This window comes from Cobetia sp. 1AS1 (assembly GCF_029846435.1).
GTDB classification, from domain to species: Bacteria; Pseudomonadota; Gammaproteobacteria; order Pseudomonadales; family Halomonadaceae; genus Cobetia; species Cobetia amphilecti.
In genome coordinates this window covers 229,985-313,175 of the sequence record NZ_JARWKU010000004.1, presented here as the reverse complement: position 1 = coordinate 313,175, position 83,191 = coordinate 229,985, and the positions used below count along the sequence as shown (strand labels likewise).

Here is an 83,191-nt window from a genome sequence, read left to right as displayed (position 1 = left end):
ACAAAAAACCCCGCCTCGAGGCGGGTTTTTTTGTGCGCGAAGCGCGAGCGATGAATCAGTGCACGATGCCTTCCGACTGCTCGTCCTCGTCTTCTTCGCCATCCCAGAGGCGAGTCCGGGTGATGGCGTGGTCGATCATCTCACGCGCGACCTCGAAACGATTGTCACGCAGCAGATCAGCGGCCTCGTCCGAAATGCGAATACTGAGCAGCGGCTCACCTTCGCTTTCCGCGGCGCGCAGAATCACTTCACCATCTTCCATTTGCACAATTTCAAGTACGGCGGGATCGGACACGTCATTCCTCCTGCACGGCATCTCGCGAGATACCGGCGTCGTTGTAATCGTCAGCGCGACGGCTGGCAAGCCCGGCACCGCGCTGCCATCAGCGACGCAGAAAAAAGTACGACCACAGCCAGAGCCATGGTCGTACCGGAGAATGCAGGGCTTGCCACAATGCGATCAGTCTAGCACCCGTGAAGGCGAAACGTCACCCGATTGCCATGCGCCAGTCATCACCAGCGTGCAGCACCAGATCAACGCCTTGACCTACCACTCGACACTCGACTCGCGCAGCTGCGGCAGCAGCGCCTTGAATGCCGTGATGGCGGCGCTGAGACGCTCGGCCAGCGAGGCGCTCGAGGCTGCCGCGATGATCAGACCATCACCACGCGAACGCGATTCCTCGCGGCGAGCGACGCCGCCCTCTTCATGCAGGCGGGTCACATCCGCGACCAGCTCAGACAACCAGCTGTCGGGACGCTCCAGCAGGCTGCGCAGCTGCTCGACCTCTGCGATGGGCGTCGGCGGCGACGCCAGGCGCTCGCGCCAGCTTCCCTCTGGCCAGCGCGCCGTCACGGCACACTCTTCCAGCAATGACGCCAGCGCCAGCTCCAGCAGGGCGAGCGCGCCCTCTTCACCGGCCATGCGACGCGCCACGGCATGCTCATCGTCGCCAGAGGCTGCTGACTGGGCCAGCAGCAACTCGGCCTGATACAGCAGCTGATTGGTACGGGCACGCTGGCTCATCAGCTCTTGGCTCCCTTGCGCTTGTCCTCGACGACCCAGCGGCCGTTGTCGTAGGTCGCCTTCCAACCGGTCGCCTTGCCTTCCTCATCGGTCATGACGTACTGAGCCTTGACCTTGCGCGAGAAGCGAATCTGCGCCGGACGTCCGTCCGGGTCCTGATCCGGGGCCTCGAGAATGAAGTGATACTTCTCCGGCAGCTCGTCGGCGTGCGCCTTGAGCTCCTTGACCAGCGGCGGACGCGTCTCGCGATTCTTGGGGAACTGACTGGCCGCCAGGAACAGGCCACTGGCGCCATCGCGCAGCACGTAGTGGTCCTCGACCTTGACGCAGGCAAGTTCCGGCATCGGAATCGGGTCCATCTTCGGCGGCGCCACTTCACCGGACTTGAGCAGCTTGCGGGTGTTCTTGCAATTCTCGTTGGTGCAGCCGAAGTACTTGCCGAAACGCCCGGTCTTGAGCTGCATGTCGGAACCGCACTTGTCGCACTCGATCACCGGGCCATCGTAGCCCTTGATGCGGAACTGACCTTCCTCGACCTCGTGACCGACACAGTCCGGGCTATTGCCGCAGACGTGCAGCTTGCGCTGCTCATCGATCAGGTAGCTGTCCATCGCGGTGGCGCAGATCGGGCAGCGACGCTTGGCGCGCAGCGCATCCGTCTCGGCATCTTCACCGGCATCGGCCGCCACGGCTTCATCGCCCGGCAGCAGATCGATGGTGGTCTTGCAGCGCTCCTTGGGCGGCAGGTTGTAGCCGGAACAGCCCAGGAAGACCCCGGTCGAGGCGGTACGAATCTGCATCTCACGCCCGCAGGTCGGGCAGGCGATGTCCGTCGGCACTGGCTGGTTGGGACGCATGCCCTCTTCGGACTGGGCGTGGTCCAGCTCGGCCTTGAACTCGGCGTAGAAGGTGTCCAGCAGCTCGCGCCAGTTGCGCCCGCCGTTGGCCACCTCATCGAGATAGTCTTCCATGCGCGCCGTGAAGCCGAAGTCCATCAGGTCCTTGAAGGACTCGCTGAGGCGATCGGTGACGATGTCGCCCAGCTTCTCGGCATAGAAGCGACGGTTTTCCAGCGCCACGTAGCCACGGTCCTGGATGGTGGAGATGATGGCGGCATAGGTGGACGGACGCCCGATACCGCGCTTCTCCAGCTCCTTGACCAGGCTGGCCTCGGTGTAACGCGCCGTGGGCTTGGTGAAGTGCTGCAGCGGCTGCAGCTCGACCAGGTCCAGCTTCTCGCCGATGGCGAGGTCCGGCAGCGACTGATCCTCTTCCTTCTTGCCCATCGGCTTCATGACACGCGTGTAACCGTCGAACTTGAGCACACGGCCCTTGGCACGCAGCTCGTAGCCATCCACTTCGATGGTCAGCGTGGACGACAGGTATTCGGCCGGCAGCATCTGACAGGCCACGAACTGACGCCAGATCAGCTCATACAGACGCTCGGCGTCACGCTCCATGCCGGCGAGATCGGTGGCGCGGCGCGACACTTCGGAAGGACGAATCGCTTCGTGCGCTTCCTGGGCGCCTTCCTTGCTGGAGTAGACGTTGGCCGCTTCCGGCAGGTAGTTGCTGCCGTATTCTTCGTTGATGAAGTCGCGCGCCGTGGCCACCGCGTCCGCCGACAGATTGGTCGAGTCGGTACGCATGTAGGTGATGTAACCCGCCTCATAGAGACGCTGGGCCATCATCATGGTCTTCTTGACCGAGAAGCCGAGACGACCACTGGCCGCCTGCTGCAGGGTCGAGGTGATGAACGGCGCGTTCGGCTTGGAGCGCGTCGGCTTGTCTTCACGATTGGTGATCGCGAGCTTGGCCGTGCGCAGCGCCGCGATGCGATCCATCGTCTCCTTCTCGCTGGTCGGACGGAAGGCATTGCCATCCTGACGCGCCAGCTCGAAACGGATCGCTTCACCACTGGCGGCGGCCAGCTCAGCGTGGACATCCCAGAACTCTTCGGGGATGAAGGCGCGGATCTCGCGCTCACGCTCGACGATCAGACGCACGGCAACCGACTGCACACGCCCGGCGGACAGGCCACGAGCGACCTTGGCCCACAGCAGTGGCGAGACCATGAAGCCGACGACGCGATCCAGATAGCGGCGTGCCTGCTGGGCATGCACGCGATCCATCTTCAGTTCGCCCGGCTCATCGAAGGCCGCCGTGATCGCCTTCTTGGTGATCTCGTTGAACACCACGCGCTTGTAACGCGAATCGTCGCCACCGATGGTCTCGCGCAGGTGCCAGGCAATCGCCTCACCTTCGCGGTCCAGATCCGTCGCGAGATAGATGGTGTCGGCTTTCTCGGCCAGACGCGTCAGCTCGGAAACGACCTTTTCCTTGCCGGGCAGGATCTCGTAATGCGCCTCCCAGCCATTCTCCGGGTCGACCCCCATGCGGCGGATCAACTGGGTCTTGGCCTTCTGCGCCTTGTGAGCCGCCTTGACCTCGGGCGACATCTTGCGAGTCTCCGCCGCCTGACGGGCACGTTCCTTGGGGTCGGTGGCCTGCTTGCCGCTTCCGCTGGTCGGCAGGTCGCGGATGTGCCCGACACTCGACTTCACCACGAAGTCGTTGCCGAGATACTTGTTGATGGTCTTGGCCTTGGCGGGCGACTCGACGATCACCAGTGACTTGCCCATGGTTGCTCGCATCTCCTGGCCGGCACTGATTGCGCCGGCGAATGACTCGTCGCGCTGGGTTTTGTCCCAGCCGAAAAATGCGCCTACCCTACCCCAGCATTTCAGCGCTGACCAGCAATGTTGAGACTGACGCCTCGTCAGGGCGGCTCGACAGGGCGCCTCTGCGACAACCTCGAGACATGCCATGCCACCCGCCATGTCAGCGTGCGGCATGCGCCGAACGACATCGACAGCCATCAGGCATGAGGGCGTGGCAATCCGGCATCCGAGCCGGACTTGAGCACAGGCCATCAGCGCATGGCAGCGGTCAACGGGCCCGATACACGGGGCCGGTACGGGGACTGCGCTGGACCGATGCGCGGAAATTTCGCTCAGCAGGGTATTGCCACTATATAGGTAGCACTGGAATGGCTGTCAGTGAAAGCCAGCCAGCGGACATTGGCGTGACGGGGCGGTCACCACGACACTGCCGCAGAGAACATGCGACGCCTGGCCGTCAGGCCTCGAAATGACGGGCCGCGCCCGCATTGCGCAGCGCGGCATACCCTAGCGCCCCAGCCCATGTCCGCGTACCCGCGACAACGTATTCGCAACAATCGCTCGGCATACTTCACGTCAACCCTTGCAGTCCCGATCGTGATCACGAGAATGGACAACGACAGCCGACGATACTCGACAGGCTCCCTTTCAGCCTTCAATGTAGTAAAATGACAACAACCTGGTTTGCGTTTTCAGCCAGTCCATCACGCCAGTGTTCAAGGAGTATGCTTTCATGCCGCACGCGTTCAACGGCCCGATCCGCCGCACCAAGATTGTCGCCACTCTCGGCCCTGCCAGTGACAAGCCGGGTGTGCTCGACGCGATGATTCGTGCCGGAGTCGATGTGGTACGCCTCAACTTCTCCCACGGTAGCCCCGAAGATCACCGCATGCGCGCCGAGGCCGTACGTCAGGCTGCCGCCGCCCAGGGCCGCAGCGTCGCCGTACTGGGCGACCTGCAGGGTCCGAAGATCCGCATCGCGCGCTTCAAGGATACCGCCGTCAAGCTGAGCGAAGGCCAGCCGTTCATTCTCGATATCGGCCTGGGCCGTGATGAAGGTACCGTCGAGCGTGTCGGCTGTGACTACCAGGAACTGGCCGATGACGTGGTCGCGGGCGACGTGCTGCTGCTCGACGATGGCCGTGTGGTGCTTGAGGTCAATGAGCTCAAGGGCAACGAGATCCACACCACCGTCAAGGTCGGCGGCAAGCTGTCCAACAACAAGGGCATCAACAAGCAAGGCGGCGGCCTGTCTGCCGAAGCCCTGACCGACAAGGACAAGGCTGACCTGAAGACCGCCATCGATATCGGCGTCGACTATCTGGCCGTGTCCTTCCCGCGCAGCGGCGCCGACATGCAGCTGGCACGTGAACTGCTGGGCGAGGAAGGTCGTGACATCGGCCTGATCGCCAAGGTCGAGCGCGCCGAAGCCGTGGCCGACGACGCCGTGCTGGATGGCATCATCCTCGCCAGTGAAGGCGTGATGGTGGCGCGTGGCGATCTGGGCGTCGAGATTGGCGATGCTCAGCTGATCGGCGTGCAGAAGCGCATGATCCGCCGCGCGCGCAGCCTCAACCGCGTGGTCATCACGGCCACCCAGATGATGGAATCCATGATCAGCGCGCCGCTGCCGACCCGCGCCGAAGTCTTCGACGTCGCCAATGCCGTACTCGACGGCACCGACGCAGTGATGCTGTCGGCCGAGACCGCCGCCGGCGACTTCCCGGTCGAGACCATCGAGACCATGGATCGCGTCTGCCTGGGCGCCGAACGTGAGCGTGCCGCGCAGGAATCCCAGCACCGCATCCACGAAGGCTTCAGCAAGACCGACGAGACCATCGCGCTGTCCGCGATGTATGCCGCCAACCACCTGACTGGTGTCGTGGCCATCGTGTGCATGACGGAATCCGGCTATACCCCGCTGATCGCCTCGCGCATCCGCTCTGGCCTGCCCATCGTCGGCCTGGCGCAGGACCAGAAGACCCAGCGTCGCATGGCCCTCTACCGTGGTGTGGTGTCACTGCCCTTCGATTCCAGCGAATTGCCGGCGGCAGAAATCAATCGTCGCGCCATCGCGGAGCTGGAAGCCCGTGGCATCGCGACTCGCGGTGACCTGGTGATCCTGACCCGTGGTGACCAGATGAACGCACATGGCGGCACCAACACCATGAAGATCGTCACTGTCGGCAGCACCATCGACTGATCGGCCTCGCTGGCCTTCCGCCCCGGGCCTTTCGGGGCGGAAGGCCAGCGACATTGCCCCATCCTCAGGAGGTCAGGGAATGAGCGAACAACGACCCAAGCGCCAGGCACGGCGCACCCTGCCAGCACGCAAGCGCATTGCGCTGGTGGCGCACGATGGCAAGAAGGATGAAATGCTGGCGTGGGCCAATCGCTGGCGCGATGAGCTGTCCCGCCACCAGCTGCTGGGCACGGGCACGACTGCCCGCCGCATCAGCAAGGAGCTGGGCCTCGAGGTCGAGAGCCTGCTGAGCGGCCCACTGGGCGGTGATCAGCAGATCGGCGCGCGCATCGCCGAAGGCAATCTGGACCTGCTGGTCTTCCTGTGGGATCCCTTCGCGCCGATGCCGCACGACCCTGACGTCAAGGCGCTGCTGCGCCTGGCGGCATTGTGGAACGTGCCGGTCGCCAGCAATGCGGCCAGCGCGGACTTCCTCTTCCACTCGAAGTTGATCTCCGAGGAAGTCGAAGTGGCCGTGCCGGACGCCAACGACTGGGTCAGCACCCGCGCCTGAATGACGCTGGCTGTCGCCCCATGAAAACGCCGCCTGCTCGCAAGAGAGGCGGCGTTTTCATGGCCAGATGTTGTAATCAAACTACCTTTTGCGCAGACGGGCAGCGGCATCTGACGAAATCTCTGCCTTCCTGCCACCCCCTGCTCTTCCTCTCTCCACTTTCCCGCTATCCCGCTATCCCGCTATCCCGCTATCCCGCTATCCGGCGACGCTATTCGAGAGTCGCAGCTCAATCCATGACAGCAGCTAACGACATCAGCTCAAGAAGTCAGCTCAAGCTGACTGGCGATCACCGCACCACGCGCCGCCATGCAATAAAGCCCGATATGATGACTGTCTGCCTGGGGATGCGTCGCCGTATCGGGGAGCCCCAGCTGCGCGACCACCTCGGCCGGCAGGTCGTAGGTGGCACAGCCGGGCTCCAGCACCACGATGTCACGCACCTTGCCCAGCAGGCCGTGATTGCGCGCCGACAGCAACGTCAATACCAGGTCCATCACGCAGATATCGGTGCAGATGCCTACCACGACCAGGGTTTCCAGCCCTTCGACGCTCACCCACTTCTGCAGCGCATTGACCTGGGTATGGGGATCAATCGCGCCGACATAGCCATTGATGCAGTCCTTGCGCACCAGCGTGGCCTGCGGCTCCTCTTCCAGCCAGGCAAGTTCCGCCACCAGCTCATCCTCGCCGCTGCCCTGCTCACAATGGGCGGGATAAGGCGGCTCCGGCTTGCCCGGCGCATGGGAATCAATGAAGGCCAGCAAGGGGCGTCTTCGCTCACTGAAGGCCCGCGCCAGCGTATCGCTGAGGGCAATCATCCTGCTGACCTGGGCATTGGGCGTCTGAGGCGCCAGCGCACCGCCTGCGACCTGACAGAAGCCGTTGATCTCATCGACGATGATCAGCCCGGCCGTCGGCAGCGAGACCGGCACCACGGCCGGCCGCACCGGCAGGCGGGCATCAAGCTCGCCGGGGGTCATCCACTCGGCGGGAGTGGCAGGGATGCGTTGCACCACACAGGACGCCGCGACATCGGATGAAGTCGCGGCGTCCTGCGTCTCTGGTGTAGAGGATACGGAGGGAGCGGACGAGCGCTGGTCGGAAGACACCATGCAAAAGGCCTCTGATGACGAATGGCCTTCAGCATAACGGAACTCAGGGCCGAGCGGCGAGCCTCACCCGGTGGGCTCGCTGGCACCGGACAGCACGGCGTTGCCCTGCCCTTCATCCACCGTGGCATCACAGGAAAAGCACTGGCCGCGCACCCGCGCGTGGTCACGCCTCAGCACCGCGAATTGCGCCACACGGCCGGGGTCATCCTCGATGCGCTGGGCGAGGCACACGAGCCCCGGGCGGCGCGCCAGTGATGGCGGCGCGATGGCCAGCGTATCGCTGCGACTCTCTGCCATGTCCAGCGCATCCGCCATGTGCAGACACTCCACCCGCTCGACCTCCGGCAGGTTCTGCTGCAGCCAGGCATCGCACTCTTCGAACAGGGCCTCGCGTGCCACGATACGCCTCACCGCCGACGGCGAAGCCCCGGGCGGCCCGAGCAGACTGAGACTGATGGCACGGAAGACGCGCCGCTCGACGCAGATGCCCGTCCAGAAGGCCAGCGCCTGATGCGTGGTGCGCACCGGACGCTGATGCCCACGCGACCAGGGCACCACGGCGGTATCGATCTCGCCTTCCGCCAGCGCCCTGATGACCTCATCGATGCCTGCGTAAGCCTTGAGTTGGGCGTCGTTGGCATAGAGCTTGAGCGCGCACTCGCGCGAGTAACCTCCAAGGTGCCCGGGATAGCCCACGCGCAAACCATCGGGAGCCGGGATCACGCCCTGCGGCGAGATATCGCCGTGGACTTCGCTAGCTGTCACCTTCATACCAGCCCCTCATGCCAATGTCTGAACAAACCTCATCCTGACAACAGCATAGCCGCAAACATGGGCGTTGTTAGGCAAAACCCACCTCGGTGACCTCAGGCAAAGCCGCCATTGGCACCGATGACCTGGCCACTCACCCAGCCGGCATCTTCGCTGGCAAGCCAGGCCACCACGGCTGCGACATCCTGCGGGTCCGCAATGCGCCCCAGCGCCGCCATGCCCTTGAGGCGCTCGATGGTCTCTTCACTCTTGCCGTGACGAAACAGGCCGGTGTCCGTCGGGCCCGGCGCCACGGCGTTGACCGTGATGCCTCGCTCGCCGACTTCCTTGGCCAGCACCCGCGTCAGCTGGTCCACCGCGGCCTTGGAAGCCGCATAGGGCCCATAGGTCGCGAACATCTGCCGCGTCACCGAGGTGGACATGTTGATCACGCGTCCGTCATCGCGCAGATGCCGCGCCGCCTCACGCATCAGATTGAAGGAGCCGGTCAGATTGGCCTGCATCAGGTTGGCGAAGTCGTCATCCGTGAAATCGGCGATGGGCTTGTAGATGCTCATGCCGGCATTGTTGACCAGGATATCCACCCCGCCGTACACGCGCCGGGCTTCCGTGAACAATTGTGCCGCGTCGCTGCTGACACCGACATCGCCCTGTACGGCGATCGCCTTGCCGCCCCGCGACTCGATATCCGTCACGACCTGCAAGGCGCCATCACTGTCGCTGCGATAGTTGACGATGACGTGAGCGCCGTCCGCCGCCAGGCGCTGCGCGATCCCGGCGCCGATCCCGCGTGAAGCCCCACTGACTACCGCCACCTTGCCGCTCAACCGCTGTGCATTCTCCGACATAACTGCCCCCTCTTTCGTCATGGGCGATCGACCTCAAGGGCCATCAATAATGAGCGCCTTGCGAGTGTCAGTCAGACATCATCATTGCAGCAAGCGAATGCCGCTGACACCCCTGCAACGCGGGGTTTCGTATGAACGAAAAACCGCCACCCCGGGCATGCCGGCGGTGACGGTTGTTTACAGCGGCGGCCTGCCTCAGGCTTCGCCGTTGGCCTGACGCTCGAAGGTATCGGCGCGCAGGATCTCGATCCAGTAGCCATCGGGGTCCTTCACGAAGGCCAGACCCTTCATCTTGCCATCGTCGGGACGCTTGACGAACTCGACGCCCAGCGACTCGAAACGCTCGGCAGCCGCGTAGACATCCGGCACGCTGACCCCGATATGGCCGAAGCCCTGCGGCTGGGCGTTGCCGTCATGGTAGGCGAAGTCCGGGTCATTCTCGGTGCCCCAGTTATGGGTCAGCTCCAGCATCGCCTCACGCCCGAAGGTGTAGGTGGTGCGCTTGAGGTCATCACCGGGCACTTCACTGGCCTGGTCGTCATCCAGATAGGCGAGGAAATAGAGGCTGAACTGCATTTCCGGGAAGTCGAGCTTGCGCACCAGACGCATGCCCAGCACGCGAGTGTAGAAATCCAGGCTGCGCTCGGGGTCCTTGATGCGCAGCATGGTCTGGTTGAAGACGTAGCCACGGGTGGCCGGGTCGATCTGCTCACTCAGGCCGGGAGCCTGCTCGAAATGTGTTGCCATGTTGGTCCTTCCACAGGAAAGGACGGCAGAGCCTCGAAGATGCCCGGCCGCCCCTGGTGATCGTATAGCTGTCAGATGGTGACGGCGGCCAGATTTTGCAACCTCGCCGCCGCTGGCATCACGCGATCTCGATCAGTACTTCCCCCGGCGTGACACGATCGCCACGCGCGACATGAATGGCCTTGACGGTACCGTCGACACGCGCGGCGATCTCGGTCTCCATCTTCATCGCCTCACTGATCAGCACCGACTGGCCCGCGGTGACGCTGTCACCGACCGCGACCAGTACCTCGACGATGTTGCCCGGCATCGCGGTGGTGACATGGCCCGGCGCCGAGGCGCTGGCACGTCCGCCGCTCTGGCCGCCCGCCACGTAATCGTCCTTGGCCTCGAACACTACCTCTTCCGGCATGCCGTCCAGGGTCAGGTAGACGTGACGCTTGCTGCCCTTGGCACCGCCGACGCCGGTGATCTGCACCGCGTAGGACTCGCCGTGCACGTCGATGACGAACTCGGTCGGCACGCCAGAGGTCACCGGGCGCTCCGCCTCGCCCTGGGGGATGATTTCCGGTGTGAGCGTGCCGGCACGACGCTCGTTGAGGAAGTCACGTCCCAGCTCCGGGAACATGGCGAAGGTCAGCACGTCCTCGGGGGATTCGGCCAGCTCGCCCAGCTCCTCGGTGAGGCGCGTCATCTCCGGCGCGAGCAGGTCGGCCGGGCGCCCGACTTCCACCGGCGCGTTGCCGATGGCACGCGAGCGGACCTCTTCGTTGACCGGTGCCGGCGCCTGACCATAGCCGCCCTGCAGATAGCGCTTCACCTCGTTGGTGATGCTCTTGTAGCGCTCGCCGGTCAGCACGTTGAGAACCGCCTGGGTGCCGACGATCTGCGAGGTCGGGGTGACCAGCGGCGGGTAGCCGAGATCGGCACGCACACGCGGAATCTCATCGAACACCTCGCGGATGCGCTCCAGGGCGTTCTGCTCCTTCAGCTGGCTGGCCAGGTTGGACATCATGCCGCCGGGGATCTGACTGATCTGGACCGAGACATCCTCGCGGGTGAATTCGCTCTCGAAGGCTGAGTACTTGCTGCGCACCTCGTGGAAGTAATCGCCGATCTCGCGCAGCGACTCCAGCTCAAGGCCGGTATCCCACTGGGTGCCGCGCAGCGAGGCCACGAAGGATTCGGTGGCCGGATGGCTGGTGCCGCCGGCGAAGGCCGAGATACAGGTATCGATGTGGCGACAGCCCGCCTCGACGGCCTTGATCTGGCACTGCGGCGCCAGGCCCGCCGTGGCGTGGCTGTGCAGGTGGACCGGCACCTCGACCGCCTCGACCAGCGCGCTGACCAGATCATAGGTGGCGTACGGCGTCAGCAGGCCGGCCATGTCCTTGATGGCGATGGAATCGGCCCCCATCTCGACCAGCTTGCGCGCCTGCTCGACGTACATCTCCAGCGTATGCACCGGGCTCACGGTGTAGCAGATGGTGCCCTGGGCGTGCTTGCCGGCCTTCTTGACCGCGCGCATGGCGGTTTCCATGTTGCGCAGATCATTCAAGGCATCGAAGACACGGAAGATATCGATGCCACCTGCCGCGGCGCGCTCGACGAAGGCCTCCACCACATCATCGGCGTAGTGACGATAGCCGAGCAGGTTCTGGCCGCGCAGCAGCATCTGCAGCGGGGTGTTGGGCATGGCTTCCTTGAGCGCCTTCAGACGCGTCCAGGGGTCTTCCTTCAAAAAACGCACGCAGGCATCGAAGGTCGCGCCGCCCCACACTTCGAGACTGTAGAAACCGGCCTGATCGAGGCGCGCGGCGATCGGCAGCATGTCCTCGGTGCGCATGCGGGTCGCGATCAATGACTGGTGGCCATCGCGCAGCACGACTTCGGTGACCTTGACGCGCTCGGCGTGATCGACGGCGGGGGTGTTGGGGGTTGCAGCTGTCATGTCTGGGGTCCTTCTAATTGTTGGCTACGTGAACCGGGGGAAGCTCAGGGAAGATTCACGACATCAGGGGCATCAGGTGCGCATCAGAGACCGGCGTGGGCCGCGATGGCCGCCGCGATCGCCAGTGCTGTCTGTTCCGGCAGGCGCTTGACCGAGTACTGGGTCAATTCCGGGTGGGCAGCCACGAAGCCGGTATCGAAGTGTGCGTTGCGGAAATCAGGGTGCTTGAGGATTTCCTGATAGTAAGGCGCCGTGGTCTTGACGCCCTGCAGACGCATGTCATTGAGGGCACGTGAACCACGATTGATGACCTCTTCCCAGGTCAGCCCCCACACGATGAGCTTCAGACACATGGAATCGAAATACGGCGGGATGGTGTAGCCGGTATAGATCGCGGTATCGGTGCGCACGCCAGGTCCGCCCGGCGCGTAGTAGCGCGTGATGCGCCCGAAGCTTGGCAGGAAGTCGTTCTTGGGGTCCTCGGCGTTGATGCGGAACTGGATCGCATAACCGTGATGGCGAATGTCTTCCTGACGGAAGGCCAGCTTGTGGCCCCAGGCGATGCGGATCTGCTCGCGCACGATGTCCACCCCGGTGATGGCCTCGCTGATGGTGTGTTCCACCTGCACGCGAGTGTTCATCTCCATGAAGTAGATCTCGTTGCCCTTGACCAGAAACTCCACGGTACCGGCGTTGCGATAGCCGACGGCGCGGGCGGCACGTACCGCCATCTCCCCGACGTAGGAGCGCTGCTCCGGTGTCAGCTGCGGACTGGGGGCAATCTCGATCAGCTTCTGGTTGCGACGCTGGATGGAGCAGTCACGCTCGAACAGATGAATCACGTTGTCGTGATTGTCGGCCAGGATCTGCACCTCGATATGCAGCGGGTCGACCACGCAACGCTCGAGGAACACATCGGCACTGCCGAAGGCCTTGGTGGCTTCCGAGATCACGCGTCCCCAGGCCTGCTCGAGCTGATGAGCATCATCACAACGCCGGATACCGCGCCCCCCACCGCCTGAGGTAGCCTTGAGCATGACGGGGTAGCCGACCTGCTCGGCGACACTCAGCGCCTCCTCGACATCGGCCAGATTGCCGGCCGAGCCCGGCGTCACCGGCACGCCGGCCGCCTTCATGGCATCGCGGGCCTGGGTCTTGTCACCCATGCGGGCGATGACACTGCTGGCCGGCCCCACGAAGGCGATACCCGCCGCTTCACAGATGGCCGCGAATTCGGCGTTCTCCGACAGGAATCCGTAACCCGGATGGATGGCGTCACAGCCGGTCTCGCGCGCGAGATCGACCAGGCGGCGGGCATCCAGATAGCCGGCCAGCGGGTCTTCGCCGATGAAATGCGCTTCATCGGCGCGTTTGACGTGCAAGGAGAAACGATCAGGTTCGGTGTAGACAGCGACTGAGCGGATGTCCATCTCGGCACAGGCGCGTACAATGCGCACTGCGATTTCCCCTCGGTTGGCAATCAGCAACTTGCGAAACATGGTGACTCTCCCGGACGTGACGCGTGATCTTGTTGTGGTGCTCTGGTCGTGCGCTTGTCATTGACCGCCAGACGCGACAACGGCGCTGACAGACACGAGGTAGCATGCGTTCCACGCTACCCAGCGAGAGACCAATAGAAAAGTTGATATTTTTTTGCCAATCTATAAGTAAAACCTTATGACTGGGTGTGTCATGTCGCGTCCAAACTTGTTGAATCGCTTAACTTTCAGACAGTTACAGGTGTTCCAAGCGGTTCATCGCCAACAGTCCTACTCCCGTGCGGCCGAGCAACTTGGCCTGACGCAACCCGCCGTCAGTGCCCAGATTCGTCAATTGGAGCAGGCACTCGAGCAATCGCTGTTCAAATATGCCGGCAAGACGCTACATATCCTGCCGGCGGCTGATGCCCTGGCGAACTCGGTGCAGTCGATCTTCGGCGAGGTCTCGAGCCTGCAGATGGAGCTGTCGGAGATCGCCGGCACCATCCGCGGCGAGCTCAATCTGGCTGCCGTTTCCACCGCTCAGTACGTGGTGCCGCATATTCTGGCGCGCTTTCGGGCGCGGTATCCGGAAGTCTCGGTGCGCCTGCGCGTCTGCAATCGCGGTCAGGCGCTCGAGCGCCTCGCCGAGCGGCGCGATGACCTGGTGATCATGGGCATGGTGCCGGATGACGCCAATCTGGCCTTCATGCCGATTCTCGACAACGAGCTGATCCCCGTCGTCTGGCCCGGTCATCCGCTGCTGGAGGTCAAGGGCATCACCCTGGAAGACCTCGCGCAGTACTACATGCTGATGCGTGAACCCGGCTCCGGCACGCGTACCGCCTTCGAGGAGTTCGCCGCACGCGAGCGCGTTTCACTGCGCCATACGCTGGAGCTGGGCTCCAATGAGGCCATCAAGCAAGGCGTGATGGCGCACCTGGGCGTGGCGATCCTGCCGCGACTGTCGGTTCAGCTCGAGCTGGCCTCAGGCTTGCTGGCCTCGCCCTCGCTGCCGGGCTTCCCGCTCAGACGCAGCTGGTGCACCGTCTACCCCAAGGACCGCTACCCCACGCCGGTCACCGAGCTGTTCCTGCGCTTCGTGCGCGAGCTGCTGCCGGAACTCAATGCTCACTTCAGCGCGCCGATGGAGCCCATCCCCGGGCACAGCGTGGCCTGCCTGCCGCTGGCAACCGAGCAATGAACATAGCGTTCTGATGACGCAAGCCACATGAAAAAACCGCCATGGAGACGAGCTCCATGGCGGTTTTTTCGTTCAGGCGACTGACGGCATGTCAGCAGTGCGGCTTACTTCACTTCCACACCGTGCGCCTGTTTGTCGGCGTGGTAGGAAGAGCGCACCAGCGGGCCGGAGGCGACATGCGAGAAGCCCATCTCGCGCGCCTTCTGGCCGAGCCAATCGAAGGTGTCCGGGTGCACCCAGCGGTCGATGGGCAGGTGGTTGCGCGACGGCTGCATGTACTGACCCAGGGTCAGCATGTCGACACCGTGGTTGCGCAGGTCCTGCATGACTTCGAGCACCTGCTCGTCAGTCTCGCCGACACCCAGCATCAGACCGGACTTGGTCTTCACTTCCGGACGACGCTCCTTGTAGCCCTTGAGCAGATCAAGTGACCACTGGTAGTCGGCACCCGGACGCACGCGACGATAAAGGCTCGGCACGGTTTCCAGGTTGTGGTTGAAGACGTCCGGCGGCGTCTGCTCGAGCACGTCCAGCGCGACCTGCATGCGGCCACGGAAGTCCGGAACCAGCACTTCGATCTCGGTGCCATCGCACTTCTCGCGAATCTCGCGGATGCACTCGGCGATGTGGTTGGAGCCACCGTCGCGCAGGTCATCACGGTCGACGGAGGTCACGACGACGTAATTCAGGCGCATCTCGGCGATGGCCTCGGCCAGCTCGCGCGGCTCGTCGGCATTCAGCGCGTTGGGGCGACCGTGCGCCACGTCGCAGAACGGGCAACGACGGGTGCAGATGTCACCCATGATCATGAAGGTCGCGGTGCCGCCACTGAAGCACTCGCCCAGGTTCGGGCAGGAGGCTTCTTCACAGACCGTGTGCAGGCCGTGCTTGCGCAGCGTCTGCTTGATGCGCGTGACTTCCGGCGAGGCCGGCATGCGCACACGCAGCCAGTCCGGCTTCTTGGGCAAGGTCTCGGTGGGAATCACCTTGACCGGAATGCGGGCAACCTTCTCGGCGCCGCGCAGCTTCACGCCACGCTCCTTGCGGGCAGGAGCAGCGGAGGGAGCGGGCTTCGTGGTAGCGATGGTCTCGGTCATCAGTTCTGTCCTGCTGTTCGAGAAATGTCAGCCAGTGCCGCGGGCAGGCCGCTCACCGGAGTCAGGGTCACATCGCCCAGGCTTGCGCCCAGACAACGCACCAGGCGGTCACGCTCGCTGGCAAGATCCACCGGTGCGCGAACGAGATCGCGCAGCTGGGTCATCGCCATGCCGGCATAGCCGCAGGGATTGATGCGCCCGAAGGGCGCGAGGTCCATGTCCAGATTGATCGCCACGCCGTGAAAGCTGCAACCACGCCGGATGCGCAGTCCCAGCGAGGCGATCTTGGCCTCTTCCATCGAACGACGCGGGTCATCGCCACGCTGCGCCGACTTCTTCACATAGACGCCAGGCGCGTCCGGACGCGGATAGGCCTCGATGCCATGCTCGGCCATCGCCGCCACCACCGTCTCTTCCAGCGCCGTCACCAGCTGGCGAACGCCGATGCCGCCCCGCTTGACGTTGAGCAGCGGGTAGAGCACCAGCTGGCCGGGCCCATGATAGGTCACCTGGCCGCCACGGTCGGTCTGCACCACCGGAATGTCGCCCGGCATCAACAGATGCTCCGGCTTGCCCGCCTGGCCCTGGGTAAAGACCGGCGGGTGCTCCACCACCCACAGCTCGTCCGGCGCATCGGCCGCACGCGTATCGGTGAAGTGGCGCATGGCCGACCACACCTCATCATAGGCCTTGAGGCCGAGGTGGTAGACCTGAATCGTGTTCATGCATGCGCTCCTGTCATCAAGGCGCAAGACAAGGAAATCCAGCGTTTCATGCCTGGATCACAGCACCATGTGGATGCGACCGGTGGCCTTGAGGTCACGGTGCAGCGCATCCAGCTGATCGGTACCGGTGGCACGGATCACCACACGGATGCTGCGGTAGTTGCCGTTCTTGCTGTCCTGCCAGGTGATGGCCGTCGCATCGAAGCCCGGCGCATGCACTTCCAGGATATTGCAGACCACTTCGACGAGATCTTCTGCGGCGGTGCCGACGATCTTGAGGGAGAAATCACACGGGAATTCAATCTTCGGGGGCGTCTGCCCACCAGCTGCTGGCGTCTTGGCCATGGGGATAGCCCTTCAGGTAACTCTATTTCCGACCATTCTACTCAACAAAGGGCGATCCGTCAGCCGGATCGCCCTTTGTTGAGTACACGACCGCGATATTCAGGGGCGCGCGCCTGGCACCGCCAGCACGCGCGCCCCACTGTCATCACTGAATCATGTCATCGGCCGCGTCACTTCGCACAGCCAGACGACTGACTCAGTTGAACAGGCCGTGGAAGAACAGCATCAGGGCATCCCACAGACGCTTGAACAGGCCGCCCTGCTCCACCGGCTCCAGTGCGACCAGCGGTTCTTCGGCCAGCACCTTGTCGTCCAGCTTGATCTGCAGGGTACCGTACTGCTCGCCGGCCTGAACCGGGGCCTTGATGGTGTCCTTGAGATCAAGACGCGCGGTCAGCTTGTCAGCCTGACCACTCGGCACGGTCAGGAAGACGTCCTGAGCCATGCCCAGACGCACCTGGTCCTTCTCGCCACCCCAGACACGCGCCTGGTTGAGCACCGCGCCCTTGTCATAGAGCTTCTTGCTCTCGAAGTAGCGGAAGCCGTAGGTCAACAGCTTCTGGGATTCCTGCGCACGCGCCTCTTCGGACTTGGTGCCCATCACGACACTGATCAGGCGGGTATCTTCCTTCTTGGCGGATGCCACCAGGCAGTAGCCGGCTTCTTCGGTGTGGCCGGTCTTCAGGCCATCGACATCCTTGTCACGCCACAGCAGCTTGTTGCGGTTCGGCTGCTTGATGCCATTCCAGGTGAAGTACTTCTGGGAGTAGATCTCGTAGTGATCCGGGTAGTCCTTGATGATGCGACGCGCCAGAATCGCCAGGTCGTGCGCCGTGGAGTAATGCTCCGCGTGCGGCAGGCCAGTGGCGTTCATGTAATGGGTGTTCTTCATGCCCAGACGCTTGGCGTGCTGGTTCATCAGGTCGGCGAAGGAACCTTCGCTGCCGCCGATGCGCTCGGCCAGCGCGACGCTGGCGTCGTTGCCGGACTGGATGATGACACCGTGCAGCAGGTCATCGACGGTGACGCTGGTGCCTTCGCGGATGAACATGCGCGAGCCACCCGTCTTCCAGGCATTGACGCTGATGCGGACCTTCTCGTCCGGGCTCAGCTTGCCGTCGTCCATCTCGCTCTCGACCAGGTAGGCCGTCATCATCTTGGTCAGACTGGCCGGCGGCAGGCGCTTGTCGGCGTTGTGCTCGACCAGGATGCGCCCGGAATTGGCGTCCATCAGGATCCAGGAAGAAGCCGCCAGCTGCGGCGCCGCCGGAATCAGGGTATCCGTCTCGATGGCGTGGGCCGGGGTGGCGGCAACGCCTGCGAACAGCGCAATGCCGCTGGCCGCCATCAGCGCGGAGAATCGACGCCGAAGAGGAAGAAGTCGGGCTTTCAGGGACATGTTGGAATCTCTTTGACACTCATGCATAAGCCGAGGCTTGCGCCTCGGCCAGGTTGCGCCTCTTCACGAAGCGCATGATGGATGAAAACGGGCCTGCGGCCCTTATCGCTCTGCCGTGACGCTGAAGGCCCCGGCATAGCCAGCATCGGCCAGCGCCGACTTGAGCGATTCAATACGGACATTGTCTTCCAGCGGGCCGACCTGAACCTTGTAGAGGTCGCCGCTGCCCAGCACGCGAGTCGGACGTCCCAGACGGGAGCTGACACTGGCACGAATGCTGTCGGCCTTGCTCAGATCACTGACCGCCGCGACCTGCAGGAAGGTAGCTTCCCCGTTCGCCACGGAGGACGTGCTGCTCGGCGCAGCAGAGGCTACCACGGGCTTGGCGGCAACGCTCGCGCCGGAAGCGCTCGAGGCCACGGAACCGCCGGTTGCCTGCATCGCGTCAAGCCCGGCAATGCCTTGCTCGCGGCGCACCGCCTGGCTGCGCGCCAGCAGACGCTCGGACTCTGCCGTGCCCTGGGTCGGACTCGGGCCCGGCTTCCAGGTCGTGGCGTCGAGGGTCTCGACACGCACGTGCCCGGTACCGTGGCCCAGCATGTCCAGTCGCCATGCCGCGCTGTAGGACAGGTCGATCAGGCGGTCTTCATGGAAGGGGCCGCGGTCGTTGACCTTGACGATGACCTGCTTGCCGTTGTCCAGATTGGTGACACGCGCATAGGTCGGCAATGGCAGCGACTTGTGGGCCGCCGTCATGGTGTACATGTCATAGATCTCGCCACTGGCGGTGGCGTAGCCATGAAACTTCTTGCCGTACCAGGAAGCAGTGCCCTCGGCCACGTAACCGCGCGGATCATCCATCACGCGATAGGTCTTGCCCCATACCTCGTACTCGCTGCGATTGCCGCTGCGGGTATAGGGTTCGACACGTGGCACCTCATCGGGCACCGCCGAGACATCCGGCGCATCATCGGGATAGGCATCGCTGTCCATCTCGTAGCGGCCATTCTTGCCCGCCTTCTTGCCGGTGCTCGCCGAGGCACCATCACTGACCTGGGTGCCACCCCCACTGCTGGCACAGCCGGCCAGCAGGGCAAGCGCGAGGGTCAGCGGTAGCGCGCGTGACCAGCTCATCCCGCACCTCCGTCCTCGAGACGACGCTTGATCGCCCGGGAGAGCTCATCGACGGCCATCGCATACATGTGGCTGTGGTTGTAGCGCGTGATGACGTAGAAGTTGTCGAAGCCGACGGCGTAGCGATAGCCCTGCTTCAGGTCCAGCGCCAACGGAATCACTTGGGTATTGCCGGCCACGTCGTCTGCCACCTGGACACCGGCCGCCTCGAGCGCGGAAACGCTCATGTACGGCTTTTTCGTCTTGTTGAAGGTGACGGAGGACGGCGGCGTCCCGGGACCATCCGCGGCGCTGACCACCGGCGCACCGGCCTTCCAGCCATGACGCGCGAAGTAGTTGCCGACGCTGCCGATGGCATCGACCGGGTTGTGCCACAGATCACGCACGCCATCGCCATCGAAATCGACCGCATAGGCCTGATAGCTGGTCGGGATGAACTGCGGATAGCCCATCGCGCCGGCGTAGGAGCCCTTGATGGAGAGCGGGTCGATGCCCTGCTCAATCGTCAGCTGCAGGAAGGCCGCCAGCTCGCCTCGGAAGAACTTGCCGCGACGCGGGTGATCGAAGGCCAGCGTGGACAGTGAATCGATCACGCGGTGAGTGCCGGTGTGCTTGCCGAAGAAGGTCTCGACACCGATGATGGCGGCGATGACTTCCGGCGGCACGCCATACTCGGCCTGGGCGCGATCGAAGGTCTCACGATGCTCGGCGATGAACTTCACACCGGCTTCGATGCGTGATTGCTTCATGAAGATGGCGCGGTACTGGTCCCAGCGCAGATGACCTTCCGCCGGACGCGACATGGCATCCAGCACTTTCTGACTGTAATCGGCCTGGTTCATCAGCTCGGTCACGCGATCGCGATCCAGCCCCTTGGCCACCAGCTCGTCGACCAGCTTGGCCGTTTCCGGGTGAGTCGCCGGGGCGAAGCCATCAGGCGCCGCCTTGGCCACGCCTGACATTCCCAGCAGCGGTGCCACCATCACCAGGGCTGCGCCCCAGTGCTTCAGACGTCGCCCACGCGCATTGATCACCGTCATCGACTCTCTCCTTGCCTGTCTGCGAGCTTGGGCTCGCGAATGTCCTTGCCACTCGGCAACTGGCCGCCACGTCATCGCGACAATAGGCGCCGGTGGGTATGAATGCTCATGAGAATACCGAAGCCTGCCAGCAAGGTCACGCTGGAGGTCCCACCATAACTGACCAGCGGCAACGGGACGCCAACGACCGGCAAGATACCCGATACCATGCCGATGTTGACGAAGACGTAGACGAAGAACGTCAGGATGATCGCGCCCCCCGTCAGCCGTGCAAAACTGTCCTGGCCATTGTTGGACATCACCAGCCCGCGCAGCACGATCAGCACGTAGAGCCCCAGGAAGAAGCTCATGCCGATCAGGCCGAACTCCTCCCCGATGACCGCGACGATGAAGTCGGTATGGCGCTCCGGCAGAAACTCGAGCTGGGACTGGGTCCCCAGGGTATAGCCCTTGCCGAAGATGCCGCCCGAGCCGATGGCGGTCTTGGACTGGATGATGTTCCAGCCCGCGCCGAGCGGGTCAGACTCCGGATTGAGGAATGTCAGCACACGGCGGCGTTGATAGTCGTGCATCACCATCCACAGAAGCGGCAATGCCGAGGCGATCAAGGCGCCGAAGAAGGCGATCAGCTTCCAGGAAAGCCCCGCCAGCAGGATCACGAACACCCCCGCCGCGGCGACCAGCAACGAGGTGCCGAGGTCCGGCTGGCGCGCGATCAGCAGCACCGGCGCGACGATGATCACGGCGCAGATGGCCAAGTCTCGCCAGCGTGGGGGCAGCGGGCGCTGCCCGAGCCAGCAGGCGACCATCATCGGCATCGCCAGCTTCATCAGCTCAGAGGGCTGGAAGCGCACCACCCCGGGGATGACCAGCCAGCGCTGGGCGCCCATGCCGACATCCCCGAGCACCTCCACCGCCACCAGCATCAGGAAGCCGGCGCCATAGGCGACCGGCGCCCAGCGGTAAAGCGTCGCGGGTGACAGCTGGGCGAGCCCGATCATGATCACCAGTGCCAGCGCCTGACGTGAGGCCTGGCGCAACGTGAAGTCGATATCCTGGCCACTGGCGCTGTAGAGCACGATCAGCCCGCAGCCGAGCACGGCCAGCAGCAACAGCAACAGCCAGGGGTCGAGGTGGATACGCTCCCACAGGCTGGTGCGGCGGCGATGACTGAGATCTCCGCCTACACCACGCATCGAGCGCTGATAATCAGTCGGCATCGTTCTCTCCTTGCTCACCCTCGCCCGCCGGTGCCTCCGGGGGTGCCAGAGCGGCAGCCAGCGTGAGCGCCGCCTCCCGCGCCTCGGGGTCAATGCGCGGCAACAGCCAGTAATCGGTGACGGCGCGCGCCATCGGGCCCGCCACGGAGCTGCCGCCCTGGCCGTTCTCGATCACCACGGAGACGGCGATCTCCGGGTGCTCGACCGGCGCAAAGGCAGCGAACAGGGCGTGATCACGCAGACGCTCCGCGAGCTCCTTGCCGTTGTATTTCTGGTCCTGTCCGAGGGTGAAGACCTGTGCGGTACCGGACTTGCCGGCCATGCGGTACTTGAGGCCGGGCCCGACATACTTGCGCGCCGTGCCTTCTCGCCCGCTGACCACGTCCTCGAGCGCGGCGATGACATCGTCCCACCACGCCGGATTGTCCAGCACCACATCCGGCTTCTCCTCGCTACGGGGCAGCAACACCGTCTCGTCGCCGATGCGTTTGGCCAGGTGAGGCGTCACGTGTCTGCCGCGATTGGCCAGCACGGCCTCCGCCGAGGCGAGCTGCAACGGCGTGGCAAGCCAGTAGCCCTGACCGATACCGATGGAGATGGTCTCGCCGGGGTACCAGGGCTTGTCGTAGCGATTGCGCTTCCATTCCTTGGACGGCATCAGGCCGGGCAGCGCGCCCTGCACGTCCAGCGCCGTCTGCTCACCGAAGCCGAACTTGTGCATGTACTCGCTGATGCGGTCGATCCCCAGGCGGTAGGCGACGTTGTAGAAGAAGGTGTCATTGGACACCGCGATGCCACGCCGCATGTTGACGCGCCCATGCCCCCAGCGCAGCCAGTTGCGATACTTGTGGCTGTCATTGGGCAGCTGGAAATAGCCGGGGTCGTAGAAGGTGGTGCTGGTGGTGATGGCACCGTTCTCCAGCCCCGCCAGCGACATGAAGGGCTTCACGGTCGAGGCCGGCGGGTACTGGCCGCGAATGGCACGATTGAACAGCGGCAGGTCGATATCATTCTGCAGCGCGCGATAGCTCTTGACGCTGATGCCGGTGACGAACTCATTGGAGTTGAAGCCCGGCACGGAGGCCATCGCCAGGATGTCGCCCGTCTTAGGCTCGATGGCCACGATGGCACCACGTCGCCCCTTGAGCAGCCGATAGGCGAGATCCTGCAGGCCGCGGTCGATGGTCAGCGTCAGGTCCTTGCCCGGCACCGGATCGATCCGCGACAGCTCACGCAGCACGCGGCCCCGCGCATTGGTTTCCACCTTGCGCAGGCCCGCCTGACCGTGCAGCTCCTCTTCATAGAAGCGCTCGATACCGGTCTTGCCGATGAAGTGGGTGCCCGAATAGTTGCCCTTGTCAAGGGTCTTGAGCTCGGCCTGATTGATGCGCCCCACGTACCCCAGGGTATGCGACAGCGGCTTGGCGTCCGGGTAGTAGCGCAGCAGCTGCGCCTCGACCTCGACGCCGGGCAGGCGATAGCGATTGACGGCCAGACGCGCGATCTGCTCCTGACTCAATTCACTCATCAACAAGGCGGGCTGATAGGGGCGTTGACGCTGACGCGAGCGTTCCTTGAAGTCTTCGACTTCATCGGGCGGCAGATCGAGAATCTCGACCAGGCGTTCAAGCGTCGTCTCGAGATCACCGGCGCGTTCGCGCACGATGGTGAGATTGTAGTTGGGACGGTTTTCGGCGAGCAGCTGACCATTGCGGTCATAGATCAAGCCGCGCGTAGGCGGCAAGGGCTCGACACGCACACGGTTCTTGTCCGAGCGCGTCGTATAGATGTCGTGTTCCACGACCTGCAGGAAGAGCAGCCGCGCCAGCAGACATCCGGCCAGCACCAGCACAAGGCCGGCAGCCACGATGCTGCGAAGGCGAAAGATCCGCACTTCCTGTTGAGGATTCTTTATCGTCGCCCGGCGTTGGCGCATGGCGGGTCTCGCAACCAGTGTCGTGTCGCAAGCGGCAGGCGCTTACCGGTGATAGGGGTGCCCGACCAGCAATGTCCAGGCGCGGTAAAGCTGTTCCGCCAGCACGATGCGCACCAGGGGGTGCGGCAGCGTCAGTGCCGAGAGCGACCAGCGCTGATCGGCACGTGCCAGCAGGCGTGGGTCGAGTCCATCCGGACCACCGATGAGGATGGCCACGTCTCGCCCTCCCAGCCGCCAATCATCGGCATGCTGGGCAAGCTGCTCGGTACTCCAAGCCTTACCTAGGACATCAAGGGCGACAACATGTTCATTTCCCTTGAGTTTTTCAAGCATCCGGTCGCCTTCACTGGCCATGGCACGGGCGATGTCCGCATTCTTGCCGCGATTGCCGGGCGCCAGCTCGATGAACTCAAGCGAAAAATCCCGCGGCATGCGCTTGAGATATTCCCGGCTACCCTTCTCCACCCAGTCCGGCATCTTCTGCCCGACCGCCAAAACTCGGATCTTCATGTCCTGTCCCGTGCTGTGTCAGAACGACGGGCGAGCCCGCAGTCCTTCCATCGGATACTTCCTGCCCGCGACATCGCGACCGGCAAGGACGTAACGCGCGGTTGGCATGCCCCGACGAGCAACCGTCGGGTCAGGCTGGCAGGATCAGTGGCTCTGCTCGTACTCTTCACGCGTTTCGCGGGGCAGATCGCTCCACAGGCGCTCGAGGTCGTACAGGGCACGGGTTTCGGCCAGCATGACGTGGACGACGACATCGCCCAGATCCAGCAGCACCCAGTCGGAGCCGTTGTCGCCTTCACAGCCCAGCGGCTTGACGCCGGCTTCTTTCACGGTGACCTGCACGTTGTTGGCCAGCGCGGAGATATGGCGGCTGGACGTACCGGTCGCGATCACCATCACATCGGTGACGCTGGTCAGCTTGGAGACATTGATCTCGCTGATTTCCTGGGCCTTGAGTTCTTCAAGGGCGTCGACAACCAGGTTTTTAAGAGCTTCGGTCTGCATGATTCCTCGGGAGTTTGTTCGGCAGGGGGCGCATTCTACCCGTTGGCGATGCGCGCGCCTATGGGCATCGTCATTTACTCGCCAAAGGGGTGCCACGCACGGCGATGCGGGATCGCGGCAGTGACGCCCCTCTCATGATGCCACGCTCGCACGCGACAAGACGTTCAGAGCCACAACGCTCAGCTCGATAATGGACTCAGGCTGATGATGGGCTCAGGCTGATGATGGGCTCAGGTCGATGACGGACAATAGAGGCCATGCGCTTCGATATGACGGATCACCGCTTCCGGCAGCAGGTAGCGCACGCTGTCACCCAGCGCGAGGCGCTCGCGCACGAAGGTGGCACTGATGGCCATGCGCGTCGGCAGCGACAGGCGCAACAGGTGGCCACCCGGGCGCGCCATCAAGGCCGCCACCGAGTCGACCTCGCGCCCCTGGATCAACGCTTCGAGCGCCCGGGGCAGCGGTGCATCATGGTCCGGCCGCTCGATCACCACCACATGGGCATCATCGAACAGACGATCGGCGGCATGCCACTCCCCGAGCTTGAGGAAGGCGTCATGGCCGATGGCCATCACCAGCCGCGCCTGCGGGCCATATTCAGCGCGCAGACTGGCCAGGGTGTCGGCACTGTAGGAGGGACCATCGCGCAGCAGCTCACGCCCATCGGCCTTGAGGCCCGGCTCTGCCTCTATCGCGGCTTCCAGCATCACCAGGCGCTGGTCACTGCTGACGCCGGGCGCGGCGCGATGCGGCGGCTGATGCGAAGGCACCAGCAGCACATGGTCCAGCCCCAGCGCTTCGCGCAGCTCGATGGCACTGCGCAGATGGCCGTGATGGATGGGATCGAAGGTACCGCCGAGCATGGCGACACGCGGCACCGGGCCGAGGCAGCCCTCGAAGCCCGGCTCCGCTGCCGTGTCAGTCCTTGAGCGCGAATCATGTGCCGACTCGGTGCCGTGATGCACGGCCTCACGCTCCTGCGCGAGACCATCGGCATTCAAGGGGCGCTGGGTGTCCTCCAGCGCCTCGGGCGACAGGGCCTGCTCGTTCGTCAAGGTCTGCTCGGACGCGACCTGATTCTCGGCGGGTGAGACCTGGTCCTTCACTGGCGAATCTGCCCATCACCGAACACGATGTACTTGCGGGTCGTCAGGCCCTCAAGCCCAACCGGGCCACGCGCATGCAGCTTGTCGGTGGAGATGCCGATCTCGGCACCCAGGCCATATTCGAAGCCATCGGCGAAGCGGGTGGAGGCGTTGACCATCACCGAGCTGGAATCGACTTCCGCCATGAAGCGGCGCGCCAGCGCATAGTTCTCAGTGATGATGGCCTCGGTGTGCCCGGAGCTGTGACGTTCGATATGCGCCATCGCCTCATCGACGCCATCCACGACGCGAATCGCCAGAATCGGCGCCAGGTATTCGGTGTCCCAGTCTTCCGCACTGGCGGCCACGGCCTGCGGCAGCACTTCGCAGGTGCGCTCGCAACCGCGAATCTCGACTTCATGTGCCGCCAGACGCTCGGCGATACGCGGCAGGACCTCGGCGGCAACCGGTGCATCGACCAGCAGTGTCTCCATGGTGTTGCAGGTGCCGTAGCGATGAGTCTTGGCGTTCTCGGCGATCCGGACCGCCATCGCCAGGTCAGCCGTGGCATCGATATAGACGTGGCAGATGCCATCGAGGTGCTTGATGACCGGCACGCGCGCATCACGCGAGATACGCGAGATGAGGCTCTTGCCACCGCGCGGAATGATGACGTCGACGAACTCGGGCATCGCGATCAGCTCACCGACCGCGGCGCGGTCCGTGGTGGCGACGACCTGCACTGCCGTGGCCGGCAGCTCGGAGAGCACCAACGCCTCGCTGATGATCTCGCTCAGCGCACGGTTGCTGGACGCGGCCTCGGAGCCACCGCGCAGGATGCAGGCATTGCCGGACTTCAGGCACAGGCTGGCCGCCTCGATGGTCACGTTGGGGCGTGACTCGAAGATGATGCCGATCACGCCCAGCGGCACGCGCATGTGGCCGACCTGAATGCCGCTCGGACGCGAGCGCAGCCCATCGACCTCGCCGACCGGGTCCGGCAGCGCCGCGACCTGCTCGAGCCCTTCGATCATGGCGTCAATACGCGCCGGCGTCAGCGCGAGACGATCGACCATCGCCTCCGAGAGCCCATTGGCGCGTGCACGCGTCAGGTCCTCGGCGTTGGCCTCTGCCAGTGTCTCGCGACGCTCATCGATCAGACGCGCCATGGTCTGCAGAGCACGATTCTTGATGCCGCTGTCGACGCGACGCATCACGACGCTTGCCGCGCGCGCTGCGTGCCCCAGACGATTCATGTACGCCACGACGTCCGTGGTGTCGTGCTTGCCCTGCTCACTCATGTGCCTAATCTCGCTGGTTGTCAGTGTCCACGTGCTCATTGCATCATCGGCCGGGCCCCGTGAGGGCATTCCCCAGAGAAGCCCTGACGTAAAGCCCTGACGTGAAGGCCTGATGTGAAGGCCAGACGTGGTGGTCGTATGTGAAAGCCTCAGAGGCGTAGACACTTTTGTCACTCGCCGTTTGGGGTATGCTGCCATTATTGCAGACGACGTTGCATGATCGGAGCACCGTCGCATCTTGCAAACGTGCAGGCAATGCCCACGTCACAGACCGTTCGGCCAGGGAATTCGGCCGATTTCGCGCCATCCACGGCAAAGGTGCCAATATAAGTCACCATGGAGATCAAGTTCAAAGTCCGTATCAGTCAGTTCGTCTGTCTGCTCGGCTCTGTATTGCTGCTGCTGGAAGCGGCACGACAGATCAGTATCGGCCTGACGCTCACTGCCCTGTTGCTGGCGGTGGGCGGTACGATGTTGCTGGTGGTCTCTCTCGCCCACGAGCTGTTCACCCTGCGCTGGTTCCGCACACTGGTGATGCTCAGCGTCGCGCTGATCATGAGTGCGCTGGTACTGCTGGCCCCGCAACAGCACCTGATGTGGCTGTGGGGCTTTGCCGTCCTGCTGCTCTATCCGCGCCCGCGTTGGCTGGCACCGGCCTGCGCACTGATCGGGCTGGTCACCACCTGGCTGGCGCTCGCTCAGCTGGGGAGCGACTGGCTGAGTCTGGGCATCGGCATCACCGCGACCCTGATGGCGCTCGGTGCCATCGGTGGGCGACGCCAGCAGCAGGTCTGGATGCAGCTGGAGCGGCGTGGTCGGCGTGATTCCAACCGCGCGATCTGGTCACAATACCAGCTGATGCGCGACCTGCCGCGGGAAATTGCCCGTGCCGATCGCGAGGACATCCATATCGAATTGATCCTGCTCGCACCGGTCAAGACCGGTCGTCTGGCCAATCGTCGCCTGATGAACACCCTCGACAGTGCCGCGCTGCCGCATGAGACCCGCTACCAGCTCGATGACGGAGCACTGGCCGTCCTGCTGGTCACCCGCGGCGAGCGCATGGCCAGCCTGCGCCGTCGTCAGTTGATCGAGCATCTCGCGATGCCGATTCGCGCCCGCGTGCAGCCTCTCAACGACAGCGACCCCAGCGCGCTGGACCTCAAGCGCCTCAGCGCCCACCTGAGCGATGAACCGCAGCCGATCACCCTGCTGCCGCCACTGCCTCGCAAGCCTGCCGATGCCGATGCCTCGTCAGACGATGCCCCATCAGACCATGGGCGAGACACCCTCAAACCGGCCAGCGCGGCAGACAAGGTCGCCGTGGCACCGTCGCGGGGGAATGATCACTGATGTCTCCTCTGCACAGCCTGGCTCATCGCGAGCGTCGGGAACTCGCCAATCGCAAGACACTGATCATGCTGCTGGCCGCCGCGGTGATCGCCACCTACGCCCTGTGGCGCTACCTGGTGGGCGATTTCGAGCATATCCTGACGCCGGTGCTGGCCACCTTGCTGATGGCGATTGCCGCCGGCCTCAATCACCTCGATGATGAGCAGCCGCTGCCTTCCTATCTGACGCTGATCGCCAGCTACCTGATGCTGGCACTCGAGGCGCCGGGCACCTATCCGGGCATGTCGCTGTGGCTGGGGCTGCCCAGCGTGCTGACACTGCTGCTGTTGCCCCTGGCACCGGCGATGCTGCTCAATCTGGTGCTGGCGCCACTGTGGCTATGGCTATTGGGCCAGCAGGAAGACAACTTCGGCGAGATACTGCGCTACCTGTGTCTGCTGCTGGTGGCCAGCCAGCCGTTCGTCATCAACAGCCTGCAGGCGGGGGTCATGAGCCTGACCGCCAGCGAGGAAACCGAGTGCAACGCCTTCAATGCCCGCACCGGTCAGCAACGACTGATCAGTGAGGCGGCGCGTGCGCGGGCGCTGGACCAACCGTTCAGCATTCTGGTCGTCTATCTGCCGCAACTGGACATGCTCGGCGAGCAGTTCGGGGAGGACAGGCGCGTCGAATGCCTGGCGATGGCCTGCGACGTGATGCAGGAGGTCTCGCGCCAGGGCGACCTGCTGTGTCGCAGCGACAAGTCGTCCTTCTGGCTGATGCTGCCCAATACCGGCGAGGCGGGAGCGCTGATCATGCGCGAGCGCCTGACCGCGGCGCTGGCAGCGGCCACACAGCCGGAAACCGGCTCCATCATTGCCCGCGCGCGCCTGGTGACGTACAAGGCCGATGACACCACCCAGAAACTCGAGCAACGCCTGCTGGCCAGCCAGCTTGCCCTGATGGATCTCAATGAATGAGCGACACCCTTACGTCACTGCTGCATTGGCTGAACCCCAGTGTGATGATCGACACCCTGATGACCACGCTGAGCGATCACCCGGCAGCCCTTGTCGCCGTCATCGGCCTGGTCTCACTGCTTGAATCTCTCGCCATCATCGGCCTGCTGGTGCCGGGCGTGGTCATTCTCACCGCCGGCGCCTCCCTGGCCGGCCATCTCGAACTCTCGCTGCCGATACTTCTGGCCGCCGGGGCGCTGGGCGCCATCATCGGCGATGGCGTGAGCTTCTGGCTGGGCATCCGCTATCGCGATCAACTGCCCGGCCGCTGGCCCTTCTCGCGCCATCCCGAGTGGATCGAGCACGGTCAGCAGTTCTTTCATCGCCACGGCAGCTGGTCGATCGCCTTCGGGCGCTTCGTCGGCCCGGTGCGCCCGATCATCCCGCTGGTCGCCGGCATGCTCGACATGCCGCCGGCGCGCTTCTTCCTGGTCAATGGCCTCTCGGCGCTGGCCTGGGCACCGGCCTACCTGCTGCCGGGCTATCTGCTGGGCCAGACCTGGCAGTCACTGTTCACCCTGCCGGAAGGGGCCGACGGCCTGCTGGTCGGCCTGGCCAGCGGCCTGATCGCCTGTGCCTTCGCCTTCTCCTTCCTGCGTCGTCAGCTGGGCCGCGAGGGCCGCCTCTATCATTGGCTGGCTCGTCGCATGCGTCGCAGCCCTTCCGGGCGGCGTCTGTGGTGGCAGCTGCGTCATCCCGACCCCGAGGGCGAATTCCCGCTCGCCTCGATGGCGCTGCTGATCTTCGCGGTGATCAGCGTGCCCGCCATGAGCCTGGCGGTGCTGGCCCATCCCGAGCCGTGGTGGATCGACCGCGTGGCCGCCTCGCTGGCCGCAAGCCTCACTTCACTGATGCCCCAGGACTGGCTGCACGAGGCAAGCCTCGTGCTGTCTCGCCTCGCCGATGGCACCGGTCTGGCGGCACTCGTGGGTCCGTGGCTGGTATGGCTGCTGCTCAAGGGTCGCCACGCGGTGTGGCTGCATCTGACGGCCGCCTGGCTGGGCATCGCCAGCGCCAATACCGTGCTCAAGCACCTGATCCAGCGCCCGCGTCCGGATACCCCCGCCTTCCTGGAAGGGTCGATGTCGTTTCCCAGCGCCCATGCCGCCGGCAGCGTGGCGGTGTTCGGGCTGGCCGCCGCCTTCATCGCCGAGCGCCAGCCCTCCTCGCGACGCCGCTGGATCTACTGGGCAGCCATCGCCGCCTGTACGCTCGTCGGCCTGTCACGCATCACGCTTGGCGTCCATTACCTCAGCGATGTGCTGGGCGGTGCCTGTCTGGGCCTGCTGGTCTGTGCGCTGGTGCGCATCAGCTATCCCGCCTTCGTGCGCCAGCCCTCTGCCCCCCTGGAATCGCCGGCCCCGCTGCTGTGGTTGAGCATGGCGAGCCTGCTGCTGTTGGCGGCACGCTTCGTCTGGCTGCCGCTCTAGACTGTCGCGATCAGACAGCTGCCGCTCAGGCCGTCGCGATAACGTTGCCGTGATAGCGCTGTAAACCGATGAGCCGCCTGCGATGGCGGTTTCATCACTACCCCCTGATGACGAGGAACCTCATGCCCGGCCCTGCTGCCCCTCCCGCCAACCAGCCCCAGGCGCTGATGTCGATTCATCTCGGTATCGCACTGCTCGGCGGTACGGCGCTGTTCTCGAAAGGCGTGCCCCTCTCGGCGCTCGATATCACCACCTGGCGCAGCCTGCTGGCGGGGCTGTTCCTGCTGTGGCTGGCGCGCCTGAAGTGGCATGTCTCGCTGCGTCTGAGCGGGCGCGACTGGGCCTTGCTGGGCATCGCCGCCGCGCTGATGGCCGCGCACTGGGTGAGCTACTTTCACTCGATGCAGGTGTCTTCCGTGGCCACCGGCATGCTGGCGCTGTTCACCTATCCCATCTTCATCGTACTGCTGGAGCCCTGGGTGGAAGGCACGCGCCTGAAAGCGAAGGACCTGGCGGCAGCGGGACTGGTCTGCATCGGCGTCTGGCTGCTCGTCCCCGGCGGCGACAGCAGCGCGCAGGGCAACAGCCTGGCGGGAGTGTTGTGGGGTGTGTTCTCGGGTCTGTTGTTCGCGGCGCGCAATCTGCTGGTGCGCTACCGTCTCAGCCACCTCAACCCGGTGCTGTCGATGAGCCTGCAGGCGCTGGGCGTCGTGGCGCTGACGCTGCCGTTCGTCTCCGGCGAGATCATGGATGCCAGCCCCTCGACGGGGATCGCCATGCTGGTGCTGGCCATCGTCTTCACGGCAGCGCCGCATGCGCTGATGACCTTCGCCCTCGGCGGCCTCAAGGCCAAGACCGTCGGCATGATCGGCTGCCTGCAACCCGTCTACGGCGTGCTGCTGGCGTGGTTGATTCTCGGCGAGGTACCCACCTGGCTGACGCTGGTCGGCGGCAGCTTCATCGTGGCGGCGGCAGCACTTGAGACCCTGCGCCGCAGCTAAACCAAAGCCGCGCCCCTAAATACATCAAGGCCCGCCAATGGCGGGCCTTGATGTGTTCACAAGCTGCAATGCCTGGCTCAGTCATGCCGACATCAACCGGTCGCGAGCCAGATTCCCACGCCGATCATCAGCGTGCCGGCCACGCGGTTCATCAGGCGCACACGCGAGCCACGCCCCAGCCAGCGCGCCAGGCTGCTGCCACCGCCGGCGTAGAGCAGCAGGCAGGTGAATTCCAGCGTCAGGATGATACCGACCAGCGCGATCAGCTGCGGCGCCAGCGGCAGGCTGGCATCCAGAAACGGCGGCAACAGCGCAATGAAGAACGCCCAGCCCTTGGGGTTGGCGATCGCGGTGACGAACCCCTGAACCGCCAGTGCACGGCGCGAGGCGCGCGGTGCCGCCGCATCCTCCCCTGCCACCCCCAGGGCCAGGCGGCCACGTGAGCGCCACATCTGGATCCCCAACCAGGCCAGATAGGCGCCACCCGCCAGCTTGAAGGCCGAGAACACCATTGGATAGCGCAGCATGATGGTTGCGACGCCGATCACCGCCGACACCGCCACCAGCCCGACGCCCAGCAGTTCGCCCACCATCATCCACAGCGTGCGCTTGACGCCCTGGGTCATGCCCAGAGTCATCGCCAGCGTCATGCACATGCCCGGCGTCAGCGAGACCAGAAAGAATGTCGGCACGAACACCGACAACAATGACCAATTCAGCATTCCCTGCTCTCCTTGCACAGTCTGATGCAGTGCCAGAGGGATGCCTCTGACAAGCTCTCACCCGAACGGATCGACTGACCGCCCTTCAATCGCCGCTGACATGCCCCTCGCCCCAGCGCGGCATCAGCGCATGCGAGATTCCCAGCTGGTTGAGAATGCGCGCGACGATGAAATCGATCATGTCATCGAGGGTCTGCGGGCGATGATAGAAGCCGGGCGCGGCGGGCAGGATGACGGCGCCCATGCGCGTCAGACTCAGCATGTGTTCGAGATGGATGGCCGAGAACGGCGTCTCGCGCGGCACCAGAATCAGCGTGCGGCGCTCCTTGAGAGCCACATCGGCGGCGCGCTCGATCAGGTTGTTGCTGGCCCCGGTCGCGATCGCGGACAGTGAGCCGGTGGAACACGGGCACACCACCATGGCGCTCGGCGCGCCGGAGCCGGAGGCCACCGGGGCCATCCAGTCCTCGCGCCCGAAGCAGCGAATCTGACCGGGCCTGGCGGCGTAGCGCTGCGTGAGCACCTCGGTGAGACGCGCCGGGCGCGCCGGCAGCTCCTCGTCGGTCTCGGTGGCGATCACCATGTGCGCCGCCTTGGAGACCATCACCATCACTTCGTGGCCGGCCGCGACCAGACACTCGATCAGGCGCAGGCCGTACTGGGCACCAGAAGCCCCGGTCAGCGCGACGGTGACCGCCGACTTGAACTCGCCCTCTGGGGCCGTCGCTTGCGTCTTCATGCTTCACCTCCACGTGCTGCCAGCGCCGCCAGAAGGCGCTCGTGGATACCGCCGAAGCCGCCATTGGACATCACCACCACCCAGTCGCCGGCGCGGGATTGACTGGCGATCTTCGCGATCAGGGTGTCGAGGTCCTGCTCGACCTCCGCCTCCACGCCGAGCGCGCGGCACTCGCTGACCGTCTCCTCCAATGACCAGCCGAGGCTGGGGCCCGCGAACCAGCTGACGCGGTCAGCCGCGGTCACTGAAGCCGGCAGACGCGCCTTCATGGTACCGAGCTTCATGGTATTGGAGCGCGGTTCAATCACCGCCCACAGGCGACCGCCCTGCCCTTCGGCCGCAACGCCCGGCGCCAGGCCCTCGAGCGTGGTGGCGATGGCGGTCGGGTGGTGCGCGAAGTCATCGATGACCTTGACGCCCGCTACCTCACCGCGCAGCTCCTGGCGACGTCTGGGCGGCGCGAAACGCGCGAGCGCCTCCAGTGCCACTGCAAGACTCACGCCGCATTCGACGGCCGCGGCCACGGCGGCGCAGGCATTGGCCACGTTGTGGCGCCCGCGCATCGCCCACTGGCACTCGACGAAGCGGTCCGCCTCGCCTGAGTCACCAAACGGCGGTGCCAGCGCGAAGTGGCTGCCGTCGGCACTGATCAGGCGATAGCGCCAGTCGCCACCGGCATTCTCGATACCGCTCTCATCGCCGAAGCGCGCCACCGGCGTCCAGCAGCCTTGATCCAGCACGCGCTCCAGGGCCTCGGCACCGGCGACGGCGTCCGCCGCGACCACCAGCTTGCCGCCAGCCGGCACGGTGCGCACCAGGTGGTGGAACTGACGCTCGATGGCCGCGAGATCCGGGAAGATGTCGGCGTGATCGAACTCGAGGTTGTTGAGCACGGCGATGCGCGGCCGGTAATGCACGAACTTGGAACGCTTGTCGAAGAAGGCCGTGTCGTATTCATCGGCCTCAACCACGAAGGGCGCCCTGGGATCGCCGATACGCGCGGAATCGCCCAGCTGCGGCGGCACGCCACCGATCAGGTAGCCCGGCGCGAGGCCCGCGCATTCGAGAATCCAGGCGGTCATGGTCGCGGTGGTGGTCTTGCCGTGGGTGCCGGCGATGGCGATCACCGGACGGCCGGTCAGCACCTCGTCACACAGCCATTGCGGGCCGGAGGTATAGGCCAGCCCACGCTCGAGCAGCGCCTCGACTTCAGGGTTGCCGCGCGAGACGGCATTCCCGACCACCGTAAGATCAGGCGCGGGGACGAGATTGTCGGCCGCATAGCCTTCCATCAGGGTGATACCGGCCTCGGCCAGCTGTGTGCTCATGGGCGGATAGACGTTGGCATCGCTCCCCGTGACGCGATGACCACGCGCGCGCGCCAGAAGCGCCAGAGAGCCCATGAAGGTACCGCAAATACCGATGACGTGAAGGTGCATCTGTTTCTCCAATCCGGAAGCCCGAGCAGCCTAGCATGCCCGTCAGGCGGCGAGTAGCGCGCGGCCTGTCAGGGATGGACGACACCCCCAGTGGCATTCGGGCGTCGTGCAGGGGTCATGTCTTTCGGATATGATGCGGCGGGTAAGCGCCAGCCCGTTCAAGACCATGACAAGGAAGCAGAGACGAGAAGCCCATGCCCCAGCACAATGCCTTCTACGCCCAGTCCGGTGGCGTTACCGCCGTCATCAACGCCAGTGCCTGTGGCGTCATCGAAGCCGCTCGTGAAAACGGCGACCAGATCGGCAAGCTGTATGCCGGTCACAACGGCATCATCGGTGCCCTGACCGAAGACCTGATCGACGTCAGCCAGGAAAGCGACGAGAACATCGCCGCGCTGCGCCACACGCCGGGCGGTGCCTTCGGCTCCTGCCGCTACAAGCTCAAGAGCATCGAGGACCACCGTACCCAGTACGAGCGTCTGATCGAGGTGTTCAAGGCCCATGACATCCGTTACTTCTTCTACAACGGTGGCGGCGACAGCGCCGATACCTGCCTGAAGGTCTCCCAGCTGGCCGAGACCATGGGCTACCCGATCCAGGCCATCCACGTGCCGAAGACCGTGGACAACGACCTGCCGATCACCGACAACTCGCCGGGCTTCGGCAGCGTGGCCAAGTACATCGCCACCTCAACCCGTGAAGCCGGTCTCGACATCGCCTCCATGTGCGCCACCTCCACCAAGGTGTTCATCCTGGAAGTCATGGGCCGTCACGCCGGCTGGATCGCCGCTGCCGGTGCCCTGGCCGGTGAAGATGCCACCCAGCCGCCGCACATCGTCGTCTTCCCGGAAGTCGCCTTCCACCGCAAGGAATTCATGGCGCGCGTCGATGCCTGCGTCAAGGAACACGGCTACTGCGTGGTAGTGGTCTCCGAAGGTGCGCGTTACGAAGATGGCACCTTCCTGGCCGATGCCGGCAATACCGATGCCTTCGGCCACCGTCAGCTGGGCGGCGTCGCGCCGACACTGGCCGGCATGGTCAAGCAGGACCTGGGCTACAAGTACCACTGGGCGGTGGCCGACTACCTGCAGCGCGCAGCGCGTCACATCGCCTCCAGGACCGACGTCGAGCAGGCCTACGCCACTGGCCGTGCCGCCGTCGAGATGGCCCTGGCCGGCAAGAATGCCGTGATGCCGGCGATCCGTCGCCTCGGCGATGGCGCTGACTACGCCTGGGACATCATCGAGGCGCCGCTGGAGCAGATCGCCAACCACGAGAAGTTCATGCCGCTGGAGTTCATCACCGAAGATGGCTTCTACATCACCGATGCCTGCCGCGAATATCTGTCGCCGCTGATCCAGGGTGAGGACTTCCCGCCGTTCGTCAATGGTCTGCCGGCGGTCGCCAGGCTCACGCTGGCCAAGGTCGAGAAGAAGCTGACACCGTTCACGATCTGATCGCCTGGCGGTGATGCGCCTGAGCGATCCGGCGCTGACACGGCCAGTTGCTGACAGTACCGGTCGCTGACAGTGCCGATAGCCGACTGTCCCGGTCGTTGACAGAGCTGGTAGTAGACAGTGAAGCGAGTGTAAAAAAAGCCCCGCACAGGCAACTGTGCGGGGCTTTTTGATGGCTGTCAGTTGTCATGCGGGGGTACGGGGGAACACCTCCTCCAGCCGGTACACCGCATGCGCCTGCTGCTGACGCTGGCTGACCTCGACCATACGTGCCGCCACCTGAGCGCCACGGATCGGTCGATAGCGCTGCAAGCCCGGCAAGCGGGTGAGCAACGGCAACAGATAGCGCGCCAGCGACTCGCCCAGGCGGAACTCGCTGCGCTCCCCCACCAGCAATGACGGCTGGAAGACACTGATACGCGCAAAGGGCAGCGCCTTGATGGCCACTTCCAGCTCGCCCTTCATCCTGAGATAGCCATTGCGGCTCGCGTGATTGGCGCCGCTGGAGGAGACCAGCAGGTAGTGCGTCACCCCCTGGGCGGCCGCCAGCCGGGCGGCGCTCAGTTGATGATCGATGTCGGCACGCCGCTGCGCCTCGAGCGACCCCGCCTGCTTGAGCGTGGTGCCCAGGCACGAGAACAGCAGGTCTGCCTGGAAACAATCGGCCCAGTCTTCCAGCCGAGCGAAGTCGACCACATGGTTCTCGACCTTGTCAGAGTCGCCAGGCGCCGGCCGGCGCGTCAGCGTGATGACTCGGGCGATGGCCTCGCAGGCGATGAGTTCAGCCACCACCTCGCGCCCGACCACGCCGGTCGCGCCGATCACGATCGCGGTCTGTCCCATACACCTCTTCCTCCCACCATGGCCTTGAGCGCCATCAGGCTCTGCGCTCACTTGAGCAGCCAGGACAGCACCAGCAGCAACAGCAGGATGCCGGCGACGCCCTGCCAGAAATTGGCCGGTTCACGTATCGCCTCCGAGGGCGTCAGCGCCTTGCCGGGGTCCTGCTGCGGCAGGCGCAGCGCGTAGAGCAGCTCAGACAGGCGGCGATAGCGCAGGGTGCGTTGCGGGTCCAAGGCGCGCCTGAGGGCATCGTCCAGTATCTGTGGCACCTGGGGATTGCGCATGCGGGCTGGCTGATACTCCAGCAGCTCGAGGTCGGTGTGGGTGCGCAGCTGCTCCATCGACTGGGCGTAGGGCTGCATGCCAGTCAGCAGCCAGTAGATCACCGAGGCCAGGCCGTATTGATCGCTGCGTCGACTGACATCGGCGCCAAGGGCATATTCCGGCGCGCTGTGCTCGGTCAGACCGACCTGACGCGCCAGCGGACCGGCGCTCTCATGGCCATCCCCTTCACGCAAATGGCAGGCGCCGAAATCGACCAGTACCACCTTGCCATGACGGTCGATCATCACGTTGTCGGGGTGAATCAGCTGGTGCAGTACCTCACGACGATTGAGGGCGTGCACGGCCTTGCCAAGCTGACGCGCGATATCGAGACGCTGCTCGAGATTGGCCTGCGGGTGCATGCGTGCCCATTCGGTCAGTGTCTGCGCCTCCAGATGCTCGAGCAGATAGTAGAGGTGATCACGCGGGCGTGACGGCTCCACCACCTTGACCACGAAGGGCGAGCTGACGCGGTCCACCACCCACTGCTGGAGCAGGAAGTGCTCGAGATAGGCATTCTTGAGCGACAGCTCCGGGCTGGGCGCCTTCATCACCATCACGCGTCGGCTCTTGAGGTCACGCACCTTGTAGACGCGTACCCGCGCACTGCGCGACATGACCTCCATCACTTCCAGGCCATCGATGCGGTCGCCCGGCTCCAGCTCACGCGGTACCGGCAGGTCGCCATAGACGCGCCCCGGCGTATCGTCAGAGGCAGTCGCCAGGCGATCGATGCGCACCAGCTGGAAGCAGAACTGGTCGGCCGTGTAGCCGCGCTCATCGGCGCGGTCCGCCGCGGCATGCGCCAGGCGCTCACTGGCGGCATCGAGATCCGAGACGTCATCGCGAATCAGTGACACGAAATCGGAAGGCAGCAGGGTGCCGCGCACCGCCTGGGTGGTGAACAGGAAGATATCGCCCTGCTTGAGCGGTAGCTCGATGTAGTCGATGTCGAGGCTGACATCCATGCCCAGCGCCCGCGACGGATATCGATAGCCGCCGAGATCGGTGACATGGTCACGCGAGATCTGCTCGAACTCGCCGCCACGCAGCCGGAAGACCACCGTGTCACCGGCATGGAACAGATGCGCCGACTGGCCCCGGAAGACGACGGCGGAAATCGAGGTCACGTAACTGCCGCCCCGCACGAAGCGGCTCTGGCTGTAACACCAGCTGTTCAGCGCCCGCAGCACGCGGGTCGCGGAATACTTGACGCTCCAGTTGTCGGGCGTGGCGAAGTAATCGGCCAGAAAGCCACGCACGGCAAGGTCACCGGCCTGCTTGGCAATCGCGTTCTTGCTGGTGGTGTCGGCGATCAGCGCACAGCCGCCCTTAGCCGCCAGCGGGCCGCGCTCCAGCGGTATCTCCAGCGACATCGAGCTGCGATGACGCTTGCGGTCGGGAGCCACGAAGGCCTGACCGTAACTGAGTGAAAGCTCTGCATCCGCCAAGGCGGTCTCCTTGCGTCTCGATCCTGCCGTTACGTTTCATGCATGCGGTGGTGGCGCAGCGCCAGCCCGACGCTGAAACACGCAATCGCCGCTGCGCCGCGCTGGACGGCCCCAAGTGTTACCCGAGTCAGCCTGCAGTGCCACCACTCGTTGGTGCAACGCAAGGCGATCGAGCGTGGCATAATGGCAAAACGGTCTGCCAGTTCGTATAATTCAGCGGAATTTTGACCCGCAGGCCTTCAACCCGCAAACCCAAGGACTCGACAATGAGTTTCGACAAGATCCCCGCTGGCAAGGAATTGCCGAACGACGTCTACGTAGCGATCGAGATTCCGGCCAATCACGCGCCGATCAAGTACGAGATCGACAAGGACATCGATGCGCTCATGGTGGATCGTTTCATGGCCACCCCGATGTTCTACCCGGCCAACTACGGCTACATCCCGAACACCCTGGCCGACGATGGCGATGCCCTCGACGCGCTGGTCGTGACCCCGTATCCGGTCGCACCGGGCAGCGTCATCCGTGCGCGTCCGGTCGGCGTGCTCAACATGAGCGACGAAGCCGGTGAAGACGCCAAGCTGGTCTGCGTCCCGCACCAGAAGCTGACCTCCCTGTACGACGACGTCCAGGAAGTCACTGATCTGCCGGAACTGCTGCGTCAGCAGATCGCGCACTTCTTCGAGAACTACAAGGATCTCGAGAAAGGCAAGTGGGTCAAGATCGATTCCTGGGACGGTGCTGATGCCGCCCGTGCCGCGATCGAGAAGGCAGCCGCTGCCTACCAGAAGGACTGAGTCCTTCTGAAGTGATGTGCGATTCAGGCATCACGATGCAAAAAAGCCCCCGTCATTGACGGGGGCTTTTTCGTTTCCGGCTCACGCCCGACACCGGTGAGGATAGTCCTCAGGCGGCCTCGGGCGTCACGGGATCAGCCCTTCTCGAGCAGGCTGCGCAGGTCACTGATCGCGGAGTTGGCTCGCGCGACGTAGTTGGCCATCACCAGTGAATGGTTGGCGAAGAAGCCGAAGCCGGAGCCATTGAGGATGATCGGGCTGCCGATATCGGTCTGGGTCGCTTCCAGCTCACGGATGATCTGGTCGATGGAGGTCAGCGCGTTCTTGTCTTCCAGCACGCCCTGGAAGTCATGACGCACTGCCTTGAGCAGATGGATCAGCGCCCAGGAGGTGCCGCGTGCCTGGTAGAAGACATCGTCGATCTCGAGCCACGGCGTCTTGATATCTTCTTCCGTCTGGGTGCTCTTGGCCGAGGTGGCGCTCTTGTCGCCGGCCAGGCTCAGGTTGAGCTGCGACTTGCCGACACTGGCCGACAGGCGCTGGGACAGGGAACCGAGGCGATTCTCGACATCGGACAGCCAGGCCACCAGGTTGTCGGCACGCGCGTAGAACTGGCCGTTGTTCTGGGTGTCATCGCTCAGACGCTTGAGGTAGTCGCCCAGCTCACGGTTGGCGTCGGCATATTCGTGCTCGGCTTCCGGCAGCATCCAGGCATTGGCATCGATGAACAGCAGGGATTCGGCCTTGCCCAGCGCCTTGTCATCGCTGGACTGGGACTGCGAGCGGCTGAATTCCTTGCGCAGCTCACGCGTCATGTCACGCACCTGTACCAGCACGCCATATTCCCAGTTGGGCATGTTGTCGAGCATCAGCCCCGGCGGCGCCACATCATTCTTGAGATAGCCACCCGGCTTGTGCAGCAGGGTATCGTTGAGTTCCATCAGGGTGGCGACGGTCGCGGTGCCTGTCGGCAGGGTCTCGAAAGCCGGTGCCGGCTCTTCGCCCTCGACCTTGGCCACCGGTGCGGCCAGACCATGCACGCGAGCCAGTTCGGTGCGCGTGGCCTGATCGATGTTGAACTCGTCCGGTTCACTGCTCCAGTAGATACCAAGGCCAACGCAGACCAGCAGGTAAATGACGAACAGCCCGATCAGTGGTTTCCAGATCCAGCCATACTGAGGCGTTTCCAGCACATCGCGATTGGCGCCGCGCTTGCTGCCTTTACCGAATAGGGCCATGCGTTCTTCCTTGTATGAAGCCTTGTAGAAAAAGCCGTGTGAGAGACGAGTCAGACCTGCCTGAACGGATGTGAGCCGCGCCGGTGCATCCAGCGCCGGTACTCATGACGTACGTCCTATCCTATCATGCGCCCCTGCACGTGCCAGTCGCACTCGGTGAAGTGCCGGTTCTGTGACAAGGTGCGATGCGCTCCGGATTGCGGGCTGGGTCACGGGCCTGGTCGTGGACCGAACCGCGGACCGAGCCGCGGGCTGAGTCGCGGTACGAGCCGAGGGCCAGACTGCCACCCGCGCAGGCGGATTCACCACTCGAGCCCGATACGTTCTCACACGCCCTCACACGAGCGGGATGTCTGCTACATGGTGGCACATTCATCCGCGTGCAAGTCGTGCGCGGCGATGATGGGCTGGCTCACGATCCAACGCTCGCCCCCGAGCAGGATGATGGCGGCGCGACACTGCAGTGCCTTGAGGCCTGCAGGATGTTCTTTCGGCACTGTATAAGGATGCTTTCGTGCTTCGTTCGTTCTTGAAAGTCAGCATGGCGCTGCCAACGGGCCGCGCACGCCCCTCCGCGTTATCACGCCTGCTGGGCCCTGAGTTGCTGGCAACCCTGCTGGCGGTCGCGCTGGTGGTCGCGCAGGCAATGACGGCGCTGCCCGCCAATGCCGGCCTGTTCAGCTCAGACTCAGGCTCAAGTTCAGGCTCAAGTTCAAACGCCGGCAGCGGCTCCAGCAGTGCGGCGTCCAGCCTGTTCGGCGGCGGCAATCAGGGCGATTTCCTGCCGGTCAGTGAAGCCTTCAAGCCGCGCAGCTGGCGCGAGGACGACACCCTGTATGTCGGCTTCACCAGTGCCGAAGGCTATTACCTCTACCGGCATCAGTTCAGCTTCGCGACCACCAGCGACCAGGTCGTGCTGGGCGACGCCGACCTGCCGCCGGGAGAGCTAAAGAACGATCCCTACATGGGCGAGGTGCATGTCTTCCACGATGCGGTGGTCATTCGCATCCCGCTGACCAGCGCCTCCTCGAGCAAGGCAGTGCATGAAGACACACCGGCCAGCGGCCCGGTCCCGCTCTCCATCACCTTCCAGGGCTGCGCCGATGCCGGGCTCTGCTATCCGCCGGAGACCGTCACTCTGCAGGCCGGTGAGCAGAGTGCCCCTGCCCCCTTCGCGCAGCTGATGCCGACCGCCAGCCAGTCGAGCGATACGACGGCGTCGACGGACAGTCGCACCACAACAGCCCCGATCAGCGGCACCGATGCCGGCTTCAGCGCACTGTTCGCGGATGCCAGCCTGCTGACGGCTCTGGGGCTGTTCTTCCTCGCCGGACTCGGCCTGACCTTCACGCCCTGCGTGCTGCCGATGATTCCGATCCTGAGCTCGATCATCGTCGGTCAGCGCCCCAGCCGCCCGCGCGCCTTGCTGCTGTCCACGAGCTACGCCCTGGGCATGGCCCTGACCTACGCCGCGGCCGGCACCTTGATGGGCCTGTTCGGCGCGGGGCTCAACCTGCAGGCACACCTGCAGGCGCCTGCCGTGTTGATCCCCTTCGCTGCGCTGTTCGTGCTGTTCGCGCTGGCCATGTTCGGCGCCTTCAATCTACGACTGCCCAGCGGCATGCACTCACGGCTCGACGCGCTGCAAGGGCGCCTGATGAACGCCGGCCCCTGCGGACTGGCGCTGGCGGGCGCGTTATCGGTACTCGTGGTATCGCCCTGCGTCTCGGCACCTCTGGCCGGTGCGCTGGTCTATCTCTCCGCCAGTGGCGATGCCCTGACCGGCGGGCTGGCACTCTTCGCGCTGGGACTGGGCATGGGCGTGCCGTTGATTCTGGTCGGCACCTTCGGCGCCAGCCTGCTGCCCAGGGCCGGCGGCTGGATGGAGGGCATCAAGCAGGCCTTCGGTATCCTGCTGCTGGGGGTGGCGCTGTGGCTGGTGGAGCGCTTGCTGCCGGCCTCACTGGCAGTGCTGGGCTGGGCCATTCTGGCCATCGGCACCGGCGTGGCGCTGGGGGCGCTCAGCACACAGACCCGAGGCTGGGCGCGTGCCCGTCAGGCACTGGGACTGGTCGCGCTGGGCTGGGGCATGATCAGCCTGCTGGGCGTGGCAGGCGGCGCAAGCGACCCGCTGCGCCCGCTGGCCCCCTTCACTGGCGGCACATCATCCGGGGGGGCTACCGAGACGTCACTGGACTTCACCACCGTCAGCGACATGAACGAGCTCGAGCGAGAACTGGCACTGGCCGCCAGCCGCGGCCAGCCGGTGTTCGTCGACTACTATGCCGACTGGTGCATCTCCTGCAAGGTGATGGAGCGCGAGGTCTTCCCAAGGGTCGCCAGCCAGTTGCGCCAGTTCCACCTGATTCGCGCCGACGTCACCAGTACCGGGGCCGCCACCCAGGCACTACTCAAGCAATTCGGCCTGTTCGGCCCCCCCAGCCTGCTGTTCTTCGCCGATGAACGCGAGCTCAAGGCGGCGCGCATCCAGGGGGAGGTCAACGCCAGTCAGCTCGGCCAGCACCTGACAGCGGTGCTGGATCAGCTGCGCGGCACCTCGCAGCGCGCGAACTGAGCGGCGTGTCTGCCACAGGCCCGGCGCAGCGCAGCTGCTGCCGAGATGCACGCGAGGACGAAGAATGCGGCAAAATCTTCGGTTCAGTGCCAAACTGGACAGCGTTCGAGAATTTCGGCAGAATCCGCGTCACTACGGCAACAGCCTACGCTCAATAGGTAAACGTCGTGGATAGTGACGGTATCTTTGCATTTTCTTCATGGGTTAACAGCTCAACGAGCCTGGTGCTCGAGCACGGCTGACACAAGGGACTTTCATGGCGCGCATCCTGGTACTCAACGGCCCCAATCTCAATCTGCTGGGGACCCGTGAACCCGAGGTGTATGGCACCACCACGCTGGAGGATATCCACCAGCGTCTGGTCCAGCGCGCCAGCGCGGCCGGCCATCAGCTGGACTGGCTGCAGTCCAATGCCGAGCATGTACTGATCGAGCGTATCCACCTTGCCCGTGAAGATGGCACCGCCATCATCCTGATCAATCCGGCGGCCTTTACCCATACCAGCGTTGCGCTGCGCGATGCGCTACTCGGCGTCGCACTCCCGTTCATCGAGCTGCACCTTTCCAACACCCATGCCCGCGAGCCGTTCCGCCACCATTCGTATCTTTCCGATGTGGCACGCGGCGTGATCATGGGCTTTGGCGCTCGAAGCTATGACATGGCGCTTGACGCCGCCCTGGACGATCTCGCGCAGTAAGGGCACGTCCGGAGCGGTGTTCACGCACCGCCATCAGGTCTCATCACTGCCTGATACCAGGATTCACCGGCCATCGCCATGGTCGGGACAGCCGTCGGGGCTGTCGCCCGCAGCCGCCGCTATCACGGCTGCACACCCCCATTTCCAGCCACATTTACATCGGGATTAATTTCATGGATATCCGCAAGGTCAAGAAGCTGATCGAGCTGCTCGAAGAGTCCAACATCAGCGAAATCGAGATCCAGGAAGGCGAAGAGTCCGTTCGCATCAGCCGCCATCCGCAGGGCTTCGCCCAGCAGCCGATGATGCAGGCCCCGATGATGATGCAGCAGCAGCCGATGCAGCAGGCCGCTCCGGCAGCCGCTGGCGCCGCTGAAGCACCGGCCGCTCCGGCAGCACCGGCTGCGCCGCAGGGTCACACCATCAATTCCCCGATGGTCGGCTCCTTCTACCGTTCTCCGGCGCCGGGCTCCAAGGCCTTCATCGAAGTCGGTCAGAGCGTCAAGAAAGGTGATACCGTCTGCATCGTCGAAGCCATGAAGATGATGAACCAGATCGAAGCCGACAAGGATGGCGTCGTCGAAGCCATTCTGATCGAAGACGGCGAGCCGGTTGAATTCGACCAGCCCATGATCGTCATTTCCTGATCCCAACGGACACGTCACCATGCTCGACAAGGTACTGATTGCCAACCGCGGCGAGATCGCCCTTCGCATCCTTCGCGCCTGCAAGGAACTGGGCATCAAGACGGTAGCGGTGCACTCCAAGGCCGACCGCGACCTGATGCACGTCCGCCTGGCGGATGAAGCTGTGTGCATCGGCCCGGCCTCCTCTGCCAAATCCTATCTCCACATCCCGGCGCTGATCGCAGCCGCCGAGGTGACGGACGCCGACGCCATCCACCCGGGCTACGGCTTCCTGTCGGAAAATGCCAACTTCGCCGAACAGGTCGAACGTTCCGGCTTCGCCTTCATCGGCCCGCGCGCTGACACCATCCGCATGATGGGTGACAAGGTCGCGGCTATCGAGGCGATGAAGCTGGCCGGCGTTCCGACCGTGCCGGGTTCCGACGGCCCGGTGCCGGAAGACGAAGACGAGATGTACGCCATCGCCGAGCGCATCGGCTATCCGGTGATCATCAAGGCCGCCGCTGGCGGTGGTGGTCGCGGCATGCGCGTGGTGCACTCCAAGGCCAGCCTGCTGTCCTCGGTGAGCATCACCCAGGGTGAAGCGGCCGCGGCCTTCGGCGACGGCACGGTGTACATGGAGAAATTCCTCCAGAACCCGCGTCACGTCGAAGTCCAGGTACTGGCCGATGGCCAGGGCAACGCCATCCATCTGTATGACCGCGACTGCTCCCTGCAGCGTCGTCACCAGAAGGTGCTGGAAGAAGCACCGGCGCCGCAGCTGGACGAAGAAGCGCGTGCCAAGGTACTCAAGTCGTGCACCGATGCCTGCATCGAGATCGGCTACCGTGGCGCCGGCACCTTCGAGTTCCTGTACGAGAACGGCGGCTTCTACTTCATCGAGATGAACACTCGTGTTCAGGTCGAGCACCCGGTGACCGAAATGGTCACTGGCATCGATATCGTCAAGGAACAGCTGCGCATCGCCTCCGGCCTGCCGCTGTCCGTGAAGCAGGAAGATATCGAGCTGCGCGGTCACGCCTTCGAGTGCCGCATCAATGCCGAGGATTCGCGCACCTTCATGCCGTCTCCGGGCAAGGTCGAGCTCTATCACGCGCCGGGCGGTCTGGGCGTGCGCATGGACTCGCACCTGTACTCCGGCTACACCGTTCCGCCGCACTACGACTCCCTGATCGGCAAGCTGATCACCTGGGGCGAGAGCCGCGAGATCGCACTGACGCGCATGCGCAATGCCCTCGACGAGCTGCTGGTGGAAGGTATCAAGACCAACACTGACCTGCAGAAGGATCTGGTGCGTGATGCCGGCTTCCAGGAAGGTGGCGTCAACATCCATTATCTGGAGAAGAAGCTGGGCCTGTAAGACGCCCCGCTTGAGATCGGTGACCTGGTTGCCGATAGACGCACGACAGAAGGGTGGCCTCGGCTGCCCTTCTGTCGTCTGTGCCCTCCTCCCCTTTCTTATCGCCCATCGACAGGAGTCACCATGTCCTGGCTGCAACTCAAGGCGCGTATCGCCCCCGACCACGCCGAGATTCTCGAGCATCTGCTGATGGAAGAAGGCGCCTGCGCCATCACGCTGCAGGATGCAGAAGACCAACCGCTGTTCGAACCTGACCTCGGCAGCACGCCGCTGTGGAGCGAGACTGTCCTCACTGGCCTGTGGGATGGCACCGAAGGCATCGAGGCCATGCGCGAGCGGGTCAAGGCCGGCTGGGCGGCGCTGATCCCCGATGAGCCCTGCCCGGAGATCGAGGTCGAGATCCTCGAGGACCGTGACTGGGCCCGTGAATGGATGGACGGTTTCGAGCCGCTCAGGATGGGCCAGCGCCTGTGGATCGTGCCCAGCTGGCACGATGCGCCGGAGCAGGACGCCGTCAACCTGATGCTCGACCCCGGCCTGGCCTTCGGCACCGGCACCCACCCGACCACCGCCCTGTGCCTGGAATGGCTCGATGGGCTGGCCGTCGATGGCAAGCTCGCCCAGCACAGCGTGCTCGACTTCGGTTGCGGCTCCGGCATTCTCGCCATCGCCGCGCTCAAGCTCGGCGCAGTGGATGCGCTGGGCACCGATATCGACCCGCAGGCGCTGCAGGCCTCGCGTGAGAACGCCCAGCGCAATGACGTCAGCGACCAGCTGACCCTGTGCTACCCGGACCGCCTGCCGGACGCGGGCTACCAGATCGTGGTCGCCAACATCCTGGCCGGCCCGCTGGTCGAGCTGGCCCCGCAGATCGCGGGCAGCGTCGCCCCGGGTGGCCTGCTGGCGCTCTCCGGCATTCTCACGCCCCAGGCGGGAGAGGTGCTCGACGCCTATCGTGAGGCCGGCCTGATCATGGAAGAGCCCACCGAGCGCGATGGCTGGGTACGCCTCAATGGTCAGCGTCCACTGATGGGCTGAGCCACGCCATGAGCGCCGCAGCCGCGCAGGGAGAACGCATCCGCGACGCATTGTGGATGAAATAGCCCTTCAAACCCTGCGGCGCTCTAGGTATCATGACGCCCCCGCGAATCCCTGACACGACAGCGGCTCGCGTGCCTGACACCACTCGCATGACACGAGACCCATGACCGATACCCCGCTTCCCGCCGACCTGCCCCGCATCGGCGTACATCAGCTTCCCAATCGCGTGATTCTGGCCCCGATGGCCGGTGTCACCGATCGCCCGTTCCGACAGCAATGTCGTGAGCTGGGCGCCGGGCTGGTGGTATCGGAGATGGTGACCAGTGACAAGCGGCTGTGGAATACCGTCAAGTCCCGCACGCGCATGAACCATGCCGGCGAGCCCGGCCCGCGTGCCGTGCAGATCGCCGGCGGTGATGCCGCCATGCTGGCCGAGGCCGCGGCGCTCAACGCCGAGATGGGCGCCGAGATCATCGACATCAACATGGGCTGCCCGGCCAAGAAGGTCTGCAACAAGGCCGCCGGCTCTGCCCTGATGCGCGACGAGAAGCTCGTCGGCGAGATTCTCGATGCCGTGGTGCGCGCCGTGGACGTGCCGGTCACGCTCAAGATGCGCACCGGCTGGTGCGAAGAAACGCGCAACGCCATCGCCATCGCGCGCATGGCCGAAAACGCCGGCATCCAGGCGCTGTCCGTGCATGGTCGCACTCGCCAGCAGAAATATACCGGTGAGGCCGAATACGACACCATCGCCGCCGTGAAGGCCGCGGTGTCGATTCCGGTCTTCGCCAATGGCGATATCGACAGCGGCGAGAAGGCGCGACATGTGCTTGACTATACGGGCGCCGACGCCGTGATGATCGGCCGTGCGGCCCAGGGCAATCCTTGGATCTTCCGCGAGATCAATCACTACCTGGCCACCGGCCAGGTAGCCTGTGGCCCGAGCGATGCGGAGCGCGCCCTCGTGATGCGCACCCACCTCGAGGCCCTGTACGAATTCTACGGTGACTACATGGGAACGCGCATCGCGCGCAAGCATGTGGGCTGGTATCTGGCGACGCGGGAGGATGGCAGTGAGCTCAAGCGCCACTTCAATCCCCTCGAGGAGCCGGAACAACAGCGCCAGTTCCTGACCCGCCTGTTCGGCGAGCCGGAAGGCATCGCCCGCACCGAGACGCAAGGAAGTCACGCAGCATGACCAGCAGGCACCCTCTTTCACCCGACGACGCAAGCCAGGCCACCCTGATGACGCCCGTGCGGCACCATCAGACCCTGCGCGAGGCCGTCGAGCACTCCATGGCGCGCTACTTCGCCCACCTGGATGGCGAGCAGGTCACTGACCTGCATGCCATGGTGATGGCCGAGGTCGAGGCGCCGCTGCTGGAGGCGGTGATGGCCCACGCGCAGGGCAACCAGACCCGCGCCGCCGACATGCTGGGCCTCAACCGAGGCACACTGCGCAAGAAGCTCAAGCAGTTTGATCTGATCTGACCCCGCCGGGGCACCTTGACAGGTGCCCCGGCGTCTTTTTGTTGATCCACGAGTGGAGCATCATGCAAGCCAAGCCCCAAGCCATCCGTCGCGCCCTCCTGAGTGTTTCCGACAAGACCGGAATCGTCGAATTCGCTCGTGCCCTGGACGCCCGCGGCGTCGCCCTGCTGTCCACTGGCGGTACCTTCCGCCTGCTCAAGGACAACGGCCTTGCCGTGACGGAAGTGTCCGAGCACACCGGTTTCCCGGAAATGATGGATGGCCGGGTCAAGACCCTGCACCCGAAGATCCACGGTGGCATTCTCGGCCGTCGCGGCCAGGATGATGCGGTGATGGCCGAGCACGGCATCGACCCCATCGACATGGTCATCGTCAATCTGTACCCGTTCGCCGCTACCGTGGCCAACCCGGATTGCTCGCTGGAAGACGCCATCGAGAACATCGATATCGGTGGCCCGACCATGGTGCGTTCCTGCGCCAAGAACCACGCCCACACCACCATCGTCGTCAACGCCTCGGATTATGACCGCGTGATCGCCGAGATGGATGCCAACGACAACGCCGTCAGCGATGGCGCGCGCTTCGACTTGGCCGTGGCCGCCTTCGAGCACACCGCCGCCTACGATGGCGCCATCGCCAACTGGCTGGGCCAGCGTGTCGAAGGCGGCAGCGAAGGCCTGCCGCGTCAGTACAACGTCAGCCTGAGCAAGAAGCAGGACATGCGTTACGGCGAGAACCCGCACCAGAAGGCGGCCTTCTACGTCGAGGATGGTGCCACCGAGGCCAGCGTCGCCACGGCGGTGCAGGTGCAGGGCAAGGCGTTGTCCTACAACAACGTCGCCGACACCGATGCCGCCTTCGAGTGCGTCAAGGCCTTCGACGAGACCGCCTGTGTCATCGTCAAGCACGCCAACCCGTGTGGCGTCGCCATCGGCGAGTCTGCCCTGGCCGCCTACGAGCGTGCCTTCCAGACCGACCCGACCAGCGCCTTCGGCGGCATCATCGCCTTCAACGTGCCGCTGGACGCCGAGACCGCGCAGGCGATCGTCTCGCGTCAGTTCGTCGAGGTGATCATCGCCCCGGGCATCAGCGAAGAGGCGGCGGCCATCGTCGCCACCAAGGCCAATGTGCGCCTGCTCGACGTCGCGGATGCCTGGGCGGCCGAACGTACCGGCGGTCACGACTTCAAGCGTGTCACCGGCGGTCTGCTGGTCCAGGACCGCGACCAGGGCATGGTCGGCCGTGATGAGTTCAAGGTCGTCACCGAGCGTGCGCCGAGTGAGCAGGAACTCAACGACCTGACCTTCGCCTGGAAAGTGGCCAAGTTCGTCAAGTCCAACGCCATCGTCTACATCAAGGATGGCCAGACCATCGGTGTGGGCGCCGGCCAGATGAGCCGTGTGTACTCCGCCAAGATCGCCGGCATCAAGGCCGCCGATGAAGGTCTGGAAGTGCCGGGCTCCGTGATGGCCTCCGATGCCTTCTTCCCGTTCCGCGACGGCATCGATGCCGCTGCGGCGGCCGGCATCACTGCCGTCATCCAGCCGGGTGGCTCCATGCGCGATCAGGAAGTCATCGATGCGGCCAACGAAGCCGGCATCGCCATGGTCTTCACCGGCATGCGTCACTTCCGTCACTGATCAGATAACGCTGACCTGCACGGGCGCCTAAGCTAGCGCCCACGCAAAAAGCCCCCGCCAGCGACATGCTGGCGGGGGCTTTTTTCATGTGCATCTGACAAGAAACGCGGTCATTCGACCGGCAGGTCGACCCAGCGCAGGAAGTTGTCGCGCGCGACATTGCGCGCTGCCGGTGGCGACAGCGCATCGAGGAAGGGCGTATAGCTGGCGAGGATATCGCCCACCGAGCCGAAGCGCCCGACCACGTCACTGCCGAGCACGAAGCGCTGTGGGAAGCGCTCGACCAGTGCCACCCAACGCGAGCGCGGCTGCCCTTCATCATCCAGCAGGTAGGGTTCCAGCACCGACCAGGACAGGTCGATATTCAGGTTGGGGTAGGTTTCCAGCATGCGCTCGATCTCGCCGTGCAGCCAGGTCATGCGCCCCAGACGGCGATTGAGCTCAGCACTGGTCCCGGCGTGTGCCCAGATGAAGGTCGTGTCCGGATTGTCGCGTACCGCACTCTCGAATTCCTCGAGATACAGGCCCTCATGCCCTTCCCGCTTGCTGGTGATGTTGGAATGCACCATCACCGGCAGCCCCTTCTCCGCCGCCAGCGCATAGACCTTCATCAAGGCCGGATGATTGGCGCGCGGCGTCTCGCCTTCGGTCAGACGCGTCAGGTCATCATGGCGCGTGAAGACCTCCCCGATGCCCTTCCAGAAGCCGGGATAGATCGCCATCAGCTGACGAATCTCGTCGGCAGCGTTCAGGTCGGTGGGATTGAAGCCGGTGATGAACGGCGAGAAACGCGCCTGTACCGGCTCGGGCGCGCGAGTCAGCGCCTCGGCCAGGATGTAATCGGTGCCGGAATACCAGTAGACCGGCGCATCATCGCCCATGTAGTAACGTGGCTTCTTGGGCGCGTCCTGCTGCCACTTCTTGGCAACGCCAATGCCCGTGACCAGGGCGTGATCGACCTGCGCCTCGTCCATGGCATCCAGCAAGGCCCCCAGACCATCACCCTGCTGGAAGAAGTCCACGAAGTGCAGATGGGCGTCGCTGTAGTGATAATCGCGTGTCTCGTCGGCGGCCACGGCCTCGAGGCCAGCCAGGCTGCCGGCAAGCCCCAGCAGCAACGCCAACGCCCCCTGGGCGAGAGGACGTTGGCGGGCGCGGGCAGGATGAGAGGGCTGGGCAGGACAAGAGGCCCTGGCAGGAAGAGAGGCACGGACGATGCGAGGGGCAAGCTTCAGCATGGGGAGCTCCGGGAAAAGGTCGCTCGATTCTGCGGCGCATCCCTGCCACGCGCAAGCAGCCTCAGCTCGCCAGCGCCGCCCCGCTCATGGCGTTTCGCGAATTCGCCTCGCTCTCAGCAGCCTGCTGGCGGCGCGCGGTGACACGGTTCCAGACCTTCTCGTGGAAGAAGAAGGCGACGGTGTTGACCGCCGGCTCGACGATGGCGACCAGGCCGCCGACCACGATATCGCCGGTCAGCAGGTAGGTGACGCCGAAGGCGATGGAGAAGTGCATGCTGGCAAAGGTCAATGTCTTGATCATGTTGGCTGCCCTCCGGGCGATCTACTCAGCGAGACGCTGAGCCTCAGCGCGACGCATGTCATGGGGTCAGGCAACTGCGTGCTGCCTTGATGAACCAATAATAACGATTCTCAACTGCATGTAGAAATCACTTTGCACTACCTGGCTGATAAGCGTCAACTATCACGCGATTGAGCCGACCTGATGGCACGCCCTGCCAGCGGCATCGAGCGCGCCAGCTGCGGTCATATCCGCTAGAATGCCCTGCCGGCCCCTCGCGCCACTCTCGACCTGATGCCCGATGGCGCCGTTGTCACGATGGCCCGGCCAGTTTCTCGCCCTTTCCCTCTACCGCTGCTTCAAGGTTGCCATGACGCCGCCACTCGACCCCGATGCTCTCCAGACACTGCTCGAACGCCTGTCCGATGATGCCAGCCGCTGCTTCAACGAGGGCAAGGTCGCGGACTATATCCCGGCCCTGGCGCAGGTCGACCCTGACCAGTTCGGCATCGCCGTCTGCCATGTGGATGGCCGTGTCCAGTACGCCGGCAGCGCGCATACCCGCTTCTCGATCCAGTCGATCTCCAAGGTGCATGCGCTGGTACTGGCGATGCAGCGCCTGGAGAGCGACGAGATCTGGTCGCGCGTCGGTCGTGAGCCTTCCGGCCAGGCGTTCAATTCGATCATGCAGCTGGAGGTCGAGAACGGCATTCCGCGCAATCCCTTCATCAATGCCGGTGCTTTACTGATCACCGACCTGCTGGTCTCGCGCATCGTCTCGATCCAGAACACCCTGCGTGAGCAGCTCAGGCGTCTGTCCGGCAGCGACGATATCGGCTTCGATGAAAAGGTCGCGCGCTCGGAAATGGACCACAAGGCACGCAATGCCTCGCTCGCCTACCTGATGCAGGCCTACGGCAATGTGCATTCCGATGTGGATGACCTGCTGGACACCTACTTCCACAGCTGCTCGGTGTCGATGAACTGCGTGGAACTGGCGCGCAGCTTCGCCTTCCTGGCCAATCGCGGCGTCAATCCGCTGGATGGCAAGGAAGTGGTCTCGCCGCTGGAGACACGCCAGCTCAATGCGTTGTTGCTGACCTGCGGGCTTTACGACGCGGCAGGCGACTTCGCCTGGCGAGTGGGACTGCCGGGCAAGAGTGGCGTCGGCGGTGGCATCATCGCCATCCTGCCGGGACAGATGAGCATCTGCGTCTGGTCACCACGCCTGGACGGCTACGGCAACTCGATTGCCGGGCGGCATGCACTGGAAGGCCTGGTGGCGGGCATGGGGCTTTCGCCACTGGGGTGAGACCTGCGAGCCGAGAAGTGAGGACTGAAATGGGAGGGGTGAGAAGTCAGCGTTGAGGCATGAGGATTGCGGCACGAGAGCCAAGATCCGAACCCGAGATCAGAGATCAGAGATCCGGCAATAAAAAAGGGCGAGTCGCGTCCGCCACGCCACTCGCCCTGTCTTCAATCCTTGAAGACTATCACCACAGGTCCCGCTCTTTGACTGTAGCGTAAATAAGCATATGCACAAGTAAGAGAATGCCGACAAAGCACACCTGTCTTTGGCCCTGATCTGCGCTAAAAGACCGCGATATACCGCTTTGGTCTGACACGTGCAGCGCCATCGATCCTCGAGACACTCCATCTCTACGACCAATGACTCATGCGCCTCTTGTCGCGAGCTTGCCCGCCTCTCGCGCATGCCGCTCTCTCATCAGAAGCAAAAAGATCGCTCTCATCAGCAGCGAAAATTCCATGGCCAAGTTGCAGGCACACTCGGCGCAGACAGGTGGGATAAATGCATGGCATGAAAAAGCCCGCCCGGGAAACCGGGCGGGCTTTTTGCCAGCTGATGGCGTGTCCGATCATTACCTTGAGCGCTGGCCATCAATCAGCGATGCAAAGTTCCAGGAGACAAAGCTCAAGGATGCAAGACTCAAGCAAAGATCGACAGCGCAGACCCACTGACGATGGATCAGCCAAGTGAAAGGCACAGATACTTGGTTTCCATGTATTCCTCGAGGCCATACTTGGAGCCTTCACGGCCCAGCCCCGATGCCTTGGTGCCACCAAAGGGCGCCGCGGCGTTGGAGATCAGCCCGGTATTGATACCGACCATGCCGTAGTCCAGGCCTTCCGAGACGCGCCAGACACGCTTGAGGTCGCTGCTGTAGAAGTAACTGGCCAGGCCGAACTCGGTGTCGTTGGCCATCTCGATCGCCTCTTCCTCGCTCTCGAAGGGGAAGATCGCCGCCAGCGGACCGAAGGTTTCCTCACGGGCGACCTTCATCTCCGGCGTCACCTGCGAGATCAGGGTCGGCGTGAAGAAGCTGCCCCCCAGCGGATGCGGATGGCCGCCCAGCAGCAGTTCTGCGCCCTTGTCGAGGGCATCCTGCACGTGCTCGGTGACCTTCTCGACGGCGTCGTCATCGATCAACGGACCGACCTTGACGCCCTCTTCCAGGCCATTGCCCACGGTCAGCTCGGCGTTCATGGCGGCGGCCAGCTTCTCGCTGAAGGCATTGACCACGCTGGACTGCACCAGGAAGCGATTGGTGCAGACGCAGGTCTGACCGGCATTGCGGAACTTGGCTGCCATCGCGCCTTCCACCGCCGCATCGAGATCGGCGTCTTCGAACACCAGGAAGGGCGCATTGCCGCCAAGCTCCAGCGAGATCTTCTGGATGTGCTGCGCGGCATTTGCCATCAGGCCACGCCCGACTTCCGTGGAGCCGGTGAAGGTCACCTTGCGCACGATGCTGGAATCGGTCATCGCCTTGGCGATGTCCTTGGCCGAGCCCGGCACGACGTTGAAGACGCCGCGTGGCACCCCAGCGCGTTCCGCCAGCACCGCCAGCGCCAGCGCCGAGAACGGCGTCTGGCTGGCCGGCTTGACCACGATCGGACAGCCCGCGGCCAGCGCGGCGCCCGCCTTGCGGGTGATCATCGAGGCCGGGAAGTTCCACGGCGTGATCGCCCCCACTACTCCGACCGGCTGCTTGAGCACCAGGATACGTTGATCGCGCTTGGCGGCCGGAATGGTGTCGCCATACACGCGCTGACCTTCTTCGGCGAACCAGCGCAGGAAGCTGGCCGCGTACTGGATTTCACCGGCGGCTTCGGCGAGGGGCTTGCCCTGCTCCAGCGTCATGATCTGCGCCAGATCATCCTTGTGCTCCAGCATCAAGGCGTACCACTTCATCAGGATGTCAGCGCGCTCCAGCGCCGGCGTCTCCTTCCAGTCCGCGAAGGAGTGCTGCGCCGCCTCGATGGCACGTTCGGTCTCGGCGTAACCCAGCCGAGGCACGCGGCCGATGATCTCGCCGGTGGCAGGATTGTCGACCTCGATCTGCTCGCCGGAATCCGCGGCTACCCAGCCACCGTCGATATAGGCAAATGGACGAAACAGACTGGTATCGTTGAGATGTTCCATGAAGACTCCCGAGGCGTGCTTGTGGGTCAAGGCAGTGATTCCCGGCTACCCGAGACTACTCAAGACTAACCTGATATAGCCTAGATGCGGGCGTGGCGCTAGATCCACAACCCTGCCAGTACTAGTACCACGATGGCCAGCCCGGCGAGCCACCAGCGCTTGCGCGTTGCCGGCCTGGCGGCGTCATCCGTAGGCCCGGGCGCCTCGCCGGCCTCGCTCTCGGGCGGCATCGAGACGACTCGCCGCGCCTTCTGCTGCTTGATTCGCGCATTGAAGACCTGCACTGCACGCCCGTCGCGAAGCTCGAAGTCCACCGCCAGCCCCGGCCCCGGCAAGCCACGCCCACGCCAGCCGACCAGATCGAAGGCGTGCTCACCGCCCTTCTCGTCCCGAATGGTGCCCTGCTGTTCTGCATCATCGAAATGGATGATTTCCCCGATCACATCATGTCTCCCGACTCTTCAGGCTTCTGCGCCTGATCTTCTCGACATCTGAGCTTCTCGATATCTGATCTTCTCGACATCTGAGCTTCTCGACACCTGAGCTTCTCAACGCCTGCACGGGCCGACTAGTCATGTGCTTCGCGACTGTCCGACAGGGTGATAGACACCGAGTCAGAGAAGCGCAAGGCATGCGGCTTGTCGATCTCGACCTGCGCTGTCAGCACCTGTTCGTGCGCCATCACGATATCCAGCACCTCACGGGTCATGCGTTCGAGCAGCGCGAAGCGCCCTTCCTCGACATGACGGATCAACTGCTTGGTGATGGTGCGGTAATTGAGCGCTTCACTGATGTGATTGAACTGCACGGCGCGTGCCGCGCGATAGCGGATCACCACATTGATCACGACATCCTGGCGGTTCTGGATCTCGTCTTCATTGATCCCGATATAGGTTCTCAGGCGCAGATTCTTGATGCGAATGGTGGCGAGATCGTGATCGAGATGTTCATCGTGCAAGGCATGCATCGGCATCGGCAGGGACTCCTGATCAAGGGAAACGCGCGAGATGACTCCCAGACAAGAACGCCGCCTCGAAAGGCGGCGTCTTCACTCTGCTGTCAGCTGATCAACGTCAGGAATTCCTGACGGGTCGGCTGATTGTCGCGGAAGGCGCCCAGCATCACGGACGTCTTCATGCTGGAATTCTGCTTTTCCACCCCACGCATCATCATGCACATGTGACGCGCTTCGACCACGACGGCCACACCACGTGCACCGGTGACCTGCTGAACGGCCTCTGCGATCTGCTTGGTGAGGTTTTCCTGGATCTGCATGCGACGCGAATACATGTCGACGATACGCGCGAACTTGGACAGACCGAGCACCTTGCCAGACGGCAGATAGGCGATGTGGCACTTGCCGATGAACGGCAGCAGGTGATGCTCGCACATCGAGTAAAGCTCGATGTCCTTGACCAGTACCATCTCGTCCGTATCGGAGGTGAAGACAGCGCCGTTGACGATCTCCTCCAACGACTGTTGATAGCCATGAGTCAGGTACTGCATGGCCTTGGCCGCGCGCTTGGGCGTATCCAGCAGGCCCTCACGCTCTGGATCCTCACCCAACGCGGTGATGATCTGGCGGTAGTGGTTGGCAATCTCTTCGGTCATCCGTCTGCCTATGGTATCGGTCAGGGGCGCGCACTAGCGCACGCATAGCAGGGGTAAAGCACAAAAGTCATACACAAGCGATCAGATGGCAAGAAATCGTATAACTTCGTGTTCAATGTCAGGGCCAGATTCTACCTCAGGCATGCCGTCAACGCAGGTCTGTTCACGCGATTGTCGTATCCATGCAACACATGCGCCCCCATCGGTAACCGATGGGGGCGCATGAAGGGGCGGTGTCACTCACTTCGCCAAAGGGGCTCAGGCCTCGCGACGACCTTCAGGTCATGTCACGACTGCCAGGCCATGTCGCGATCGCTAGGCCAGCCAACGCGGCGCAGACAGCGCGACGCGCTGCTGTTCCAGGCTGCGAATGTGGTCGTCCCAGTAGCCCAGGCTCGCCACATGCGAGAAGGCCTGCGGGAAGGCGGGATCCGACCAGCGCCGCACCACCCAGGCACTGTGACGCACCATGCGCAGTGTGCGCAGGGTCTCGATCCACTTGAGCTCGCTGCGATTGAACTCACAATGCTGCTCGTAGCCCTCCAGCACCTCGGACAGCTGCATGTGCAGCTCCGGGTCGCTCTGACCGGTCAACAGCATCCACAGGTCCTGCACCGCCGGGGCGCTCAGGCAGTCATCGAAGTCGACCAGCGCGAAGCTGTCATCACGCCCCAGCATGTTGCCGATGTGGCAGTCGCCGTGGGTACGGATCAAGGCGCTTTCCGGCCAGCTCTGCTCCGCGACCAACGGACGCAGTGCCTCGATGACGCGCTGGTAGCTGTCGCGCTGGCGCTCACTCAGCCAGTCGGAGGCCAGTACGCTGGCGCAGCTCTCTTCGAGAATCCGCAGCGGCGAGAGCGTCTCCCGCTCGCGAAACGCGCTCTTGCGCCCCACCGCGTGCACGCGACCGATCAGCTCACCCAGCTGATAGAGGTGCTCGGCAGATTCAAGCTCCGGCGCGCGCCCCACCACATGCGGGAAGAGAGCGAAGTCGAAGCCTTCGAATCGATGCAGCGTCTCGCCGGCCTCGTTCGCCCACGCGGGGGCGCCCGGAACACCGGCCTCATCCAGCTCGGCCAGGAAGGCGTGCTCCTCGAGAATCTGGGCACGGCTCCAGCGCTCGGGGCGATAGAACTTGGCCACCCAGCGGCGCCGGTCATCATCGGCGAGATGGTAGACACGATTCTCGTAACTGTTCAGCGCGAACGGCTCGCCGGGCAACCAGAAGCCCAGCGATTCGACAGCGGCCACGACACGGTCCGGCGCGAGAGCATCGAAGGGATGAAAACGCGTGTCTCCATGGCCCTGTGGCGCGGATGTCGTCGACCAGGTGTTGCCATTGGAGCGCGCATCCAACTCGCGCGAGGTGCCGGAAGATTGCGAGTCATCGGGGGAAACAGGATCAATAGGCATGGCAATTCCTCGGGCATGGACCAGCAAACGGCTGCCGGACCTTGCATGCTATGAGATTAGACCCTCTGCACGCCAGTCTTCTCCCTGATCGACCCCGCCTGCCCGCTGAGTTCAACGCCCGTTTCGAGGCTCAGCCCCGGCGGCATGTGTCTGGCAGCTCTACTTCGTGTCGCATTTGCGGGTCACAGCGCCCCGCGTAAGGCCAGGGGAGTCCGCGCCAGCACGCAGGCATCGACCTCACGGGCACCGGCTCGCAGGCAGGCCTGAGCAAGACTGTCGAGCGTCGCACCACTGGTCATGACGTCATCGATCAGCAGCACGTGCTCGGGCAAGAGGCCGTCGATGTCATAACGCCCACGCTGGGCCTTCAGACGCCCGCGCCTATCCCGCAGGCGCTGATCCGGCGCTGCCCTGGCCACCGCGACTGACGCTTCGTGCGGCATGCGCCTGTCGCGCACCCGCGCCATATCCCGCGGATGGCCAGCAATGACGGGGCCCAACCCGCGACACAGTTCCGCCAGCGCATCATGGCCGCGCTGGCGACGACGATAGGCATCTGCCGGTACCAGCATCACTGCGCCGTGAGGGTGCGTCTGGCGCCACTCGCGACAGAAGTGCGCGAGCTCCCGCTGCATGAGTTGACGCAACAGTCGCCCGGCGCGGCGCTGATGCTGGTCCTTGTAGCGCTGGAACAGCCCCGCCAGCAACCCTTCATAACGCAGCGGCGCAAAGCAGCGTGCAAAGGCAGGCGGTGAGGACAGGCACCGCGCACAGGCCTGCTGACTCAAGGCCAGTGAGGCGACAGGCTCAGCACAACGCGGACAGGCATGCTGATTGCGCGCGATTCTCGCCTCGCAGGCGTCGCACCACTCGCGGCGCGATGACAGCTCTCGCTCATGACGCGAGCGAGTCGCTAGAGAGGAAAATGAATGGGGAGGTGAAACTGAAGCGCTCTGCCGTTCGGTCGCGCCGGGCATGGCTGTCGTCAGCTGACGCTGACAGAAGGCGCAGGGTCGCGACAGCTGCCAGTGGTCAACCAGCAGAGTTCTCATCGTTGACAGCGCCCGCGGAAACTCTATCATCTCAGTTAACCTGACCTTATTCGATGCGTTGACTGGCCACTTGCCAGCTCGGCTGCCGACTCCCGGACTCACCCACGGATGAACGGCTCAGCGCGCTCTCGCTCTGCCCGCCTGATGAAGGACCTCAAGCTCATGACCGTAGAAGCCTCCCGCGTGACCACACAAGCCACGAATATCCCTGCGCCTGCCGATGACAGCGTGGTACGCCATGACTGGAGCGTCGCGGAAATCGAGGCGCTGTTCGCCCTGCCCTTCAATGACCTGCTGTTCCGTGCCCAGCAGGTGCACCGCCAGCACTTCGATCCGAATGCGGTACAGGTCTCCACCCTGCTGTCGATCAAGACCGGCGCCTGCCCGGAAGACTGCAAGTACTGCCCGCAGTCCGGCCACTACAACACCGGCCTTGGCAAGGAAAAGCTGATGGAGATCGAGAAGGTGGTCGAGCAGGCACGTGCCGCCAAGGACGCCGGCGCCAGCCGCTTCTGCATGGGCGCGGCCTGGAAGAGCCCGCGTGAGCGCGACCTCGAAGTGGTCACCGAGATGGTGCGTCAGGTGAAGTCGCTGGGACTCGAGACCTGCATGACGCTGGGCATGGTCGATACCGATCAGGCCAGAAAGCTCGCGGATGCCGGCCTCGACTACTACAACCACAATCTGGACACCTCACCGGAGTACTACGGCGAGATCATCACCACGCGCAGCTACAGCGAGCGCCTGGACACCCTGGCCAGCGTGCGCGAAGCCGGCATGAAGGTGTGCTCCGGCGGCATCCTCGGCATGGGCGAGACCACCACCGACCGTGCCGGCCTGCTGCGTCAGCTGGCCAATCTGGAGCCGCAGCCGGAATCGGTGCCGATCAACATGCTGGTCAAGGTGGCGGGCACGCCGCTGGAGAATGTCGATGACCTCGATCCCATCGAGTTCATCCGCGCCATCGCCGTGGCGCGCATCATGATGCCGAAGAGCCACGTGCGCCTGTCCGCCGGCCGCGAGCAGATGGACGACTCCACCCAGGCACTGGCCTTCCTCGCCGGCGCCAACTCCATCTTCTATGGCGAGCGCCTGCTGACCACCAGCAACCCGCAGGCCAACCGTGACCGCGAGCTGTTCGAGCGCCTCGGCCTGCACCCGGAGACCCGCCAGGAAGTCGCCAGCGACGAAGTGCGCGAAGCCGCCCTGAAGGCCGCCATGGAAGAACAGGCACGCGCTAATGTCGAGGGCAGCCTGTTCTATGACGCCACGCGCGAGGCGACGCCCGCCAGCAGCGAAGGCCAGATGCGCGAACGCAAGCCCTGCGGCCTGGTGGTCTGATCGCTCGTGGCCACCGATACGCCCGCCAGCGCGCGCTTAAGCCCTCAGTCCAGCGCCAGCTTCACGCATCTGGAGGACCTGCTCACGCAGCGTGAGCGGATCGGCCGCTATCGCCGGCGCCTGACACTGGATTCCCCCCAGGGGCCCCACGTCAGCCTCGCCGGGCAGGCAGCCGATGCAGAGGCGCGCCCGCTGCTCAACTTCACCGCCAACGACTATCTGGGGCTGGCCAACCACCCGGCGCTGGCCGAGGCCGGCTGTCGCGCGGCGCGTGAATTCGGTGTCGGCAGCGGCAGCGCTCATCTGGTCAATGGCCACCAGCACGCTCACCACCAGCTGGAGGCTCGTCTGGCCGAGCTGACCGGGCGGCCACGCGCGCTGCTGTTCTCCACCGGGTTCATGGCCAATCTGGGCGTGATCGATGCACTGGCAAGCGCCTCGCGCGAGGCCGGTCGCAGCCTCGAGATCTTCCATGATCGCCTCAATCACGCCAGCCTTCTCGATGGCGCGCGCCTGGCGTCCTCCGGCACCACTGCCGTGCGCTCGCGTCGCTTCCACCATCGCGATATCGAGGACCTCGAGCGCCAGCTGGCGCACTCCCGAGCCGACGACAAGCTGGTGATCAGCGATGGCGTGTTCAGCATGGATGGCGACTGCGCCGATATCGCGGGCCTGAGCCAGGCCTGCGCCCGGCACGGCGCCTGGCTGATGATCGACGATGCCCACGGACTGGGCGTGCTGGGCGAGCATGGCGAAGGCCTGGTCGGGCGCGATACCCCGCTGGCTGACGTGCCGGTATTGGTCGGCACCCTGGGCAAGGCGCTCGGCAGCAGCGGCGCCTTCGTCGCCGGCAGCGATGCGCTGATCGAGAGTCTGATCCAGCTGGCGCGCCCTTACATCTACACCACCGCGCAACCGCCGCATGTCGCCGCTGCTACCCTGACGGCGCTGGAAATCGTCGCGCGCGAGCCGCAGCGCCGTGAGCGATTGCAGGCGCGTGTGCAGCAGTTCCGTGAGGGTTGCACGCATCTACTGGCAGGCAGTGGGCTCGCGCTCGGGCTATCGTCAGCCGACACGAACATTTCACCCTCTGCCCCGTTGACCCCGATTCAGCCGCTGATTCTGGGCAGCGAAGCGCGGGCATTGGCCTGGAGCGCGGCACTGCGCGAGCGTGGCGTGCTGGTCTCGGCCATCCGCCCGCCCACGGTGCCCGCCGGCAGCTCGCGCCTGCGCTTCACCTTCTCCGCCGAGCACACAGCCGAGGATATCGCGGCACTGCTCGAGGCTCTCGAAGCGGTACTGGCAGCGGAAAAGGCCCAGCCCCGCTCGACTTCCCCAACCATCAGCCCAGAAGGAGTCACGCCATGACGCTGACTCGTCTGGTGCTGTTCAGCGGCTGGGGTATCGATGCGCGCATCTGGCAGCCCTTGATCGCCTGCCTGCAAGCACGCCTCGCTCACGTCACCGAGACGGGGGATCAGGCAGATGCCGGGGCAGATGATCAGGCAAAGAGTCGCCCGCTGGAGATCATCGCGCCGGATTGGCCAGAAGAAAGCCCGCAGGCTGATTCACGGGCAGGCTCAGAACCGACTGCCTCGCGAGCCTCACTGGGCGGCGCCGATACCCTGTGGCTGGGCTGGTCGCTGGGCGCCCTGCGGGCCGAGGCGCTGGCGAAGAAGCAGGCGCCGGCCGTCCTTGTCTCGCTGGCCATGGGGCCAAGCTTCATCGACCAGGCCCCATTTGAGCAGACGCTCCCCGCCCTGGCACCTGAGGTGCTGGAGGACTTCCGCGCAGCCTTCGCGCGCAACCCTGCCGCCAGCTGGCAACACTTTCTGCGCTGGCAGGCCAGTGGTGAGGCGTCTACGCGTGACTGCCTCAGACACTTGCGCGAACTGATCGGACGCCATCCCGTCAGTCGCGAAGCGGTGCTGGCGGCAGGACTGGCGGAACTGGCCAGCCGCCAGATGTCACTGGCGCCTCAATCAGAGTTACCGCTCGAGTTCTGGCTCGGCAAGCAGGACCCACTACTGGCACCGGGCCTGAGTGCGGCGCTGCGCGCGCAGGGCCAGGTGGTCGCGGAATTCGAGGGTGGCCACTGCCTGCCATTGAGCGCGACCGAGGCGCTTGCCGATGCCCTGCTCACACGCATGGGTCTCGTCACCCACCACGTCACGCGCATCAGCGAGGAGGCCTGAGATGTCGATTGCCGTCAGCGTGCCGCCTGCAGAGCTTGCAACGCCCCTGCTCACGCCTGCCACGATCCGTCAGCAGGTTGCCCGCGCCTTTGATCGCGGCGCTGCCGACTACCTCACGCTGGCGCAGGCACAGCACGCCATGGCGGCCACCCTGTTCGCCTCGCTCCCTGAGCGGCTGCCCACTGCCGCGCGTGTGCTCGATCTCGGTTGTGGGCCCGGACATTGGACCCTCGAACTGGCGCAGCGCTACTCTGGGGCTTGCTGCATGGGGTTGGATCTTTCGCTTGAGATGCTGCGTGAAGCCGCACGCCAGACCAGCGAGCTTGCGAGTGGCAGCCCTGAACGCCTGCACTGGCTACGCGCCGATGCCGAGCGCCTGCCACTGGCCGATGCGAGTCTGGACCTGGTCTTCTCGAGCCTGGCCGTGCAATGGTGCGACAGCCCTCGGCAATGGCTCGCGGAACTGTCACGCACCTTGAAACCCGGCGCTCGAGCGCACATCAATACCTTGGGACCCGGCACCCTCAAGGAAGTACGCCATGCCTGGCAGCGTGCGGATGATTCCGTGCGGCACTTCCCCAGCGCCACCCATCTTGCACGCCATGCAGAAGCCGCCGGATTGCGCTGCCACTGGCAGTTACGCCCACGGATATTTCACTATCCCGATGTCGCTGCGGTCATGGCCTCGATCAAGGGCATCGGGGCACAGACCGCCACTGGCCGGCGCCTGACACGCGCCGAGGTGCAGCAGGCCAAGGCGCGGCATGAAACGTTGCGTACCGCGAAGGGATTGCCTGTAAGCTATCAAGTCATTGAACTTGTGCTCGAAAAACCGTTCAGAATTGCGTACGGATAACACTGATACTTTGCTTGAAGGCAATTACCTGCCTCGCTCGGATACAATGAAAACTGATATGAAAACCGCGGACAGCTCGTCACGGGACACTGCCTTGCCTGCGCGAGCCGAACATGGCATCGCCGCCTTCGTGACCGGTACCGATACCGAAATCGGCAAGACCTTCATCGCCAGCGCCCTGCTGGCACGTGCTCGCCTGCGCGGCCTGACCACGCTGGGCCTCAAGCCCGTGGCCTCTGACTGCTTCGAGAATCACGATGGTCTGGTCAACGCCGACGCCCTGTCATTGCAGGCGCAGTGCGAACCGGAAGCGGATTATGAAAGCATCAATCCCTGGCGCTTCGCGCCGGCCATCGCGCCGCACATTGCCGCGCGTCAGGTGGGCGTCAGTCTCGAGGTGGCGAAGATCGCGGCGCATGTGCGGGGCCAGCAGACAAGCGCACCGCGCGACCTGCTTCTGGTGGAAGGCGCTGGCGGCTGGCGGGTACCGCTGAATGACGATGAGGATTTCTCGGACCTGGCCATCGAGCTGGGCTTGCCGGTGATTCTGGTCGTCGGGCTGCGCCTGGGCTGCATCAATCATGCGCGCCTGACGCTTGAGGCCATCGAGCGCGATGGGCTGGAAATCGCCGGCTACGTCATCAACCATCTGGAAGCGGATATCGAGGTCAGCGAAGACAACATGGCGACGTTGTCACGCACGCTGCGAGCCCCCTGTCTGGGCGTCGTTCCGTGGATGTGCGATGAAGATCTCTCCAATACACGCCACGCCGCCGAGCGCGCCGCCAGCTATCTGCAACTGCCCTGCGGGCTGGAATCACGCAGCGTGCATGTCGAACAGGAGTGAGGCGCTGAAGGCGCAGCGCAAGGCGGGGAATTTCAGGGGATAATCGACACAAGCGATTGACTTGAAAGGCATCACAGGTAAAATGCAGCCCTGCTTCTCGCGGAAGTGGTGGAATTGGTAGACACGCCAGATTTAGGTTCTGGTGCCGCAAGGTGTGGGGGTTCGAGTCCCCCCTTCCGCACCATCAGCAAGCCTTTGCTGATGCTCCCCAGCTGCCTCGCGCAGTCAGCAAGTCCTCCCGCTTTTGTCTGTCGTGCATGCGTCGTGTCATCTAACGCCTTCTGCACCCATCATCATTGTCAGTGCCTTCCCGTCGGTTGCTGGGCCCGCGTTTTTCCCGCTCTCTGCGTTACTCTGCTTTGCAAACAACCTGCTCTACGCTCTCCTGCTCTGCGTTCCTCTGCCTTGCGCCCCCGGCCGATCTGCGGTGCGGCATTCGCGCGTCTGGACGAACCTCAGCGTCGTCTTAGGCTGTCCTGCAGATTGGCCAGGCTGACACGCGCCTGATCCAGCAACAGCTGGCGCTCTTCACGGTCATGATGCGCGGCATGCGCCGCGGCGAGCTGCAGGTTCACGTATTCGATTCCACTGATGAAACGATAGAACTCGCGACGCGAGGCCACCTGGCGAAAGGCGTCGAGCAGCGAGGGATCAAGCGCCAGCCGCTCACCACGCGCAACGTCTGGCTCCGCCTCCACCAATGCCGATCGCAGTGGTTGCACGGCCTGATTCCATTCCTCTCTGCGCGGCTGCCAGCGACCGAGCCAGAAGCCGATGAAACCGCCGATGCCAAGGCCGCCCAGCCCCCATAACCATTCCCACTGCATGCTGGTGCCTCATTGCGTCAGATCGGATCCCGAGGGTCATTGCCTCATCTTGGCGCAGTATACCCAACAATGAGCGCTCTCATGCTCAACGCCCGACATATTTAATAAAATACTAATAAACAAGACATTTGCGCTCATTGCGCACGGGCGCCCAGCACGATGATGGCGCTGCCCGCCAGGCAGACCAGTGTCCCCAACAGGTCCCAGCGACTGGGCAACTGCTGCTCGACCAGCCACAGCCAGGCCACTGACGCGGCGATATAGACACCGCCATAGACGGCAAAGGCGCGCCCGGCGTGACTGACGTCGACCAGTGAAAGCAGCCAGGCGAACAGCGCCAGGCTGAGCATGCCGGGAATCAGCCAGCCGAGGCTGCGCTCCAGTTTCCACCAGGCCCAGAAACTGAAGCAGCCGGCGATCTCGGCGAGCGCCGCCAGCGGATATATCCAGAGAATCGACATCGATGAGTCTCGCGTGAGATTGGCAGCCCTGGGTGACAGCGCCATGAAAGTTGTCGGCATCAGACGACTCCCGCACCCCGTCAAAAGCCGCTAGGATTAATTAGCGGACAATCCATGGACAATCACGGCCGATGGATTCCCTGTCCGTCTCTCCGTATTGACCAAGCCAGGATTGGCGCCGTCTTGCTGCGCATGATATCGCGCAGTGACTCGATAACAAGGAACCCCACGATGACTCGGCAACGACTGATCATCAACCGCCTGGACGCTGACCGCCTCCAGCGCCTGATCGACGCTCAGCAACACGATGATGAGCTGTCGCTTCGCCTCGAAAGCCGCCTGATCCAGGCAGAGATCGTGCCCCCCGATGACTTCCCCGAAGACCGCGTCAGCATGCGTAGCCGCCTGCGCCTCAAGGGGTCGCGCTCCGGCGATAGCGAGCTGACACTGCACTACCCTACCCCGGAGGATGGTGAGTGCATGTCGCTGCGCAGCCACCTGCCGCAACCAGAAGAGCAAGAGACCTCACTGGCGCTGTGCATCATGTCGCCACTGGGCATCGCGCTGCTGGGAATGGCGGTCGGCGAGCAGATCACGCTGCCCCGGGAAGATGGCCAGAGTGACGTCATCCGTCTGGAAGCCATCCTGCATCAGCCGGAAGCCTGCGGTCAGTTTCACCTCTGAAGGGCCAGAGCCACTTGATTCACGCTTGAAAAGTGCCGGGTTCGTCAGTCAGCGCCGTGCTGACATAGGCTGTCCGCGTGGCAATACGCTACGCTGACAGGGGCCAGCAGGGTTGCCGGACCCTGCTGGCTCACGCCATTGCTCCTTGACATAACACGCCATCGATCCCGCTGCGCACCTGCGCATGCGGGCATTTTCAATGTCTGTCTGGAGAATGCCTCATGGGTATATTATCGCACCCTCATGTCAAGACAGCCGCTCACCGGCGTCTGCATGAAGCACTCGAGCACTACGCGGCCAGTCATCAGCATCGTGAGAACATCCGCATGCATCTTGTCTGCGTGCCTGTCATCTTCACTGCCAGCTTGATCCTGCTGTGGAGACTGCTCGGGGGGCAGGGGCTATCGAGTGAACCGGGGCTGGGTGTGTGGATGCTGCCCGGTGGCGTGGTCACCCTGGCGGTCCTGGCCGTCTATGCGCGCTTCTCCCTCAGGGTACTTGGCGTGATGACCGTCTGGGCCCTGGCAAGCCTGGCGCTGATGTTCGTGATGCTCGGGCTCAACTGGCCGGTGACACCGATGATGCTGGCAGCCTTCGTGGTCGCCTGGATCGGTCAGGTCGTCGGCCATCGGATCGAGGGCCGCAAACCGGCCTTCCTCGATGACCTGCGTCAGCTGCTGATCGGCCCGCTGTTCGTGCTGGTCGAGCTGTTCCCCGCCATGCGTGACTGGCTACTGAAGCAGGATGAGCCGACCGAGCGGTCATGAGCGGGCCTGTAAGCATGCAAGCTTGCCGACACGGCCCGATGGACAGGGATTCCGACAACACAAAAAGCCCAGCGACCTGACACGGCCGCTGGGCTTTTCATTGGACGCTACTGACGGTCACGGTGACTTGTGGCTTACGTCTTGCGTCATTGCTCCGGCGCGAAATCCTCGAGGCTGAAGGCCATCAATGGCGCGGCGCCAGCACTGATCTGGGCTTCCAGAGCGACGGCGCGCGGGAGCACGCGTGCCACGAAGTACTCCCCGAGCGCCAGCTTGCGGCGATAGAAGCCCTCACCGCTGGCACCTGCTTGCGCCAGTCCACGCGCCGCAGCACGCGCCATGCGCAGCCACAGATAGCTGTAGACACACAGCCCTGCCAAGTTGAGGAAGTCACAGGCCGCCGCGCCCAGCTCTTCCGGGTTGTCATCGGCGCGAGTCAGCAACTGCTCGGACACTCGCTCCAGGCGCGCCAGCTCCGTCTTGCAGGCCTCGGCGAACGGGCGGGTCTGGGCGTCGTCGGCCTGATGATCAAGCTCGGCTCGCACCAGGGCGGCAAAGCTCGCCACATGGGCTCCACGATTGCGGTAGAGCTTGCGCCCGACCAGATCCATCGCCTGAATGCCGTTGGTGCCTTCGTAGATCATCGCGATGCGTGCATCGCGCACGTACTGCTCGGCGCCCCACTCCACGCAGTAGCCATTGCCACCATAGAGCTGCTGCGCCATGACGGCGGCATCGAAGCCACGGTCGGTCAGCAGCGCCTTGGCGATCGGCGTCATGAATTGCACCAGCGCATCCGCGTCGGCCTTCACCGCGTCATCGGCGTGATATTTGACGCGGTCCAGCTGCTGGCCCACGAAGACGGCAAAGGCGCGTCCGGTCTCGTTCCAGACGCGCACCTCAAGCGCCATGCGGCGCACGTCAGGATGCACCAGAATCGGGTCGGCCGGCTTGTCAGGCGCCTTGGCGCCTGTCGGTGCCCGGCTCTGCAGGCGCTCGGCGGCGAAGTCCATCGCGCTCTGATAGGCCACCTCGCCCAGCCCCAGCCCCTGCAGGCCGATGGAGAGACGCTCGTAGTTCATCATGGTGAACATCGCCGCCAGCCCCTGATGCGGCTCGCCGATCAGCACGCCTTCGGCACCGTCGAAGTTCATCACGCAGGTCGCGCTGCCCTTGATGCCCATCTTGTGTTCGATGGAGCCACAGCTGACCGCATTCGGTGTCGTCGGCTGGCCGTCGGCATCAAGCAGGTGCTTGGAGACCAGAAACAGCGAGATGCCGCGTGTCCCCGGCGGCGCATCCGGCAGCTTGGCGAGCACCAGATGCACGATGTTGTCGACCATGTCGTGCTCGCCGCCGGTGATCCAGATCTTGGTGCCGGTGAGACGATAGCGCGGCAGCCCCAGCAGCGGGTCATCGCCCTCGAGGGGTTCGGCACGGGTGCGGATCAGGCCGAGATCCGTGCCGCAATGCGGCTCGGTCAGACACATGGTGCCCAGCCAGTCGCCGGCATACATGCGCGGCAGAAACACCTGCTTGACGGACTCCGGCGCATGGCTATCCACCGCCAGACAGGCGCCGGCATTCAGTGCCGGATAGAGCGCGAAACTGGTATTGGTGGCGTAGAGCATCTCTTCAAAGGCCACGGTGAGCATCTTGGGCATGCCCTGGCCACCGTATTCAGGGTTGCCGCCCAGCCCCATCCAGCCGCCTTCGGCGAGTACCCGATAGGCCTCCTTGAAGCCCTTGGGTGTCGTGACGTGGCCATTCTCGAAACGTGCGCCCTCGGCGTCACCGCTCAGGTTGAGCGGCAGCAGCTCGGCCTGGGTCACGCGCGCACCTTCCTCGAGAATCGCCTCGGCCAGCTCGACATTCACCTCTTCGGTGGCTGCCATGCCCGCCCATTCCTGCTCGGCGGCGAACACCTCATCGAGAATGAAGCGTGCATCCTTGAGTGGCGCCTGATACTTGGCCATATCACTGTCCTCACTGACTCATGTGCTAAGGGCTTTCGCGAAAGACTTGCCTCTCACCCCGTGATGAACGACGGGCTTCGCTCAGCAGAATTCAAACGATTGCTTGAAACAATAGGCGCAATCAGATGCCACGTCATCTCGACCTTGGCCCAAGAGCCGCCCAGCCATGCGCCAGCACGATGATCAGGCCTGCAATGACCAGGCCCGCGACAACCCGTCCAGCAACGCAAGACGCCGCCCCGGGGTTACCGAGGCGGCGTCTTGTCACTGCTCATGTCGCTGCTTTTAGCACTTTCGCTACGGTCGCTCTAGACCGATACCACATTGGCCAGCGGCGTCGGGTGCTTGCCATCTTCCCACCCCAGACTGCTGTTGGCATTCGGCGAGAACCACTTGAGCGAATCGTGCAGCTTGACCACATCCCCGACGATGATCAGCGTCGGCGGCTTGAGGCCCTGACCGGCGATCTGCGCCGGCATGTCCGCCAGCGTTGCCACATGCACACGCTGACGCGCGGTGGTGCCCTGCTCGACCAGCGCGATCGGCGTGGACGCCGCCAGACCATTGGCGATCAACTGTTCGCAGATCAGGCCCAGGCTGCCGAGACCCATGTAGAAGACCAGCGTCTGGGCCGGACGCGCCAGCGCCTCCCAATCCAGGTCACAGCTGCCATCCTTCAAGTGACCGGTGACGAAGCGCACCGACTGGGCGTGGTCGCGATGAGTCAGCGGGATACCCGCGTAAGCCGCGCAACCGGAAGCCGCCGTGATGCCCGGCACGACCTCGAAACTGATGCCGGCGCCGGCCAGGGTCTCGAGCTCTTCCCCACCGCGTCCGAAGATGAAGGCGTCACCGCCCTTCAAGCGCACTACGCGATGCCCGGCACGGGCGTAATCCACCAGCGCCTGATTGATGCCTTCCTGGGGCACGCTGTGATCGCTGCGCGCCTTGCCGACATACAGGCGACGCGCCTCCGGATTGGCCAGCGCCAGAATCTCGTGACTGACCAGGCGATCGTGAATGATGACATCGGCCTGCTGCAGATGGCGCAGCGCCTTGAGCGTCAGCAGCTCCGGATCGCCCGGCCCCGCGCTGACCAACGCCACCTGGCCATGCGTGCCCGTGAAGCGGTCCTCCTCCTTCACGGGCAATACCGCCTCGCCTGCCACCAGACGCGGCGGCAGGCGCACGCTGGAGTCCCGGGGGTGGCTCGGCGCGAACACCATCACGTGCTGCTCGCGCGCATGACGCAGGATACCGCGATCGCGCCCCTCGCTGCCGGTGGCGACCAGCCATAGCTGGCCGGGGGCCGGCACGGGCAACAGGGTATCGGCAACCTCCCAACCTTCACGCCCACACAGGGTCTCCAGCATCGGCATGCGGGCATCGCCGTAGACACACAGGTCTGCACCGAGGCCGGCAAAACGCTCGGCCAGCGCGACAGCCTCCTGGCCGCCACCGATCAGGCACAGCTGGAGTCGTGAGGGGTCACAGGAGAGATTGAGAAATTCCATGGGGCACATCCACAAACGCGGCGAGGCTGGGGAGCAGCCTTCGATGAGTCGCATTTTAGAGCATAAGAACCACTCTCTAAAATAACCAATAAGAATAACAACCCTGATGCTGCGTTGTAGTCGCGCAGAGGGAATAACGAGTGGTGCGATCGGGCGAGGACTCTGTCTCCGCGATAAACGAAGGCCCCCGCTTCCATGGGAAAGCGGGGGCCTTGACTACGCGAATCCACTACGGCGATTCACGCACCTCAGACGTTGATGGTTTCCACCCCGCCCATGTAGCCACGCAGTGCCTGCGGCACAGTGATGGAGCCATCGGCGTTCTGATGGTTTTCCAGCACGGCGACCAGGCAGCGGCCCACGGCCAGACCGGACCCATTCAGGGTATGCACCAGCTGCGGCTTCTTCTGACCTTCGACACGCACACGCGCCTGCATGCGGCGCGCCTGGAAGTCACGGCAGTTGGAGATGGAGGAAATCTCGCGGTAGGTCGCCTGGCTCGGCAGCCAGACTTCCAGGTCATAGGTCTTGGCGGCGGCAAAGCCCATGTCGCCGGTGCACAGGGTCACGGCACGGTACGGCAGTTCCAGCGCCTGCAGGATGGCTTCGGCGTGGCCGCGCATCTCTTCGAGGGCTTCGTCGCTCTTCTCCGCCGCGACCACCTGCACCATCTCGACCTTGTCGAACTGGTGCTGGCGAATCATGCCGCGGGTATCACGGCCATAGGCCCCGGCTTCACTGCGGAAGCACGGGGTATGGGCGGTGAACTTCAGCGGCAGACTGCCGGCATCGATGATCTCGTCACGCACCATGTTGGTCAGCGGCACTTCGGCGGTCGGGATCAGGAAGAAATCACGATCGTCGTTGAGCTTGAACAGGTCTTCCTCGAACTTGGGCAGCTGGCTGGTGCCCATCAGGGAGTCGCGGTTGACGATATAGGGCACATAATATTCTTCGTAGCCATGCTCAAGCGTCTGCTTGTCGAGCATGAACTGCACCAGCGCACGGTGCAGACGCGCGATGGAGCCATGCATCACGGCGAAGCGTGAACCGGTGATCTTGACCGCCAGTTCGAAGTCCAGCTGGCCCTTGAGCTCACCCAGGTCGACGTGGTCACGCACGTCGAAGTCGAATTCACGCGGCGTGCCCCAGCGGTGCAGCTCGACGTTGTCGCTTTCGTCAGCGCCTTCAGGCACTTCGGCGTCCGGCAGGTTCGGCAGGCTGGCCGCCATGGCGTCGGCCTTGGCCTGCAGCTCATTGAGCTCGGACTTGGCGGCGTCGAGACGCTCGCCCAGATCACTGACTTCTGCCAGCAGCGGCGCGATGTCTTCGCCACGTGCCTTGGCATTACCGATGGACTTGGAGCGGGTGTTGCGCTCGTTCTGCAGGGATTCCGTCTCGACCTGCAGGTCACGGCGGCGCGCTTCCAGCGCGGCAAAGGCTTCGGTATCCAGCTGATAGCCACGACGTGCGAGGCGCTCGGCAGTCGCTTCAAGATCAGCGCGCAGAAGTTTCGGGTCCAGCATGTGGGAAGGCTCTCTCGTCGGATCACTCAGGCCGCATCGCGGCGCGGAAAGGTTATGCGCACTAGTCTACCTCAGCCATGCCCTGCTTCGCAGCCGCCCAGGCGACAGGAGGACGCGCCCGGGCACGAGAATCACAGCAGGACGCGTGCGATCTTCATGCCCAGCGCGACCATGCCCAGACACGCCACCACACTGACGGCGACATAGACCAGCCCCGCGAGCATGCGTCCGCTCATCATCAGATTGAGCGCCTCGAGGGCAAAGGTGGAGAAGGTGGTGAAGGCGCCGGTGAAGCCGGCCACCATGATCGCCTGCCAGACGGGGGCCAGCTTGAGCTCCTGGGTCACCCAGATGAACAGGAACCCCATCAGGCAACTGCCGATCAGATTGACGCCGAGGGTCCCCCACGGGAAACCACGCCCGGCGGCGCCGACGATCCAGCCACTGACAAGATACCGTCCCAGCGCCCCGATGGCGCCGCCCGCTGCTACTGCCAACCAGGTTCCCATGTGCCTTGTATGCCCCGTGCTCGATTCAATGCGAGTGAGCGCTGGGCAACGCCGTGGATCGGCCGCCAGCCACTCTGGCACCCGAGGGTGCCGCCTAGCGCTCCATTGTAGGAAAATCGTCAGCCACGGGGAATCCACGACTCACGAAAGGCAGGTTGAACAAAGCACGACACCCGCGATGCGCTTCCTGACCAATGGGCATCGCGGGTGTCTGAGGGGTGGCTGAGAGCGAAAGGCATCAAGCGTCAGAGCGACTCATTCACTGCCGGGTGGCGCACTGCCCTGCTCGATCTCCGCGCGCAGTTGCTCCAGCACATGCTGCCATTGACGGTGTGCGCCTTCCTTGCCCCCGAGCTGCTCCAGACCGCGTGCCGTCCAGGTGCCGGGGGTGCCGATACGCGAGGCAAGCTCGCCGGGCGGGGTATCGGGGTGGGCTTCCATCAAGGCCAGCGCATCACGCAACTGCGCCATCAGCAACAGGCGCGCTTGGGGGCCGCTCATGCCGGGCACCGTCTGGAACCAGTCGAGCAACGCCTGCTGTTGCGCCATCTGCCAGGCATTCACGCAGACCGCCAGCATGCTGGCCTCGAAGGCCGCTTCATCATCGAAGGCGATGATCTGTCGGACCGCCGGCCCGAGCAGGTCGCGCGTCAGCGGGTCTTCCGGATAGAGCGTGAGGGCGCTCTGCCCTTCACAGACCGCCAGCCCCGTCATCACCCGCACCACTCGCGCCGGCGCGAACCAGCGCTGCAGCTGCTGCAGTGGCACCCCGGCCGCCAGCACCATCAGGTGATGATCCTTGCTCAGTGCGTGGCTTTCACGCAGCTCACTAGCCAGTGCCTCGAGCTGCTCTGGTCGCACCCCGACCAGCATGCACAGGCTCGATTCACACACCGCGACATTGCTTACGTGGCGGATGGCCCCGAAACGCCAGCCCAGACGATGACTGCGCACGTCGTTGCGCGGCGAGAGATGAAATTCCAGATCATGCCGCGAGCGGCCTTCGCGCTGACAACCGCGCGCCAGCGCGACCAGCAATGACTCCGCCAACTCCCCCACCCCCAGCACTCCCAATCGCGTGGGCGGCTGGCGAGACTCGCGATGACAGGTGGAGGTCGAGGAATAGGTGGACGATGCCATGAGCTAACTCCTGATGACTCAGCGGAAGAGGGAAGACAGCTTCAAGGGAAGAAACGGAGGGGGCACGCCATGATGGCCTGCCTTGCGATGGCTGACGGTACCACTGAAGCGGCGACTGACGCCTGACAATCGCTCGCAGCATGTGCACATCATCCCCCTTGTTGCTTGCATTCGGGCGCTCACGCCTTGATTTGATGACTCCTCACAGCGTAGTCATTCCTCACTCCTTTCACCTGAATTCCCGTCTCGCGAGTGACGCAATGCCGCGCTGGGCTGGGGCCACACGCCCAGCTCAGGTAAGCTTAGGCCCATTGGCCCTGGATGCCTGCCTGACGCGACTCACTGCCCGAGCGAGATCATGACCGAACGCCTGCTGGATATGCCCGCCCCCGTCGATTCCCTCTATCTGGACTTCCTGGCCGCCCTGCGAGATGCAGGCTTTGCCGGTGACATCAGTCCGGACTACGCCAACCGCACCGTGTTGTCGACCGACAACTCGCTCTATCAGGTGCTGCCTCAGGCCGTGGTCTACCCGCGCCATGCCGAGGATGTCCAGCGCATCGCGCGCCTCTCCCACGAGCCACGCTTTTCGGGCGTCACCCTGGCGCCACGCGGCGGCGGTACCGGCACCAATGGCCAGTCGCTCAATGACGGCGTATTGGTGGATGTCTCGCGGCACATGAACCGCATTCTCGAGATCGATGTCGAGAACCGTCGCGTGCGCGTCGAGGCCGGCGTGGTGAAGGACCAGCTGAATGCCGCGCTCAAGCCGCATGGCCTGTTCTTCGCCCCGGAGCTCTCGACCTCCAACCGCGCCACCATTGGCGGCATGATCAATACCGATGCCTCCGGTCAGGGTAGCTGCGAATACGGCAAGACGCGTGACCACGTGCTGGCACTCGACAGCGTTCTGCTCGACGGGACACGACTGACGAGCCATGCCATTGATGATGCCGAGCTCGAGACACTGTGCGCGCGTGAGGATCGCGTCGGTGAGGTCTACCGCACCGCACGTGCGATCGCCGATGAGCGCGCCGAGGAAATCGCCGACATCTTCCCGCCGCTCAACCGCTGCCTGACCGGCTACGACCTCGCCCATCTGCGCGAAGCCGATGGTCGTTTCAACCTCAACAGCCTGCTGTGCGGCGCCGAGGGCACGCTGGGCTTCGTGGTCGAGGCCGAGCTGAATGCGCTGCCCATCGCGCCCTGCTCGACGCTGATCAACCTGCGCTACGCAAGCTTCATGGACGCACTGCGCGACGCCAAGGCGCTGATGGCGGTCGAGGGCAATCGCCCGACCTCCATCGAGACGGTGGATGACACCGTGCTCAACCTCGCCATGCAGGACTTCGTGTGGGATAGCGTCGAGGAGTTCTTCCCGGCCAGCACCGAAGGCACCCCGGCCATCGGCGGCATCAACCTGATCGAATTCAATGCCGACAGCGAAGAGGTGCTGGATGCCAAGGTCCGCGCCTTCAGCGAGCACCTGGTCAGCGATACCAGCGTCGAGCGTCTCGGCTTCACCGAAGCCCGCGGTCGCGCGCAGATCGGTCGTGTCTATGGCATGCGCAAGCGCTCGGTGGGCCTGCTGGGCAATGTCGACGGCGAAGCCCGCCCGCTGCCCTTCGTCGAGGACACTGCCGTTCCGCCGGAGCATCTGGCCGATTACATCGCCGAATTCCGCGCCGCGCTGGATGCCCGTGGCCTGCGCTATGGCATGTTCGGTCATGTCGATGCCGGCGTGCTGCACGTACGCCCGGCGCTGGACATGAAGGACCCCGCCCAGCAGGCAATGATCCGCGAGATCTCCGATGAGGTCGCCGCCCTCACCCACAAGTACGGTGGTCTGCTGTGGGGCGAGCACGGCAAGGGCGTGCGCTCCGAGTACTCGCCACGCTTCTTCGGCAGCCTCTACGGTGCGCTGCAGGATGTGAAGGCGGCCTTTGACCCGCACAACCAGCTCAATCCGGGCAAGATCGCCTCCCCGCGCCTGTCAGTGGCGCTGGTCGACGACGCTGGCACGCGTGACGCTGGCGCCAGCGAAGGGGGTAGCGAAGGGAGCAGCGAAAGCGGCAAGCGTGATCACGCTGACAGCGCCGTCGAGGCCTTCGACCCCCGCTTGATGCGTATCGATGACGTGACCATGCGCGGCGATCTCGATCGTCAGATCGATGAGCGCGTATGGCAGGAATACGCCAGCGCCGTCTACTGCAACGGCAATGGCGCCTGCTACAACTACGACCCCAACGACGCCATGTGCCCGTCGTGGAAGGCGACCCGCCAGCGCATCCACTCACCCAAGGGGCGTGCCAGCCTGATGCGTGAGTGGCTGCGCCTGGAAGGCAACGCCGGACGCGACGTGATCGCCGAGGCCCAGGCTGCGCGTACCCCGGGCCTCAAGGGCACCGGCATGTGGCTGGCGCGTCTGCCGGCGCGCATCAGCGCCTCGCTCAAGGCACGCAGTGCCGGCACCGCACAGGCTGAGGGTCAGTCTGACGCCAACTTCGACCAGCAGGTCTACGACGCCATGTCTGGCTGCCTGGCGTGCAAGTCCTGCGCGGGCCAGTGCCCGATCAAGGTCAACGTGCCCGATTTCCGCAGCCGCTTCCTTGAGGTCTATCACCATCGTTATCAGCGTCCGCTGCGCGATTACCTGATCGGCAGCCTCGAATTCGTGCTGCCGTGGGCCGAGCGCGTCACACCGCTCTATAACGGCCTATTGACCCACAAGCTGGTCAGTCGCTTGCTGGAAGGCCCGATCGGCATGGTCGATGCGCCGCGCCTGTCACGCGCCAGCCTGCGCAGACAGCTCAAGAGCTGGGGCGTGTCCGAGGCGACGCCGACCCAGCTGGGCCGTCTGACCGAATCCCAGAAGGCCAGAAGCGTGATCCTGGTGCAGGACGCCTTCACCAGTCACTTCGAGGCCCAGCTGGTGATCGACATCATCGAGCTGCTGTCGCGACTCGACATCCATGTCTTCGTCGCGCCCTTTGCCCCCAACGGCAAGCCGCTGCAGGTGCAGGGCTTCACCGGCGCCTTCCAGCGTACCGCGCGTGCCCAGGCCGAGCGTCTCAAGGCGATCGCCGACTTCGGCGTGCCGCTGGTCGGCATCGACCCGGCGATGACCCTGACCTATCGTCAGGAGTACGTGAAGACCCTCGGCCCGGACGCGGTGCCCGACGTCCTGCTGCTGCAGGAATGGCTGATCAGCCTGCGCAAGCTGCTGCCGGTCGGCGTCACCAAGACGGTACTGGGCAAGATGGACCCGGGCATGAAGCTTCTGAGCCACTGCACCGAGAGCACCAATGCCCCGGGCTCGGCCAAGGCCTGGCAGCAGGTCTACTCCGCCTTCGGCCTCAAGCTCGAGACCATCGCCACCGGCTGCTGCGGCATGTCCGGCACCTACGGCCACGAAGCGCGCAATCTCGAGACCTCGCGTGCCATCTATGACCTGTCGTGGAAGTCCGTGGTCGAAGACGACGCCAATCAGGGCAAGCTGGTCGCCAGTGGCTATTCGTGCCGCAGTCAGAGCAAGCGTTTCTCGGGCAGCCAATTGCCGCATCCGCTGCAGGCATTGCTGCCGCTGCTGCGTCGCGCCCAATGAGTGATCGCGTCTGCCCGACGCCATGACGTGGGTACGAGGGAGAAAGGAAATGAGGAGAGCGCGATAAGGCAACGCGACGTTGCATACCACGGAATCAATCGCTAGGCTGCGCCCTTTCGGCCTGCCGCGCGGCAGCTGAGTGACGCCTGCCCCCTGCTTCAAGCCTGTGCAGACCAGCAGGGGCAAGGGCCACTGACAGACGGCTGAGACACAACGAAACGATGAGCGGTGACCGCAACAGTGGCACCGCTCATTTTCGCTGACTCCAAGGAAGACACCCGATGACCGAACCTGCTCTGGCCCTGACCCTGATCGGTCTGATGGCCCTCGGCTGCCAGTGGCTGGCCTGGCGTATGCGTCTGCCCGCCATCCTGCCGCTGTTGATCGTCGGCATCCTTGCCGGCCCCGTCACGGGTTGGCTGAAGCCGGATGAGCTGCTCGGCGATCTCTTGTTCCCGCTGGTCTCGCTGGCGGTGGCGGTCATCCTGTTCGAGGGCAGCCTGACGCTGGACTTCAAGGACCTGCGCGGCCATGGCCATATCGTCAGGCGGCTGGTCACCACCGGCGTGGTGATCACCGGCGTGATCGGCACCGTGGCCGCCCACTATCTGCTCGACATGCGTTGGGAGATGGCCGCCGTGCTCGGCGCCCTGCTGGTGGTGACAGGCCCGACGGTGGTCATGCCACTGCTGCAGACGCTGCGCGCGCGCGGCAACCTGACCCAGATCCTGCGCTGGGAAGGCATCATGATCGACCCGGTCGGCGCGCTGCTGGCGGTATTGGTCTATGAGTACGTCGCGCTCGGCATGACCGGCAATGCGGCCTCGCATACCCTGTTGCTGTTCGCCCAGACGGTGGGACTCGGGCTCGGCATGGGGGCACTGGGTGGCTGGTGCTGGGGGCTGGTGCTGCGTCATTTCTGGCTGCCGCAGAAGCTGCACAACTTCGGCACCCTGATGGTGATGCTGGGGCTGTTCGCCATCTCCAACACCCTGTTCCATGAATCCGGCCTGCTGACCGTCACCGTGATGGGCGTGTGGCTGGCCAACATGCGCGGCGTGCCGACCCAGCAGATCATTGAGTTCAAGGAGACCCTGACGGTTCTGCTGATCTCGGGACTGTTCCTGCTGCTGGCGGGGCGCCTGACCGTCGAGCAGCTGTCCCTGCTGTCGTGGCCGGCGTGGATCTTCCTGGCGGTATTGATGTGGGTCGCACGCCCCCTGACGGTCTGGCTGTGTACCCTGGGCAGCGGGCTGACGCTGCGCGAGAAGGCCCTGCTGGCCTGGCTCTCGCCGCGCGGCATCGTCGCGGCGGCAGTCGCCTCGCTGTTCGCCCTCAAGCTCGAGTCCCAGGGCATCGAAGGCGCCGAGATGCTGGTGCCGATGACCTTCCTGGTCATCATCGGCACGGTGGTGGTCCAGAGCCTGCTGTCGCGTCCCATCGTCAAGGTACTGGGCGTCGGCGAGCCGCCGCCCTCGGGGTTCCTGATCCTGGGCGCCAACTCGGTGTCGCGCCAGGTCGCCCGTGAACTGGTCGATGCCGGCTTCTCGGTGCGCCTGACCGATACCAACTGGGACGCCGTGCAGGAAGCGCGCATGGCGGGCCTGCCGGTCTACTACGGCAATCCGCTGTCTGAACATGCCGCCCAGCATCTCGAGCTGACCGGCATCGGCCACCTGATGCCGCTGTCGCCCTATCGCGAACTCAATAGCCTGGCCGCGCTGCACTTCGAGCACATCCTGGGTCATGGGCGTGTCTTCCGGCTCGCCGAGGACAACGGCAAGAACGCCAAGCGTCAGCAGGACCAGGCGCTGGGGCATCTGCCGCTGCTGTTCGATGGCAAGATCACCTATGCCAAGCTGGCGAGTCTGCTCTCTCAGGGCGCGCAGTTCCGGCGTGCGCGCATCACCGAGAGCTTCAGCCTCGAGGATTACCGCAGGATTCATGAAGAGCGTCTGCTGCCGCTGTTCTGCATCAGCAGTCAGGGTCGCATCCGGATCGCCAACACGGCCGTGGCGCTGGAGCCCAAGGCCGGCGAGACGCTGATCAGCCTGATCCATGCCGACTCGCCGGAGCTGAACAAGACCTCCCAGCCCAGGACCGACAAGGCCGAAGCTCCCCAGGCCGACAAGGGCGCGGGCAGCAAATCATCACAGACGCCGCCGGGCTCGGGGTCAGGCCCCCTGCCGGCCAGTCGCCTGCCGGGCGCCGGCACCTGACAGCAGGCAGAGTCAGCATCACGTCGGAACATCACGACGGTACAGCAAGGCGGAAAGCACGCGGCTCGCCCATGGCGGGCCTCGTGCGTGTTGACGCAGGCACGCCTCGCGCGATTCACAAAAAATGCGTCAAACGTTAGTGGCAGACTCCGACAGAGGGCAAAAATACTGGTAGAGTACGCGCCAGTTTTGGCCATACCGTCCTGTGGCCAGCGCTATTGCCTTGTCCTCAACGTAACACCTACGCATTCAGGAGCTGCTTGATGCAGATCGTCATGGGCCTGGTGGGCGTCTTCGCCCTGCTGGGGATTGCCTTCCTTCTCTCTGAAAACCGACGCGCCATCAGCCTGCGCACCGTACTGGGTGCCTTTGCCATCCAGGCGATGCTGGGCATCTTCGTGCTCTACGTGCCTGCCGGCAAGAGCATGCTGCTTGGGCTCAGCGAAGGTGTACAGGCCGTAATGTCCAGTGCCAACGTCGGCATGGACTTCCTGTTCGGCGGCCTGGTCAGCGACAAGATGTTCGAAGTCTTCGGCGGCGGCGGCTTCGTGTTCGCGCTGCGCGTACTGCCGATCATCGTGTTCTTCTCCTCACTGATCGCGGTGCTCTATCACCTGCGCGTGATGAACGTCGTGATCAGCGTGCTCGGCGGCGGCCTGTCGAAGGTGCTCGGCACCAGCCGTCCGGAGTCCCTGTCCGCGGCCGCCAACATCTTCGTCGGCCAGACCGAAGCCCCGCTGGTCGTGCGCCCGTTCATCGCCGGCATGACCCGCTCGGAGCTGTTCGCCGTGATGACCGGTGGCCTGGCCTCGGTGGCCGGTTCCGTGCTGGTGGGCTATGCCTCGCTGGGCATCGACCTCAAGTACCTGCTGGCAGCCTCCTTCATGGCGGCGCCGGGTGGCCTGCTGATGGCCAAGATGCTGATTCCGGAGACCGAGACCAAGACCCAGAGCGTCGAAGAAGCGCTGGGCAAGGATATCGATCGCCCGACCAATGTCATCGATGCCGCCGCCTCCGGCGCGGCCTCTGGCGTGCAGCTGGCGATCAATGTCGGCGGCATGCTGCTGGCCTTCATCGCGTTGATCGCGCTGGGCAACATCATCGTCGGCTGGGTCAGCGGCCTGTTCGGCTATGAAGACATCACGCTGCAGCTGCTGCTGGGCTATGCCTTCGCCCCGGTGGCCTGGGTCATCGGCGTGCCGTGGCACGAAGCCATCCAGGCGGGTAGCTTCATCGGTCAGAAGCTGGTGCTCAACGAGTTCGTCGCCTTCGCCGATCTCGCCAGCCACCAGATCAAGCTGTCCGAGCACTCTGAAGCCATCATCATCTTCGCGCTGTGCGGCTTCGCCAACCTGTCCTCCGTCGCCATCCTGATGGGCGGCCTGGGGCTGATGGCTCCGAACCGTCGCGGTGATATCGCGCAGATGGGCATGAAGGCGATTCTCGCCGGCACCCTCTCCAACCTGATGTCAGCGAGTCTCGCCGGTCTGTTCCTGTCTCTCTAGAGACGCTCGCTTGTGAGCCAGTCTCCAGAGAGCTGGCTTCTGTAGCACGAGCTTCCATGGAGCAGTCACCGCCATCTGGCCAGACCGTCATCTCGACAACGCCCGCCCCGTGCGGGCGTTGTCGTATCTGGCATAACCTGAGACGTAGCCTCTGTCTTACCCTCTGCTCGCCCTCTGACCTCTCCCCCTGAATGACCCCACCTGAGCGGCCTTGGGTGGCAGCCTGCGCAACGCCGGTTTGCCGATTGACTCCCTCACCCCCGCCCCAGACAATGGCTCACGTTGAAGCCAGGGTGTTCGGGAAACGGGTGAAAACCCCGTACTGCCCCCGCAACGGTGATCGCAACGCTCATGCAGGTCGACCACGATCGACAGGATCGACACGGCCAGCCACTGCCTCCGGGAGGACCTGTCATTCAGGCCTCCCCCAAGGGAAGGAGGTGGGAAGGCGCATGAGGGGGTGAGGCTCCTGCCATTGGAGTCCACCAGGCGTCAGTCCGGAGACCGGCCCTCGCTTCCACACTGGTTGATGCGGAGGGCCTCACCAGTGGCAAATCTCCCGCGACGGGCCTGCTTGATCAGCGCGCGCGGGGGACGTGTGCTCGCGCACCCTGTCACGCTGTCCTCCTCATTGCGTCTGACGCTTGAGGATCATTCATGAAACACAACAACACTCGTGGTCGCGCATCTGCGCAGGCCAGCTTCACCCTCGTCGGTAGCCTGCTGCTGACCCCGCCCGCCGTCGCTGCTGATGCGCTGACCACCGATTCATCCGAGGACCTAGACACCGTCCAGGTCACCGCCAATCGCATTCCGCAGCTGCAGAATGATGTGCTGGCCAGCACCGACGTCATCACGCGTGACGAGATCGATCGCCTGCAGGCCAATTCGCTGGTCGATCTGCTGCAATCACGCAATGGTATCGAGGTCGCCCGCAGCGGCCCCATGGGCAGCCAGACCAGCCTCTTCATGCGCGGTACCGAGTCCGACCACACCTTGATTCTGGTCAATGGCCAGCGTGTCGCCAATAGTGCCGATGGCCTGGCGCATTTCGAATTCCTGCCACTCGCCGCCGTCGAGCGTGTCGAGATCGTGCGTGGCCCGCGCGCCAGCGTCTACGGCGCCGATGCCATCGGCGGTGTGATCAACCTGATCACGCGTGGCGGCAGCGAAGTCGGTCAGCATGCAGAAGTCACCCTGCGTGCCGGCAGCGATGGCACCTTCCGCCAGAACGCCCAGTTCAGCTCGGTGGAAGACGACACGCGCCTCTCGGCCAATCTCCATCATGATGAGAGCGATGGCTTCTCGGCTCGCGATACCGGCAGTGAAGATGATGGCTACGAGGCCACGGGCGCCGAACTACGCCTTGGCCACGACTTCGGTCAGCAGGCCACGCTCAGCCTCGGCGTCGCCAACACCGAGACCGATTACGACTATGACGACTGCTACGACAGCAGCTTCAGTGCCTCGGAAGACTGCCACGGCGAAGGCAGCCAGATGGTATTGGATGCCAGCCTGCTGACGCACCTGAACCCGAACTGGGACATGACAGTCAGCGTGGCGCGTACGCGGGATGAGTACGAGAACACCGAAGCCGGCAGCGATGCCGGGCGTGTCGCCAGTACTCGCAACGAGGTGGGCCTGCGCCATGACTTCTACACCGACCTCGGCACGCTCAGTCTGGGGCTGGACCATCGCGAGGAAAGCCTGGATGCCGATGGCCCCTACTTCACCGCCGAGGGCTACAGCGTCGATAGCCGCTATGCCACCGGCGTCTACGGCAGCTGGCACCTTCAGCAACAGCGTCACCACGTCACGACCAGCCTGCGTTATGACGACGACAATCGTTATGGCCACCAGATGACGGGCGGCTCCAGCTACGCCTATGATCTGACGGCCGCGCAACAGCTCGGTGCCAGCTATTCCAGCGCATTCAAGGCACCGAACCTGATCGACCTCTACAGCCCCTACGGCTCCGGCAATCCGGACCTCGATGCCGAGACCTCCACCACAGCCGAGCTGTTCTGGCGCCTGCAGCAACATCACTGGCATCTGGGCCTG

72 protein-coding genes, 1 tRNA gene and 1 riboswitch (1 of these 74 only partly in view) are annotated in these 83,191 nt (G+C 64.2%); of the genes, 31 read left to right on the top strand and 42 right to left on the bottom strand.

What is annotated here, in order from left to right; translation table 11 throughout:
- Window positions 1-55: 55 nt before the first annotated feature.
- From QD280_RS10010 to topA, 3 genes are all read right to left on the bottom strand, one after another.
- Window positions 56-295, bottom strand: a complete 240-nt coding sequence (locus QD280_RS10010; protein ID WP_052384340.1) for a hypothetical protein — start codon at window positions 293-295, stop codon at window positions 56-58.
- Between the two features lie 252 nt (window positions 296-547).
- Window positions 548-1,027, bottom strand: a complete 480-nt coding sequence (locus tag QD280_RS10005) for a DUF6586 family protein (protein WP_216059762.1) — start codon at window positions 1,025-1,027, stop codon at window positions 548-550.
- The gene (gene topA / locus QD280_RS10000; RefSeq protein WP_279839115.1) at window positions 1,027-3,669 is read right to left on the bottom strand and encodes a type I DNA topoisomerase; all 2,643 of its coding nucleotides are present in this window, start codon (window positions 3,667-3,669) and stop codon (window positions 1,027-1,029) included. Before topA ends, QD280_RS10005 begins: the two co-directional genes overlap by 1 nt.
- A 772-nt stretch (window positions 3,670-4,441) precedes the next feature.
- Here topA and pyk point away from each other — a divergent pair.
- Both pyk and QD280_RS09990 read left to right on the top strand, forming a co-directional pair.
- On the top strand, window positions 4,442-5,911 hold the full coding sequence (gene pyk, locus QD280_RS09995) for a pyruvate kinase (RefSeq protein ID WP_043331933.1): 1,470 nt from the start codon (window positions 4,442-4,444) through the stop codon (window positions 5,909-5,911).
- 79 nt (window positions 5,912-5,990) lie between these two features.
- On the top strand, window positions 5,991-6,464 hold the full coding sequence (locus tag QD280_RS09990; protein ID WP_043331935.1) for a methylglyoxal synthase: 474 nt from the start codon (window positions 5,991-5,993) through the stop codon (window positions 6,462-6,464).
- A 260-nt stretch (window positions 6,465-6,724) separates the two neighbouring features.
- Here the strand turns inward: QD280_RS09990 and QD280_RS09985 are convergent, their stop codons facing one another.
- The 6 genes from QD280_RS09985 to QD280_RS09960 form a co-directional block, all read right to left on the bottom strand.
- Complete coding sequence (locus QD280_RS09985; protein WP_279839114.1) at window positions 6,725-7,579, bottom strand: isochorismatase family protein; 855 nt, start codon at window positions 7,577-7,579, stop codon at window positions 6,725-6,727.
- 63 nt (window positions 7,580-7,642) lie between these two features.
- Window positions 7,643-8,350 (bottom strand): prephenate dehydratase domain-containing protein, encoded by a 708-nt coding sequence (locus QD280_RS09980; protein ID WP_054555027.1) that lies wholly within the window; start codon window positions 8,348-8,350, stop codon window positions 7,643-7,645.
- 95 nt (window positions 8,351-8,445) lie between these two features.
- The gene (locus tag QD280_RS09975) at window positions 8,446-9,198 is read right to left on the bottom strand and encodes an SDR family oxidoreductase (RefSeq protein ID WP_279831519.1); all 753 of its coding nucleotides are present in this window, start codon (window positions 9,196-9,198) and stop codon (window positions 8,446-8,448) included.
- 195 nt (window positions 9,199-9,393) lie between these two features.
- Window positions 9,394-9,945, bottom strand: coding sequence for a lactoylglutathione lyase (gene gloA, locus QD280_RS09970; protein ID WP_215823976.1), 552 nt, complete (start codon window positions 9,943-9,945; stop codon window positions 9,394-9,396).
- Window positions 9,946-10,063: 118 nt separating this feature from the next.
- The gene (gene oadA / locus QD280_RS09965) at window positions 10,064-11,896 is read right to left on the bottom strand and encodes a sodium-extruding oxaloacetate decarboxylase subunit alpha (protein WP_153635237.1); all 1,833 of its coding nucleotides are present in this window, start codon (window positions 11,894-11,896) and stop codon (window positions 10,064-10,066) included.
- Window positions 11,897-11,979: 83 nt separating this feature from the next.
- A complete protein-coding gene (locus tag QD280_RS09960) occupies window positions 11,980-13,395 on the bottom strand; it encodes an acetyl-CoA carboxylase biotin carboxylase subunit (RefSeq protein WP_043331944.1) in 1,416 nt (471 codons plus the stop codon).
- Between the two features lie 193 nt (window positions 13,396-13,588).
- On the opposite strand from QD280_RS09960, the gene QD280_RS09955 reads away from it, so the two are divergent.
- A complete protein-coding gene (locus QD280_RS09955) occupies window positions 13,589-14,578 on the top strand; it encodes a LysR family transcriptional regulator (RefSeq protein ID WP_043331946.1) in 990 nt (329 codons plus the stop codon).
- A 104-nt stretch (window positions 14,579-14,682) separates the two neighbouring features.
- On the opposite strand, the gene lipA is transcribed toward QD280_RS09955, so the two are convergent.
- The 12 genes from lipA to QD280_RS09895 all read right to left on the bottom strand — a co-directional run bounded on the left by lipA (window position 14,683) and on the right by QD280_RS09895 (window position 26,877).
- Window positions 14,683-15,675 carry a lipoyl synthase gene (lipA, locus tag QD280_RS09950; protein WP_052384342.1) on the bottom strand — a complete coding sequence of 331 codons (993 nt, stop codon included), beginning with the start codon at window positions 15,673-15,675 and terminating at the stop codon, window positions 14,683-14,685.
- A complete protein-coding gene (gene lipB / locus QD280_RS09945; protein WP_279839112.1) occupies window positions 15,675-16,400 on the bottom strand; it encodes a lipoyl(octanoyl) transferase LipB in 726 nt (241 codons plus the stop codon). Before lipB ends, lipA begins: the two co-directional genes overlap by 1 nt.
- 57 nt (window positions 16,401-16,457) lie before the next feature.
- Window positions 16,458-16,745: a DUF493 domain-containing protein gene (locus QD280_RS09940; RefSeq protein WP_043331948.1), complete on the bottom strand. Its 288-nt coding sequence runs from the start codon at window positions 16,743-16,745 to the stop codon at window positions 16,458-16,460.
- Between the two features lie 196 nt (window positions 16,746-16,941).
- A complete protein-coding gene (locus QD280_RS09935; RefSeq protein WP_054555032.1) occupies window positions 16,942-18,144 on the bottom strand; it encodes a D-alanyl-D-alanine carboxypeptidase family protein in 1,203 nt (400 codons plus the stop codon).
- 102 nt (window positions 18,145-18,246) lie between these two features.
- Window positions 18,247-19,278, bottom strand: coding sequence for a septal ring lytic transglycosylase RlpA family protein (locus QD280_RS09930; RefSeq protein WP_192838405.1), 1,032 nt, complete (start codon window positions 19,276-19,278; stop codon window positions 18,247-18,249).
- Entirely contained in the window at window positions 19,275-20,318 is a 1,044-nt protein-coding gene (gene mltB, locus QD280_RS09925) for a lytic murein transglycosylase B (RefSeq protein ID WP_043331956.1), read from the bottom strand. Before mltB ends, QD280_RS09930 begins: the two co-directional genes overlap by 4 nt.
- A gap of 71 nt (window positions 20,319-20,389) precedes the next feature.
- Window positions 20,390-21,538 carry a rod shape-determining protein RodA gene (gene rodA, locus QD280_RS09920; RefSeq protein WP_043331958.1) on the bottom strand — a complete coding sequence of 383 codons (1,149 nt, stop codon included), beginning with the start codon at window positions 21,536-21,538 and terminating at the stop codon, window positions 20,390-20,392.
- Window positions 21,528-23,474: a penicillin-binding protein 2 gene (gene mrdA / locus QD280_RS09915; RefSeq protein WP_279836410.1), complete on the bottom strand. Its 1,947-nt coding sequence runs from the start codon at window positions 23,472-23,474 to the stop codon at window positions 21,528-21,530. The genes rodA and mrdA overlap by 11 nt, the downstream gene beginning before the upstream one ends.
- A 42-nt stretch (window positions 23,475-23,516) precedes the next feature.
- The gene (rlmH, locus tag QD280_RS09910; RefSeq protein WP_043331959.1) at window positions 23,517-23,984 is read right to left on the bottom strand and encodes a 23S rRNA (pseudouridine(1915)-N(3))-methyltransferase RlmH; all 468 of its coding nucleotides are present in this window, start codon (window positions 23,982-23,984) and stop codon (window positions 23,517-23,519) included.
- Between the two features lie 144 nt (window positions 23,985-24,128).
- Complete coding sequence (rsfS, locus tag QD280_RS09905; protein ID WP_043331961.1) at window positions 24,129-24,488, bottom strand: ribosome silencing factor; 360 nt, start codon at window positions 24,486-24,488, stop codon at window positions 24,129-24,131.
- Window positions 24,489-24,718: 230 nt separating this feature from the next.
- Window positions 24,719-25,354 carry a nicotinate-nucleotide adenylyltransferase gene (gene nadD / locus QD280_RS09900; protein ID WP_279839131.1) on the bottom strand — a complete coding sequence of 212 codons (636 nt, stop codon included), beginning with the start codon at window positions 25,352-25,354 and terminating at the stop codon, window positions 24,719-24,721.
- A 239-nt stretch (window positions 25,355-25,593) separates the two neighbouring features.
- On the bottom strand, window positions 25,594-26,877 hold the full coding sequence (locus QD280_RS09895; protein ID WP_279839111.1) for a glutamate-5-semialdehyde dehydrogenase: 1,284 nt from the start codon (window positions 26,875-26,877) through the stop codon (window positions 25,594-25,596).
- Between the two features lie 336 nt (window positions 26,878-27,213).
- On the opposite strand from QD280_RS09895, the gene QD280_RS09890 reads away from it, so the two are divergent.
- The 4 genes from QD280_RS09890 to QD280_RS09875 all read left to right on the top strand — a co-directional run bounded on the left by QD280_RS09890 (window position 27,214) and on the right by QD280_RS09875 (window position 31,659).
- Complete coding sequence (locus QD280_RS09890) at window positions 27,214-28,230, top strand: hypothetical protein (protein ID WP_279839110.1); 1,017 nt, start codon at window positions 27,214-27,216, stop codon at window positions 28,228-28,230.
- Entirely contained in the window at window positions 28,230-29,189 is a 960-nt protein-coding gene (locus QD280_RS09885) for a diguanylate cyclase (RefSeq protein WP_052384343.1), read from the top strand. The genes QD280_RS09890 and QD280_RS09885 overlap by 1 nt, the downstream gene beginning before the upstream one ends.
- A complete protein-coding gene (locus tag QD280_RS09880; protein WP_279839109.1) occupies window positions 29,186-30,658 on the top strand; it encodes a bifunctional DedA family/phosphatase PAP2 family protein in 1,473 nt (490 codons plus the stop codon). Before QD280_RS09885 ends, QD280_RS09880 begins: the two co-directional genes overlap by 4 nt.
- A gap of 122 nt (window positions 30,659-30,780) precedes the next feature.
- Window positions 30,781-31,659 (top strand): DMT family transporter, encoded by an 879-nt coding sequence (locus QD280_RS09875; protein ID WP_279839108.1) that lies wholly within the window; start codon window positions 30,781-30,783, stop codon window positions 31,657-31,659.
- 92 nt (window positions 31,660-31,751) lie between these two features.
- Here QD280_RS09875 and QD280_RS09870 read toward each other — a convergent pair whose 3' ends face one another.
- The 3 genes from QD280_RS09870 to mpl form a co-directional block, all read right to left on the bottom strand.
- Entirely contained in the window at window positions 31,752-32,381 is a 630-nt protein-coding gene (locus QD280_RS09870) for a LysE family translocator (RefSeq protein ID WP_279839106.1), read from the bottom strand.
- 85 nt (window positions 32,382-32,466) lie between these two features.
- Window positions 32,467-33,120 carry a flavin prenyltransferase UbiX gene (locus tag QD280_RS09865; RefSeq protein ID WP_043331969.1) on the bottom strand — a complete coding sequence of 218 codons (654 nt, stop codon included), beginning with the start codon at window positions 33,118-33,120 and terminating at the stop codon, window positions 32,467-32,469.
- Entirely contained in the window at window positions 33,117-34,559 is a 1,443-nt protein-coding gene (mpl, locus tag QD280_RS09860; protein ID WP_279839104.1) for a UDP-N-acetylmuramate:L-alanyl-gamma-D-glutamyl-meso-diaminopimelate ligase, read from the bottom strand. The genes QD280_RS09865 and mpl overlap by 4 nt, the downstream gene beginning before the upstream one ends.
- 194 nt (window positions 34,560-34,753) lie before the next feature.
- Here mpl and QD280_RS09855 point away from each other — a divergent pair, with 194 nt between their 5' ends.
- Window positions 34,754-36,016, top strand: a complete 1,263-nt coding sequence (locus QD280_RS09855; RefSeq protein ID WP_043331973.1) for a 6-phosphofructokinase — start codon at window positions 34,754-34,756, stop codon at window positions 36,014-36,016.
- Between the two features lie 186 nt (window positions 36,017-36,202).
- Here the strand turns inward: QD280_RS09855 and QD280_RS09850 are convergent, their stop codons facing one another.
- Together QD280_RS09850 and QD280_RS09845 are read right to left on the bottom strand one after the other, a co-directional pair.
- Window positions 36,203-36,859 (bottom strand): NAD(P)H-binding protein, encoded by a 657-nt coding sequence (locus QD280_RS09850; protein WP_279839102.1) that lies wholly within the window; start codon window positions 36,857-36,859, stop codon window positions 36,203-36,205.
- 47 nt (window positions 36,860-36,906) lie between these two features.
- Entirely contained in the window at window positions 36,907-38,634 is a 1,728-nt protein-coding gene (locus tag QD280_RS09845; RefSeq protein ID WP_043331977.1) for a bifunctional protein-serine/threonine kinase/phosphatase, read from the bottom strand.
- 266 nt (window positions 38,635-38,900) lie between these two features.
- Between QD280_RS09845 and ppa the strand changes: the two genes are divergently transcribed.
- Complete coding sequence (gene ppa / locus QD280_RS09840; RefSeq protein ID WP_043331979.1) at window positions 38,901-39,431, top strand: inorganic diphosphatase; 531 nt, start codon at window positions 38,901-38,903, stop codon at window positions 39,429-39,431.
- Between the two features lie 134 nt (window positions 39,432-39,565).
- On the opposite strand, the gene QD280_RS09835 is transcribed toward ppa, so the two are convergent.
- Window positions 39,566-40,669 (bottom strand): DUF2333 family protein, encoded by a 1,104-nt coding sequence (locus tag QD280_RS09835; RefSeq protein WP_279839101.1) that lies wholly within the window; start codon window positions 40,667-40,669, stop codon window positions 39,566-39,568.
- A 541-nt stretch (window positions 40,670-41,210) separates the two neighbouring features.
- On the opposite strand from QD280_RS09835, the gene dsbD reads away from it, so the two are divergent.
- The 8 genes from dsbD (at window position 41,211) to purH (ending at window position 50,120) form a co-directional block, all read left to right on the top strand.
- On the top strand, window positions 41,211-43,244 hold the full coding sequence (gene dsbD, locus QD280_RS09830; protein WP_279839100.1) for a protein-disulfide reductase DsbD: 2,034 nt from the start codon (window positions 41,211-41,213) through the stop codon (window positions 43,242-43,244).
- A 256-nt stretch (window positions 43,245-43,500) separates the two neighbouring features.
- Window positions 43,501-43,941, top strand: coding sequence for a type II 3-dehydroquinate dehydratase (aroQ, locus tag QD280_RS09825; protein ID WP_043331983.1), 441 nt, complete (start codon window positions 43,501-43,503; stop codon window positions 43,939-43,941).
- A gap of 173 nt (window positions 43,942-44,114) precedes the next feature.
- On the top strand, window positions 44,115-44,588 hold the full coding sequence (accB, locus tag QD280_RS09820; protein ID WP_043331985.1) for an acetyl-CoA carboxylase biotin carboxyl carrier protein: 474 nt from the start codon (window positions 44,115-44,117) through the stop codon (window positions 44,586-44,588).
- A 19-nt stretch (window positions 44,589-44,607) separates the two neighbouring features.
- Entirely contained in the window at window positions 44,608-45,948 is a 1,341-nt protein-coding gene (gene accC, locus QD280_RS09815) for an acetyl-CoA carboxylase biotin carboxylase subunit (protein ID WP_043331987.1), read from the top strand.
- Window positions 45,949-46,071: 123 nt separating this feature from the next.
- Window positions 46,072-46,986, top strand: coding sequence for a 50S ribosomal protein L11 methyltransferase (prmA, locus tag QD280_RS09810; protein ID WP_279839098.1), 915 nt, complete (start codon window positions 46,072-46,074; stop codon window positions 46,984-46,986).
- A gap of 166 nt (window positions 46,987-47,152) precedes the next feature.
- Window positions 47,153-48,187, top strand: a complete 1,035-nt coding sequence (gene dusB / locus QD280_RS09805; protein ID WP_215823965.1) for a tRNA dihydrouridine synthase DusB — start codon at window positions 47,153-47,155, stop codon at window positions 48,185-48,187.
- 47 nt (window positions 48,188-48,234) lie between these two features.
- A complete protein-coding gene (gene fis, locus QD280_RS09800) occupies window positions 48,235-48,480 on the top strand; it encodes a DNA-binding transcriptional regulator Fis (protein ID WP_225348107.1) in 246 nt (81 codons plus the stop codon).
- Window positions 48,481-48,542: 62 nt separating this feature from the next.
- Window positions 48,543-50,120 (top strand): bifunctional phosphoribosylaminoimidazolecarboxamide formyltransferase/IMP cyclohydrolase, encoded by a 1,578-nt coding sequence (gene purH / locus QD280_RS09795; protein WP_279839097.1) that lies wholly within the window; start codon window positions 48,543-48,545, stop codon window positions 50,118-50,120.
- A 110-nt stretch (window positions 50,121-50,230) separates the two neighbouring features.
- Here the strand turns inward: purH and QD280_RS09790 are convergent, their stop codons facing one another.
- Window positions 50,231-51,358, bottom strand: a complete 1,128-nt coding sequence (locus QD280_RS09790; protein WP_279839096.1) for an amidohydrolase family protein — start codon at window positions 51,356-51,358, stop codon at window positions 50,231-50,233.
- A gap of 61 nt (window positions 51,359-51,419) precedes the next feature.
- Window positions 51,420-51,659 carry a DUF2061 domain-containing protein gene (locus QD280_RS09785; RefSeq protein WP_192838391.1) on the bottom strand — a complete coding sequence of 80 codons (240 nt, stop codon included), beginning with the start codon at window positions 51,657-51,659 and terminating at the stop codon, window positions 51,420-51,422.
- A gap of 289 nt (window positions 51,660-51,948) precedes the next feature.
- Here QD280_RS09785 and glsB point away from each other — a divergent pair, with 289 nt between their 5' ends.
- Window positions 51,949-52,950 (top strand): glutaminase B, encoded by a 1,002-nt coding sequence (gene glsB, locus QD280_RS09780; protein WP_279839094.1) that lies wholly within the window; start codon window positions 51,949-51,951, stop codon window positions 52,948-52,950.
- A 455-nt stretch (window positions 52,951-53,405) separates the two neighbouring features.
- On the top strand, window positions 53,406-53,618 hold the full coding sequence (locus tag QD280_RS09775; protein ID WP_279839093.1) for a hypothetical protein: 213 nt from the start codon (window positions 53,406-53,408) through the stop codon (window positions 53,616-53,618).
- A 7-nt stretch (window positions 53,619-53,625) separates the two neighbouring features.
- On the opposite strand, the gene QD280_RS09770 is transcribed toward QD280_RS09775, so the two are convergent.
- From QD280_RS09770 to QD280_RS09745, 6 genes are all read right to left on the bottom strand, one after another.
- Window positions 53,626-55,083 (bottom strand): NAD-dependent succinate-semialdehyde dehydrogenase, encoded by a 1,458-nt coding sequence (locus QD280_RS09770; protein ID WP_279839092.1) that lies wholly within the window; start codon window positions 55,081-55,083, stop codon window positions 53,626-53,628.
- A gap of 98 nt (window positions 55,084-55,181) precedes the next feature.
- The gene (locus tag QD280_RS09765; protein ID WP_192838389.1) at window positions 55,182-55,526 is read right to left on the bottom strand and encodes a hypothetical protein; all 345 of its coding nucleotides are present in this window, start codon (window positions 55,524-55,526) and stop codon (window positions 55,182-55,184) included.
- Between the two features lie 125 nt (window positions 55,527-55,651).
- The gene (gene folX, locus QD280_RS09760; RefSeq protein WP_043332416.1) at window positions 55,652-56,056 is read right to left on the bottom strand and encodes a dihydroneopterin triphosphate 2'-epimerase; all 405 of its coding nucleotides are present in this window, start codon (window positions 56,054-56,056) and stop codon (window positions 55,652-55,654) included.
- Between the two features lie 86 nt (window positions 56,057-56,142).
- On the bottom strand, window positions 56,143-56,694 hold the full coding sequence (folE, locus tag QD280_RS09755; protein WP_043332418.1) for a GTP cyclohydrolase I FolE: 552 nt from the start codon (window positions 56,692-56,694) through the stop codon (window positions 56,143-56,145).
- Window positions 56,695-57,009: 315 nt separating this feature from the next.
- Window positions 57,010-58,107, bottom strand: a complete 1,098-nt coding sequence (locus tag QD280_RS09750) for a serine/threonine protein kinase (RefSeq protein WP_279839091.1) — start codon at window positions 58,105-58,107, stop codon at window positions 57,010-57,012.
- 182 nt (window positions 58,108-58,289) lie between these two features.
- Window positions 58,290-59,159, bottom strand: coding sequence for a ComF family protein (locus QD280_RS09745; RefSeq protein WP_279839090.1), 870 nt, complete (start codon window positions 59,157-59,159; stop codon window positions 58,290-58,292).
- Between the two features lie 162 nt (window positions 59,160-59,321).
- Between QD280_RS09745 and bioB the strand changes: the two genes are divergently transcribed.
- From bioB to QD280_RS09715, 6 genes are all read left to right on the top strand, one after another.
- Window positions 59,322-60,500: a biotin synthase BioB gene (gene bioB / locus QD280_RS09740; RefSeq protein ID WP_192838386.1), complete on the top strand. Its 1,179-nt coding sequence runs from the start codon at window positions 59,322-59,324 to the stop codon at window positions 60,498-60,500.
- Window positions 60,501-60,506: 6 nt separating this feature from the next.
- Window positions 60,507-61,868 (top strand): 8-amino-7-oxononanoate synthase, encoded by a 1,362-nt coding sequence (locus QD280_RS09735; protein ID WP_279839088.1) that lies wholly within the window; start codon window positions 60,507-60,509, stop codon window positions 61,866-61,868.
- Window positions 61,865-62,695, top strand: coding sequence for a hypothetical protein (locus tag QD280_RS09730; RefSeq protein WP_279839087.1), 831 nt, complete (start codon window positions 61,865-61,867; stop codon window positions 62,693-62,695). The genes QD280_RS09735 and QD280_RS09730 overlap by 4 nt, the downstream gene beginning before the upstream one ends.
- 1 nt (window position 62,696) lies before the next feature.
- Complete coding sequence (locus tag QD280_RS09725; protein ID WP_279839086.1) at window positions 62,697-63,551, top strand: methyltransferase domain-containing protein; 855 nt, start codon at window positions 62,697-62,699, stop codon at window positions 63,549-63,551.
- 58 nt (window positions 63,552-63,609) lie between these two features.
- The gene (bioD, locus tag QD280_RS09720; RefSeq protein ID WP_192838383.1) at window positions 63,610-64,398 is read left to right on the top strand and encodes a dethiobiotin synthase; all 789 of its coding nucleotides are present in this window, start codon (window positions 63,610-63,612) and stop codon (window positions 64,396-64,398) included.
- Window positions 64,399-64,497: 99 nt separating this feature from the next.
- A tRNA-Leu gene (locus QD280_RS09715) sits at window positions 64,498-64,582 on the top strand.
- A gap of 271 nt (window positions 64,583-64,853) precedes the next feature.
- On the opposite strand, the gene QD280_RS09710 is transcribed toward QD280_RS09715, so the two are convergent.
- Window positions 64,854-65,225: a hypothetical protein gene (locus QD280_RS09710; protein WP_279839085.1), complete on the bottom strand. Its 372-nt coding sequence runs from the start codon at window positions 65,223-65,225 to the stop codon at window positions 64,854-64,856.
- Window positions 65,226-65,359: 134 nt separating this feature from the next.
- Complete coding sequence (locus QD280_RS09705; protein ID WP_347881962.1) at window positions 65,360-65,746, bottom strand: YnfA family protein; 387 nt, start codon at window positions 65,744-65,746, stop codon at window positions 65,360-65,362.
- A 171-nt stretch (window positions 65,747-65,917) separates the two neighbouring features.
- On the opposite strand from QD280_RS09705, the gene QD280_RS09700 reads away from it, so the two are divergent.
- Both QD280_RS09700 and QD280_RS09695 read left to right on the top strand, forming a co-directional pair.
- On the top strand, window positions 65,918-66,370 hold the full coding sequence (locus tag QD280_RS09700) for a nucleoside diphosphate kinase regulator (protein ID WP_153635215.1): 453 nt from the start codon (window positions 65,918-65,920) through the stop codon (window positions 66,368-66,370).
- Window positions 66,371-66,591: 221 nt separating this feature from the next.
- A complete protein-coding gene (locus QD280_RS09695; protein WP_279839084.1) occupies window positions 66,592-67,137 on the top strand; it encodes an Mpo1-like protein in 546 nt (181 codons plus the stop codon).
- A 146-nt stretch (window positions 67,138-67,283) separates the two neighbouring features.
- On the opposite strand, the gene QD280_RS09690 is transcribed toward QD280_RS09695, so the two are convergent.
- The 5 genes from QD280_RS09690 to QD280_RS09670 form a co-directional block, all read right to left on the bottom strand.
- Window positions 67,284-69,113 carry an acyl-CoA dehydrogenase C-terminal domain-containing protein gene (locus QD280_RS09690; protein ID WP_279839082.1) on the bottom strand — a complete coding sequence of 610 codons (1,830 nt, stop codon included), beginning with the start codon at window positions 69,111-69,113 and terminating at the stop codon, window positions 67,284-67,286.
- A 308-nt stretch (window positions 69,114-69,421) separates the two neighbouring features.
- Complete coding sequence (cobA, locus tag QD280_RS09685; RefSeq protein WP_318833285.1) at window positions 69,422-70,627, bottom strand: uroporphyrinogen-III C-methyltransferase; 1,206 nt, start codon at window positions 70,625-70,627, stop codon at window positions 69,422-69,424.
- A 248-nt stretch (window positions 70,628-70,875) separates the two neighbouring features.
- Window positions 70,876-72,153: a serine--tRNA ligase gene (gene serS / locus QD280_RS09680; RefSeq protein WP_043332430.1), complete on the bottom strand. Its 1,278-nt coding sequence runs from the start codon at window positions 72,151-72,153 to the stop codon at window positions 70,876-70,878.
- Between the two features lie 131 nt (window positions 72,154-72,284).
- Window positions 72,285-72,662 carry a fluoride efflux transporter CrcB gene (gene crcB, locus QD280_RS09675; protein ID WP_054555054.1) on the bottom strand — a complete coding sequence of 126 codons (378 nt, stop codon included), beginning with the start codon at window positions 72,660-72,662 and terminating at the stop codon, window positions 72,285-72,287.
- A 255-nt stretch (window positions 72,663-72,917) separates the two neighbouring features.
- On the bottom strand, window positions 72,918-73,802 hold the full coding sequence (locus QD280_RS09670; RefSeq protein WP_192838379.1) for a hypothetical protein: 885 nt from the start codon (window positions 73,800-73,802) through the stop codon (window positions 72,918-72,920).
- Between the two features lie 358 nt (window positions 73,803-74,160).
- Between QD280_RS09670 and QD280_RS09665 the strand changes: the two genes are divergently transcribed.
- The 4 genes from QD280_RS09665 to QD280_RS09650 form a co-directional block, all read left to right on the top strand.
- Complete coding sequence (locus QD280_RS09665) at window positions 74,161-77,406, top strand: FAD-binding and (Fe-S)-binding domain-containing protein (protein WP_279839080.1); 3,246 nt, start codon at window positions 74,161-74,163, stop codon at window positions 77,404-77,406.
- A 281-nt stretch (window positions 77,407-77,687) separates the two neighbouring features.
- Window positions 77,688-79,625 (top strand): sodium:proton antiporter, encoded by a 1,938-nt coding sequence (locus QD280_RS09660; RefSeq protein ID WP_215823950.1) that lies wholly within the window; start codon window positions 77,688-77,690, stop codon window positions 79,623-79,625.
- A 263-nt stretch (window positions 79,626-79,888) separates the two neighbouring features.
- Window positions 79,889-81,130: a NupC/NupG family nucleoside CNT transporter gene (locus tag QD280_RS09655; protein ID WP_043332439.1), complete on the top strand. Its 1,242-nt coding sequence runs from the start codon at window positions 79,889-79,891 to the stop codon at window positions 81,128-81,130.
- 256 nt (window positions 81,131-81,386) lie between these two features.
- Window positions 81,387-81,658, top strand: a riboswitch (cobalamin riboswitch).
- Between the two features lie 129 nt (window positions 81,659-81,787).
- A protein-coding gene (locus QD280_RS09650; RefSeq protein WP_279839077.1) for a TonB-dependent receptor crosses the window boundary here: on the top strand, window positions 81,788-83,191 show its 5' portion. The gene runs 480 nt beyond the window's last position; only the first 1,404 of its 1,884 coding nucleotides appear in the window; its start codon is at window positions 81,788-81,790; its stop codon lies beyond the right edge, outside the window.

Excerpts from the sequence above, each read along its gene's own strand:
- prmA (WP_279839098.1), top strand. The coding sequence starts at position 46,072 with ATGTCCTGGCTGCAACTCAAGGCGCGTATCGCCCCCGACCACGCCGAG.
- gloA (WP_215823976.1), bottom strand. The coding sequence starts at position 9,945 with ATGGCAACACATTTCGAGCAGGCTCCCGGCCTGAGTGAGCAGATCGAC.
- bioD (WP_192838383.1), top strand. The coding sequence starts at position 63,610 with ATGAAAACCGCGGACAGCTCGTCACGGGACACTGCCTTGCCTGCGCGA.
- QD280_RS09990 (WP_043331935.1), top strand. The coding sequence starts at position 5,991 with ATGAGCGAACAACGACCCAAGCGCCAGGCACGGCGCACCCTGCCAGCA.
- QD280_RS09670 (WP_192838379.1), bottom strand. The coding sequence starts at position 73,802 with ATGGCATCGTCCACCTATTCCTCGACCTCCACCTGTCATCGCGAGTCT.
- QD280_RS10005 (WP_216059762.1), bottom strand. The coding sequence starts at position 1,027 with ATGAGCCAGCGTGCCCGTACCAATCAGCTGCTGTATCAGGCCGAGTTG.
- accB (WP_043331985.1), top strand. The coding sequence starts at position 44,115 with ATGGATATCCGCAAGGTCAAGAAGCTGATCGAGCTGCTCGAAGAGTCC.
- lipB (WP_279839112.1), bottom strand. The coding sequence starts at position 16,400 with ATGAACACGATTCAGGTCTACCACCTCGGCCTCAAGGCCTATGATGAG.
- QD280_RS09705 (WP_347881962.1), bottom strand. The coding sequence starts at position 65,746 with ATGCCGACAACTTTCATGGCGCTGTCACCCAGGGCTGCCAATCTCACG.
- QD280_RS09930 (WP_192838405.1), bottom strand. The coding sequence starts at position 19,278 with ATGAGCTGGTCACGCGCGCTACCGCTGACCCTCGCGCTTGCCCTGCTG.
- QD280_RS09870 (WP_279839106.1), bottom strand. The coding sequence starts at position 32,381 with ATGCTGAATTGGTCATTGTTGTCGGTGTTCGTGCCGACATTCTTTCTG.
- QD280_RS09980 (WP_054555027.1), bottom strand. The coding sequence starts at position 8,350 with ATGAAGGTGACAGCTAGCGAAGTCCACGGCGATATCTCGCCGCAGGGC.
- rsfS (WP_043331961.1), bottom strand. The coding sequence starts at position 24,488 with ATGCAGACCGAAGCTCTTAAAAACCTGGTTGTCGACGCCCTTGAAGAA.
- oadA (WP_153635237.1), bottom strand. The coding sequence starts at position 11,896 with ATGACAGCTGCAACCCCCAACACCCCCGCCGTCGATCACGCCGAGCGC.
- QD280_RS09895 (WP_279839111.1), bottom strand. The coding sequence starts at position 26,877 with ATGAGTGAGCAGGGCAAGCACGACACCACGGACGTCGTGGCGTACATG.
- mltB (WP_043331956.1), bottom strand. The coding sequence starts at position 20,318 with ATGACGGTGATCAATGCGCGTGGGCGACGTCTGAAGCACTGGGGCGCA.
- QD280_RS09665 (WP_279839080.1), top strand. The coding sequence starts at position 74,161 with ATGACCGAACGCCTGCTGGATATGCCCGCCCCCGTCGATTCCCTCTAT.
- nadD (WP_279839131.1), bottom strand. The coding sequence starts at position 25,354 with ATGCTCGGCGGTACCTTCGATCCCATCCATCACGGCCATCTGCGCAGT.
- QD280_RS09985 (WP_279839114.1), bottom strand. The coding sequence starts at position 7,579 with ATGGTGTCTTCCGACCAGCGCTCGTCCGCTCCCTCCGTATCCTCTACA.
- QD280_RS09875 (WP_279839108.1), top strand. The coding sequence starts at position 30,781 with ATGCCCGGCCCTGCTGCCCCTCCCGCCAACCAGCCCCAGGCGCTGATG.
- QD280_RS09865 (WP_043331969.1), bottom strand. The coding sequence starts at position 33,120 with ATGAAGACGCAAGCGACGGCCCCAGAGGGCGAGTTCAAGTCGGCGGTC.
- cobA (WP_318833285.1), bottom strand. The coding sequence starts at position 70,627 with ATGGAATTTCTCAATCTCTCCTGTGACCCCTCACGACTCCAGCTGTGC.
- QD280_RS09960 (WP_043331944.1), bottom strand. The coding sequence starts at position 13,395 with ATGTTTCGCAAGTTGCTGATTGCCAACCGAGGGGAAATCGCAGTGCGC.
- QD280_RS09725 (WP_279839086.1), top strand. The coding sequence starts at position 62,697 with ATGTCGATTGCCGTCAGCGTGCCGCCTGCAGAGCTTGCAACGCCCCTG.
- folX (WP_043332416.1), bottom strand. The coding sequence starts at position 56,056 with ATGCCGATGCATGCCTTGCACGATGAACATCTCGATCACGATCTCGCC.
- QD280_RS09775 (WP_279839093.1), top strand. The coding sequence starts at position 53,406 with ATGGCCAAGTTGCAGGCACACTCGGCGCAGACAGGTGGGATAAATGCA.
- QD280_RS09975 (WP_279831519.1), bottom strand. The coding sequence starts at position 9,198 with ATGTCGGAGAATGCACAGCGGTTGAGCGGCAAGGTGGCGGTAGTCAGT.
- QD280_RS09850 (WP_279839102.1), bottom strand. The coding sequence starts at position 36,859 with ATGGGACAGACCGCGATCGTGATCGGCGCGACCGGCGTGGTCGGGCGC.
- QD280_RS09770 (WP_279839092.1), bottom strand. The coding sequence starts at position 55,083 with ATGGAACATCTCAACGATACCAGTCTGTTTCGTCCATTTGCCTATATC.
- mpl (WP_279839104.1), bottom strand. The coding sequence starts at position 34,559 with ATGCACCTTCACGTCATCGGTATTTGCGGTACCTTCATGGGCTCTCTG.
- QD280_RS09790 (WP_279839096.1), bottom strand. The coding sequence starts at position 51,358 with ATGCTGAAGCTTGCCCCTCGCATCGTCCGTGCCTCTCTTCCTGCCAGG.
- ppa (WP_043331979.1), top strand. The coding sequence starts at position 38,901 with ATGAGTTTCGACAAGATCCCCGCTGGCAAGGAATTGCCGAACGACGTC.
- QD280_RS09880 (WP_279839109.1), top strand. The coding sequence starts at position 29,186 with ATGAGCGACACCCTTACGTCACTGCTGCATTGGCTGAACCCCAGTGTG.
- QD280_RS09690 (WP_279839082.1), bottom strand. The coding sequence starts at position 69,113 with ATGGCCAAGTATCAGGCGCCACTCAAGGATGCACGCTTCATTCTCGAT.
- QD280_RS09785 (WP_192838391.1), bottom strand. The coding sequence starts at position 51,659 with ATGATCAAGACATTGACCTTTGCCAGCATGCACTTCTCCATCGCCTTC.
- fis (WP_225348107.1), top strand. The coding sequence starts at position 48,235 with ATGACGCCCGTGCGGCACCATCAGACCCTGCGCGAGGCCGTCGAGCAC.
- rodA (WP_043331958.1), bottom strand. The coding sequence starts at position 21,538 with ATGCCGACTGATTATCAGCGCTCGATGCGTGGTGTAGGCGGAGATCTC.
- QD280_RS09940 (WP_043331948.1), bottom strand. The coding sequence starts at position 16,745 with ATGGCCAAGACGCCAGCAGCTGGTGGGCAGACGCCCCCGAAGATTGAA.
- crcB (WP_054555054.1), bottom strand. The coding sequence starts at position 72,662 with ATGGGAACCTGGTTGGCAGTAGCAGCGGGCGGCGCCATCGGGGCGCTG.
- topA (WP_279839115.1), bottom strand. The coding sequence starts at position 3,669 with ATGGGCAAGTCACTGGTGATCGTCGAGTCGCCCGCCAAGGCCAAGACC.
- mrdA (WP_279836410.1), bottom strand. The coding sequence starts at position 23,474 with ATGCGCCAACGCCGGGCGACGATAAAGAATCCTCAACAGGAAGTGCGG.
- QD280_RS09855 (WP_043331973.1), top strand. The coding sequence starts at position 34,754 with ATGCCCCAGCACAATGCCTTCTACGCCCAGTCCGGTGGCGTTACCGCC.
- QD280_RS09710 (WP_279839085.1), bottom strand. The coding sequence starts at position 65,225 with ATGCAGTGGGAATGGTTATGGGGGCTGGGCGGCCTTGGCATCGGCGGT.
- QD280_RS09660 (WP_215823950.1), top strand. The coding sequence starts at position 77,688 with ATGACCGAACCTGCTCTGGCCCTGACCCTGATCGGTCTGATGGCCCTC.
- dsbD (WP_279839100.1), top strand. The coding sequence starts at position 41,211 with ATGGCGCTGCCAACGGGCCGCGCACGCCCCTCCGCGTTATCACGCCTG.
- purH (WP_279839097.1), top strand. The coding sequence starts at position 48,543 with ATGCAAGCCAAGCCCCAAGCCATCCGTCGCGCCCTCCTGAGTGTTTCC.
- serS (WP_043332430.1), bottom strand. The coding sequence starts at position 72,153 with ATGCTGGACCCGAAACTTCTGCGCGCTGATCTTGAAGCGACTGCCGAG.
- QD280_RS09655 (WP_043332439.1), top strand. The coding sequence starts at position 79,889 with ATGCAGATCGTCATGGGCCTGGTGGGCGTCTTCGCCCTGCTGGGGATT.
- QD280_RS09955 (WP_043331946.1), top strand. The coding sequence starts at position 13,589 with ATGTCGCGTCCAAACTTGTTGAATCGCTTAACTTTCAGACAGTTACAG.
- QD280_RS09835 (WP_279839101.1), bottom strand. The coding sequence starts at position 40,669 with ATGGCCCTATTCGGTAAAGGCAGCAAGCGCGGCGCCAATCGCGATGTG.
- aroQ (WP_043331983.1), top strand. The coding sequence starts at position 43,501 with ATGGCGCGCATCCTGGTACTCAACGGCCCCAATCTCAATCTGCTGGGG.
- QD280_RS09885 (WP_052384343.1), top strand. The coding sequence starts at position 28,230 with ATGTCTCCTCTGCACAGCCTGGCTCATCGCGAGCGTCGGGAACTCGCC.
- QD280_RS09890 (WP_279839110.1), top strand. The coding sequence starts at position 27,214 with ATGGAGATCAAGTTCAAAGTCCGTATCAGTCAGTTCGTCTGTCTGCTC.
- rlmH (WP_043331959.1), bottom strand. The coding sequence starts at position 23,984 with ATGAAGATCCGAGTTTTGGCGGTCGGGCAGAAGATGCCGGACTGGGTG.
- QD280_RS09935 (WP_054555032.1), bottom strand. The coding sequence starts at position 18,144 with ATGTCCCTGAAAGCCCGACTTCTTCCTCTTCGGCGTCGATTCTCCGCG.
- pyk (WP_043331933.1), top strand. The coding sequence starts at position 4,442 with ATGCCGCACGCGTTCAACGGCCCGATCCGCCGCACCAAGATTGTCGCC.
- folE (WP_043332418.1), bottom strand. The coding sequence starts at position 56,694 with ATGACCGAAGAGATTGCCAACCACTACCGCCAGATCATCACCGCGTTG.
- QD280_RS09700 (WP_153635215.1), top strand. The coding sequence starts at position 65,918 with ATGACTCGGCAACGACTGATCATCAACCGCCTGGACGCTGACCGCCTC.
- QD280_RS09750 (WP_279839091.1), bottom strand. The coding sequence starts at position 58,107 with ATGCCTATTGATCCTGTTTCCCCCGATGACTCGCAATCTTCCGGCACC.
- lipA (WP_052384342.1), bottom strand. The coding sequence starts at position 15,675 with ATGACCGAGACCATCGCTACCACGAAGCCCGCTCCCTCCGCTGCTCCT.
- QD280_RS09730 (WP_279839087.1), top strand. The coding sequence starts at position 61,865 with ATGACGCTGACTCGTCTGGTGCTGTTCAGCGGCTGGGGTATCGATGCG.
- bioB (WP_192838386.1), top strand. The coding sequence starts at position 59,322 with ATGACCGTAGAAGCCTCCCGCGTGACCACACAAGCCACGAATATCCCT.
- dusB (WP_215823965.1), top strand. The coding sequence starts at position 47,153 with ATGACCGATACCCCGCTTCCCGCCGACCTGCCCCGCATCGGCGTACAT.
- QD280_RS09695 (WP_279839084.1), top strand. The coding sequence starts at position 66,592 with ATGGGTATATTATCGCACCCTCATGTCAAGACAGCCGCTCACCGGCGT.
- QD280_RS09745 (WP_279839090.1), bottom strand. The coding sequence starts at position 59,159 with ATGAGAACTCTGCTGGTTGACCACTGGCAGCTGTCGCGACCCTGCGCC.
- accC (WP_043331987.1), top strand. The coding sequence starts at position 44,608 with ATGCTCGACAAGGTACTGATTGCCAACCGCGGCGAGATCGCCCTTCGC.